Annotated in this window: 115 protein-coding genes and 18 pseudogenes (1 of these 133 running past the window's edge); 69 read left to right on the top strand and 64 right to left on the bottom strand. The window is 72.9% G+C overall.

Annotation, left to right across the window (positions count from 1 at the left end):
• Positions 1–65 precede the first annotated feature (65 nt).
• The 3 genes and pseudogenes from QQK45_RS05185 to QQK45_RS05175 form a co-directional block, all read right to left on the bottom strand.
• Positions 66–1,519 (bottom strand): annotated as a pseudogene (locus tag QQK45_RS05185) (MFS transporter).
• Between the two features lie 162 nt (positions 1,520–1,681).
• On the bottom strand, positions 1,682–2,152 hold the full coding sequence (locus QQK45_RS05180; RefSeq protein ID WP_284292349.1) for an FUSC family protein: 471 nt from the start codon (positions 2,150–2,152) through the stop codon (positions 1,682–1,684).
• Entirely contained in the window at positions 2,041–2,661 is a 621-nt protein-coding gene (locus tag QQK45_RS05175) for a hypothetical protein (protein WP_284292348.1), read from the bottom strand. The genes QQK45_RS05180 and QQK45_RS05175 overlap by 112 nt, the downstream gene beginning before the upstream one ends.
• Before the next feature lie 198 nt (positions 2,662–2,859).
• Between QQK45_RS05175 and guaD the strand changes: the two genes are divergently transcribed.
• Positions 2,860–5,379, top strand: coding sequence for a guanine deaminase (guaD, locus tag QQK45_RS22945; RefSeq protein ID WP_431310230.1), 2,520 nt, complete (start codon positions 2,860–2,862; stop codon positions 5,377–5,379).
• A gap of 145 nt (positions 5,380–5,524) precedes the next feature.
• Here the strand turns inward: guaD and QQK45_RS05160 are convergent, their stop codons facing one another.
• The 3 genes from QQK45_RS05160 to QQK45_RS05150 are packed head-to-tail and all read right to left on the bottom strand — an operon-like array spanning position 5,525 to position 7,043.
• A complete protein-coding gene (locus QQK45_RS05160) occupies positions 5,525–6,115 on the bottom strand; it encodes a hypothetical protein (RefSeq protein ID WP_284292347.1) in 591 nt (196 codons plus the stop codon).
• Positions 6,112–6,255: a hypothetical protein gene (locus tag QQK45_RS05155; RefSeq protein ID WP_284292346.1), complete on the bottom strand. Its 144-nt coding sequence runs from the start codon at positions 6,253–6,255 to the stop codon at positions 6,112–6,114. Before QQK45_RS05155 ends, QQK45_RS05160 begins: the two co-directional genes overlap by 4 nt.
• Positions 6,246–7,043: an AvrD family protein gene (locus QQK45_RS05150; protein ID WP_284292345.1), complete on the bottom strand. Its 798-nt coding sequence runs from the start codon at positions 7,041–7,043 to the stop codon at positions 6,246–6,248. The genes QQK45_RS05155 and QQK45_RS05150 overlap by 10 nt, the downstream gene beginning before the upstream one ends.
• Between QQK45_RS05150 and QQK45_RS05145 the strand changes: the two genes are divergently transcribed.
• Positions 7,042–7,737 (top strand): TetR/AcrR family transcriptional regulator, encoded by a 696-nt coding sequence (locus QQK45_RS05145; protein ID WP_348525151.1) that lies wholly within the window; start codon positions 7,042–7,044, stop codon positions 7,735–7,737. The two genes, QQK45_RS05150 and QQK45_RS05145, sit on opposite strands and share 2 nt — an antisense overlap.
• Positions 7,738–7,768: 31 nt before the next feature.
• Here QQK45_RS05145 and QQK45_RS05140 read toward each other — a convergent pair whose 3' ends face one another.
• The 3 genes from QQK45_RS05140 to QQK45_RS05130 are packed head-to-tail and all read right to left on the bottom strand — an operon-like array spanning position 7,769 to position 9,055.
• Entirely contained in the window at positions 7,769–8,251 is a 483-nt protein-coding gene (locus QQK45_RS05140; protein WP_284292343.1) for a DUF1269 domain-containing protein, read from the bottom strand.
• A 10-nt stretch (positions 8,252–8,261) separates the two neighbouring features.
• Positions 8,262–8,600: an SHOCT domain-containing protein gene (locus QQK45_RS05135; protein ID WP_284292342.1), complete on the bottom strand. Its 339-nt coding sequence runs from the start codon at positions 8,598–8,600 to the stop codon at positions 8,262–8,264.
• Between the two features lie 35 nt (positions 8,601–8,635).
• Positions 8,636–9,055 carry a DUF6325 family protein gene (locus QQK45_RS05130; protein ID WP_284292341.1) on the bottom strand — a complete coding sequence of 140 codons (420 nt, stop codon included), beginning with the start codon at positions 9,053–9,055 and terminating at the stop codon, positions 8,636–8,638.
• A 131-nt stretch (positions 9,056–9,186) separates the two neighbouring features.
• Between QQK45_RS05130 and QQK45_RS05125 the strand changes: the two genes are divergently transcribed.
• From QQK45_RS05125 to QQK45_RS05115, 3 genes are all read left to right on the top strand, one after another.
• On the top strand, positions 9,187–10,935 hold the full coding sequence (locus tag QQK45_RS05125; RefSeq protein WP_284292340.1) for a SulP family inorganic anion transporter: 1,749 nt from the start codon (positions 9,187–9,189) through the stop codon (positions 10,933–10,935).
• 493 nt (positions 10,936–11,428) lie between these two features.
• Positions 11,429–12,856, top strand: coding sequence for a winged helix-turn-helix domain-containing protein (locus QQK45_RS05120; protein ID WP_284292339.1), 1,428 nt, complete (start codon positions 11,429–11,431; stop codon positions 12,854–12,856).
• A 254-nt stretch (positions 12,857–13,110) separates the two neighbouring features.
• Positions 13,111–13,668, top strand: a complete 558-nt coding sequence (locus QQK45_RS05115) for a helix-turn-helix transcriptional regulator (protein WP_284292338.1) — start codon at positions 13,111–13,113, stop codon at positions 13,666–13,668.
• Here the strand turns inward: QQK45_RS05115 and QQK45_RS05110 are convergent.
• The 5 genes from QQK45_RS05110 to QQK45_RS05090 all read right to left on the bottom strand — a co-directional run bounded on the left by QQK45_RS05110 (position 13,651) and on the right by QQK45_RS05090 (position 16,526).
• Positions 13,651–14,442 (bottom strand): potassium channel family protein, encoded by a 792-nt coding sequence (locus tag QQK45_RS05110; protein ID WP_284292337.1) that lies wholly within the window; start codon positions 14,440–14,442, stop codon positions 13,651–13,653. The genes QQK45_RS05115 and QQK45_RS05110 overlap by 18 nt on opposite strands.
• Positions 14,442–14,927, bottom strand: a complete 486-nt coding sequence (locus tag QQK45_RS05105; RefSeq protein ID WP_284292336.1) for a hypothetical protein — start codon at positions 14,925–14,927, stop codon at positions 14,442–14,444. Before QQK45_RS05105 ends, QQK45_RS05110 begins: the two co-directional genes overlap by 1 nt.
• Positions 14,924–15,664, bottom strand: a complete 741-nt coding sequence (locus QQK45_RS05100) for a hypothetical protein (protein WP_284292335.1) — start codon at positions 15,662–15,664, stop codon at positions 14,924–14,926. The genes QQK45_RS05105 and QQK45_RS05100 overlap by 4 nt, the downstream gene beginning before the upstream one ends.
• Before the next feature lie 4 nt (positions 15,665–15,668).
• Complete coding sequence (locus tag QQK45_RS05095; RefSeq protein ID WP_284292334.1) at positions 15,669–16,064, bottom strand: DUF7144 family membrane protein; 396 nt, start codon at positions 16,062–16,064, stop codon at positions 15,669–15,671.
• A 90-nt stretch (positions 16,065–16,154) separates the two neighbouring features.
• On the bottom strand, positions 16,155–16,526 hold the full coding sequence (locus QQK45_RS05090; protein ID WP_284292333.1) for an ArsR/SmtB family transcription factor: 372 nt from the start codon (positions 16,524–16,526) through the stop codon (positions 16,155–16,157).
• A gap of 78 nt (positions 16,527–16,604) precedes the next feature.
• On the opposite strand from QQK45_RS05090, the pseudogene QQK45_RS05085 reads away from it, so the two are divergent.
• Both QQK45_RS05085 and QQK45_RS05080 read left to right on the top strand, forming a co-directional pair.
• Positions 16,605–17,953 (top strand): annotated as a pseudogene (locus tag QQK45_RS05085) (FAD-dependent oxidoreductase).
• A gap of 19 nt (positions 17,954–17,972) precedes the next feature.
• Positions 17,973–18,404 carry an arsenate reductase ArsC gene (locus QQK45_RS05080; protein ID WP_284292332.1) on the top strand — a complete coding sequence of 144 codons (432 nt, stop codon included), beginning with the start codon at positions 17,973–17,975 and terminating at the stop codon, positions 18,402–18,404.
• Between the two features lie 4 nt (positions 18,405–18,408).
• On the opposite strand, the gene QQK45_RS05075 is transcribed toward QQK45_RS05080, so the two are convergent.
• Positions 18,409–18,960, bottom strand: a complete 552-nt coding sequence (locus QQK45_RS05075; RefSeq protein ID WP_284292331.1) for a universal stress protein — start codon at positions 18,958–18,960, stop codon at positions 18,409–18,411.
• A gap of 167 nt (positions 18,961–19,127) precedes the next feature.
• On the opposite strand from QQK45_RS05075, the gene QQK45_RS05070 reads away from it, so the two are divergent.
• Together QQK45_RS05070 and QQK45_RS05065 are read left to right on the top strand one after the other, a co-directional pair.
• Positions 19,128–19,508, top strand: a complete 381-nt coding sequence (locus QQK45_RS05070) for an ArsR/SmtB family transcription factor (RefSeq protein WP_284292330.1) — start codon at positions 19,128–19,130, stop codon at positions 19,506–19,508.
• Complete coding sequence (locus QQK45_RS05065; protein WP_284292329.1) at positions 19,505–20,437, top strand: cation diffusion facilitator family transporter; 933 nt, start codon at positions 19,505–19,507, stop codon at positions 20,435–20,437. Before QQK45_RS05070 ends, QQK45_RS05065 begins: the two co-directional genes overlap by 4 nt.
• Before the next feature lie 35 nt (positions 20,438–20,472).
• Here the strand turns inward: QQK45_RS05065 and QQK45_RS05060 are convergent, their stop codons facing one another.
• From QQK45_RS05060 to QQK45_RS05040, 5 genes and pseudogenes are all read right to left on the bottom strand, one after another.
• Positions 20,473–21,003 carry a HepT-like ribonuclease domain-containing protein gene (locus tag QQK45_RS05060; protein WP_284292328.1) on the bottom strand — a complete coding sequence of 177 codons (531 nt, stop codon included), beginning with the start codon at positions 21,001–21,003 and terminating at the stop codon, positions 20,473–20,475.
• A pseudogene (locus QQK45_RS05055) lies at positions 21,000–21,164 on the bottom strand (Cro/Cl family transcriptional regulator); the annotation flags it as partial. The pseudogene QQK45_RS05055 and the gene QQK45_RS05060, both read right to left, overlap by 4 nt.
• On the bottom strand, positions 21,104–21,454 hold the full coding sequence (locus tag QQK45_RS05050) for a helix-turn-helix domain-containing protein (protein ID WP_284292326.1): 351 nt from the start codon (positions 21,452–21,454) through the stop codon (positions 21,104–21,106). The pseudogene QQK45_RS05055 and the gene QQK45_RS05050, both read right to left, overlap by 61 nt.
• A gap of 96 nt (positions 21,455–21,550) precedes the next feature.
• Positions 21,551–22,093, bottom strand: coding sequence for a hypothetical protein (locus tag QQK45_RS05045; protein WP_284292325.1), 543 nt, complete (start codon positions 22,091–22,093; stop codon positions 21,551–21,553).
• Positions 22,094–22,102: 9 nt separating this feature from the next.
• Positions 22,103–22,969: an SDR family NAD(P)-dependent oxidoreductase gene (locus QQK45_RS05040; RefSeq protein WP_284292324.1), complete on the bottom strand. Its 867-nt coding sequence runs from the start codon at positions 22,967–22,969 to the stop codon at positions 22,103–22,105.
• A 78-nt stretch (positions 22,970–23,047) separates the two neighbouring features.
• Here QQK45_RS05040 and QQK45_RS05035 point away from each other — a divergent pair, with 78 nt between their 5' ends.
• Positions 23,048–23,509: a winged helix-turn-helix transcriptional regulator gene (locus tag QQK45_RS05035; protein WP_284292323.1), complete on the top strand. Its 462-nt coding sequence runs from the start codon at positions 23,048–23,050 to the stop codon at positions 23,507–23,509.
• Here QQK45_RS05035 and QQK45_RS05030 read toward each other — a convergent pair.
• Positions 23,446–24,717: a DUF1214 domain-containing protein gene (locus QQK45_RS05030; protein ID WP_284292322.1), complete on the bottom strand. Its 1,272-nt coding sequence runs from the start codon at positions 24,715–24,717 to the stop codon at positions 23,446–23,448. The genes QQK45_RS05035 and QQK45_RS05030 overlap by 64 nt on opposite strands.
• Positions 24,718–24,980: 263 nt before the next feature.
• On the opposite strand from QQK45_RS05030, the gene QQK45_RS05025 reads away from it, so the two are divergent.
• The 4 genes from QQK45_RS05025 to QQK45_RS05010 all read left to right on the top strand — a co-directional run bounded on the left by QQK45_RS05025 (position 24,981) and on the right by QQK45_RS05010 (position 30,330).
• Positions 24,981–25,649: a GAP family protein gene (locus QQK45_RS05025; RefSeq protein ID WP_284292321.1), complete on the top strand. Its 669-nt coding sequence runs from the start codon at positions 24,981–24,983 to the stop codon at positions 25,647–25,649.
• 69 nt (positions 25,650–25,718) lie between these two features.
• Positions 25,719–26,894, top strand: a complete 1,176-nt coding sequence (locus QQK45_RS05020) for a winged helix-turn-helix domain-containing protein (protein ID WP_284292320.1) — start codon at positions 25,719–25,721, stop codon at positions 26,892–26,894.
• 20 nt (positions 26,895–26,914) lie between these two features.
• Positions 26,915–28,363, top strand: a complete 1,449-nt coding sequence (locus tag QQK45_RS05015; protein WP_284292319.1) for a helix-turn-helix domain-containing protein — start codon at positions 26,915–26,917, stop codon at positions 28,361–28,363.
• Positions 28,364–28,434: 71 nt separating this feature from the next.
• Complete coding sequence (locus QQK45_RS05010) at positions 28,435–30,330, top strand: alkyl/aryl-sulfatase (RefSeq protein ID WP_284292318.1); 1,896 nt, start codon at positions 28,435–28,437, stop codon at positions 30,328–30,330.
• 37 nt (positions 30,331–30,367) lie between these two features.
• On the opposite strand, the gene QQK45_RS05005 is transcribed toward QQK45_RS05010, so the two are convergent.
• The 3 genes from QQK45_RS05005 to QQK45_RS04995 are packed head-to-tail and all read right to left on the bottom strand — an operon-like array spanning position 30,368 to position 32,313.
• Complete coding sequence (locus QQK45_RS05005) at positions 30,368–30,655, bottom strand: hypothetical protein (protein WP_284291717.1); 288 nt, start codon at positions 30,653–30,655, stop codon at positions 30,368–30,370.
• Positions 30,656–30,675: 20 nt separating this feature from the next.
• On the bottom strand, positions 30,676–31,587 hold the full coding sequence (locus tag QQK45_RS05000) for an IS5 family transposase (RefSeq protein ID WP_284291714.1): 912 nt from the start codon (positions 31,585–31,587) through the stop codon (positions 30,676–30,678).
• A 39-nt stretch (positions 31,588–31,626) separates the two neighbouring features.
• Positions 31,627–32,313: a TetR/AcrR family transcriptional regulator gene (locus QQK45_RS04995; RefSeq protein WP_284292317.1), complete on the bottom strand. Its 687-nt coding sequence runs from the start codon at positions 32,311–32,313 to the stop codon at positions 31,627–31,629.
• 296 nt (positions 32,314–32,609) lie between these two features.
• On the opposite strand from QQK45_RS04995, the gene QQK45_RS04990 reads away from it, so the two are divergent.
• The 5 genes and pseudogenes from QQK45_RS04990 (at position 32,610) to QQK45_RS04970 (ending at position 39,989) form a co-directional block, all read left to right on the top strand.
• A complete protein-coding gene (locus QQK45_RS04990) occupies positions 32,610–34,724 on the top strand; it encodes an isopeptide-forming domain-containing fimbrial protein (protein ID WP_284292316.1) in 2,115 nt (704 codons plus the stop codon).
• Positions 34,725–36,067: 1,343 nt separating this feature from the next.
• A complete protein-coding gene (locus tag QQK45_RS04985; RefSeq protein WP_284294953.1) occupies positions 36,068–38,593 on the top strand; it encodes a DUF5979 domain-containing protein in 2,526 nt (841 codons plus the stop codon).
• A pseudogene (locus QQK45_RS04980) lies at positions 38,527–38,712 on the top strand (DUF5979 domain-containing protein); the annotation flags it as partial. The gene QQK45_RS04985 and the pseudogene QQK45_RS04980, both read left to right, overlap by 67 nt.
• Before the next feature lie 9 nt (positions 38,713–38,721).
• The gene (locus tag QQK45_RS04975) at positions 38,722–39,348 is read left to right on the top strand and encodes a DUF5979 domain-containing protein (protein WP_348525332.1); all 627 of its coding nucleotides are present in this window, start codon (positions 38,722–38,724) and stop codon (positions 39,346–39,348) included.
• Positions 39,345–39,989, top strand: a complete 645-nt coding sequence (locus QQK45_RS04970) for a DUF5979 domain-containing protein (RefSeq protein ID WP_284292315.1) — start codon at positions 39,345–39,347, stop codon at positions 39,987–39,989. The genes QQK45_RS04975 and QQK45_RS04970 overlap by 4 nt, the downstream gene beginning before the upstream one ends.
• A 20-nt stretch (positions 39,990–40,009) precedes the next feature.
• Here the strand turns inward: QQK45_RS04970 and QQK45_RS04965 are convergent, their stop codons facing one another.
• The 5 genes and pseudogenes from QQK45_RS04965 to QQK45_RS04945 all read right to left on the bottom strand — a co-directional run bounded on the left by QQK45_RS04965 (position 40,010) and on the right by QQK45_RS04945 (position 44,117).
• Entirely contained in the window at positions 40,010–40,543 is a 534-nt protein-coding gene (locus QQK45_RS04965; protein WP_284292314.1) for a PH domain-containing protein, read from the bottom strand.
• A 28-nt stretch (positions 40,544–40,571) separates the two neighbouring features.
• The gene (locus QQK45_RS04960; RefSeq protein WP_284292313.1) at positions 40,572–42,302 is read right to left on the bottom strand and encodes a SulP family inorganic anion transporter; all 1,731 of its coding nucleotides are present in this window, start codon (positions 42,300–42,302) and stop codon (positions 40,572–40,574) included.
• 229 nt (positions 42,303–42,531) lie between these two features.
• Positions 42,532–43,437 (bottom strand): annotated as a pseudogene (locus tag QQK45_RS04955) (AI-2E family transporter); the annotation flags it as partial.
• A 127-nt stretch (positions 43,438–43,564) separates the two neighbouring features.
• Positions 43,565–43,780: a hypothetical protein gene (locus QQK45_RS04950; RefSeq protein ID WP_488803261.1), complete on the bottom strand. Its 216-nt coding sequence runs from the start codon at positions 43,778–43,780 to the stop codon at positions 43,565–43,567.
• Between the two features lie 85 nt (positions 43,781–43,865).
• Positions 43,866–44,117 carry a hypothetical protein gene (locus QQK45_RS04945; protein ID WP_284295146.1) on the bottom strand — a complete coding sequence of 84 codons (252 nt, stop codon included), beginning with the start codon at positions 44,115–44,117 and terminating at the stop codon, positions 43,866–43,868.
• On the opposite strand from QQK45_RS04945, the gene QQK45_RS04940 reads away from it, so the two are divergent.
• Positions 44,078–44,365, top strand: a complete 288-nt coding sequence (locus tag QQK45_RS04940; RefSeq protein ID WP_284292311.1) for an alkyl sulfatase C-terminal domain-containing protein — start codon at positions 44,078–44,080, stop codon at positions 44,363–44,365. The genes QQK45_RS04945 and QQK45_RS04940 overlap by 40 nt on opposite strands.
• Before the next feature lie 4 nt (positions 44,366–44,369).
• Here the strand turns inward: QQK45_RS04940 and QQK45_RS04935 are convergent, their stop codons facing one another.
• Both QQK45_RS04935 and QQK45_RS04930 read right to left on the bottom strand, forming a co-directional pair.
• Positions 44,370–44,831: a helix-turn-helix domain-containing protein gene (locus tag QQK45_RS04935; protein ID WP_284292310.1), complete on the bottom strand. Its 462-nt coding sequence runs from the start codon at positions 44,829–44,831 to the stop codon at positions 44,370–44,372.
• Positions 44,828–45,541 carry a hypothetical protein gene (locus QQK45_RS04930; protein WP_284292309.1) on the bottom strand — a complete coding sequence of 238 codons (714 nt, stop codon included), beginning with the start codon at positions 45,539–45,541 and terminating at the stop codon, positions 44,828–44,830. Before QQK45_RS04930 ends, QQK45_RS04935 begins: the two co-directional genes overlap by 4 nt.
• Positions 45,542–45,644: 103 nt before the next feature.
• Between QQK45_RS04930 and QQK45_RS04925 the strand changes: the two genes are divergently transcribed.
• Positions 45,645–47,300: a PP2C family protein-serine/threonine phosphatase gene (locus QQK45_RS04925; RefSeq protein ID WP_284292308.1), complete on the top strand. Its 1,656-nt coding sequence runs from the start codon at positions 45,645–45,647 to the stop codon at positions 47,298–47,300.
• Positions 47,301–47,337: 37 nt separating this feature from the next.
• On the opposite strand, the gene QQK45_RS04920 is transcribed toward QQK45_RS04925, so the two are convergent.
• Genes QQK45_RS04920 through QQK45_RS04910 form a run of 3 tightly spaced genes read right to left on the bottom strand, consistent with a single transcriptional unit; the run spans position 47,338 to position 49,042 of the window.
• Positions 47,338–47,778: a universal stress protein gene (locus QQK45_RS04920; RefSeq protein ID WP_284292307.1), complete on the bottom strand. Its 441-nt coding sequence runs from the start codon at positions 47,776–47,778 to the stop codon at positions 47,338–47,340.
• An 8-nt stretch (positions 47,779–47,786) separates the two neighbouring features.
• Positions 47,787–47,987: an ArsB/NhaD family transporter gene (locus tag QQK45_RS04915; RefSeq protein WP_284292306.1), complete on the bottom strand. Its 201-nt coding sequence runs from the start codon at positions 47,985–47,987 to the stop codon at positions 47,787–47,789.
• Positions 47,972–49,042: an SLC13 family permease gene (locus QQK45_RS04910; RefSeq protein ID WP_284292305.1), complete on the bottom strand. Its 1,071-nt coding sequence runs from the start codon at positions 49,040–49,042 to the stop codon at positions 47,972–47,974. The genes QQK45_RS04915 and QQK45_RS04910 overlap by 16 nt, the downstream gene beginning before the upstream one ends.
• Before the next feature lie 168 nt (positions 49,043–49,210).
• Between QQK45_RS04910 and QQK45_RS04905 the strand changes: the two genes are divergently transcribed.
• Positions 49,211–49,558, top strand: a complete 348-nt coding sequence (locus QQK45_RS04905) for an ArsR/SmtB family transcription factor (RefSeq protein WP_284292303.1) — start codon at positions 49,211–49,213, stop codon at positions 49,556–49,558.
• Positions 49,555–50,048, top strand: a pseudogene (locus QQK45_RS04900) (SRPBCC family protein). Before QQK45_RS04905 ends, QQK45_RS04900 begins: the two are co-directional and overlap by 4 nt.
• Before the next feature lie 33 nt (positions 50,049–50,081).
• Here QQK45_RS04900 and QQK45_RS04895 read toward each other — a convergent pair.
• Positions 50,082–50,621 carry a hypothetical protein gene (locus QQK45_RS04895; RefSeq protein WP_284292302.1) on the bottom strand — a complete coding sequence of 180 codons (540 nt, stop codon included), beginning with the start codon at positions 50,619–50,621 and terminating at the stop codon, positions 50,082–50,084.
• A gap of 448 nt (positions 50,622–51,069) precedes the next feature.
• Here QQK45_RS04895 and QQK45_RS22940 point away from each other — a divergent pair.
• Positions 51,070–51,648: pseudogene (locus QQK45_RS22940) on the top strand (histidine kinase); the annotation flags it as partial.
• Positions 51,649–52,126: 478 nt separating this feature from the next.
• Complete coding sequence (locus QQK45_RS04885; RefSeq protein ID WP_284292300.1) at positions 52,127–52,807, top strand: response regulator transcription factor; 681 nt, start codon at positions 52,127–52,129, stop codon at positions 52,805–52,807.
• Here QQK45_RS04885 and QQK45_RS04880 read toward each other — a convergent pair.
• From QQK45_RS04880 to QQK45_RS04865, 5 genes and pseudogenes are all read right to left on the bottom strand, one after another.
• Entirely contained in the window at positions 52,786–53,118 is a 333-nt protein-coding gene (locus QQK45_RS04880) for an ABC transporter ATP-binding protein (protein WP_284292299.1), read from the bottom strand. The genes QQK45_RS04885 and QQK45_RS04880 overlap by 22 nt on opposite strands.
• Positions 53,119–53,179: 61 nt before the next feature.
• Positions 53,180–53,428, bottom strand: a pseudogene (locus QQK45_RS22935) (ATP-binding cassette domain-containing protein); the annotation flags it as partial.
• 401 nt (positions 53,429–53,829) lie between these two features.
• Entirely contained in the window at positions 53,830–54,207 is a 378-nt protein-coding gene (locus QQK45_RS04875; protein WP_284294951.1) for an ABC transporter transmembrane domain-containing protein, read from the bottom strand.
• Positions 54,208–54,526: 319 nt separating this feature from the next.
• On the bottom strand, positions 54,527–54,931 hold the full coding sequence (locus QQK45_RS04870; protein WP_284292298.1) for an ATP-binding cassette domain-containing protein: 405 nt from the start codon (positions 54,929–54,931) through the stop codon (positions 54,527–54,529).
• Positions 54,932–55,377: 446 nt separating this feature from the next.
• A pseudogene (locus QQK45_RS04865) lies at positions 55,378–56,253 on the bottom strand (ABC transporter transmembrane domain-containing protein); the annotation flags it as partial.
• A gap of 115 nt (positions 56,254–56,368) precedes the next feature.
• On the opposite strand from QQK45_RS04865, the gene QQK45_RS04860 reads away from it, so the two are divergent.
• The 6 genes from QQK45_RS04860 to QQK45_RS04840 all read left to right on the top strand — a co-directional run bounded on the left by QQK45_RS04860 (position 56,369) and on the right by QQK45_RS04840 (position 61,326).
• Positions 56,369–56,917, top strand: coding sequence for an AraC family ligand binding domain-containing protein (locus tag QQK45_RS04860; protein WP_284292297.1), 549 nt, complete (start codon positions 56,369–56,371; stop codon positions 56,915–56,917).
• Complete coding sequence (locus QQK45_RS22930) at positions 56,914–57,096, top strand: helix-turn-helix domain-containing protein (protein WP_431310229.1); 183 nt, start codon at positions 56,914–56,916, stop codon at positions 57,094–57,096. Before QQK45_RS04860 ends, QQK45_RS22930 begins: the two co-directional genes overlap by 4 nt.
• A gap of 240 nt (positions 57,097–57,336) precedes the next feature.
• Positions 57,337–58,335, top strand: coding sequence for an ABC transporter substrate-binding protein (locus QQK45_RS04855; protein ID WP_284292296.1), 999 nt, complete (start codon positions 57,337–57,339; stop codon positions 58,333–58,335).
• Entirely contained in the window at positions 58,332–59,420 is a 1,089-nt protein-coding gene (locus QQK45_RS04850; RefSeq protein ID WP_284292295.1) for a FecCD family ABC transporter permease, read from the top strand. Before QQK45_RS04855 ends, QQK45_RS04850 begins: the two co-directional genes overlap by 4 nt.
• Positions 59,417–60,472, top strand: a complete 1,056-nt coding sequence (locus QQK45_RS04845; protein WP_284292294.1) for a FecCD family ABC transporter permease — start codon at positions 59,417–59,419, stop codon at positions 60,470–60,472. Before QQK45_RS04850 ends, QQK45_RS04845 begins: the two co-directional genes overlap by 4 nt.
• Entirely contained in the window at positions 60,469–61,326 is an 858-nt protein-coding gene (locus QQK45_RS04840; RefSeq protein WP_284292293.1) for an ABC transporter ATP-binding protein, read from the top strand. The genes QQK45_RS04845 and QQK45_RS04840 overlap by 4 nt, the downstream gene beginning before the upstream one ends.
• A gap of 37 nt (positions 61,327–61,363) precedes the next feature.
• Here QQK45_RS04840 and QQK45_RS04835 read toward each other — a convergent pair whose 3' ends face one another.
• Genes QQK45_RS04835 through QQK45_RS04825 form a run of 3 tightly spaced genes read right to left on the bottom strand, consistent with a single transcriptional unit; the run spans position 61,364 to position 62,716 of the window.
• Complete coding sequence (locus tag QQK45_RS04835) at positions 61,364–61,627, bottom strand: GlsB/YeaQ/YmgE family stress response membrane protein (protein WP_284292292.1); 264 nt, start codon at positions 61,625–61,627, stop codon at positions 61,364–61,366.
• A 46-nt stretch (positions 61,628–61,673) separates the two neighbouring features.
• A complete protein-coding gene (locus QQK45_RS04830; protein WP_284292291.1) occupies positions 61,674–62,144 on the bottom strand; it encodes a hypothetical protein in 471 nt (156 codons plus the stop codon).
• Positions 62,135–62,716, bottom strand: coding sequence for an RNA polymerase sigma factor (locus QQK45_RS04825; RefSeq protein WP_284292290.1), 582 nt, complete (start codon positions 62,714–62,716; stop codon positions 62,135–62,137). Before QQK45_RS04825 ends, QQK45_RS04830 begins: the two co-directional genes overlap by 10 nt.
• 147 nt (positions 62,717–62,863) lie before the next feature.
• On the opposite strand from QQK45_RS04825, the gene QQK45_RS04820 reads away from it, so the two are divergent.
• The 7 genes from QQK45_RS04820 to QQK45_RS04790 all read left to right on the top strand — a co-directional run bounded on the left by QQK45_RS04820 (position 62,864) and on the right by QQK45_RS04790 (position 65,678).
• The gene (locus tag QQK45_RS04820; RefSeq protein WP_284292289.1) at positions 62,864–63,313 is read left to right on the top strand and encodes an Asp23/Gls24 family envelope stress response protein; all 450 of its coding nucleotides are present in this window, start codon (positions 62,864–62,866) and stop codon (positions 63,311–63,313) included.
• Positions 63,314–63,426: 113 nt separating this feature from the next.
• Entirely contained in the window at positions 63,427–63,738 is a 312-nt protein-coding gene (locus QQK45_RS04815) for a hypothetical protein (protein ID WP_284292288.1), read from the top strand.
• Position 63,739: 1 nt separating this feature from the next.
• Positions 63,740–63,919, top strand: a complete 180-nt coding sequence (locus QQK45_RS04810; protein ID WP_284292287.1) for a DUF2273 domain-containing protein — start codon at positions 63,740–63,742, stop codon at positions 63,917–63,919.
• Positions 63,912–64,247, top strand: a complete 336-nt coding sequence (locus tag QQK45_RS04805; protein ID WP_284292286.1) for a hypothetical protein — start codon at positions 63,912–63,914, stop codon at positions 64,245–64,247. Before QQK45_RS04810 ends, QQK45_RS04805 begins: the two co-directional genes overlap by 8 nt.
• Positions 64,248–64,257: 10 nt before the next feature.
• Positions 64,258–64,851: a hypothetical protein gene (locus QQK45_RS04800; protein WP_284292285.1), complete on the top strand. Its 594-nt coding sequence runs from the start codon at positions 64,258–64,260 to the stop codon at positions 64,849–64,851.
• A gap of 17 nt (positions 64,852–64,868) precedes the next feature.
• Positions 64,869–65,435 carry a hypothetical protein gene (locus QQK45_RS04795; RefSeq protein ID WP_284292284.1) on the top strand — a complete coding sequence of 189 codons (567 nt, stop codon included), beginning with the start codon at positions 64,869–64,871 and terminating at the stop codon, positions 65,433–65,435.
• A gap of 69 nt (positions 65,436–65,504) precedes the next feature.
• The gene (locus QQK45_RS04790) at positions 65,505–65,678 is read left to right on the top strand and encodes a CsbD family protein (protein WP_284292283.1); all 174 of its coding nucleotides are present in this window, start codon (positions 65,505–65,507) and stop codon (positions 65,676–65,678) included.
• A gap of 56 nt (positions 65,679–65,734) precedes the next feature.
• Here QQK45_RS04790 and QQK45_RS04785 read toward each other — a convergent pair whose 3' ends face one another.
• The 3 genes from QQK45_RS04785 to QQK45_RS04775 form a co-directional block, all read right to left on the bottom strand.
• The gene (locus QQK45_RS04785) at positions 65,735–66,010 is read right to left on the bottom strand and encodes a hypothetical protein (protein WP_284292282.1); all 276 of its coding nucleotides are present in this window, start codon (positions 66,008–66,010) and stop codon (positions 65,735–65,737) included.
• 16 nt (positions 66,011–66,026) lie between these two features.
• Positions 66,027–66,539: a GyrI-like domain-containing protein gene (locus QQK45_RS04780; protein WP_284292281.1), complete on the bottom strand. Its 513-nt coding sequence runs from the start codon at positions 66,537–66,539 to the stop codon at positions 66,027–66,029.
• 66 nt (positions 66,540–66,605) lie between these two features.
• Positions 66,606–66,857: a hypothetical protein gene (locus QQK45_RS04775; protein ID WP_284292280.1), complete on the bottom strand. Its 252-nt coding sequence runs from the start codon at positions 66,855–66,857 to the stop codon at positions 66,606–66,608.
• Between the two features lie 106 nt (positions 66,858–66,963).
• Here QQK45_RS04775 and QQK45_RS04770 point away from each other — a divergent pair.
• The 4 genes and pseudogenes from QQK45_RS04770 to QQK45_RS04755 all read left to right on the top strand — a co-directional run.
• A pseudogene (locus tag QQK45_RS04770) lies at positions 66,964–67,743 on the top strand (DUF5937 family protein); the annotation flags it as partial.
• Complete coding sequence (locus QQK45_RS04765; protein WP_284294950.1) at positions 67,735–68,043, top strand: ArsR/SmtB family transcription factor; 309 nt, start codon at positions 67,735–67,737, stop codon at positions 68,041–68,043. The pseudogene QQK45_RS04770 and the gene QQK45_RS04765, both read left to right, overlap by 9 nt.
• 40 nt (positions 68,044–68,083) lie before the next feature.
• On the top strand, positions 68,084–68,353 hold the full coding sequence (locus QQK45_RS04760) for a type II toxin-antitoxin system Phd/YefM family antitoxin (protein ID WP_284292279.1): 270 nt from the start codon (positions 68,084–68,086) through the stop codon (positions 68,351–68,353).
• Positions 68,354–68,380: 27 nt separating this feature from the next.
• Entirely contained in the window at positions 68,381–68,788 is a 408-nt protein-coding gene (locus QQK45_RS04755) for a type II toxin-antitoxin system VapC family toxin (RefSeq protein WP_284294949.1), read from the top strand.
• A gap of 15 nt (positions 68,789–68,803) precedes the next feature.
• Here QQK45_RS04755 and QQK45_RS04750 read toward each other — a convergent pair whose 3' ends face one another.
• The 6 genes and pseudogenes from QQK45_RS04750 to QQK45_RS22920 all read right to left on the bottom strand — a co-directional run bounded on the left by QQK45_RS04750 (position 68,804) and on the right by QQK45_RS22920 (position 73,873).
• Complete coding sequence (locus tag QQK45_RS04750; protein WP_284292278.1) at positions 68,804–68,989, bottom strand: hypothetical protein; 186 nt, start codon at positions 68,987–68,989, stop codon at positions 68,804–68,806.
• Positions 68,990–69,062: 73 nt separating this feature from the next.
• Positions 69,063–69,880: pseudogene (locus QQK45_RS04745) on the bottom strand (class I tRNA ligase family protein); the annotation flags it as partial.
• Between the two features lie 270 nt (positions 69,881–70,150).
• Positions 70,151–71,272, bottom strand: a complete 1,122-nt coding sequence (locus QQK45_RS04740) for a magnesium and cobalt transport protein CorA (protein ID WP_284292277.1) — start codon at positions 71,270–71,272, stop codon at positions 70,151–70,153.
• A gap of 183 nt (positions 71,273–71,455) precedes the next feature.
• On the bottom strand, positions 71,456–72,475 hold the full coding sequence (locus QQK45_RS04735) for an LLM class flavin-dependent oxidoreductase (RefSeq protein ID WP_284292276.1): 1,020 nt from the start codon (positions 72,473–72,475) through the stop codon (positions 71,456–71,458).
• 9 nt (positions 72,476–72,484) lie between these two features.
• On the bottom strand, positions 72,485–72,898 hold the full coding sequence (locus tag QQK45_RS22925) for an NUDIX domain-containing protein (RefSeq protein ID WP_431310227.1): 414 nt from the start codon (positions 72,896–72,898) through the stop codon (positions 72,485–72,487).
• A gap of 79 nt (positions 72,899–72,977) precedes the next feature.
• A pseudogene (locus QQK45_RS22920) lies at positions 72,978–73,873 on the bottom strand (aldo/keto reductase).
• Positions 73,874–73,976: 103 nt separating this feature from the next.
• Between QQK45_RS22920 and QQK45_RS22915 the strand changes: the two are divergent.
• The gene (locus QQK45_RS22915; protein ID WP_431310226.1) at positions 73,977–75,338 is read left to right on the top strand and encodes a (R)-mandelonitrile lyase; all 1,362 of its coding nucleotides are present in this window, start codon (positions 73,977–73,979) and stop codon (positions 75,336–75,338) included.
• A gap of 30 nt (positions 75,339–75,368) precedes the next feature.
• Here the strand turns inward: QQK45_RS22915 and QQK45_RS04715 are convergent, their stop codons facing one another.
• A complete protein-coding gene (locus QQK45_RS04715) occupies positions 75,369–75,914 on the bottom strand; it encodes a GNAT family N-acetyltransferase (RefSeq protein WP_284292274.1) in 546 nt (181 codons plus the stop codon).
• A gap of 465 nt (positions 75,915–76,379) precedes the next feature.
• Here QQK45_RS04715 and QQK45_RS04710 point away from each other — a divergent pair, with 465 nt between their 5' ends.
• From QQK45_RS04710 to QQK45_RS04695, 4 genes and pseudogenes are all read left to right on the top strand, one after another.
• Positions 76,380–76,877 carry a GNAT family N-acetyltransferase gene (locus tag QQK45_RS04710; protein WP_284292273.1) on the top strand — a complete coding sequence of 166 codons (498 nt, stop codon included), beginning with the start codon at positions 76,380–76,382 and terminating at the stop codon, positions 76,875–76,877.
• Positions 76,878–77,025: 148 nt separating this feature from the next.
• Complete coding sequence (locus QQK45_RS04705; protein WP_284292272.1) at positions 77,026–77,232, top strand: hypothetical protein; 207 nt, start codon at positions 77,026–77,028, stop codon at positions 77,230–77,232.
• 6 nt (positions 77,233–77,238) lie between these two features.
• Positions 77,239–77,766, top strand: a pseudogene (locus QQK45_RS04700) (DUF222 domain-containing protein); the annotation flags it as partial.
• A 112-nt stretch (positions 77,767–77,878) separates the two neighbouring features.
• A complete protein-coding gene (locus tag QQK45_RS04695; protein ID WP_284292271.1) occupies positions 77,879–78,616 on the top strand; it encodes an HNH endonuclease signature motif containing protein in 738 nt (245 codons plus the stop codon).
• Between the two features lie 114 nt (positions 78,617–78,730).
• On the opposite strand, the gene QQK45_RS04690 is transcribed toward QQK45_RS04695, so the two are convergent.
• Positions 78,731–78,952 carry a GNAT family N-acetyltransferase gene (locus QQK45_RS04690; protein WP_284294947.1) on the bottom strand — a complete coding sequence of 74 codons (222 nt, stop codon included), beginning with the start codon at positions 78,950–78,952 and terminating at the stop codon, positions 78,731–78,733.
• Here QQK45_RS04690 and QQK45_RS04685 point away from each other — a divergent pair.
• Positions 78,932–79,087 (top strand): hypothetical protein, encoded by a 156-nt coding sequence (locus tag QQK45_RS04685; RefSeq protein ID WP_284292270.1) that lies wholly within the window; start codon positions 78,932–78,934, stop codon positions 79,085–79,087. The two genes, QQK45_RS04690 and QQK45_RS04685, sit on opposite strands and share 21 nt — an antisense overlap.
• A 172-nt stretch (positions 79,088–79,259) precedes the next feature.
• Here the strand turns inward: QQK45_RS04685 and QQK45_RS04680 are convergent, their stop codons facing one another.
• The 4 genes from QQK45_RS04680 to QQK45_RS04665 are packed head-to-tail and all read right to left on the bottom strand — an operon-like array spanning position 79,260 to position 81,667.
• The gene (locus tag QQK45_RS04680) at positions 79,260–79,676 is read right to left on the bottom strand and encodes a YchJ family protein (RefSeq protein ID WP_284292269.1); all 417 of its coding nucleotides are present in this window, start codon (positions 79,674–79,676) and stop codon (positions 79,260–79,262) included.
• Between the two features lie 17 nt (positions 79,677–79,693).
• The gene (locus QQK45_RS04675) at positions 79,694–80,257 is read right to left on the bottom strand and encodes an MFS transporter (protein WP_284292268.1); all 564 of its coding nucleotides are present in this window, start codon (positions 80,255–80,257) and stop codon (positions 79,694–79,696) included.
• A complete protein-coding gene (locus QQK45_RS04670; protein WP_284292267.1) occupies positions 80,251–80,925 on the bottom strand; it encodes an MFS transporter in 675 nt (224 codons plus the stop codon). Before QQK45_RS04670 ends, QQK45_RS04675 begins: the two co-directional genes overlap by 7 nt.
• Before the next feature lie 49 nt (positions 80,926–80,974).
• Positions 80,975–81,667: a histidine phosphatase family protein gene (locus QQK45_RS04665; protein ID WP_284292266.1), complete on the bottom strand. Its 693-nt coding sequence runs from the start codon at positions 81,665–81,667 to the stop codon at positions 80,975–80,977.
• 20 nt (positions 81,668–81,687) lie between these two features.
• On the opposite strand from QQK45_RS04665, the pseudogene QQK45_RS04660 reads away from it, so the two are divergent.
• A pseudogene (locus QQK45_RS04660) lies at positions 81,688–81,840 on the top strand (sugar O-acetyltransferase); the annotation flags it as partial.
• Between the two features lie 7 nt (positions 81,841–81,847).
• Here QQK45_RS04660 and QQK45_RS04655 read toward each other — a convergent pair.
• Positions 81,848–83,357: pseudogene (locus tag QQK45_RS04655) on the bottom strand (SDR family NAD(P)-dependent oxidoreductase).
• A gap of 157 nt (positions 83,358–83,514) precedes the next feature.
• Between QQK45_RS04655 and QQK45_RS04650 the strand changes: the two are divergent.
• On the top strand, positions 83,515–84,444 hold the full coding sequence (locus tag QQK45_RS04650; protein ID WP_284292265.1) for a cold-shock protein: 930 nt from the start codon (positions 83,515–83,517) through the stop codon (positions 84,442–84,444).
• A 328-nt stretch (positions 84,445–84,772) separates the two neighbouring features.
• Here QQK45_RS04650 and QQK45_RS04645 read toward each other — a convergent pair whose 3' ends face one another.
• Complete coding sequence (locus QQK45_RS04645; RefSeq protein ID WP_284292264.1) at positions 84,773–86,197, bottom strand: choice-of-anchor Q domain-containing protein; 1,425 nt, start codon at positions 86,195–86,197, stop codon at positions 84,773–84,775.
• Positions 86,198–86,314: 117 nt separating this feature from the next.
• On the opposite strand from QQK45_RS04645, the pseudogene QQK45_RS22910 reads away from it, so the two are divergent.
• From QQK45_RS22910 to QQK45_RS04595, 9 genes and pseudogenes are all read left to right on the top strand, one after another.
• A pseudogene (locus tag QQK45_RS22910) lies at positions 86,315–87,324 on the top strand (LacI family DNA-binding transcriptional regulator).
• Between the two features lie 8 nt (positions 87,325–87,332).
• Positions 87,333–88,643: an ADP-ribosylglycohydrolase family protein gene (locus tag QQK45_RS04630; RefSeq protein WP_284292262.1), complete on the top strand. Its 1,311-nt coding sequence runs from the start codon at positions 87,333–87,335 to the stop codon at positions 88,641–88,643.
• 8 nt (positions 88,644–88,651) lie between these two features.
• Entirely contained in the window at positions 88,652–89,647 is a 996-nt protein-coding gene (locus tag QQK45_RS04625; RefSeq protein ID WP_284292261.1) for a nucleoside hydrolase, read from the top strand.
• A gap of 24 nt (positions 89,648–89,671) precedes the next feature.
• Entirely contained in the window at positions 89,672–91,021 is a 1,350-nt protein-coding gene (locus tag QQK45_RS04620) for an ABC transporter substrate-binding protein (protein WP_284292260.1), read from the top strand.
• 61 nt (positions 91,022–91,082) lie between these two features.
• Positions 91,083–91,460 carry a hypothetical protein gene (locus QQK45_RS04615; protein ID WP_284292259.1) on the top strand — a complete coding sequence of 126 codons (378 nt, stop codon included), beginning with the start codon at positions 91,083–91,085 and terminating at the stop codon, positions 91,458–91,460.
• A gap of 41 nt (positions 91,461–91,501) precedes the next feature.
• Entirely contained in the window at positions 91,502–92,014 is a 513-nt protein-coding gene (locus QQK45_RS04610) for a carbohydrate ABC transporter permease (RefSeq protein WP_284292258.1), read from the top strand.
• A 1-nt stretch (position 92,015) separates the two neighbouring features.
• The gene (locus QQK45_RS04605; RefSeq protein ID WP_284292257.1) at positions 92,016–92,852 is read left to right on the top strand and encodes a carbohydrate ABC transporter permease; all 837 of its coding nucleotides are present in this window, start codon (positions 92,016–92,018) and stop codon (positions 92,850–92,852) included.
• Between the two features lie 5 nt (positions 92,853–92,857).
• The gene (locus QQK45_RS04600) at positions 92,858–93,478 is read left to right on the top strand and encodes a PfkB family carbohydrate kinase (protein WP_284292256.1); all 621 of its coding nucleotides are present in this window, start codon (positions 92,858–92,860) and stop codon (positions 93,476–93,478) included.
• Positions 93,475–93,711: a PfkB family carbohydrate kinase gene (locus tag QQK45_RS04595; RefSeq protein WP_284292255.1), complete on the top strand. Its 237-nt coding sequence runs from the start codon at positions 93,475–93,477 to the stop codon at positions 93,709–93,711. Before QQK45_RS04600 ends, QQK45_RS04595 begins: the two co-directional genes overlap by 4 nt.
• Before the next feature lie 238 nt (positions 93,712–93,949).
• On the opposite strand, the gene QQK45_RS04590 is transcribed toward QQK45_RS04595, so the two are convergent.
• Complete coding sequence (locus QQK45_RS04590) at positions 93,950–94,669, bottom strand: hypothetical protein (RefSeq protein WP_284292254.1); 720 nt, start codon at positions 94,667–94,669, stop codon at positions 93,950–93,952.
• Between the two features lie 320 nt (positions 94,670–94,989).
• Here QQK45_RS04590 and dnaK point away from each other — a divergent pair, with 320 nt between their 5' ends.
• The 5 genes from dnaK (at position 94,990) to QQK45_RS04565 (ending at position 99,363) form a co-directional block, all read left to right on the top strand.
• Positions 94,990–96,870, top strand: coding sequence for a molecular chaperone DnaK (gene dnaK, locus QQK45_RS04585; RefSeq protein WP_284292253.1), 1,881 nt, complete (start codon positions 94,990–94,992; stop codon positions 96,868–96,870).
• Entirely contained in the window at positions 96,867–97,424 is a 558-nt protein-coding gene (gene grpE / locus QQK45_RS04580) for a nucleotide exchange factor GrpE (protein WP_284292252.1), read from the top strand. The genes dnaK and grpE overlap by 4 nt, the downstream gene beginning before the upstream one ends.
• Before the next feature lie 43 nt (positions 97,425–97,467).
• Positions 97,468–98,466 carry a DnaJ C-terminal domain-containing protein gene (locus QQK45_RS04575; RefSeq protein ID WP_284292251.1) on the top strand — a complete coding sequence of 333 codons (999 nt, stop codon included), beginning with the start codon at positions 97,468–97,470 and terminating at the stop codon, positions 98,464–98,466.
• Positions 98,467–98,491: 25 nt separating this feature from the next.
• On the top strand, positions 98,492–98,923 hold the full coding sequence (locus QQK45_RS04570; protein ID WP_284292250.1) for a heat shock protein transcriptional repressor HspR: 432 nt from the start codon (positions 98,492–98,494) through the stop codon (positions 98,921–98,923).
• Between the two features lie 140 nt (positions 98,924–99,063).
• Entirely contained in the window at positions 99,064–99,363 is a 300-nt protein-coding gene (locus QQK45_RS04565) for a DUF1540 domain-containing protein (protein WP_431310320.1), read from the top strand.
• Here QQK45_RS04565 and QQK45_RS04560 read toward each other — a convergent pair.
• Entirely contained in the window at positions 99,264–100,238 is a 975-nt protein-coding gene (locus QQK45_RS04560) for a hypothetical protein (protein ID WP_284292248.1), read from the bottom strand. The two genes, QQK45_RS04565 and QQK45_RS04560, sit on opposite strands and share 100 nt — an antisense overlap.
• 178 nt (positions 100,239–100,416) lie before the next feature.
• Between QQK45_RS04560 and QQK45_RS04555 the strand changes: the two genes are divergently transcribed.
• Positions 100,417–104,667 carry a sigma-70 family RNA polymerase sigma factor gene (locus QQK45_RS04555; protein WP_284292247.1) on the top strand — a complete coding sequence of 1,417 codons (4,251 nt, stop codon included), beginning with the start codon at positions 100,417–100,419 and terminating at the stop codon, positions 104,665–104,667.
• A gap of 91 nt (positions 104,668–104,758) precedes the next feature.
• Here the strand turns inward: QQK45_RS04555 and QQK45_RS04550 are convergent, their stop codons facing one another.
• Positions 104,759–105,406, bottom strand: a complete 648-nt coding sequence (locus tag QQK45_RS04550; protein ID WP_284292246.1) for a winged helix-turn-helix domain-containing protein — start codon at positions 105,404–105,406, stop codon at positions 104,759–104,761.
• A gap of 268 nt (positions 105,407–105,674) precedes the next feature.
• A pseudogene (gene upp / locus QQK45_RS04545) lies at positions 105,675–106,308 on the bottom strand (uracil phosphoribosyltransferase).
• 99 nt (positions 106,309–106,407) lie between these two features.
• Here upp and QQK45_RS04540 point away from each other — a divergent pair.
• The 4 genes and pseudogenes from QQK45_RS04540 to QQK45_RS22905 form a co-directional block, all read left to right on the top strand.
• A complete protein-coding gene (locus tag QQK45_RS04540) occupies positions 106,408–106,839 on the top strand; it encodes a nucleoside deaminase (RefSeq protein WP_284294946.1) in 432 nt (143 codons plus the stop codon).
• Between the two features lie 86 nt (positions 106,840–106,925).
• Positions 106,926–108,227, top strand: coding sequence for an LCP family protein (locus QQK45_RS04535; RefSeq protein WP_284292245.1), 1,302 nt, complete (start codon positions 106,926–106,928; stop codon positions 108,225–108,227).
• Positions 108,228–108,276: 49 nt separating this feature from the next.
• Positions 108,277–109,038, top strand: coding sequence for an ABC transporter transmembrane domain-containing protein (locus QQK45_RS04530; RefSeq protein WP_284292244.1), 762 nt, complete (start codon positions 108,277–108,279; stop codon positions 109,036–109,038).
• Between the two features lie 176 nt (positions 109,039–109,214).
• Positions 109,215–109,781: pseudogene (locus QQK45_RS22905) on the top strand (ABC transporter ATP-binding protein); its annotated part runs 618 nt beyond the window's last position; the annotation flags it as partial.

Below are 109,781 nucleotides of genomic sequence, written 5' to 3'. Positions count from 1 at the left end.
CCGGCGGTCGGCGAGCCGGGCCACGACCGCGCTGGGCGGGTGGGACGCGCCGGGCCTGTGAGCCGTCAGGCCCTGGCGCCGCTCGCCGTCGTGGGGAGGGTGTGGAGATGGGCCACGGCAGAGGCGGCAGAGTCCTGCAGCGTGCCCTTCTCGGCGCGGTACCGCCGTCCCATGAGCATCGCCATCAGGACGCCCGCGACGCTGAACGCGGCCATCACCCAGGACGCCGTGGCGAGGCCGGAGGCGAGCGCCTCGGAGGTCGAGTGTCCGGAGACGGTGCGGTCCGTGATCACCGAGGCGTTGACGCTGGCGGCGAGCGCGGTCGCGACGGCGGCGCCGACGTACCGGGCCATGCTCGAGATCCCGGAGGCGGCGCCGACCTGGTCGGCGGAGACGCTGGCGGTCGCGGCGGAGGAGGCGGGCCCGTTCGACAGGCCCTTGCCCACGGCGATCGCGAGGAGCGGGATCACGAAGGCGCCGTACTTCCACGACGGGTCGGTGAAGCCGACCACCGCGAAGCCGACGGCCGTGACCAGGAAGCCCAGCCCGACGACCTGCCGGCCCCCGAGCCTGGCGGCGAACCTCGGTACGAGGGGTGCCACGACGACGAGACCGACGGTCGCGGGCAGGGTGCCGAGCCCGGCCTCCAGCGGTGACATGCCGAGTGCGGCCGGGTTCTGGAAGTAGAGGCTGAGCAGGTACATCAGGCCGTTGATGGTGCCGGCACCGATGAGGATGGCGACGGTCGACCCGACCAGCACGCGGTTGCGCAGGAGCGCCAGGTCGAGCAGGGGCACCCGGACGCGCCTCTCGACGGCCACGAAGGCGAGCCCGGCTGCGGCGGCGACGGCCAGGCAGCCGATCGTCCGCAGCGACGCCCACCCCCAGGCCGAGCCCTTGCTCACGGCCAGGATGGCGGGGCTGAGGGTGAGCGCGACCAGGAACGCACCGGTGTAGTCGATGTCGCGCGACCGGTGCGGGTCGCGCGACTCGTGCACGGTCACGGCCGCGATCAGCATGCAGACGACCGCGACGACGGCGTCGATCCAGAACAGGCCCTGCCACCCGGTGGCGTCGACCAGGAGTCCCCCGACCAGGGGCCGACCGCCGCGGCGGCGCCCCAGAGCGACACCGAGCGCAGCTGGGCGTCGCCGCTGTTGGCCACCGTGAGCAGGCTCAGTCCGCACGCCAGGATGGTCGAGCCGGCGGCACCCTGGACGACCCGGCCCAGGATCACCCCGGTACCGGTGTGCGAGAGGGCGATCAGGACGCACGACGCGACGAACAGCAGCAGGCCGAGCTGGAAGACGCGACGGCGGCCGAACACGTCGCCGAGCGAGCCGGCGGTGACGATGACCGCGGCTCCCATCAGCGAGTAGCCGGTGACCGCCCACTGGAGCGTGTCGACGGAGGTGCCCGTGTCCTGGCTGATGGCCGGGAGCAGGATGCCGACGGCGGACGTGTTGGCATTGACGACCAGGTTGGAGAGGCACGTGGCGAGGAGAACCCCCAGGGCCATCCCGGTCCCGGACGGCTTCTGTGCTGACGACGTCATGCCTGCCGCCCGCCGAGCACCGCGGTGGACATGGTGCCCCCTCCCGCGCGCCCCTCGGCGGGCACGTCGAACTCATCGTGGCAGCGGCAGCGTGGACGCGCGCGCCGTGGTGCGGGGCTGCCGCGCTCAGGAGCTCGGTGCCGCGTGCCGCCGGGGTGCGAGGCGCGAGGCGACCCACGCCGCCGCGAGGGCCAGCACGATCCCGACGAGCGTCTCGCCGACGCGCTCGGCGAACCAGTGCCCGGTGCCTTCGTCGCCGCGCGCCACCAGCATCGACAGGACGATCGTCGTCGAGAAGAACGGCATGACGTACCAGCGGCTGCCCACGGTGGCGCACACTCCGGCGAGGGCGGCGGCGGCCAGGCCGGCCACCACCCCGCTGGGCGGGTCGAGCGCCCCGAGCCCGCAGGCGACGAGCGCGCCCAGCAGCACCGAGGCCGCGCGGCCGACGCTGCGGGCGTGGAGGGCGCCCTCGTCGGGCCGGCTCACGAGGAGCGCCGCGGTGCAGGCCCAGCCGGGGTGGTCGAAGCCGGACGCGAGCCCGATCGCCGCGGCGCCCGCACCCGCGACCCCGATCTGCAGCCCGTAGCGCAGCATGGCCGCCCGCGCCGGCACGGCGCGGGGCGCCCGGCCCGCGCGGCGCCGCCCGGCCAGAGCAGCGAGACGAGCCACGCGTAGACCGAGCCGGCGAGGATGAGCAGTGCCGCGCCCACCCCGGACGCGGGGTCCTCGCTCAGCCCGGCACCGACGAGCGGTAGTCCGAGGGCGAGCGAGAGGGGCGCGAGACGCCGACGCGGGTTCGCCGTCGTGAGGGCGACGACGACGGCGAGCGCGAGGACGGTCGCGACGGCGAGCGCGGGCGTCCCCGAGACGAGCGAGCCGAGCACCATCGAGACACCGGCCAGGGCGCCGACGACCACGACGACCACGCGCGCACGCCGCGGGCCCGGTAGCCCGAGCGCCGCCGCGGGGAGCACGCCCACGGCCCAGGCCAGCCCGGCAGAGGGGTCGGCCGCGGTGACGACGACCGCCGGCACCGCATAGGCGAGACCGAGCCCGGCGTTGCGCCAGGACCAGGCGATCGCGGGTCGCGTGGCCGCCGGCATGAGGCAGTCCTACCACCGCCGCCCGCGCTGCGCGTCCGGGGTGCCTCGGCGGCGTGCGCAGATCATCCGCCGGTGATGAGGCGCGTTCCCGCAGGTGGCGTCACGCTGGAGTGGTCCGCACCACCCGCTTCGACGGCCGGCACCGGTCCCAGCACTCCCGGTGCGCACCGAGGAGGTCAGATATCTCCCGCAGGAAACGTGTCCGCCGTTCGTGGGCACGCCGTCTCGTTCAAGGCCGACCCGTTCCACTCCGACGACGCCCTCGTCGACATCGAGGACGCGCTCGTCGTCAGCGAGGACGGCCTCATCACGGCGTTCGGCCCGTACGAGGAGACCGAGCAGCACGTCCCGGACGGCGTCGAGGTCGCGCACCTGCCGGGCTCCGTGATCTGCCCCGGCTTCATCGACACGCACGTGCACTACGTGCAGACGGGCATCATCGGGGCGTTCGGTTCCCAGCTCATCGACTGGCTCAACCACTACACGTTCATCGAGGAGCAGCGGTTCGCGGACGCCGGCCATGCCGCCGACGTCGCGCGCGTGTACTTCGACGAGCTGCTCCGTAACGGCACGACGACGGCCGTGACCTTCTGCGCGGTCTACCCACAGTCGGTGGACGCGTTCTTCGAGGAGTCGGAGCGTCGCGGCACGCGGATGATCGGCGGCAAGGTCCTGATGGACCGCAACGCCCCCGACGCGCTCCTCGACACCGCGCAGTCGGGCTACGACGACTCGAAGGCCCTGATCGAGAAGTGGCACGGGAAGGGGCGCCAGCTCTACGCGATCACGCCGCGGTTCGCCCCGACGAGCACGCCCGAGCAGCTCGAGGCGGCCGGGACGCTGTGGAAGGAGCACCCGGGGACCTTCGTGCACACGCACGTGTCCGAGAACCTCGGCGAGATCCAGTGGGTGCACTCGCTGTTCCCGGAGCGCAAGGGCTACCTCGACGTGTACGACCACTACGGTCTGCTGGGCCGCCGGTCGGTGCTCGCGCACGGCGTGCACCTGACGGCGTCCGAGCGGCGCCGGGTGAGCGAGACGCAGACGGCGATCGCGCACTGCCCGACGTCGAACCTGTTCCTCGGCAGCGGGCTCTTTCACGTGCACGACGCTCAAGTCGTTCTACCTCGCGGCCCTCGGCGGGGCCCGCGCGCTCGACCTCGACGACAAGATCGGCTCGCTCGAGGTCGGCAAGGAGGCGGACTTCGTCGTCCTCGACCCGTCCGCGACGCCGCTGCTCGCGTACCGCTCCGCCCGGGCGGAGTCGACCGAGGAGCTGCTGTTCGTGCTGTCGATCATGTCCGACGACCGCACCGTCGCCGCCACCTACTCGGGCGGCCGCCTCGTCCACGCTCGGAAGGAGTCCTGATGTCCACGGGTCACGCGGGGTACGTGCACGCCACGACCTCCATGTTCGGCAAGCACGACCAGGAGCGTCCGCACGACCGGCCCGGCGGCCCCGAGGCGTGGACCATCTGGATCCTCGCCACGGTGTTCGTGGTGTGGCTCTTCGCGATCCAGACGGGCTACGGCATCGTCTCGCCCGACATCCAGCACGACGCCTCGCTGTCGATCGGGCAGGTCAGCCTGGCCGCCTCGATCTACACGTGGGCGTTCGCGGTCTGCCAGTTCTTCTCCGGCTCGCTGCTGGACCGCTACGGCACCCGGCCGCTGCTCGCGATCGCCGTCGCGTTCGTGACTGCGGGCGCGTTCCTCTACTCGGCGACGACGAACTTCGGGACCCTGGTTCGCGCGCAGGTGGTGCTGGCGATCGGGTCGTCGTTCGGGTGCGTCGGGGCCGGCTACGTCGGCGGCAAGTGGTTCGCCGCGGCCAAGTACGGGCTGATGTTCGGCATGGTCCAGATGTTCGCGTCCCTGGGCTCGGCGGTGAGCCAGCCCGCGATCTCGGCGCTGCTGCGCTCGATGAGCTGGGAGCAGCTCCTGGCGGGGTTCGGGGCGTTTGGCGTGCTGCTGCTCGTCGCGTTCGTGTTCATCGTCCGCAACCCGGTCTCGACGCCCGAGGAGATCGCGGCCGCGAAGGCTGAGCACGCGGGCCGCAACGTGTTCGCGGAGATCGTGCACGACCTCGGCCAGTGCTTCGCCAACCGTCAGGTCGTGCTCTCCGCGCTGTTCGCGGGGGCGTCGTTCGGCACGATGCTCGCGGTGGGGGTCCTGTGGGGCCCGCGCGTCCAGGCGGCGCGGGGTGCGTCCGCGGGGCTGGCCGCGATCCTCTCCGCGCTCGCCTGGCTCGGCCTCGCGCTCGGCGCGCCGCTGGTGAACGTGATCTCCAACCGGTGGCACTCGCGCAAGTGGCCGTCCGTCTACGGCCTGGTCCTGCAGGCGGTGGCCGTCGCGTTCTTCATCTACGGCCCGGCTCAGTCCCAGGGCGTGAGCGTGGTCGTCATGTTCGCGGTCGGCCTGCTCGCCGGCACGCACATGCTGGGCTTCACGATCGCGGGCGAGTCCGTGCCGCCCAGCCTCATCGGCAGCGCGTCGGCGATCGTCAACGGGTTCTGCTTCATCATCGGCGGCGTGCTCGAGGCGGTCCCGGGACGGCTGCTGCCCAGCGGCACCCCGGACCTCTCGGACTACCGCGGTGCGCTGTGGATCATGCCCGCGATCCTCGTCGTGGGCGCGCTGTGCGCCCTGGGCCTGCGCGAGCGTCCGCGCGCGGACGCGGCGACGGAGGATGCCCCGGCACAGGCCGCGGCGAGCTGAGAGGCCGAGGCCGAGCGACCCCCTGCGTCGCTCGGCCGACAGCGCTGCCGCATCCATTGTGATATGTGACAACCCGTAACACGAAGCAAAACGGAGGCCGTCGAGATTTTTCACCCGCTCGGGTGCGCTGACCTGCGGTGACGCGTCAGCACGCGTCGCCCGCGGGGGCCGCGATCAGCCCCACGACCGCGTCGGCGATCCCCGCGAGCCGGCGCGGGGCCTCGTCCCACGCCCCGCGGAACTCCAGCAGGCCCTTCGTCCCCATCCCGCCGGACACGAGCAGCCAGGCGACCTCGTCGACGTCGACCCCGGGCCGGAGCAGCCCCCGCTTCGTGGCCTCGGTGAGCTGCCCGACGACGAACGCCCGCCAGGTCCGGTACGGGTCGATGCGCCGCTCGGGGAAGTGCCGGTGCGACTCGGCGGCGAGCCGCATCCCGGCCCGGACCTCGACCCGGCTCGCCATGTTCTCCCCGACGAGGCGGAACGTCGTCGCCAGGACGTCCAGGGGGTCGTCGGACCGCTCGCGCGCCGCCGCCATCGCGGCACGCATGCTGCCGCCCTCGGCCGTGAGGACCGCCGATGCCACGGCGTGGAGGTCGCCCACGCGCGCCACGACCTCGTCGACGGTCAGCCCGGCGGTGTCCGCGACGTCGTCGAGGCGCACCTCCGCGTACGGGCGCTCGGCGAACAGGCCCGCGGCCGCCGCCACGACGCGCGCGGCGTCGTCGTCGCTCACGCGGCGACGCTCCACGCGAGGCGGGCCTCCGCGTGCACGCCGTTCGACGACTCCGACCGCACCAGCACGTCGTGCAGCCCCGCGCCGCCGCGGGTGACGAGCCGGTCGTGCACGAGCGTCGTGGTCGTCGTCAGGGCCACGGGGAGCGGCGCCGGGCGGGGACGCCCAGGATGCGCAGGCTGCGCATCCACAGGTTCCCGACGGCGGCCCGCGCGGTGCCTGCGAGTTCGTAGACGAGGACCTGGGTGAGCTGGCCCATCGTGACGAGGTAGTCGACGACCGTCAGCGCGGGGTGGTAGGCCGACTCGATCCCGGACGCGCCGGACGGGGCGTCCGGGCCGTCGACGGCGAACTCGTGCGTCGCCCGGACGTCCTGCGCCACCCGGTCGACCGGGCGGACCCACGTGGTGCACTCGGTCCGCCGGTAGGCGTCGTGGTAGACGGACGGGCCGACGTCGGGCGGCACGGCTGCGCCGGACGAGGCGGCGGCCTCGCCCGCCAGGTGCACGACGGCCCGGATGTTGCCGACGGTCCCGCGGTAGCGCGCGCCGTCGTCGGAGGGCTCGGAGCTGACCGTCACCGGGACGGTGTCGAGGTCCCACCAGGGCTCGGTGCCGCTGCGCAGCTCGACGTCGCGGACCCACTGGCGCGCGGCCCCGGGCCCCAGGGCGTCCTCGAGCGCGAGGGTCGTGAGGACGACGGCGTCGACGGAGCTGAGGTGCGGCGTGCGGGGCCGGCCCGACCCGTCGGTCGACCAGTCGCGCGGGTAGTGGGCCGTCGCGGTCGCCGTGAGCGTGCTGCCCTCCGGTCGGGGAGTCGACAGTGTGTGCCGGACGTTGCGGTAGCCGGCCGCGAAGTAGCGGCCCTCGCTCGGTCCGAGGAGGTCCTCGAGGCTGGCCAGGAGTCCGTCGTGCAGTGCTTCGGGCATGGCATGTCCTCTCATCAGACCGGTCTTGCTGATGCTATCGACGATTTACGCCACTCGGTGTCTTGTGACAGGCCGAACAGTTGGTACCGTCGTGCGCATGTCTTCTCGGCCGGTAGGGCGTCCTCTTGACCCAGCGATCCGCGAGTCGCTCCTGCATGCTGCGGAACGGGTCATGGTGACCGAAGGTTTCTCCAAGTTGACTGTCGAGTCGCTCTGCAGCGAGATCGGCACCACGCGGCCGGCGTTCTACCGCCGGTACCGCAACGTGTCCCACCTCGCGTTCGACGTGATCCGGCGGCACTTCGGGGCGGAGCCCCCGCAGGAGACCGGCTCGCTCGAGGGTGACCTCCTGGCGCTGCAGCTCGCCGAGGTCGCGATGTTCGCGGACCCGCTCATGAGCAAGAACCTGTCCGGGCTGCTCGAGTCCGTCCTGGGTGACCCCGTCCTCTCGGGGACGTACGCCAGCCAGTTCATCCTGCCCCGCCGGGCCCGCGTCGCCGACGTCCTCGAGGCCGCCGTCGCACGGGGTGAGATCTCGGGCTACGACGACGTCCCGTTCATCTGCGACATGCTCGTCGGCCCGATCATGGCGCGCTCGCTCCTGCCGGGCTCCGAGCCCGTCGACGAGACCCTGGCGCGCTCGACGACGCGCGCGGTGCTGGCGCTGCTCGGGGCGCTGACCCCGGCCGCGTAGACGACGCGCGTCGACACGGCCGGGGAGGCCGTCAGCCCACCACCTCGAGCAGGTTCTTCTTCTCGGCGTCGGTGAGGTTCGTGAGGAGCAGGGTGCCGCCGAGCCCGTGCACGCGCTCCCCGAGGCGGTCGAGGTCCGCGCCCTCCGTGACCGCGAACAGGGCGGACGTGCCCTGCGTGATCTGGGCGCGGAGCGTGTCGAGGTCGGACTCCTTGATCCCGAGCCCGTTCAGCGACTTGGCCGCGGCGCCGATCGCCGCGCCCGCGGCGGCGCCGATGAACGGTACGAAGAACAGCAGCCCGAACACGAACCCCCACAGCGCACCCCAGCCGGTGCCCTTCTTGGTGTCCTCGTGACCGTGGTGCGTGGTGGGTCGTGCGTCACCCTGGGGCCACGACACGACGGCGGTGTCGTGGATCTCCACGAGGCCCTCGCGCGAGGCGTCCCGCAGGATCTTCTCGGCCTCGTCGGCGCGGCCGGCGTCGTCGTACTTCCAGACGGTGAAGGTGGTCATGGCGCCGGCCTCAGCCGAGGATCTTCGCCTTGGCCTGCGCGAACTCCTCGTCGCTCAGGATGCCCTGGGCGTGGAGCTGCCCGAGCTGCTGGAGCTGGGCGTACAGGTCGTCACCGCCGCCTGCGGGCGCGGCCTCGACCTGTGCCGGGGCCGGTGCCGCCTGGACGGGCTCCGCATAGACGGGCTGGGGCGCGGCCTGCTGCTCGTACGCGGCCTGCTGGTCGTACATCTTGCGCTGCTGGTGCCGCGCCACCGCTCCGGTGGTCGCGGTCGCGGTGCCCGCGATGACCGCGGTGCGGGCGGCGGTCCCGATGAGGCCGCCGCGTCCGATCCTGGCTCGTCCGATCATGGTCTGCTCCTTCGTCGACGGGTCGATGGGGTGGGTCAGCCGAGAGAATCGGCGCTGGCGTTGACGACCTCGGCGGGGATCCGCTCCGCGAGCACGACCTCCGCGCCGGCCTTGCCGAGCGCCTCGACGAGACCCCGGGCCCACGTGTGCTCGATGACCGCGACGAGCGCCGCGCTCCCCGGCTCGAGCAGCTCGGCGACGGCCTCGACGTCCTCCTCGCTCGCGAGCTGCGCGCCGGTCTCGCCGAGCTCGTCGACGCCGGGCACGACGCCCTCCGCGAGCTCGCCCGCGTCGACCGTGCCGTCCTCGCCCTTGCGCACGACGAGCAGGTCGACGACCGTGATCGCGTCGTTCCCCAGCAGGTCGACGACGGCCTGCCGCACGCCGTCGTCGACGTCGCCGTTCGACAGGCTGATCGCATAGAAGTCCGCCGGGCCGTAGATGGTGTCGCTCATCGCGTTCCTCTCGTCGAAGACCGGGGAGCCGGCGCAGCGCCCCTCGACCCCAGCCTCACCCGCGCCGCCGTCGTCCGGCTCATCCCTGGCGGGTGATCCGCGTCCCGGGGCTGCGCGGGAGGGTGGGGGACGTGACCGCGACCGCCCCGCACCCCAGCGCCGCTCCCTCGCCCTCGCCTGCGCCGCCCCGCGCCTGGTGGGTCTTCGGGTCCCTGCAGGGCTACCGGAGGTCGTGGCTGCGCGGCGACGTCATCGCCGGTCTCACCGTGTGGGCGGTGCTCGTCCCGGAGTCGCTCGCGTACGCGGGGATCGCCGGGGTGTCGCCGGTCGTCGGCCTGTACGCCGCGGTCCCGTCGCTCATCCTCTACGCGGCGCTCGGGAGCTCCCGCCACCTGATCGTCGGGCCGATGTCGGCGACGGCGGCCCTGTCCGCGAGCGTGGTGGGAGCCTTCGCGAAGGGCGACGACGCGCTGTTCGTGACGCTCACGACGGCCGTCGCCCTCGTGACGGGGCTGCTGTGCGTCGTCGCCGGGATCGCGCGGCTCGGCTTCCTCGCGTCCTTCATCTCCGAGCCGGTGCTCAAGGGCTTCATCATCGGGCTCGCGCTCACGATCATCATCGGGCAGGTCCCGGCCGCGCTCGGCGTCGACAAGGGCGACGGCAACTTCTTCGAGAAGCTCTGGCACATCCTCACCGAGCTCGGGGACATCCAGTGGACGACGGCGGCCCTCGCCGTCGGCTGCCTGGCCGTGCTGCTCGTGCTCAAGCGCGTCGCCCCGAAGATCCCCGGCTCGCTGGTGGTCGCGGTCATCGGGGTCCTCGCGGTCAAGGTCTTCCACCTCGACGACCACGGCGTCGACATCGTCGGGCACATCGACTCCGGGCTGCCCGCGCTCGGGCTCCCCGGCGCGACATGGACCCAGTACACCGACCTCGTCGGCCCGTGCGTCGGGGTCATGCTCATCGGGTTCGCGGAGGCGCTCGGCGCCGCCAAGACGTACGCGGCGCGCGAGGGCTACGACATCGACCCCAACCGCGAGCTCCTCGGCATGGGGGCGGCGAACATCGGCTCCGGGCTCGCGTCCGGCATGGTGGTCAACGGGTCGCTCTCCAAGACGGCCGTCAACGGGGGAGCGGGCGCGAAGAGCCAGGTGTCCGGTCTCACCGCCGCGGTCCTCACGCTGCTCACCCTCCTGTTCCTCACGTCGCTGTTCGAGTCGCTTCCCGAGGCGACGCTCGCGGCCGTCGTGATCGCCGCCGTGATCGAGCTCGTGGACGTCGCGGCGCTGCGCCGCCTGTGGCGCCTCGCCACCCCGACGGTCCGCACGCTCTACGGCTCCGCCGCCCGCGACGACTTCTACGCCGCGCTCGCCGCCGCGCTCGGCGTGCTCCTGTTCGACACGCTGCCCGGGCTCGTGATCGGCATCGTCCTCTCGCTGCTCCTGCTCCTCGTGCGCGCGTCCCACGCGCGGGTCGCGGTGCTCGTCCGGGACGACGCCGGAGCATGGGTCGACGCGGATCGGGCCTCGCAGCTCGGGCGCCCCTCGCACCCGGTGGACGGGGTGCTCGTCGTCCGGCCCGAGTCGGGGCTGTTCTTCGCGAACGCCGACCGGGTGCGGTCGGCGGTCCGTGCGCTGGTGGCGCAGCAGCACCCGCGGCTCGTCGTCGTCGACGCCGCGACCGTGCCCTTCGTCGACGTCGACGCGGCCGAGATGCTCGCGACCCTGCAGAAGGACCTGGCACGGCAGGATGCGCGGCTCGCCGTGGCGCGCGACGTCGGGCAGGTGCGGGAAGAGCTCCGCGCCGCGCTCGACCGGGACGAGCAGCCGCCCGTCTTCAGGGACGTGGACGACGCCGTCGCCTCCCTCCCCGCGACGTAGGCCCCCGGGCGGGGTGAGCTGACGCTCCCCGCGCGCGTCCCGAAAGGTATCGCTACCGTCGAGCCATGACAGGGGCAGGGCACCCCGGCGTCAAGATCACGGTGCCGCACGCGATGGCGCGCACGGTCGACCGTCCGGCGCTGCGGCTGCGACTCGACGCTCTGACGCGCGACCACCGGGTGGTCGTCGTGTCCGCGCCGGCGGGCTACGGCAAGACGACCGCGCTCGCGCAGTGGGCGGACAAGGAGTCGCGTCCCGTCGCGTGGCTGTCGCTCGACCCGTTCGACGACGACCCACGCCGGTTCTTCGGTGGCCTCCTCGCCTCGCTGCGTGCCGCGCTCCCGCAGCCGGCCGACGACGCCGGTACCCCCGACGCGCACCCCTTCCGCGCCCTGCACGGTCTGCGCCCTCCGGGGCCGGCGCGCGGCTGCGCCAGTCCCACGTCGACGCGCTGCTGGTCGCGCTCGAGGAGGCGCGCACGCCCCTCGTCGTCGTGCTCGACGACGTCCACGTCCTGCACGCGCCCGGCGCGCGCGACCTGCTCGCGAGCCTCGCCCGGTACGCACCGGACGGCGTCCATCTGGCCATGGCGGCGCGGTACGACCCGCCCCTGCCCGTGCAGCGCCTGCAGGCGTCCGGCGACCTGGGCGTCCTGCGTCGCGAGGACCTCGCGCTCGCGCCGGACGACGTCGAGCTGGTCGTCGCCGAGCTGGGGCTCGACGTCGACGCGGACGCCGTCGAGGAGCTCGCGCGGGCGACCGGCGGCTGGCCGGCCGCCGTCCGGCTCACGGGTCTCGCACTGCGCGACGCGCCCGACCCGGCCGCACGCATCCGCGAGCTGGCCGTCGCCCCCACGCCGCTCGCCGACTACCTCCTCGAGGAGGTGGTCGAGACCCTCGACCCCGAGCTCGCGGCGTTCGTGCTCGACGCGACGGCGGTGGGGCGCATCGACGCGGAGCTCGCGCGGGCGCTGCACGGCGAGACCGGTCCCGCGCTGCTGGAGCGTTGCGTGCGCTCGGGCCTGTTCCTCACCGCCTTCGAGCGGGCGGGCGTCCCGACGGCGTACCGCTGGCACGAGCTGTTCGCCGCGCAGTGCCAGAAGGTGCTGCGCCGCGCCGACCCGGCCCGGTTCGCCCGGGTGCACCGCGCCGCGGCGGAGGTGCTCGCCGCGGGGGACCTGGCGGCCGCCGTCGGGCACGCCGCGCGAGCGGGTGAGCAGGGGCTGGCGTCGAGGCTCCTGCTCGCCGGCTGGTCGGACGCGTTCGTGGCGGGCGAGACAGCCACCTTGCGGACGCTCGTCGACACCGTGCGCGGGGGTGACCGTGACGCGGCCGACATCGTGCTGATCGACGCGGCGTGCCGCGCCCTCGACGACGACCCGTCCGCCGACGCGCTGCTCGAGCTCGCCCGGGACCGGAGGGCGGCGCTGCCGGCCGACCGGCGACCGGCGTTCGACGTCGCCGAGGCCCTCGTCGCGCTCTACGTCGCCCGTGAGCGCGGCGCCGGCACGGTGAGTACGGGTGCTCTCGAGGGTGGCCGGGCGTTGCTCGCGGCGGCGGACGACCTGCCGCCGTCGACGAGAGCACTGACCTACTACCTCGTCGGCTCGGCGGAGGCACGGCTCGCCTACGACGACACCGTCGCCCTGGTCCACCTCAGCGAGGAGCGCGGCTCGCCGCTGAGGCCGGCTACGCCGCGATCGAGCTCGCGTGCCTCGCCGAGTGCGCGGCGTCGATGTTCGGCGTCGGCGACGTGGCGGGGGCGGAACGCGTCGCGCGCGACGTCCTGCGACGGGCGGAACGCCTCGGCTGGTCGCAGACCGCGGCGATCGCGCCGGCGCTCGTCGCGCTCGGCCTGGTCGACCACGCGCAGGACCGGTTTGCCGAGGCCGCCGAGCACCTGCGCCGGGCGGCCGCGCTGACGCAGGTCAGGAGCCGGGTCGTGGGCCTCCGGGCCGCCGTCGTCCTCATGGCGGTGTGCTTCGCCGCGGGGCGACGCCGCGGGACTGGCGGACGCGCGCGCGATCGTCGAGCCGCGGGCCGACCTGCACGCGGCGGAGCCCGCGATCGCCGACGTCGCGCGGGTCATCGAGGCGCGGGTGCTGCTCGAGGGGGCGACGCCGCGGGCGCGGTCGGGTCGTTGCGGTCGATCGCGCCGGGCCCCCGGATGTCGGTCGTGCGGGTGTGGGAGGCCGACGTCTACCGCCGGGCCGGGCTGCGTGACGAGGCGTGGGCCGCGCTCGCCCGGGTGCCCGCGCAGCGTCGGCGTGCGGAGCTGTCGGTGACGTTCGACCTCACCACCGCTCTCCTGCACGACGCCGCGGGTGACGCGCGCCGGGCGCACGAGGCGCTGGAGGCCGCGCTCGACGACGCCGAGGACCGGACCATCCTGCGGCCCTTCGGTGAACGTGGACCCGAGCTGGTCGACCTGCTCGGCTCGCACCTCGCCTGGGGGACCCGGCACGAGGCGTTCATCGGGGCGAGGCTCAGCGCACTCGCCGCGCACGACGACACGCGCCGCACGGCCGCGTTCTGGGAGCTCACCGAGCGCGAGCGCGAGATCCTGCTCTACCTGCGCTCCCCGATGACGGCGGCTGACATCGCCGCGGCGCTGTTCGTGTCCGTCAACACCGTGAAGACGCACCAGCGGGCGATCTACCGCAAGCTCGGTGTGATGGGGCGGCGCGACGCCGTGCGGACCGCGTTCGACCGCGGGCTACTGACCGGCGCCTGAGCCGTCGCCGCCCGCGGAGGACGGGGCGGCGTCGTCCGGGGTGGACGCGCTGGCGGGGGCGGGTCGGCGGCCCCGGAGCGGGAGCATCCGGTAGGACGCGACGAGCCGCGCGACCAGGGTCGCGAGGAAGATCTGGCCCGTGAGCGACTCCATGTTCGCGAGGCCCCGGCCGGCCGGGTTGAGCGGGGCGAGGTCGCCGTACCCGGTGGTCGTGAGCGTGCTGAACGAGAAGTACTGGAACGCCCGCAGGTCCTCGCTGCCGCCGCCCGCGAAGAACGGGTGCGGCCCCAGCCACGAGACCACGGCGAAGACCGTGCTGAACGTCATGCCGACCAGCAGGTAGGCGCTGAGCGCCCCGGCGATGGTCTGGAGCGTGACGCGGGGGTGGCGGAGCACGCGTGCGAGCGTCGAGACGAGCGTGACCAGGAGCATCGCGGTGACGAAGATGTTGGCGATGCCGTCGGCGTCCGCCTCCGGGAGGAACGCGTAGGAGAGCCCCACGACGACGACGGCGGCGGCGAACGTGACGACCAGCGCCCGTCGCTGGCGTCGCGTCGGGTCGGTGGCCCGGAACGCGATCACGAACGTGGCCGCGTACAGGACGGTCACGATCGTGCGGACGACCCCGTGCCCGCTCGCCGCGTACAGCACGTAGCTCGCGACGAGCAGCACGAGCACGAGGACGAAGTCGTCCGTCCGGCGGACCGTCCGGACGAGCGCGGCGAACGGACCCCGACGCGCGGGACGCTCGGCCGGTGTGACGTCGTCGGGCATCACAGCTCCGGAGGGGTGTGAACGGTGGTGGCGGCGGGGGAGAGGTCAGGCTCGCGGTGAGCCCGGCGTCGCGGAGCGCCTCGGACGTGGCGAGCACGACGGCGGACACGACGGACGTCCCGTCGGGTGGCGCGTGCCAGACGCGGAGGCGCCCGACGAGACCTTGGGGCTGCTCGCGACCCAGACGAGATCGGGCGGGGGTCGGACCGGACCCCGGACGTGTGCCGGGCGGCGCCGAGGAGCGTGTCGCGCAGGCCGTCCACGTGGTCGAGCGCCGTGGTGCGGACCTCGATCTCGGACCGGTTGCCGCTCGACGACGCGTGGTTGACCAGCGGCTCGAACAGGACACGACCGTTGGGGAGGTGGACGAGGTGGACGAGGCGGCCGTAGCGTGCGGCGGGCCACGTGGCGACGGCCGTGACGACGAGCCAGACGACCGTCCAGCCGGACATCGAGTCGAAGTCGATCCACGAGCCGATGCTCATGCCTCGGCCCTCTGCCCGACGATCCGCCGGAACAGGATGATCGCCGTGGCGGCGAAGACCCACACCGGGATGATGAGGACGATCCAGCGGACGTAGCTGAGCGAGAACAGGAGCACGGCGACGCCCGCGTAGGAGAGGACGGCGAACCAGCGGGGGAAGAGCTGCGCCCGGAGCGCGCGGGTCGTGGACGTGAGGATGAAGACGCCCGCCATGCGGAACCCGAACACCATGAGGAGCGCGTCGCCGTACGTGAGCATGGTCCGGGTCGCGCTCGCCAGGTCGGCCGAGTCGACATCGCCCACGCGGATGGCCGCGACCCCCGAGACGGCCGCCGCGGCTGCCACGAAGAACATCGCGACGAACACGATCCCCGACGCGAGCTGTACGGTCGCCAGCAGGGCGTCCTCGCGCAGCGCGAGCTGGGTGATCCGGTGCCGGGAGGCCGCCATGAACCACAGGAAGGCGAGGCCGGCGAACGGCACCAGGTAGAAGCCCGCGACGATCAGCGACGTCCCGCCCGAGCCCTGGTAGTACGCGACCAGGGCGGCGTCGTCGGCGGTGCGGCCCGGGCCGTGGTCGAGCAGGACGAAACCCCACGTGAAGAGGATCGCGAAGAGGAAGCCCGCGAGGGCGGCGCCGGAGCCCTGGAAGAGACGGCGACGCGCGGGAGCGCCGGCGAGAGCCGCGTCGTCGCGGTCCCCGCCGGCGGCGCCCGCGGTGCTCGGCGCTCCGTCCACCGGGTCAGACCCGCTCGGCCTCTTCGCCGTGCACGATCAGCGCCCAGATCACGAAGAAGTCCAGGACGATGACGAGCAGCGACCACCAAGGCTGCACGGGCAGCCAGATGAACTGCGTGATGAGGTTGAGCGCGACGAGGAGGATCGCCAGGATCCGCGCCCACGCCGCACCGCTCAGGACCACCAGGCCCACGATCGCCAGAACGATCCCGAAGATCAGGTGCGCCCAGCCCCAGCCGTTGAGGTTGAGGACGAGCAGCTTGCCGCTCGTCGCGACGTAGCCCTTGTCGGGGCCCAGCACGGCCGCGAGACCGTAGAAGAAGTTCCAGACGCCGGCGATGAACATGACGATGCCGGCGAACCAGATCCAGCCGACCCAGCCCGTGACCCTCTGTGCCATGGTTCCTCCTCGAAGTGCGCCCGGCCGCGTCGCGGGGCGGCGGTCGTCGTGCCTACCCCTTCACGGTGGCGTGGCGGGAGGGCTCGCGCCTCATCCGTGGGGGATGAGGCTCTCCGGCGCGACGTCGGCGAGCGACCGTGCGACCTGGTCGAGCGCGCCGGGGACGAGCGCGTAGTAGCCCCACTTCCCGCGCTGGGACCGGGTCAGCAGCCCGGCGTCGACGAGCACCTTGAGGTGGTGGCTTACGGTCGCCTGGGCGAGCCCGACGGGCTCGGTGAGGTCGCAGACGCAGGCCTCGGCGCCGTCGTGCGCGGCGACGATGGAGAGGAGCCGGAGGCGGGTCGGGTCGCCGAGCGCCTTGAAGACCCGGGCGTGCTGTTCTGCCGCGGCGGGGTCGAGCGACTCGCGGACGACGGTCGCGCAGCAGTCCGGGGTGCTGACGTCGGTCAGGTCGAGGCTCATGGCTCCATCTTGCCAGCCATCGAGAAGTGTCGATACGTTGTTCGGACGAGTCGTATCGAAGTGCATCGATGGGAGCGGGTGGCGGGCGTGGCGAGAGACGAGCTTCCGGTCGTGGTGATCGGGGCCGGGCCGGTGGGCCTGGCGGCGGCGGCGCACCTGCTCGAGCGCGGCCTGGACGCGCTGGTGCTCGAGGCCGGGGAGAAGGTCGGAGCGGCCGTGGCCTCGTGGGGCCACGTGCGACTCTTCTCGCCGTGGCGCTACGACGTCGACGCCGCGGCGCGCCGGCTGCTCGCGCCGACGGGCTGGACCGCACCGGATCCCGACGGCACGCCGACCGGTCATGACTTGGTCGAGCAGTACCTCGAGCCGCTGGCGGCGACCCCCGCACTCGCGCCGCGCGTCCGGCCGGGGACCCGCGTGGTCGCGGTCGCCCGCGAGGGTGCCGACAAGACCCGGTCCCTCGGGCGCGAGCGCCGTGGGTACCTCGTGCGCACGGTCGACGGCTCGGGCCGGGTCGCCGATGTCCACGCCCGCGCCGTCATCGACGCGTCGGGCACCTTCGGGTCGCCCAACCCGCTCGGGGTCTCCGGCCTCCCCGCAGCCGGGGAGGCGGAGTCCGCGGAGTTCGTGACCGGCCCCCTGCCCGACGTGCTGGGGCGTGACCGGGCGAGGTTCGCGGGCCGCCGCACGCTCGTCGTCGGGACGGGACACTCCGCCGCGAACACCCTGCTGAGCCTCGTCGAGCTCGCCGAGACCGCGCCGGGCACGCGCATCACGTGGGCGATCCGCGGCGGCTCCGCCCGGCGGCTGTTCGGCGGCGGGACCGACGACGAGCTCCCGGCGCGCGGCCTGCTCGGCACCCGCCTCAAGGCGGCGGTCGACGCCCGCCGGCTGACGCTCCTGGTGAGGACGGCGATCGAGCGGCTCGTCCCGGGCGAGGACACCGTGCGGGTGCTGGGGACCTCGCGCGACGACGTCCTCGACCTCGAGGTGCAGGCGATCGTCGACGTGACCGGGTTCCGCCCCGACCTCGACATGCTGCGCGAGGTACGCCTCGACCTCGACCCCGTCGTGGAGGCCCCCAGCGCGCTCGCGCCGCTGATCGACCCGAACCTGCACTCGTGCGGGACCGTCCCCCGCACGGCGAACGGGTCCTGCGCCACCCCGACGACGGGTTCTACCTCGCCGGGATGAAGTCCTACGGCCGGGCGCCCACCTTCTTGCTCGCGACCGGGTACGAGCAGGTGCGCTCGATCGCGGCGGCGCTCGCGGGCGACCGGGCCGCGGCGGACGCCGTCGAGCTGAACCTCCCTGCGACGGGGGTCTGCTCGAGCGACCTGGCACTCGGGGTCGAGGGCGGCTCGTGCTGTGGCACGCCCGCCGGGCCGCAGCCCGTCACGATCGGTCTCGGCGCCCCCGCCGTCTGACCTCCGAGGAGAAACCCCCATGAGCACCCCATCCTCCGTGCCCACCGTCCTCTTCGTCTGCGTGCACAACGCCGGGCGCTCGCAGATGGCTGCCGGCTTCCTGCGCGCGCTGGCGGGCGACGCCGTCGAAGTCCGCTCCGCCGGCTCGATGCCCGCGGACCGGATCAACCCGACGGCGGTCGAGGTCATGGCCGAGGTCGGCGTCGACCTCACCGCCGAGCAGCCCAAGGTTCTGACGGTCGACGCCGTGCAGGCGTCCGACGTCGTGATCACGATGGGCTGCGGGGACGCGTGCCCGATCTTCCCCGGCAAGCGCTACGAGGACTGGGAGCTCGACGACCCGGCCGGTCTCGACGCCCCCGCCGTGCGCCCGATCCGCGACGAGATCCGCCGACGGGTCGTCGGGCTCCTCTCCGCGCTCGGCGTCACGCCGGGCGAGCGCGCGGACTGACGGCTCAGCGCGTCGCCCAGGGGGCGCGGATCTCCTTCCAGTCCACGACGGCGAGCGGCACGGTGAGGACCGGCCGGTGCTGGTGGTGGGACAGGTGCGCGGCGACGGAGACCTCGAGGAGCTCGCGCATGTGGTGCCCGGTCCCCGCGACGCGCGTCCCGACGACGATCGCGCACGCGTCCACGGCCCGCGCCAGGTGGGTCAGGGCTCGGTCGGGGAGGCCCGCGAGGTAGCGGAAGTCCCAGTGGAGGTCGTCATCGCGCAGGAGGTCGGTGAGGCCCGCGCGCAGGGAGTCCTCGGTGTCCTCCCACCGGTCGTCGATGCCTTCGGGGTCGATCGGCGCGTGTCGCACGGCGCCGTCGGCGTGCTCCTCCACGACGTACCGCGAGGTGTCGACGTACGCGAAGGCGATCCGGGCGCCGACCGCGGCCGCGAGCGAGGCGGCCGTCCGCACGACGAGCGGGTCCTGGCCGGGGACGACGCCGACGACGAGCGGGTGGCCCGGGAACGGGACCATGCGGTCCAGGCCGGGCTGGGGAACGGGCGTGCTACCCACGCGGACCACCTCTCCGTCGTCTGTCGGTCAGCCTAGCGATGCGGCCCCTCCCGAACCGTGTGGGCATGCGTTTGGCTGTTTCCGCGCCCGCGAAACAGCCAAACGCATGCCCACACGGCGGGGGTGTGCGTGTCCCGGCGGCGAGCGACGGTCGATAACATCGGTCCATGGCGATGACATCGGTTGTGGACGATCCAGGCTCGAGCGATGCGGGGCTCGGCGCCCCCGAGGCGGTGAGCGCGCTCCTGCGCGCCGCGGGCGAACCCGCGCGGCTGACGATCCTGCAGCACCTCTTCGAGGGCCCGCACCGCGTCCGCGACCTCGTCGACCACCTCGGCCTCGCCCAGAGCACCGTGAGCGCCCACGTCGCGTGCCTGCGCGAGTGCGGGCTGGTCGAGGCACGCCCGGTGGGCCGGGCCGTCGAGTACCGCCTCGCCCATCCGGACCTCGTGCGCGGCCTGCTCGACGCGACCCTGCGGCTCCTCGACGCGACCGGCTTCGCGGTCCTGGGGTGTGCGAGCGTCCCCGCCGCCAGGGCCGTCCGGTGAGCCACGTCCACGACCACGCGCACGGCGCGGGCGACGTCGCCGACGCCGGGCACTGGCGCCGGCTCGCGGTCGCGTTCGGGATCACGACGGCGATCCTCGTCGCCGAGGCCGTCGGCGCCCTCGTCACGGGGAGCCTCGCGCTGCTCGTCGACACCGCGCACATGCTCACCGACGCGGGCGGTCTGCTCGTCGCGCTCGTCGCGTCGCGGCTCGTGCTTCGGCCGCCGACGGCGCGCCGCACCTGGGGTCTGCGCCGCCTGGAGGTGCTGGCGGCCCTCGCGCAGTCGGCGGTGCTGCTCGCCGTCGGGGTGTACGTGCTGGTGGAGGGCGTCCTGCGCCTGCTCCACCCGCCGGAGGTGCCGTCCACGGCGCTCGTGGTGTTCGGCGTCGTCGGGCTCGTGGGTAGCCTGGTGTCGCTCGCGGTGCTGAGCGGCGGCCGGTCGGCCAGCCTCAACCTGCGCGCGGCGTTCCTCGAGGTGCTCAACGACGCGCTCGGGTCGGTGGGTGTGATCGTCGCGGCGATCGTGATCGCGATGACAGGCTGGTACCGGGCCGACGCCGTCGCGGGTCTCGTCATCGGGGCGCTCATCCTGCCGCGGGCGTTCGTGCTGCTCCGTGAGACCGCGTCGGTGCTCCTCGAGACGACGCCGACGGGACTCGACCTCGACGAGGTGCGCGCACAGCTCCTGCGGGTCGAGCACGTGCGCGACGTCCACGACCTGCACGCGTCCCTCATCGCGACCGGGCTGCCCACGCTGAGCGCGCACGTCGTCGTCGACTCCGGGTGCTTCCGGGACGGCCACGCGCCCCAGATCCTCGACGCGCTCCAGGCCTGCGTCGCGACCCGCTTCGACGTGCCCGTGGAGCACTCGACGTTCCAGCTCGAGCCCGCGAGCCACGCCGCTCACGAGGCGCCGGGCCACCCCTGAGTGGCCTCACCCCAGGGGGTGATCGGTTCGCGGCGCTACGGCGTCGAGTCAGGGAACGGGTCGGACGAGCGGGGCGCCTGCCCGCGGAGATGGGGCGGCAGCACGGCGTCGCTGACGCCTCCGGTGAGACCCAGTACGTCGACCAGCTCGGGGACACGACGCGAGATGGACTGCCAGACGACCTCGTCGTCGACCTTGTCGTAGTGATGCGCGATGAGGTTGCGCATGGCTGTCACAGCACGCCACGGGACGTCGGGGACGGCATCCTTGTAGTCGCTGTGAAGTTTCTCGACGACGGTCCCGAGGCTGATGAGGTAGCGCTCGGCTGCCGCTCGGAGGAGCTCGCCGTCGATGTCGTCGGCGAAGAAGGCCGGCTCGCCGCGTCGGGCGATCTGCGCGCAGCGGTCGGCCACGTCGAGCAGATCGCTCAGCCGGCGCACCGTCTGCTGGCTCGAGAAGGGCCGGGCGTTCTTCGGGTAGCCGCGATCCTCCCGGTACGTCCGCTCCTCGTCGTCTGTTGCATAGTCGGCCTCGTCGCGAAGGTGCTGGTCGGCGCCGTCGGTCACAGGGCGACCGCTTCGTTGCGGGCTTCGGCGGCCGCGGCGCCGCTGGAGGTCCGCGAGACGAGGTCGACGTGCACCGTGAGGAGTCGCTCGAGCTCGGCGATCAGCTCGGCCTTGTCGACGAGGTCGAATCCGGGTGGGTACGTCGCCATGAGGTCGACGTCCGAGTAGGAGTGTCCTCGCCGCGTGCGATCGACCCGAAGACCTTGACGTCCCGCAGTCCGCGGTCAGCCGCCGTGGCGACGACGTCGCGACGCCGGTTGAGGAGGATCTCTCGCGGCCGGATGCGGAGGGCGGCGGACAGTCGCCGACGGGCGTCGTCCGATGGCTGCCGCCGCCCGCGTTCGATCGCCGCGATCGTCGACTGCTGGACTCCGCTCATCTTGGCGAGGCGCTGCTGGGTGAGGCCAGCCGCCGATCGTCGGGCGCGAAGGAACTCGCCGAAGGTGTCCATGCATCCACCATAGCGAATCTGCGATGACGGGTCGGGTTGGCTTGCGAGTGGTCGCGCCTCACGCCGCTCACGAGGCGCCGGGCCACCCCTGACAGCTCACCACCGCGTCGGGTGGATGAACGACGCCGCGGGTCGGTGCACCCACTGGGCCAGTCGCACGACCAGCGCCAGGTCGGCCTGACGGGCCGTGCGCAGGTTCGTCAGCCGGGCGGGCGTGCACCCCAGCGCGCCGGCGAGGGCGGTCCAGGTCAGGCCGTGTTCGCGCCGCTGCTCGTCCACGGCGGCGTACAGCTCGGCGAGGTCCCAGCGCAGGCGGCTGTCGGAGTCGGCCTGCGGCAGGCGGGTGTCGCCGACGTCGACGACCGGTCCGGTCAGGAAGTCCTCCGGTGCTCGGTTCATCCAGCGCAGCGCGAACATCGCGTACTGGCACGAGGTGTCGTCCCGGCTCGGCAGCCGGGACAACGCCCCGCCGCACATGGTGTGACCCTCGTCGAGGGCGGCGTTCAGGTCCGACGACTGGTTCCACAGGTCGTCCGCCAGCTGGTACCAGTCACGGCCGACCTCGCGGCGTCGCGCGTTGAGAGCGGTGGTGAAGGCCGCGAAGTCGAACGTCGGCAACGAGATAGCGGGCTGCGTCACCTCGCCAACCTACGACTCGCGCGGCGCGCGCGCGAGGGTCCGCAGGCGCTCGAGGATCCGCGCGGTCACCTCGGCGAGCCGCCGCGCGTCGCCCGGGTCGAGCGTCGCCAGGGTCAGGGGGACGGTCCGGTCCCGGTCGCGTGCGGTGAGGGGCACCGTCGGCGGTGCGTCGACGTACTCCAGCAGGGGTGCGATGGACTCGGCGACGGGTCGTGCGGACGCGCGCGCCGCGGCGCGGATCGCCGTGCGGAGAACGGCCGGGAGCACGCTGAGGTCGCCGCTACGCGTGAAGCCCGGGTGGTAGAGGACGTACGGGACGTCGGGGTGCGTGGCGGCGTGGTGGACGCCGAGCAGGTCGTCGGCCCGCGCCGCCTGGAGCTGCGCGGCGACCATGCTGTAGTCGGCCACGAGCTGCAGGTCGTCCCAGTGGATGTGCCCCTTGGTGATGCCGACCCCGGCGACGTTGAGCACGACCGGCGCCGGGCTGCGCCGTAGCGCCGGCAGCAGCCCCTCGCCCAGGACGGCGCGGCTCAGGTAGTACAGGGCGAACGTCGCCTCGAGGCCCTCCGGGGTCTCGACTCGACGGGGCGCCTGACGGTTGGCGAACAGCGCGAGGGCGTCGACCCGCTCCGTCCGGTCGAGGACCGCGCGGACCGTCGCGTCGGCGTCGTGCACGGTCGTGAGGTCGGTCCGGAGGAACTCGACGACACCGGGCGCGTGCGCCGCGTCGCGCACCAGGGCGGCGCCCTTGTCCGGGTTGCTGCCGACGGCCAGGACGCGGTCCCCACGGTCGGCGCGGGCGAGCGCGAACGCGCGCCCCATCCCGTCGGTGCCACCGCTCACGACGATCGTGCGGCTGCCGGCCTGCTCGGCCATGGTCCCTCCCGGGGTAGTTACGATCAGTACGCACCCCATCCTCGGGAACCGGGGCCTCGCGCGGAAGAAGGCAGTTCGATGTCCGGTACGCACACCGATGTGCCCTCGATGGTCGCGACGCCGCTCGTGCTGCCCGTCGTCGCCGACGAGTACGAGCAGTGCCCCGTGACCGACGTGCTGCGCCGGGTGGGCGACAAGTGGACGGTGCTCGTCGTGGTGGTCCTCGGGCAGCGGCCCTACCGGTTCAACGAGCTCCACCGTGGGATCCCCGGCATCAGCCAGCGCATGCTCACGCGGACCCTGCGCGGGCTCGAGGAGGACGGACTCGCGTCCCGCGCGGTCTTCCCGACGGTTCCGCCGTCGGTCGAGTACGCCCTGACCGACCTAGGCCGGTCACTGCTCGGACCGCTCTCCGCCGTCGCCGACTGGGCGGTGGAGCACCAGGAGCAGATCGCCCGCTCGCGTGCCCGGGTCGGTCAGGAGCGGTTCACCGCGGGCGGGGTCCAGGAGCCGTCGAGGATCGCGGCGCCCGGCCAGTAGGCGCGCAGGTAGAGCGTGAACTCCTCGGCCGGAGCGGGCAGCCAGTTCGCGAGCGCCGCCGGGTCGGACGGTGCGGGGCCGCCGACGGTCAGCGTGAGGGAACCGTCGTCGCCGTGCGTCAGGTGCTGGTTCTTCGTCCCGAGCGAGTAGCGGTCGAGCTCGTTGGGGTGGAAGAAGTGGTGCTTGTCGTAGACGGTCAGCGACCAGAAGCCTCGCACGGGAGGCAGCGCGCCTGCGGCGAAGGTGACCGAGTAGGCGTGTGAACCGTCGAGCCGCTGCCCGTCGGCGTCCAGGTCGAGGTAGAAGTACGCGGTCTCCTCGGGCTTGTTGACGAAGATGTTCGACTTCCCGACGGCCGTGCGCAGGAGGTAGTCCGTGCCGAACTGGGCGCCCGCACGCTGGGTGGTCCAGTGGTGGTCCAGGGGCAGCCCGTAGTTCCGGAACTCGAACAGCTCGGCGACGGTCGCGTCGGCGTCGCGGGCGGCCTGCCGCAGCGCCGCGGCGACCTCCCCGTCGCGCGCGGACGCCTCGAGCACGGCGCGGAACCAGTCGTAGAGCGCCTGCTCGCCCGGCAGGGGTGGCGCCTCGTCGAGCACGTCGGGGAGCGCGTCGAAGAAGGTGTCGGGGTCGACCGCGGGGGTCTCGCCGCCGTCCCCGGTGGCGGAGCCTCCGCCGTAGGACGGCACGGCGCTCCAGTCCACGACCTTGAGGGTGCCGTCGAACTCGTCGAGCGGGTACATGCTGATCCGGTCGACCAGGCCCCGCACGAGGGCGCGGTCCTCGTCGGTGTCGTCGAGGAACACACGCGGCGCCGCGACGCCCACGCGTGTGTCGTAGCGGAACACGCCGGTGATGCCGTCGGGGACGTCCCCGTCCCACGACGCGGGCGCCAGCAAGTAGTGCCCGGGCTTCGTCCCGTACATGGCGCCGAGCTCGACGAACGAGTCCGTCCGCTGGTCCACCACCTGGTACACCCAGAACCGGTCACCGAAGTCGGGCACCTGGATCACGGAGGGGCCGCGCTCGGCGTCGAGGGTGCCGAACCCGTACGCCACGTCCTGGTTGGGGCACGCGACGAGCCGCTCCTCCGGCCTCACGTAGTCGGTCAGCATCGTGAGCCGCCCGGGAGGTGCCGCCGGCACGATCCCCGCGAGGAGGCCGGGTGCCGGCACCTGCGCCATGAGGTCGCGGCGGTTGTGCAGGTTCACGAGCGCCCACCCCCATAGGTAGGCCGCGTGCCCGACGGCGCTCGCGTAGTCGGCAGTGACCTTCTGCCCCGGCGACGGTACGGCGGGTGTGCTTATGGTCGGTCGTCCCCTCGTCGGATGATCCAGTGGCCCCAGCGTGCGCCGTCGGGAGGGAGCGGCGGCTCATCCGCAGGGGATGAGGCGCGCCCGACGGCGGCCGGGCACGGTGGGAGGACGTCGTCGGGCCGGCACCGGGTCGCCCGGGCGTCGTCGAGGAGGCTCGCGTGGGCGCTGCGATCGGTCAGTCGCTACCCGTGGCGGTGGGCGTGCTCGTGAGCCCGCTGCCGATCGTGGCGGTCGTGCTCATGCTCGTCACGCCGCGGGCCAAGGCGAACGCGCTGTCGTTCCTGCTCGGGTGGCTCGTCGGGATCTACGTGCTCGGCGCGATCGTCGTGCTGGTCGCGGGGGCGGCGACCCCGAGCGACGACAAGCCCGGCTGGGTGGCCTGGGTCAAGATCGTGCTCGGGCTCCTGCTCCTGTTCGTGGCTTTCCGCCAGTGGTCGGGGCGCCCGAAGGGCGACGCCGAGCCGCCGACGCCGAAGTGGATGAGCGCGATCGACACGTTCAAGCCGCCGGCCGCGTTCGGCCTGGCGGTCCTCCTGGGGGCGGTCAACCCGAAGAACCTGCTGCTCGTCGTCTCGGGTGCCGCGGCCATCTCCGCGGCGGCCCCGGGCGACACGGGCACCCAGCTCGGCGCGCTCGCCGTGTTCACCGTCGTGGCCGCGCTGGGGGTGGCCGCGCCGATCGTCGTGTACCTCGCGATGGGGTCGCGCGCGGCCAAGATCCTCGACGAGCTCAAGACCTGGATGATCCACAACAACGCCGTGATCATGGCGATCCTGCTGCTGGTCATCGGCTTCAAGATGATCGGCGACGGGATCACCGCGATCTGAGCGGCCGCCGGGGTCCGCCGAGCGGGGTGTCGGCCGCCACCTGCGCCGCCGCGCTCCTAGGCTGGCGGGATGGCGACGCCCGCTGCGGCCGCGCCCGAGGGCCGTCAGCCCCGGGCGCGCGTCAGCGTCCCCTCCGTGCCCGCCGCCGTCGTCGGGCGCCCCCGCGTGGACGCGCTCCTTGCGGACCTCGTCGCGGCGCACCCGCTGACGCTCGTCGTCGCCCCCGCCGGGTCCGGCAAGACGACCGCGCTCGCGGCGTGGGCGGCGGGCAGCACGGTGCCGGTCGCGTGGCTCTCGGTCGACCGCTTCGACGACGACCCCGCGCGCCTGCACCGCGCGCTTCTCGAGGCGCTCCGCATCGCCGTCGGGTCGGTGTCCGCTCTCGACGGACTCGCGACGCCCGCGCTCGGCCAGAGCCTCGCGGACGAGCACGTCGCGGCGCTCGTCGACGCGCTGGGCGGGCTCGGCACCGATCTCGTCCTCGTGCTCGACGACGTCCACGAGCTCGGCGGGAAGGGCTCCGTCGGGCTGGTGCGGGCGGTCGTCGAGGACGTGCCGCCGAACGTCCGCCTGGTCCTCGCGAGCCGGTCCGACCCGGCGCTGCCGCTGCGGCGGCTGCGGGGCGACGGCCTGCTCGGCGAGCTGCGCCAGGACGCGCTCGCGTTCGACCGCAGCGAGGTCGCGGCGCTCGCGGCCACCGAGCCCACTCCTCTCACCGACCCGGACGTGGACCGCCTCCGCGAGCTCACCGCCGGGTGGCCGGTGGCCCTGCGCCTCACCCTCACCGCGCTGCGCGGCGCCGCGGACCACGGTGCGCCGCCGTCCTCGACGCTCGGCGCGATGGAGCGCCCGGACGTCCCGCTCGCCGACTACCTCGTCGAGGAGGTGCTGCGCGGCCTGCCCGACGAGCTCGCGTCGTTCGTGCTCCGGGCCACGTGCTCCGAGACCGCTGACGCGGCGACCGCCACGCTCGTCGGGGGCCCCGACGGGCCCCGGATGCTCGAGGAGTGCCGGCGCCGCGCGCTGTTCCTCACGACCGTCGGCGACCGCGACGACGACGTCGTGCTGCGCTGGCACGCCCTGTTCGCAGCCCAGTGCCAGGCGATCCTGCGCCGCACCGATCCCGAGGCGTACAGAGCGACGCACCGGACGCTCGCGCCCGCGCGCGCGAGGCCACGGACCTCGCGGCGGCCGTCGCGCACGCGAGCGCCGCCGAGGACGGCGGGCTCGCGGCGCGGATCCTGAGCGACCGGTGGGCGGACCGGGTGGTCGCGGGCGAGCACGAGACCGTGCGCGCGCTCCTCGGCCTCGTGCCGTCTCCGTGGCGCGACGGGCCCGAGCTCACGGTCGTCGACGCGGCGGTCTCCGCCGTCAAGGGCCGGCCCGACCTCGCGTCCGACCAGCTCGCCCACGCCCGCCGCACCCTCGGCGAGCTGCCCGACGACCGCCGCACCGCCGTCGGGACCACGGCGACGCTCGTCGAGCTGTTCCTCGCGTCGCGCGCGGGACTCACGGACGCGGTGAACCGGGGGCGGTCGATCCTCGAGGACGAGGCGGTCCTCGCGCCGTCGGCGGCGGCGCTCGCCGCGTACCTCGTGGGACGCGCCGAGGCGTACAGCGAGTACGACGACACGCGCTCGCTCGCGCACCTGCGGCGCGGCGCCGCCCTGGCCGCGGAGCAGGGGCTCACCGCCCTCGAGCTCGCGTGCCTGGCGGAGAGCACCCTGCCGCTCGTCGGGACGGGCGACCTCCACGGCGCGTGGGCGCTCGCCGAGGAGGTCGAGGCCCGCGTGGCGGCAGCCGGGTGGCACTCGCCGGAGCTGCTCGCGAGCCCGCAGGTCGTGCGCGGCTTCGTCAGCTACATGCGCGACCGCCTCGAGGACGCGTGCGGCTATCTCGAGGACGGACTGGCGGCACTGCCGCCGAGCGCGGCTGTCGCGCGGTCGCGGGCCGGCGCGGCGCTCATGGCGGCGTACGTCGGGCTCGGCGACCGGGGCGGCCTGCTGCGGGCCCGCGCGATCGTGCTCGCGCCCGACGCGGCGTCGTCCGCGGCCATCGTCGACTGCGCGGGCGTGATCGAGGCGCTCGACCAGGCGCTCGGGGGCCGCGCGAGGTTCGGGGCCGAGGCGCTCGACCGGCTGCCCGCCGGTCCTCGGCTCGCCGTCGGCCACGTCTGGGCGGCGGAGGTCTACCGGCGCGCCGACCGGCGCGACGACGCGTGGCGGTCGCTCGCGCAGGTCGACGAGTCCAAGCGCGGGGCGCAGCTCTCGGTGAACTGGGAGCTCACCGCGGCGATGCTGGCCTGGGGGCAGGGCGACACCGAGGCGGCCCACGGCCACCTCGCCCGGGCGCTCGACCACGCCGCCGACCGCGGGATCCGTCGGCCGTTCGCCGAACGGGACGACGTCGGCCCGCTGCTCCGCGACCACCTCGCCCGCGGCACCCGGCACGCCGCGCTCGTGGGCGAGCTGCTTGCCGCGGGGGACCGTCCCCGGGCCCCTCGGCAGCCCGTCGTCGCGAAGGAGCTCTCGGCGCGCGAGCTCGACGTGCTGCGCGAGCTGCGCGCCAGCCGGTCCACCGCCGAGATCGCGGCCGCGCTGTACCTGTCCGTCAACACCGTCAAGACGCACACCCGCTCGATCTACCGCAAGCTCGGGGTGCGCGGACGACGCGAGGCGCTCCAGGCGGCGCTCGCAGCGGGGCTGCTCGAGTAACCCTCATCCGTTGAGGATGATTTGGCGTCCCAGGAGGCGACGGGTGCGCGGCGCGCTGCGATGCTGCCGGTATGCCCACGACACCCAAGCCGGCCGCTCCCGCGATCGTCCAGCAGCAGGCGGCGCTCCGCGAGCGGCTGCCGTTCTCCGACACCCAGGACTTCGAGGACGCGCAACGGGGTCTGATCGCCCCGCTCGCCGGCCCCACGACGGCCGACGACGGCCGGGTCGTCTGGGACAACGGCACCTACGACTTCCTCGAGGGCGACGCCCCCGACACCGTGAACCCGAGCCTGTGGCGCCAGTCGCAGCTCGTGGCGACGTCGGGGCTCTTCGAGGTCACCGACGGCATCTACCAGGTGCGCGGCCAGGACCTGTCGAACATCAGCTTCGTCGAGGGTGACACCGGCGTCATCGTCATCGACCCGCTCATCTCGGCCGAGACCGCGGCCGCGGCGCTCGCGCTCTACCGCGACCACCGCGGGGACCGGCCCGTCGTGGCGGTGATCTACACGCACTGCCACGTCGACCACTTCGGCGGCGTGAAGGGCGTGACCAGCCAGGAGGACGTCGACGCGGGCACGGTCCGGATCGTCGCGCCCGAAGGCTTCCTCGAGCCCGCGATCGCCGAGAACGTGTACGCGGGGACGGCCATGGCCCGACGCGCGGGCTACATGTACGGGGCGGCCCTGGCCCGCAACGCTCAGGGCGGCGTGGGCGCAGGCCTCGGCCAGACGACCTCGACCGGCACCGTGACGCTCATCGAGCCCACCGAGCACGTCGCGAAGACGGGCGACGAGCTGACGATCGACGGCGTCCGGGTCGTGTTCCAGCTGGCGCCCGGCACGGAGGCCCCGGCCGAGATGCTGTTCTACTTCCCCGACCGCAAGGCGCTGTGTGCGGCCGAGGACGCCACGCACACGCTCCACAACCTCCTGACCCTGCGTGGCGCCGTCGTGCGCGACCCGCACGTGTGGTCGAAGTACCTCACGGAGACGATCGACCTGTGGGGCGGTGACGTCGAGGTGATCTTCGCGTCGCACCACTGGCCCGCCTGGGGCAACGAGCGCGTCGTCGAGTTCCTCGGCCTGCAGCGCGACCTCTACGCGTACCTGCACGACCAGACGCTCCGCATGCTCAACCAGGGCCTCGTCGGCCCGGAGATCGCCGAGACCATCCAGCTCCCGCCGGCGCTCGAGAACGCGTGGCACACGCGCGGCTACTACGGGTCGGTCAGCCACAACGTCAAGGCGATCTACCAGCGGTACCTGGGCTGGTTCGACGGGAACCCCGCGCACCTGTGGGAGCACCCGCCCGTCGAGAAGGCCAAGCGGTACGTGGACTTCATGGGCGGCGCGGACGCCGTCGTCGAGAAGGCGCGGCCCGCGTTCGAGTCGGGCGACTACCGCTGGGTCGCGGAGGTGCTGAACCACGTGGTCTTCGCGCAACCCGACCACCCGGGGGCGCGCGAGCTGCTCGCCGACACGTACGAGCAGCTCGGGTACGGGTCGGAGAACGGGACGTGGCGTGACTTCTTCCTGTCGGGTACGACCGAGCTGCGGGACGGCGCGTTCGGCACGCCGACCGTCGCGGCCGCGCCTGACATCGTCGGTGCCCTCACGCCGGCGATGCTCTTCGACGCGCTCGCGATCCAGATCGACGGGCCGCGCGCCTGGGACTCGGCGTTCACGATCGACGTCGTGCTCACCGACGTGGACGAGCGGTATCGCCTGCGCCTCGCCAACGGTGCGCTCACCTACAGCGGGGCACCGCAGCGCGGAGACGCCGACGTGACGATCACGACGACGAAGCGGGCTCTCCCCGCGGTCGCGCTGGGTGGAGGGCTCACGCCCGAGAAGCTCGCAGCGTCGGGCACGGAGATCACCGGGGACGCGTCCGTGCTGCACACGCTCGCGGGGCTCCTGTCGCCGGGGGACCCGGACTTCGCGATCGTCACGCCGGACTGATCGGACGTCCAGGTGCTAGGGCCTGTTTCGGAATGGGTTAGCGCCGGCGGATCCAGGTGAGGATGTCTTCGGCGATGGTGTGGGGGTCGGCGGCGGTGGTGATGTCGTGGGCGCCGGCGGCGGGATCGAAGCGGTCGAGCTCGAAGCCGCCGAATGCGCTGATCTTCTTGGAGACGGCGTAGGACCACTCGAGGTCGTCGTCACGTGGGAAGACGATGAAGAACGTGTTGGTGTCGGTGTCGAGCTCGTTGACGAGGTCGATCAGGTCGCCCCGGTCGGGCTGATCAACGTCGTCGCGTCCTTCGGGGGCGGCGTAGTACTCCACGCCCGCAAGGATGCCAGCGCTCAGGCGGCCCGGACGATCGCGGCCACCCAGTCGTCGATCGCGGCAACGGTCACGGTGGTCTCGTAGCGGACCTGGAGCTTGTCGAACCGGGTGGCCACCGCCCGCCACCGCTTGAGGCGGTTGAACATGCACTCGACCGCGGACCGCAGCTTGTAGTCGGTGAAGTCGACCTTCGGCGGTCGCCCACCGGCCGAGCCCTTCTTCTTGCGGTTGGCCTGCTGATCGACCTTCTCCGGGATCGTCGCGGCGATCCCACGGGCACGCAGCAGGGCCCGGTTGGTGGCCGAGGTGTACGCCCGGTCGGCGCGGACTCGGTCCGGGCGGGTGCGCGGGCGACCGACCCCACCGGGACGGGCCACCTTGACGGTGGCGAGCACGGGCGCGAACTGCGGGCTGTCGCCGCGGTGCCCGGCCGTGACGACCATGCCCATCAGCTTCTGCCCCTGCTCGGCGGCCGCGTGCACCTTCGTGGTCCACCCGCCCCGGGAACGCCCCAGCCCGTGGTCGACCGGCTCGGCGCCCGGCGGCTCGGTCTGCGCCTGCGGGTCACGGCGAGCACCGGCGGCGTGCTGGTGAGCGCGAGCGATCGTGGAGTCGATGTTCAGGTCCCACCCGATCAGCCCGGCCCCGTCGCTGATCGTGCGCAACCGGTCGATCACCTGCCCCCAGGTCCCGTCGCGCTGCCAGTCCCGGAACCGGCGATAGCAGCTACCCCACGGCCCGTACCGGTCGCCAGGAACGTCCCGCCACGGGCACCCCGTGCGGACCCGGAACCGGATCCCGTCGATCTGCCGACGCAAGAACCGCGCCTTGCGTCCACGCGCCCTGACCGGCAGCAACGGCGCCAGCACCGCCCACGCCTCATCGCTCAGATCATGCCGCCCCGGCCCATCGCCCACGACCTCAATCATGACGAAACCGCAGGTCACATCACAATTCCGAAACAGGCCCTAGGGCTGGGAAGAGCACGCCACCGGGCCGGGATCGAGGATCGCGCCGCCGATCCGCAGAGCCTGGTCCGTGAGCGCGTCGAGCGGCGGAGCGGTCGCGTCGGGGTTCTCGTCGTCCGTCTCCCAGCAGGCGAAGACCTGGTTGATGGACCGGACGGCGGTCGCGGTCGCGAGCGTCGGCTCGGCGACCCCGTTGGCGCGCGCCCCGTCGGCGAGGCGCCCGAAGATCTCGCGGGAGGCGTCGAGAGGGAGCCGGCTCGCCCCGGAGGCGGCGCGGTCGTCGTCGATGCGACGGAAGAACACGTACGGGCCGTCCGCGGCGAGCGCGACCTGGACCCGGGCCCACGCGCTCGGCCGGAGCCGTTGGAGGTTCTCGCGCGCGGTCGTCACGAACAACGCGAGCAGAGCGTGGACGTCGTGGCCGCGGCCGGCCTCGTCGAGGCGCTCGAGCCCGTGGCGCCGCGCCGCGTCGAGCGGAGCCGCGCGCCAGCCGTACATCGCCCGGACGAGCGCCTCGAGCGAGCCGAAGTGGTAGCGGACGGCGGCGTGGTTGCGGTGGTCGGCCTCGCGGGTCACCTCGGCGATGGTCGTGCCGCCGAGGCCACGACGTGCCACGACGCGCTCGCAGGCCTCCATGAGGCGCACTTGAGCAGGCGTGGTCGGGACGCGGCTGTCCGGCGTGGGCACGATCCGCATCGTACGGGTGATCCACACCGTTCGATACCGGTATCGACGAGTCGTCTCATCCGGGTGAATCATCTGCTATCTGTCGCGCGGGCGAAGCGTCGATGGCAAGGTGACCGCGGGGGTAAGTGTCGACCCTTAGCGGGGGCGTCGGCGCGAAGGCCGGTGGTTGCCGGCGGACGTGAGGTGGGACGAGAGGTGAGCTCGTGACGGCGGAACACGGACGGCATCGGGGCGCGCGGCGCTCCGGCGGTTGGCGAGGCATCGGTCGACGGCTGCACCGGTCGAGGATCGCCGCCGTGCTGGGCGCCTTCGCGCTCGTCGTGACGATGGGCGTGGGCGGAGCCCTGCCGGCCCAGGCGGCCGACACGGCGTCGCTCTCGATCACCAAGACTGCGACCGAGACCGACCTGGTTCCCGGGCAGGAGTTCCAGTACCGGATCACCTTCCAGTGCACCGCGGGTCAGGTGGACGGCTGTGTCAACGCCGTCCTGACCGACCCGCTGCCCGACGGGATCGAGATCGTGCCCGGCGCCCAACCGACGACCACCGCCCCGAACTCCGAGATCACGGTCGACGGCAACACGGTCAAGGTCGAGTTCCACCAGGACCTGGGCGGTGGCCAGGAAGGGCTCCAGCCGGGCGTCCAGTACACGCTGACCATCCCGGTGCGGGTCTCGCCCGACTATTCGGCCGACCAGAGCGGCCGGCCGATCGACAACACGGCGACCGTCGGTGCCGACAACGCCTCCGACAAGAGCGCGACGGCCACGGTGACCCCGACCGTCGAGGAGCAGATCGGGTCCTCGACCACCAAGTCCGTCTCACCCGAGCGCGCCCCTGCGGAGGAGGGAACGGCCGCGACGTTCACCATCACGGGCAAGAACACGTCGAACATCGGGGCCGACTCGATGGTCGTGAGCGACCCGGCCGACGCTGCTCCGCCGGCGGCACCTTCCTCGAACCCGTTCGAGCACCTCCCGCTCACGGGCGCGCCGACGGTCACGCTGCCGAAGAACGCCGACACCGTCACGGTCACGGCGTACTGCAACGGGGCATGGTCCACGTCCGAGCCGGCGGCCACCCCGCAGCTGCCGCCGGGTTGCACGGGCGGCTGGTCCGACGTCGCAGGCATCTCGTTCGCGTTCGACGCGCCCGACGGGCGGACGATCCTCGCGGGTGCTTCGGCGACGATCCAGCTTCCTGTCGAGCAGAGCGGGACCGGTGATCTCACCGACGAGACGGCCTACACGAACACCGCAGGCACCGTCGTGACCGCGGGCGACCAGACGGCCGACTCGCAGGACGACGCCACCTACACGGTCGTCCCCGTCCGGATCGAGGCCGGCGCGAGCAAGTCGTGGGATCCCAAGGAGATCGCGTCCGGCGACACGAGCACCGCCACGCTCGGCGCGACGAACACCTCGACCGTGCCGGTCGACACGTTGACGATCACCGAGCCCGAGAGCGGCTCCTTCCCCGATGGGTTCACGTTCACGGGTCTGGGCTCCGACGGCGGCGGCTCGCAGGGCATCGTCTGGCCGACCGGAGCGACGTCCGCGGAGATCACCTATCAGGGCTGCGCCGGTGGTCCGCTCACGACCACCGAGAAGGACACGCTTCCGGCGCCGCCCGACGGGTGCACGCCGACGGGCTTCACGGTCACCTTCCACGGTGAGATCGTCGCGGGCGCCGAGGCGACCGCGCCGTTCCAGGTGCAGGCCGACGAGGACGGCACCGAGCAGCAGACCTTCCCGAACGAGATCGGCGTCGTGACCGGACGCGGCGACCAGACGTCGCCCGAGGCAACCGCGAACGACACACTCACGAAGTACGAGGACCGGCTGAGCACGAGCGTCACGAAGCGCATCACGCCGGGCGAGATCCCTGCGGTTCCCGGCCAGGACGCCACGATCCAGCTCTCGGGCAAGGTCGACGAGTTCCCCGCGTCCACGACGAACGCCCAGCAGATCGTCGTCTCCGACCCTTCGGGCGACCCGAACGACTCCGAGTTCTACGACGTGTTCGACGCCACGGGCGTGGTCGCAGTGCCGATCCCCGACAACGCGACTCTGACCGTCAACTACTGGAACGGCAGCGCGTGGGTCCCCGTTCCCGGGATGACCGACCTCCCGTCGAGCGCGAGCCCGTACTCGGCGAACTTCCCGGACGGCGTCGACGCTCACGGCGTCCAGTTCGTCTACAACTCCACGGACGAGGACGGCTTCCCCCGGGCACCGAGGTCAACCCGAACGTCCGGGTCGAGCTCAACGACACCGTCGAGAACGTCGACCAGACCGTGGAGAACTGCGCCGGGTCGGGTGTCTCGGCGGGTGACATCTCAGCGACTGCCGATCCCGCGGGTTGCGACACGATCGACCTCAACCACGTCGACCCAGGCGAGGGCGATCTGATCGACAAGGCGTGGGACGAGCCTGGGGCTGTCCAGGAGCGCAGCCAGGATCAGATCGGCGCGACGCTGACCTGGTCGACCGGCGGCTTCTCCAACGTCGACCACGAGGTCGTCCAGGACGTCTCGAACCCCGCTGCCGACGTCGCGACGTCGGTCTACGACGCGTTCGACCTCGTCAAGATCGATCCCATCACGGCCGCCCAGGACCCGCTGCTCAAGTGGGACCAGGTCACCAAGGTCGAGCTCTACATCGATGGCGCCTGGGCCGAGGCGACGAACGACCCGTGCCCGTCCGCGTGCGACGGGACCTTCCCCGGCTACACGCTCACGGCCGGCGAGAAGGCCGATGCCACGTCTTTCCGGCTGACCTACGTCGAGAGCCCGACACGCGCCGCGAAGAACCCCGGGGTAGGGGACCCGGCCGTGGGCTCGGGCGTCGCCAGGTCGACGCAGGGCACGCACCGGACGATCCACCCCGTGTTCCAGGTCCGTGACACCAAGCGCTCCGACCCGACGGTGCCCGTGCTGAGCGAGGTCGACTTCAACCTCGAGGACCCGGGCGCCGTGAACAACACCGTGCGTGCCGACGCCTACACGCCGACGCAGACCTACTTCGACACGGACTCCGACGCGGTGAGCATCACCGAGTCGAACCTTGCGACGACGCTCGACAAGACGTGGACCGGTGGCCCGGTGGGCCTGCCGGACGACGGTGTGGCACCGGCCGACTACCCGACCACGCGCGTGTCGCTCAAGGCGACCAACACCTCGCCGCAGAAGGTCGACCGGCTGACGATCGACGACCATGCCGCGAGCTCGGCGCCGGGTGCGGCGACGCCGTTCGACTCGTTCGCGTTCCACGGCTTCGTGACGATCCCCGACCCGGCGCCGATCGGTGCGACCGGCGTCACGATCACCCTCACGCGCCAGGGTGGCGGCACCAACACGTACACCCGCGCCGAGGCGCAGGCGCTCGACCCCGCGACCCTCACCGACGTCACCGGGTTCACCGTCGTGTACACGGGGCGGATCAACAAGGGGGCGGTCGCGAACGTCACGTTCGACGCGCAGCTGCGGAAGACGACCCTCACGACCGGCGCGCCCGTCACGACCGGCACCTACACGGACTACGCGACGGACACCGTCGAGGATCTGGTCGACTTCCCGGGCTACGAGAAAAACCCGGTCACCGACAGCGACACGGCGACCATCCAGGTCGTCGACCAGGGGATCGGGGTCGTGACGACGAAGTCGTTCGACCCGGCGAGCCAGAACGAGGGCGACAACAGCCCTGTCACCGTCACGTTGTCCGGGAAGCCCACCGGCACCTCGCGCACGGTGCAGATGGTGATCGAGGACGTGTCCCCGACGTTCTGGAACCAGTACGACCTGTCGTCGCTGACGGAGCCGGACTTCACCCATCCGATCGACCGTGTCCAGGTCGACGCCTTCACCGGCGCGACGTTCACCACGGACGGCGACGGCAACCTGGTGGCGACCGGCGGTTCCTGGACGACCGGCTCGCCATCGGCGACGGCGGCTCTTCCGGACGGGGTGAACGCCGCGGACGTGCAGGGACTCCGGTTCACCTTCACGCGCGCGGACGAAGCTGCCTGGGAGAACCCCGCCAGCCCCAACCAGCCCGTGAAGTTCCAGGTCGTGCGGCGGGCCGAGCTGCGCTCGGGCGGACCGCTCGAGACGGACCAGGCCGACCATCAGCCAGCGCCGTCGGAGACCAAGCCCGGCGTCGCGACGAACGACATCACGACGACGGTGACGAGCAACGACGTCGACAGCAACGGTCCGCTCACCGCGTCCGCAGACACGTCGGCGACGATCACGTACAAGCACCTCGCCAACGCGGTCTCGGTGAGCAAGTCGCCGAACGGCAACCTCGAGCAGCCGGGTGCGCCGTTCCCCTACACGCTCACGATCAAGAACTCCGGACTCGTCCCGATCGTCGATCCCGTCGTGACCGACCGGCTCCCCAGTGATCCGCAAGGCCCTCTGTTGGTCTTCGACCCGAACACCTCCGAGGACGACCGTTACACCTATGACCTGCAGGACCCGGTCGGTGACAACGACAGCCCGATGCCGACCGACTCGACGCAGGTGACGGTCGATGTCACGAACGACGCAGGCACGGGTGCCCCCACGTCGATCCGGTGGACGTTCCCCGCGGGGACGACGCTCGAGCCCGGCGAGACCTACACGATCACCTTCCCGATGCAGACTCGTGTCGGTCTGCCGTCTGACACGAAGTTCACGAACTCCTTCGGCGTGGTGGGCGACCGCCCGTGGGACGAGTGCGACGGCGAGCTCGACGCTGCCACCGGGGAGTGCCGGGCGTCGGCCACCAACAGCGTGCTCGAGGGCGGTGCTCTGGGCGTCCGCAAGGCCGTGAAGGCCGAGGGCTCCGACGAGCTGGGCGTGCTGACGGATCCGCTGACGACCGCGGACCCCGCGGACTGCAAGGCGGATGCGCAAGGCTACTACGCACGTCCTTGTGTCCCGATCGCCGTTCCCGGTGGGGCTGTCGACTGGCAGCTGCGCTACCAGAACACGGGCAACCTGCCGATCGACGAAGTCTCCTCGGTCGACCGGCTTCCCGCGCTCGGTGACCAGCTGGCGACTGCTCCGCTCGACCGTGGCAGCGAGTGGCGCCCGGTGCTCTCCGGCGAGAAGCCGACTCTGGCGAGCGGTGACGGCACGCTCACGGTCTACTTCACGGACGACGGCCCGGACGACTTCTGTGCGGACGGCGTGGGGACGTCGAATCCCCTCTCGTGCGGAAGCTGGACAGAATGGACGGACGCCGCTGCGCCGGATCCCGCCACCGCCACCGGTCTCCTGTTCGTGTTCGACCCGACGACACCGCTGCAACCGACCGACACGTTCTCGGTGAACGTCCCGATGAAGGCTCCGGCTCAGTCGCAGACGGTCGGCGAGGACAGGATCGCCTACAACACCGTCGGGGCGTCGGGCGAGGCTGTGCGGCCGAACGGCCAGACGCTGTGGACCCTCACGACCGAGCCTCCGCGCGTCGGCGTGGCACTCGCGACGGCACGCATCCAGGTCGTCAAGGAGGTCACGGGGCCGGCGGCGGACACCTACGCGCCGGGAACGTTCCGCGCGACGGTCGACTGTACGTCCGTCGGAGAGCCTGTGGACCTCGGCGACCAGGGAACCGTGACCCTCACACCGAACGAACCGCTCACGATCAGCGGTGTGCCGTATCACGCTGACTGCACCGTCTCCGAGGGTGACAACGGTCAGACGTCGTCGACGGTCAACCACGTGGTCGCGGAGCGAACGACGTCACCGGTCGTGCCCCTGGTGACTCTGACGAACGACTACCAGTTCGCGAGCCTCGACATCACGAAGTCCGTCGACTCGCCCGCCGTCGACCAGGACGGAACTCCGGTCGCGTACGGGCCCTTCCACGTGACCGTGGACTGCACGTTCCTGGGCGACCCCGTCTACGCGGACGGTTACTCGGCCGACAACCCCATGGAGGCGACGATCGCCGACGGCGACACCCTCCACCTCACGGGGCTCCCGGCGGGCGCGAGCTGCGACGTGACCGAGGACGACGCCCACGGCGCGGTCACCACGACGCACGACGTGACGCCGGCCGGCGGCGACGAGTCCACCACCGACGGCGACAGTGCCACGGTCGAGCTCGCCCCGACGACCGACGGCACCAACACCGACGTCGTCCACAACACGTTCGCCGACGGCTCCTCCGGATCGTCAAGCACGTCGAGGGCGACGCCGCCGACACCTACGGCGCCGGACCGTTCGTTGTCCACGTCGAGTGCACGCTCGACGACGAGTCCGGCACCCGCACCACCTGGTCCGGCGACGTGACGCTCGGCGGCGACGACCCGCTCACGCACACGATCGAGCATGTCGCCACGGGCTCGTCGTGCGTCGTCACCGAGACCGACGACGGCGGCGCGACCTCCACCTCGATCTCGCCCGACGAGCCGGTCGTCGTGGGCTCCGGCGAGGACGTCGCCGAGGTCACGGTCACCAACACGTTCGACCCCGGCGTGCTGCACCTGACCAAGGCCGTCACGGGCGACGCGGCGGACTTCGCGGCCGACTCGTTCACCGCGGACGTCACGTGCACCGCCGACGGCGAGACGCTCCCGGGCTTCCCCCAGACCGTGACCGTGACGCCCGGCGAGACGACGAGCGTCGACGCGCTCGTGGGCGCCGAGTGCCGGGTCGCCGAGACGGACACGCACAGCGCGACCGCGGTGACCTACGACCCGGCCGACGAGAGCGACGCGACGCAGTCCGGTGTCGTGACCGTCGGGCCCGCCGACGAGGACCCCGTGACGATCGGCATCACCAACGAGTACCGCGCGGGCGGGCTGCAGGTCGCCAAGCTCGTCGACGGGCCGGGCGCCCCCGAGGCGTCGGTTGGGCCGTTCGTGTTCGACGTGACGTGCTCGTTCGACGGGGACGACGCCGCGTACCAGGACACCGTGACCCTCGAGGGCGACGGCACGACGTCGGAGCTTGAGTCCGACGTGCTCGGCCCGCTGCCCGTCGGCGCAGTGTGCGTGGTCCGCGAGACGGACGACGGCGGGGCCGACTCGACCCCGCCCCCGTGACGGTGACGATCCCCGACGTCGACGACGAGGGCACGCCCCAGGTCGTCGTCGCGGGCTTCGTCAACCCGTTCTCCGCGGGCACGATCTCGCTGACCAAGAAGCTCACGGGCGAGGGAGTCACGGCGAGCGTCAAGAAGAAGACGTTCACCGTCCTGCTGACCTGCCAGTACGACGCGGGCGGTGACGAGCCGCTGACGCTGTTCTCGGAGCCGGTCGCGATCAAGGGCGGCGAGACGCTCACGGCCGAGGACGCCGACGGCAACCCCGTCAAGCTCCCGCTGGGCACCCGGTGCTTCGCGACCGAGACGGACGACGGCGGCGCCGACGCGTCGACCGTCGACCACGCGACAGCGACCGACGCCGCCGTGGTCGGGATCTCGGACGAGCTGCAGCCCCTCGAGATCACCGTGACCAACCGGTTCGACCCGGCTACACCGGGCAAGCCGGGCAAGCCGGGCAAGCCGGGGACTCCGGGCGGCTCGGGTGGGTCCGGTGGCTCGGGTGGGTCCGGTGGCTCCGGGCCCACGACTCCGACGCTCGCGGCGACGGGCACGTCGCCGGCGCAGCCCGCACTGGCGGTGCTCGCGCTGCTCAGCCTCGGCCTCGGGCTGGTGCTGCTGCGCCGTCGTCGGGAGGGCTGAGGCAACCGAAGGCGAGAGGGTCAGCGCGCCCCACGGCGCTGCGGCTCGCCGGGCGGGAACTCGCCCTCGTCGGAGTTGTCGTCGTGCGCGAAGAGCAGCTCGTGGAGGCGCACCTGCACGTCGTCGACGTGCGGGACGTCGTGCAGCACGAGGCCCGGCTTCTCGCTCGCGTCGGACACCACGAGCGTCCCGCAGCCGAAGACCCGGTCGAGGATCCCCTGCTCGGAGGCGACGTCGTTGATCCGGTACAGCGGGATGTCGCGGCCCGTGCGCGTCACGATGCCCGCCCGCACGAGGATCCGTTTGGTCGTGACGACGTAGCGCGTCGTCAGCCAGCGCGTCCAGCGCGGGAGCACCACGAGGCAGGCCAGCAGGAACGCGACGACGGCCACGACCTCGACGGCGATCGCCGGCGCGCCCAGAGCGGCCGTGACCGCGACCGCCGCGACGAGGACGACCAGCAGGACGATCGGCCAGAACAGCGCCTTGAGGTGCGTGCGCAGCTCCAGGACGACGTCCTCGCCCTCGGTCAGGTGTGAATCGCGTAGCGCCATGCGGAGCATCGTGCCAGACGCGCGGGCGTCAGGACGACGGCGGAGGGGCCGGGCGCCCCACCCGCCTCGCCCGGGCGTCGAGCCAGGCGGCGTGCGTCGACCCGAGCACCACGTCCGTCGCGGGGTACAGCCGCACGTTGGCGAGGTGCTCGGCGAGCACGCGGGACTCCCAGACGTGCAGGACCTCGGGTGAGAGCCCGGACAGGTACAGGCGGTTGCCGCCGGCGTCGAGGGTGTCGGAGTACTGGGCGATGACGAGGAAGAACGTCGCGCCGAGCGTCGTCCGGCCTCGCAGCCGCAGGACCACCGCGGCGTCCGCCGCGCCGGCGGGGTCGGGGAGCTGGCGTTGCAGGGTCCGGGCGCCGGCGTAGAACAGCGAGCCGTAGACGTCGAGGACGACGACGTCGTGGTCGTGGAGCGTGCGCGGAGCGGGGCGCTCGACCGGTCCGCTGCCGTCGGTGTGCGGCACGAGGCGGACGACGCGCAGGTCCACGGCCTCGCGGTTGAGCTGGAGGAGGAGCGAGACGACGACGCCGACCCCGACGGCCGCCGCGACGGGCAGGAGCAGCGTCGCCACGAACGTCACGACGAGCGCGATCGCGGGGGTGCTGCCCGCGTGGATCATCGTGCGGACCTGGCGGGGGCGCAGCGACGAGACGGCCGCGTAGATCAGGACGGCCGCGAGCGTGGGCATGGCGACCTTCCCCACGAGCCCGGACAGCCCCACGAGGATGAGCAGCGCCCAGAGCCCCGAGAAGATCGCGGCCCACCGCGTCCGCGCACCGCTGGCCACGTTGAGCGCCGTCGAGCTGACGGACGCGCCGATCGCCATGCCGCCGAACGGCCCGGACAGGACGTTCGCCGTGCCCTGGGCGCCGAAGTCCGTGTTGGTCCGCGACGACGACCCGTCCGGGTTCGGCGCGGCCTCCGCGACGCCCGCACCCTGCACGAGCACGACGATCGTGACGGTGAGCGCCCCGACGACGACGTCGGGGCTGAGCGCGGACAGCGCCGGGATGCCGGGCAGCGGGAGGCCGGCGGGGATGTCCGCGGTGTCGTGGACCCGCGCGACGGCCGCGCCGGTGACGATGACCACGACGGTCGGGACGACGAGAGCGATCAGCGCCGCGAAGGGCGACAGCCGGGTGCGGCCCAGGAGGATCAGGAGCACGAGCGCCCCGACGCCCGCGGCGACCGACGGCCAGCTCCAGGTCCCGGGGTGCGCCACGACCTGCCAGCCCTTGGTGAGCGCGAGGTCGCCCTGCGGCGACGTCCCGGTGAGCTTGCCGAGCTGCCCCAGGACGATCGTCACGGCGACGCCCGTGAGGAAGCCGAGCATCACGGACTGCGAGACGAACCGGACGTACCGACCGAGGCGCAGCGCGCCCGCGGCGATCATGAACGCGCCCGCGAGGAGGGCCAGCCAGATCATCGCGTCGGACCGCCGGTCGTCCGGGACGCCGGCCAGCGCGGACCCGGCGGCGAGGGCCGCGGCGCTCGTCGTCGTGACGCGCATGAGGGTCGTCGAGCTCGTGAGACCGCCGCCGACCGGCCCCACCGTGTTCGCGTAGAGGCCGTGGACCGGGCTCACGCCCGCCAGCAGACCGCAGGCCATGCCGTCGGGGACCGAGCTGATCGCGCCGGTCAGCCCGGCGACGACGTCGTCGCGGAGGGCCGCGCGCCGCGGACGTGCCGAGCGCGCCCACCGGGCGAGGAGCGTCAGAGGACCGGGCGTCGCGCGCGCGTCCGCACCGCTCATCGCTCGTCGGTGCCGTCGTCCGCGGGGGCTGCTCGTCGTCGGCGATGCCGCCGTCGTCGTCGGCAGGGTCGTCCTCCGCCCGACGGCGCACGCGCTGCCAGCGATCCTTCGGTGCGGTCCGCTCGGGGTCGCGCAGCATCTCGGACTCGACGAGCTGGTGCCGCTTCCAGTACGTGTCCATGACCGCCTGGACGGTCGCGGCGACGGGCAGCGCGAGGAACGCGCCGATCGCCCCGAACACGGCGCCGAACGCGAGCACCACGAGGAACGCGACGGCGGGGTTCATCTCGAGCGCCTTGGCCGAGACCTTGGGCGAGAAGATGTAGTTCTCGATCTGCTGGTACGCGATGATGAACGCCAGCACCGCCACGGCCTGCGGGATCCCCTGCGACGTGAGCGCCACGACGACGGGCAGCGCGCCGCCGATGTAGGTGCCGATCGTCGGGATGAACTGCGACACGATCCCTGTGAAGAGCGCGAGCGGCAGAGCGTACGGGGTCCGCAGGATCGTCAGGAAGACGAACGTGAAGGCGCTCGACAGCGCGGCCAGCACGACGCGCGACGTGATGAAGTCGGACGCCTTGCGCTGCGCCGTCTCCCACAGCGTGAGGACCTCGGTCTGCCGGTTCGGCGTGAGCCGCGCGCACACCGCCGCCCGGAACCGCGGACCCGCGGCCGACAGGTAGTAGACGACGAGCAGGATCGTCGTGATCGCGAACAGTGCCGAGACGACGGTCGAGCCGACGAGCAGGACGCCCGACGCGACGTCGTCGCCCCACCGTCCCATCGCGTCCTTGATGAGCTCGCCGGAGTCCGGGATGGTCACGTCGAAGGTCCGGGAGAGCCAGTCCTGGAGGTCGGAGTACATCGCTGGGACGTTCTTGAAGAGTGCGAGGAGCTGCTGGACGAACAGGTTGCCGAACAGCGCCACGATCACCAGCGCGAAGAGGATCGTCCCGACGAGCGCGGCCCCCGCCGCGAGGCCGCGCTTCCAACCGTGCCGCACGAGCCACAGGACGATCGGCTCGAGGGCGAGCGAGATGAAGAACGCGATCAGGACGTTGACGATCAGGCCCTTGAGCTGGAAGAACGCGTGCCACGCGAACGCCGCGACGAACACCGCGACCGCCGCCATCACGAGCCCGCGCGCGAACCACCGGGGCGGGCGCCTCGAGTCGTGCTGCAGGGGGCGCCCGTACGCGTCGTCGGTGGCGTCGTCGCCGGCAGCGACGGTCTGGGTGGTCACCGGTGCTCCTCCCGGGTCAGGACGTCGGGACGTCGGGCAGGGCGTGCATCTCCGTCACGGTCAGTCCGAGGTCGTGCAGGAGCGCGACGACCCCCGTGAGCGCGGCGGCGTCAGCGACACGGCACGTGAGCGCGGTCTCGTCGGGAGCGTCCCCCGGGCGCCGCTCGACGACCTCGATGTAGTCGTGCAGGGGGATGCCGGTGAGACGCCCCCGCACCCGGACGCTGTACATCACGGGCCCACCTCCTCGTCTTCCTCCACCTTCGGCCACGCGGACCTCGCTCCGCCTCATCCGCAGTGGGTGGTCCTCGGGCGGCTCAGGCGTCGGCCGGTTCCACCGCAGGCACCTGCCAGGTCGAGAGCTCATCGAGACGGGGCTGGTAGAGCCGGATCAACAGGTTCCAGCCCTCGGGCAGCGGGATCCGGTTCGGGACGTCCGCGTCCCACGCGCCGAGATGCACGGTGACGGAGCCGTCGTCGCCGGCGACGGCGAAGACCGCGTTCACGTTGTTGACCCCGAGATCGTTGGGTGCGAAGTAGCCGTCAGCGCCGCAGACGCTCAGCGTCATCTGGCACGACCTGGACGGCCTGGGTCGGGAACGGCGTCCTCAACGCCCGTGAGGGGCTCTGGGGCGAGCCGTCGGTGACCGTCGCGGGGCCCAACAGCGCCGTAGTCGGGGCGGTGCTCCAGCCGGCCGTAGCCGGGAAGCTCGCGGTGGCGGGGAAGCTCACGATCGACGGCGACGCGTCGGTGCTGGAAGCCTACGGCGCGCTGCTCGATGAGTTCGACCCGGACTTCCCGATCGTCACGCCGTGACCGGCTACCGCTCCCGCACCGACCGGACGTAGGACTCGAGCGCGAGGTCGTCGGCGGTCCTCTCCATCTTCGTGAGGAGGGCCGCCGACGGCGTCACCTGCCCCGACATGTACGTGGAGAGTCGCGAGGGCGAGGTTCCGATCGTCCGCGCGAACGCTGCTGCGGTCAGGTCGGAGCGGACGACGGCGCGCCGCACCCGTTCGGCGACGGCTCCGCGCTCTCCCGCCCTGGCGCGGTCGAGATTGCGCCGGAGCGAGTCGACCACTCCCTCGCGCTCGGCCACGCCGAGAACCTCCTCGAGCTCGGCGGCGACCTTGCCGAACGGGTCGCGCCGTACGGAGGAGACGATGCGGCGCCAGTGGGGCAGTGAGCCACGCTCGACCGCCGTCAGGAGCCCTTCGAACCCCCAGTCTTCGACCGGGTCGTCGGGAGTGGCGTCGATGTTGCGGAACCGGAGCATCGTCATCGTGCACCTTCCATGAGGTCTGCGAGCGCCTGGCAGGTCGCGACGACGTTGTCCCAGCGCTGCCACTTCGGTGCGACGCCCTTGTAGGACGCGAAGCTGCGGACGACCGTCGAGTCCCGTGGGCGTGGATCGGCGAGCTGCGCGACGAGCTGGGACGCCACCGGTGCCTCGTCGTGCACGCCGTCGGTGTAGTAGTCGTCGATCTCGGTCAGGACGGCGGCCGCGTGCTCGAGCCCGGCTGCGTCGGCGAGCGCGGCGACGTCCAGGTAGTCGCGCGCCTGGTTGCGCTTCACGATCAGGAACGCCTTGATGCGGAGCGTCTCGTCCATGGTCGGGACGCGGAGGGGTCGGCCGGAGCGGAGTCGTACCGTCTCGACCTCGAGCGGTCTCGTGCGGATGAGCTGACGGACGCCGGACTCGATGCCGCCGAGCTCGCCGAGGATGATCTTGCCGGGGGTGACGCGATTGGTCACCCAGTCCCCCTCACGCTCGAGAGCCTCGAGGACGGTGTCGAAACGATCCCGCAGGTTCGCGACGACGTGATCGTGGTCGAGCGAGAACCGGTGGCGGGCGTAGAGCGCGGCGGCGCTCCCGCCGACGAGGACGGCGTCGGGCACGAGTTCCTGCAGGCGGGCCGCAGAGTCCAGCAGATCGTCGAACCGGTCGTCCCCTTCGCGCCCCGATGCGGCGCGACCCTCCTCGCTCACCATGGGATTATCTTATCTGATAACTGCGGTCGGGGCGGCGGGAGCACCTATGCTCCTCGCAGGCTCTCCAGCAACGGGCGCCTGTGGCCCACGAGGCGGGAGCCCCATGGACACCTGGTTCGACGACGCCCTCCGCGCCCTCGGCGAGAGCGAGTGCGCCGAGCTCGCCCGCACGCACGACTGGGCGGCCGGTCCCCTCGGCGACCCGGCTACGTGGCCGTCGGAGCTGCGCGCCGCCGTCACGCTGTGCTTCAGCACCCGGTTCCCGGTCGTCGTCACCTGGGGCCCCGAGCTCACGATGATCTACAACGACGGCTACCGCGCGATGCTCGGGAGCGCCAAGCACCCGGCCGCGTTCGCGGCTCCCTTCCGGGTGGTCTGGGCGGAGATCTGGGACCAGGTCGGCCCGCTGTGCGACGAGGTCCTCGCCACCGGGAAGGCGGTCTGGCGCGTCGACATGCCGTTGCTCATGCACCGGTCGGGCTACGACGAGGAGACCTCGTTCACGTTCTCCTACTCCGCGCTGCGTGACGACGACGGCCAGGTCCGCGGGGTGCTCGACATCGCCGCCGAGACCACCGCCCACGTCGTCGCCGCCCGACGCCTCGACACCATCAGCGAGCTCGCGACCCGGCTCTTCGCGATCGAGGGCGGTGCCCAGGAGGTCGCCGACGCGGCGGTCGAGGAGCTCGCGGCCAGCGCGGACGTGGGGGCCGCCGAGGTGTGGGTCGAGCACGGAGGGGACGACGAGCGGGAGGTCGTCCACGCGGCGACCGGGACCGGGCCCCTCGTCCCCGAGGCACTGCTCGAGCAGGTCGCGCGGGGCAGGACCGTCGTCGAGCACGGCGACGTCCGGGTGCACCCGCTCGGTGCGCTGCGGCGCGACGTCACGGGGGCGCTCGCGGTCCGGGCCGCGCCGACCCGCCCGCTCGACCACGGCAACCGCGAGTTCCAGGCTCTCCTGGCGTCCAAGCTCGGCAACGCGGTCGGGGTCACGCTCGCGCACGAGCGGGAGGTCGACCACCTGCGCTCGGTGTCGGAGGTCCTCCAGCGTGCGATGCTCCCCGACCCGCTCCCGCCCGGCCGCTGGCACGTGCACTACGAGCCGGCGGAGTCGTCGCTCGAGGTCGGTGGCGACTGGTACGACGTGGTCCCGCTGGGCGGCTCGCGCTGGGGCGTCGTCGTGGGCGACTGCGTGGGGCACGGGCTCGAGGCCGCGACCCACATGGGGCAGCTCCGGGCTGCGGCGCGCGCCCTCCTGCTGACCGGTCGCGGCCCGGCTGCCACGCTCGAGGGCCTCGACCGCTATGCGCGCACCGTGCCGGGCTCGGAGTTCACGACCGTCGTGTGCGCCGTCGTGGACGAGCCGACCGGCGAGCTCACGTACTCCGCGGCCGGGCACCCTTTCCCGCTCGTCGTCGGCGCGGACGGGCACGCGTGGCTGCGCGGGGGCCGCGGCGGGCTGCTCGCCCTGCACGAGCGGCCGCGGACCGAGGCGACCCACCGCCTCCGGCCGGGCGACGCGCTCCTGCTCTTCACCGACGGGCTCGTCGAGCGGCGCGGCGAGAGCCTGCGGGCCGGCCTGGCGCGTCTGGCCTCCGTCGGGGCGCCCGTGGTGCGGGACGCGGACCGGCGCGAGGTCGGCGAGCTCCTCACGCGTGCCATGCGCCCGGACGGCGCGCCCGACGACATCGCCCTCGTCCTGTACGACGCCGCACCGGTGGGTGCGAGCACGGGCGTCGGCCTCGCCGCGGCTCCGTGACACCGGCCGGTGCCGCCTCGGCGGGGTGCAGAGGAGGTCAGCCCCGTGCCCAGACCAGCACGACGTCGCAGGGTGCGTGGTCGACGACGAACCGCGTGGGTGGGGCGAGGCTGTGCGGCCCCGGGCGGTCGCCGTCCCGCGAGCACACGAGCACGTCGGCGTCGCGGCACGCGTCGACCACCACGGTCTCGACGCGCTCGTGCCCGTGCGGGCTGCGCTCGTCGGTGCTCGAGGGCAGCCCCAGCCGCACCTGCGCGTCCTCGAGGAGGTGCGCGACGGCGTCGTGCAGGGGCGTGCCCGTCACGGCGGGCCCGCCACGGCCGAGCAGCCCCGCCGGGCCGGCGTGCCAGGCGTCCGCGGTGGCCGCGTCGTCGACGTGCAGCAGGACGACGTCCGCGTCACGGCCCTCGGCGAGCTCGCGGGCGGCGTCGACCGCGGCCTCCCACGTGCCCTCGGTGAGCCAGACCAGCACCCGCATGCTTCTCCCTATCGTCCGGTGACCCGCAGCCCCACCCAGAGTGCCGCGACCCCGACGACGAGGCACGCGGGGACCGTCGCGAGGCCGAGCCTCACGAACCTCCCGGCCGACGGCGTGTGGTCGTGCGCGTGCAGCACCTGGCGCCACAGCAGGGTGGCGAGCGAGCCGACGTAGGTGAGGTTGGGGCCGATGTTCACGCCCAGCAGCACCGCGAGCAGCAGCCCGGGGAGTGCGCGGTGAGCGGGACGAGGACGAGCGTCGCGGGCAGGTTGTTGAGGAGGTTCGCGAGCACGGCGGCCAGCCCGGCGACCGCGAGGAGCCCGAGGAAGTCGGTGCGGGCGGGCACGAGGTGCGCGACGCCGTCGCCGACCGGCCCGTTCCGGACGGCGAGCACGACGACGCCGAGCGCGAGCACGAACACGAGGAACGGCACGTTCGCCGCCCGCACCACCGCGGTCGCCTCGCGTCGCGGGGAGCGGACCAGCCGGGGCGCCGCGAGCGCCAGCGCCCCCGCGGCGGCCACCCACGCCGGCGCCACGCCGAACGGCTCGACGACGGCGAACCCCACGAGCGTCGCCGCGAGGACCACGAGGGCGAACCGGGGGGCGGGGGTGGCGGCGTCGTCGGGCACGCGGTGGACCGGGGTGGCGAGATCGCCGCGGAACCACCAGCGGAACACGCCGTACTCGACGGCGACCGTCGCGAGCCACGGGAGCGCCATGAGACCCGCGAAGCCCGCGAACGTCAGCCCGCTCGCGCCGAACGCGAGCAGGTTGGTGAGGTTCGAGACGGGCAGGAGCGTCGACGCGGTGTTGGCGAGGTGGGTGCTCGCGTAGACGCCGGGGCGCGCGCGGGCGCCGATCCGCGTCGCCGTCGCGAGCACGACCGGGGTCAGGAGCACCACGGTCGCGTCGAGGCTGAGGACGGCCGTGGTGACCGAGGCGACGACGAAGACCGCGCCCAGCAGGCGCCGCGGGCTGCCGCGCGACGCGCAGGCCATCACGCCGCCCGCCCACGCGAACACCCCGTCCTCACGGGCCAGCTCCGCGAGCACGAGGATCGCGGCGAGGAAGCCGACCGTCGGGCCGAGGGTGCGGGCCTCGTCGAGCGCGTCGTGCCACGGGACGAGGCCGAGCGCGATCACCAGGACCGCGGCGGGCAGCGCCCCCACCACCTCCGGCAGGCCGTACGGCCGGACCACCGCGAACACCAGCACCGCCACGAGGACGACGACGGCGACCACGGCACCGGCTGTCGTCGTCACGTCCACGTGCACAGCGTCCCACCCCTCCGAGCCCGTCGTCGGCGGGCGCAGATCCCGTGCTCGGCACATTGCCGGTGAGGGACACCGGGAGGGGTTGACGGCGGCCCGCGCGAGACCTATGGTCAACGTATCAGTTGATAAACATGCAGGTTGACTAAGAAGGATGCGATGACCGACGACGACGCCCGCGACTCCCGGCTCGACCAGGCCTTCACGGCCCTCGCCGACCCGGTGCGCCGCACGATCGTCGCCCGTCTCTCGCGCGGCCCCGCGACCGTGAACGAGCTCACCGAGCTCTTCCCGATCACCAAGCAGGCCGTGTCACGGCACGTCCAGGTCCTCGAGCATGCCGGGCTCATCACCCGCACGCGCGACGGCCAGCGCCGACCGTGCCACCTCGACCCCGCGGCCCTCGAGGAGCTCACGTCGTGGATCGACGGGCTCCGGCTCGCCACCGAGCGCAGCCACCGCCGCCTCGACGCCGTCCTGGCGTCCTTGAAGCAGGAGGAGTCATGAGCACCAACCCCACCACCGTCACCGCCGAGCCCGGCACCCCGTTCATCGACGTCGTCCGCGAGTTCGACGCCCCGCCGGAGCTCGTCTTCCGCGCGTACACCGAGCCCGAGCTCGTCGCGCAGTGGATCGGACCGCGCGCGCTCGAGATGGTCGTCGACCACTACGACGCCCGTACCGGCGGCTCCTGGGCCTACACCCACCGCGACCCGCAGGGAGGGAGTACGGGTTCCGCGGCACGTTCCACGAGGTCACGCCCGAGCGTCTCGTCCAGACCTTCGAGTTCGACGGCTACCCCGGTCACGTCGCGCTCGACACCGCGACCCTCGAGGCGCTCGACGGCGGCCGGACCCGGGTCACGACCCACTCCGTCTACCAGAGCGTCGAGGACCGCGACGGGATGGTCGCGAGCGGCATGGAGACCGGCCTCACCGAGGGCTACGAGCGGCTCGACGAGCTGCTCCCGACGCTCGCGGCGACGTCGGCGCGCTGACCCCGACGGGCTGGCTCGCCCCCTGAGGGCGGGTCAGCCCGCGCGTGCGACGTCGCCGACCGCAACCGAGGTCCCCTCGGCCGGGCAGCCGTTCACGTCGACCGACGACGCGCGGTCCGGTGCCCAGGCACCGCCGCCCTCGACCCGGTCGCCGACGGTCGCGACCGTCTTTCCCCAGTCGTTGAGAATGCGGAGCGGGCGGTCCTCGGCGGACCAGCCGTGCGGCCAGACGACGTACCCGCGCACCCCGTCGGGCCGCACGAACCAGAAGCACGCCGTGCCGTCGGCGGCGCCGGTGCCAACCGAGCCGTGAAGCGTCTCCGTGACGAGCGCGGTGTCCGGCTCGGAACCGGACAGTGGGGGCTTCGGGAGCGTCGCGACCGCGAGCGGGCCGGACGCCAGGCCGTGCTCGATGCGGAACCCCGCGAGCGTGCCCGCGCCGAGCGCCACCACCACCCCGACGGCCAGCAGGTCGCGGCGTCGTCGGCGACGCTTCACGCGCTTCCACTCCGGCACCGCCGGCCGCTCCGGGAGTGGCCGCTGGGCGGGTGTCGACGTCGTCTGCGTCGTCATGCGGCGAGCCTCCCACCGCCCGCCCGACGGCGCAGCCTCCCGCCCGCATTCGTGACCGACCTGCAACGTCGCCAGTCGATCTGGTTGCCGAGTCAGATGGCCCTCGGGCAGGGGAGGACGCAAGATCCCTCGGGCGAGGGTGGTGGGCGTCCTCCGCGACCCGGGAGGATCGGGCCCATGCTCGACGCCGCCACTGCACCCCCTGATCTCGCCACCTCGCGTCCGCGCGCGCGGACGCTAGGAAGGGGGCGTGGTCCGGCCAGTCCGCGCGCAGCGTCAGCACCTGGGTGGCTCCCGTGGCCCTGGGGCTCGTTGCCGGGATCGTCCTGCTGCTGACCCCCTCACGTGGGCCGATGCCGGTGGTGTGCTGCCCTCGTTCTGGGAGACGCAGCGGCTCGCCTATGGGGATGGCTACGTCCCCACCCTGGTGCTGCTCGTCACGGTGCCGATGGGGCTGTGCGCTGTCGCCGGAGTCGCGCTGTCCCGCGCCCGACCGCTGCTCGCCATGATCCTCGTCGTCGTACCGCTCGCCGTCGCGCCGCTCGTCGGGGTGTTCGTCTGGGGTTGGTGGCTCGCGGCGCTCCTGGCGGCCGCCGTCCTCGCGTACGACGGGGTCGTCGCACTCTGGCCGACGCTGGCCGCGGTGGTCGCCGTCGCGGTCTGGTACTGCGTCTCGGGTGCGGCAGCACTCACGCCCGTCGGCGCCGTGACGGCGGGCACCGATCCATCGATGTGGGGCACCTACGTCGAGCTCTACCTCGCGAGCGTGACGGTCGTCGTCGGGCTGGCCGGGATCGCCGGTGCGCTGCTGCGCTGGCAGCAGCGCGTGGGCTCGCGGGCGGAGATCGCCGAGGCCGAGGCGCGCGAGGCTCTCCAGGCCGAGGCCGCGACGTCCGAGCGGGCGCGCGCGGCCCACGACCTGCACGACGTCGTCGCGCACCACGTGTCGCTGGTCGCGGTCCGGGCGGAGAGCGCGCCGTACGTGCACCCGGAGCTCGACGCGACGGCGCGCGCGGTGCTCGGCGACATCGCGAACGACGCCCGCGACGCGCTCGACGAGCTCCGGCAGGTCCTCACGATCCTGCAGCGCGCGGGCCACGAGGACGCGCCCCGCCTCCCGCAGCCGGGCAGTGCGGACGTCGCGAGCCTGGTCGCCGACGCGCGGGCCGCGGGCCAGGACGTCGAGCTCGCCGGGCCGGTCCCGACCCTCCCGGCGGCGCAGGGCTACGTCGTCTACCGGGCGGTCCAGGAGGCGCTGACCAACGCGCGCCGGCACGCGCCCGGCCGCGTGGTGCGGGTCGAGGTGGCGGTGCGGTCCGGCGTCGTCGGGGTCCGGGTCACGAATCCGCTCGCCGACGCCGGGTCGGGCACCCCGGACGCCGGACGGGGCCTTCTCGGGATGCGCGAGCGGGCCGAGGCGCTGGGCGGGGCCGCGGACCACGCCGTGGACGACGGCACGTTCGTCCTGAGCGTCAGCCTGCCCCTGGCCGCGGGCGAGGGGAGCGGTGACGCGCGTCGTCGTCGCGGACGACCAGCCCGTGGTCCTCGAGGGGTTCGCCGCGATCCTCGCCGCGGCCCCCGACCTGGAGATCGTCGGCACCGCGCCCGACGGCGAGGAGCTCGTGGCGCTCGTCGGGCGGACGCAGCCCGACGTCGCGGTCGTCGACGTGCGCATGCCCGTGCTCGACGGCATCGCCGCGACGGCGCGGGTCGTCGCCGAGCACCCGGACACCCGGGTGCTGGTCCTCACCACGTTCGACCTCGACGAGTACGTCTACGACGCCCTGCAGGCCGGGGCGTCGGGGTTCCTGCTCAAGGACGTCACGGCGGCGCGGCTCGTGGAGGGGGTGCGGGCGGTCGCGGACGGCTCGATGCTCCTCGGCCCGAACGTGACCCGACGCCTCGTCCAGGACGTCGCCGCGAGGTCGCACCCGGCGTCGTCGGCTGGTCGTGCGCCGTCGGGCGGCCCTGCGCCGTCGGACGCGCCCGGTCTCGCGGACCTGACCCCGCGCGAGACGGAGGTGCTGCTCGCCGTGGCGCGGGGACTGTCGAACGCCGAGATCGCGGGCGAGCTCGTGATCGGGGAGGAGACCGTGAAGTCGCACGTGTCCGAGGTGCTCCGCAAGCTCGGCTGCCGCGGTCGCGTGCAGCTCGTGATCGCGGCCTACGAGGCGGGCCTGGTCTGAGTGGTCGCCGTCCACAGGCGCGCGTACCGGCCGCCGCGTGCGACGAGCTCGTCGTGCGTGCCCTCCTCCACGACGTGGCCGTCGTCGAGCACGACCACCCGGTCCGCGGCCTCGGCCTGTCCGAGCCGGTGCGCGACCACGAGGCAGGCGCGGCCCGCGGCGACGGCGTCGACCGCGGCGTCCAGCCCGCGCCCGAGCTCGCCGGCCTCGGACGTCGCCTCGTCGAGCACGACGACTCCCGGGTCGGCCAGCAGGGCGCGCGTGAGGGCGAGGTGCTGGATGCGGGCGGCGTCGAGGGTGCCCGCCGGCACCGACCCGCGTCGCGAGACCGTCGGGGAGCGCGTCGACCCAGGCGAGCGCGTCGGTGCTCGCGAGCGCGGTGCGCAGCTCCTCGTCGGTGGCGCGAGGCGCCACGAGTCGCAGGTTCTCGGCGACGGTCCCGGCGAACAGGTGCGCGTCCTGCGTGACGACGAGCACGTCGCCACGACGTCGGACGAGCCCTTCGCGGGCGGGGTGCAGATCGCCGACGACGCTCGCGAGCGTGGACTTGCCGGATCCGCTGCGCCCGACGAGCGCGACCCGTTCCCCGGCCCGCAGGCGGAGCGTGACGCCGTGCAGCACGTCTGGGCGTTCGCCGTAGCCGGCGGTCAGCCCGACGACGTCGAGCGCCACGGTGGGGTCCGCCGGCTCGGAGGGCGGGCCGGGCGCGGCCGAGGTGGTGGGTGCCGCGTCGAGCACCCCGACGAGTCGCGCGAGCGCCGCGGTCGCCTGCTGGACGGTGTCGAACGTCGCGAGGAACCCGTTGACGGGGCCGAAGAGGCCGACGAAGAACAGGGCGGCGGTCGTCGCCTGCCCGGCCGTCGCCTCACCGGCCCGGACGAGGAGGAAGCCCGTGGTCAGGACGGCCGTGAGGCCGATCGCCTCGGCGACGTTGAGCCGACCGTAGAACCGGGTAGACGCGCGGACGGTGCGCAGGCGGGCTGCGACGGATTCCGTGGACGCCGTCGCGACGGTGTCGTGCGTCACCGGGCCGAGCCGCAGCGCCCGCACGGTCGGCAGCGCGCCGAAGGCCGCGAGCTCGGCGGCCGTGCGGGCGCCGTCGGCGGTGCGCGAGCCCGCGTACAGGGGCGTGCGGCGCGCACGTACCACCGCAGCGTCCATGCCTGCACGGGCACCGCGAGCAGCCCGGCGACGGCGAAGCGCCAGTCCAGGGTCGCGAGGCCTCCGACCGTGAGCAGGATCGTGCAGCCGGAACCCAGGAACGTCCGCAGCGCTCCTTGCGCCGCCTGCACGACCTGGTCGGAGTCGCCCGCGACCCGCGCGACGAGGTCGCCCGTCGTGGTGCGCTCGACGGTCTCGGCGGGAAGCCGGAGCGCGGCGTCGAGCACCTCGGTGCGCAGTCGCGCGACGCGGGGAGCACGAGGCGCGCGAGCAGCGCCTGCGAGGTCCGCACGAGGACGCCGGCCGCGACCGCCGCGACGACGAGCAGCACGACGGGCGCCACGAGCGCCTCCGTGCCGCGCTCGTCGACGACGGCCTGGGTGAGACGGCCGACGGCGACGGGCGGGACGAGCGGGACCACGCTGGTGGCCACGACGGCGAGGGTGGTGAGCGTCGTGAGCACCCGGGCGCCGCGCAGTGCGCCGCGGACGTAGCCGCGGACCGTGTCGGGAGCGGCCACGGGGAGCAGCGAGGCGGCGCGGCCGATCGCCGGGCCGGTCATGCGACGGCCCCGACGTGCCCCGCGGGCGCTCCGGTGGTCAGCGGATCGAGCGCGGGCTCGCGTCCCGCGTCCAGGTCGACGACCCGGTCGCAGCGCGCGAGCAGGACGCCGCTCGTGGCGACGACGACCGTCGTCAGCCCGGCCCGCGCCGCACGCAGCCCCTCGGCGACCTGGGCTGCCGTGACGGGGTCGAGGGCCGAGGTCGGGTCGTGCAGGACGAGCACCGGCGCCTCGGCGGCGAGCGCGCGGGCGAGCGCGACCCGTTGGCGCTGCCCGCCCGAGAGCGTGCGACCGTTCTCGCCGAGCGGCGCGTCGGGGTCGTTCTCGAGGGCCTGGACGACGTCGTCGAGCGCGGCCGAGCGGACGAGGCTCGGCAGGTCGGCGACTCCCGAGGCGAGCACGCCGAGGTTGCCCGCGAGGGTGGGCGCCAGCAGGGGGCGTCGTGGGGCGAGACGAGGACCGCGCGGCGCAGGTCGTCGAGCGCGAACGCGTCGAACGGGGTGCCGTCGAGCGTGAGCCTGCCTGACGGCGGATCGGCTTCCCGGGCGAGGAACCGTACGAGGTCGCGCGCCAGGGCGGCGTCGCGGGTCGCGAGGGCGGTGAGCTCGCCGGCCTCGGCCCGCCAGCCGACGAGCCGTTCCGGCGCGCCGCGTCCGGAGCCGGGCCCCGCGTCGTCGAGCACGAACGCGAGGGCCGGCGCACCGACCGGCGGGGCGGGCTCCCCGGCTGCGGGCGGCTGGTCGGCGACGGCACGGTCCCGGGAGAGCACGGCCTCCACGCGTGCCGCGGACGCGCGGGCCCTCGCCCAGGCGCTCGACGCGCCGGCGAGCGTCTCGAGCGGGTCGACGAGCACCTGCGCCAGCCCGACGGCGGCGACGAGCGCCCCGAGGCCGAGCGACCCTCGCAGTGCGAGGAACCCGCCGACGGTGGCGGTGGCAGCGAGGTAGGCGCCCGTCAGCAGCGCGGCGACCCCGTCGATCGTGCCCTCGGTCGTCGTGGCACGGATCGCGGCCGCCGCGGCGCGGTCGCTCAGCAGCGCGAACCGCGCGCCTACCGTCCGCCCGGCGTGCAGCCCGTGGACGACGCGCAGCCCGCGCACGGTGTCCTCCGCGCTCGTCGCGGCGTCGGCGGCGGCCTCCTGCTCGGTGTGCGAGGCGCGGTCGAGGCGGTGCGACGCGCTGCGGACGGCCAGCACGAGCGCGATCGTCCCGCCGACGACGACGAGCGCCAGGACGGGCGACGTCCACGCGAGCGCGACCCCCGCGACGACGACGACGCACGCTGCCGAGGCGGTGGACGCGATCGCTCCGGCGAGGTCGCCGACGCGCTCGGCGTCTGCGTCGGAGCGCACCAGCAGGTCGCCGGGGGCGGCGTCGGCGCCGCCGGCGGGGTCGAGGACACGGCCCACGACCCGCAGGCGGACGGTGTGCGCGACGTTCGCCCGTGCTCGGGCGCGGACGCGGGCACCGAACCGGTAGGACAGCGACAGGAAGACGAAGTCGGCGACGAGAGCGACGAGCCAGAGCGCGAGCCGCACGCCGTCGTGGCCCGCCACGGCGTCCGCGACGGCAGCCCCGACGATCACCGGGACGAGCGCCTCGCCGAGCTGGTGCTGGCTCAGCAGGACGCTCGCGCCCAGGACGTCGCGTCGGTGCGTCGCCAGCGCGATGCGCAGCAGAGGGATGCCGGGGGCCGCGTCGGGCGGGCGGGGTGTGCGATCCACCGTGCCACGCTAGGGTCCGGGGTGGGCTGGCGGATACCAGCTAGCCCGACAGGTGCTGTCGAGTATCGGTCGTGAGCGCGGGACAGGTCGCCCGCCGCCGTCGGGAGGGGTGCCCGTGTCCGTGGGGGCGATCGGGATCACGCGTTTCGAGATGGAGCGCGGCCAGCAGTTCCGGCGGCACGTCCACGAGGAGCACCAGCTCGCGTGGGTCAGCCGGGGCGTCCTCATGGTCGAGGTCGGCGACCGCTACTGGGTCCTGCCGCCGTCGCTCGCGCTCTGGGTGCCCGCCGGGACGTGGCACGCGACGATCGCCGTCCACGAGGCCGTGATGGAGGGCGTCTACGTCGAGCCGGCCGCCACGGACCGCTGGGCGGAGCCCACCGTGGTCGCGATGACGCCGCTCGCGCGCGAGCTCCTCGGCTACCTCGGTGGCACCCTGCGCGCGGCCGAGCGCGGCCGCGCCGAGCGCGTCCTGCTCGACGTCCTCGAGCCCGTCGACGGCGCCACGATCGACCTGCCGATGCCGAGCGACGACCGCGCGCGTGCCGTCGCCCAGCTCGTGCTGGGCGACCCCGGGGGCACGCCTCGCTCGACGTCCTGGGCCGCGAGGTCGGGGCGAGCGCACGCACCCTGCTCCGCCTCTTCGTGGCCGAGACCGGCATGACGTTCGCGCAGTGGCGTGCTCACGCGCGCCTCCAGGGCGCGGTGGCGATGCTTGCCTCGGGCGAGCCTGTGAGCCGTGTCGCCACACGTGTCGGATACACGACGTCGAGTGCCTTCGTGGCTGCCTTCCGACGCGTGACCGGACGGACTCCGGGCGCGTACTTCGCGCCGCAGGGCTAGCCGAGGTGGCTCCTGGGCTCCGGACGGCCGCCCGTCCTGGAGCGCCTGCCGTGTCGGATGGGCGACATCCGACGGCGAGAACACGGTGTGTACGCGACACCTGGTCGCCCGCTACTCTCGACCCGCCCAGTTTGCTAAGCCTTACCTAACTTCGCGTCGCCGCCGAGCGACGCGGCGCAGGCTGCACCGGGCCGCCACTTGAGCCTCGCGGCGCCCCGCGCCGCCCTCCGGAAGGAACGTATGACCTCGCTTCGTCCGTGCCCGTCCCGCCCGCACCTCCCGTCCCGCCGGCCCCGCACGCGAGGCCTCCTCGCGGCAGCCGCCGTCGCCGGCGCCGTCGCGCTCCTGGCCTCCGGCTGCTCGAGCGACGTCTCCGACGCGGCGTCGAGCCCGTCCACCACGGGTGCTGCGGTCGAGACCCTCTGGGGTCCCGTCACCGTGCCCGCCCACCCGACCCGCATCGTCGCCCTCGGCTTCCCCGAGGCGACCGCGCTCGCCGACCTCGGCATCACGCCCGTCGGACGGCCCACCTACATCCCGGAGCTCCCGGCCTACACGACCCTGTTCAAGGACGTGCCCGTGGTCGAGGACGCCGACGGGAAGCCCGACCTCGAGAAGATCGCAGCGACCCACCCGGACCTGATCCTCATCGACGAGTTCGCCGACAAGAAGGACAAGGCGACCTACGACAAGCTCTCCGCGATCGCGCCGACCGTCGACCTCGAGTGGAAGATGGCCGCCGGGAACTGGCCGGCCGAGGCGCAGGGCACCGCGGAAGCGGTCGGGAAGACCGCCGAGCTGGACAAGCTCAAGGCCGGCTACGAGGCGCACGCCGACCAGATCAAGAAGGACTTCGCCGACGTCCTGGCGACGCACACCGTCGACCTCGTCTCGGGCGACGCCAACAACTGGTTCCTCTACTCCGAGGGCTCGTCCCACGGCCGCGTGCTCGTCGACGGCGGGGCGCGGCTCGGCGCGGCGGCGAACCAGAAGGACGGCTTCGTCCAGTACTCGCCCGAGCACTACGACCTCCTGAAGGACACCGATCTGATCTTCGTCGCGGGCAAGGACGAGGCGGCGATCGCGCCGGTCACGTCTAACGCCGTCTTCGCGGCCACCAAGGCCGCGAAGGAGGGTCACGTCGTCGCGACGAACTACTTCTTCTCGAGCAGCTACCAGATCGCGAACGCCCTCCTGGACGACTTCCAGAAGGGGCTCGAGGAGCTGAAGGCCAAGTGACCGCGGTCTCCGCACCGGCCGCCCCCGACCGGACCGCAGCAGCGGCTCGGCCGGGGGCCGCGGGAGAGCGCGCCCGCGGAGTGGCCCGCGCGACCACGACGCGCGGCGCCTGGTGGCTCGCGTCGCTCGGGCTCCTGCTCGTGGTGCTCCTCGCGAGCGTCCTCGTCGGGTCCAAGCATCTCGGGGTGGGCACGGCCTTCACGGCTCTGTTCGACCCGCACGCCGGCGGGCCGGCGCTCGTCGTCCGTGACCTCCGCCTGCCCCGCACGGTCCTCGGCCTCGTCACCGGCGTGGCGCTCGGCGTCGCGGGCGCGCTCATCCAGGCGCTGACACGCAACCCGCTGGCCGACCCGGGCATCCTCGGTGTCGGCACCGGATCGTCGCTGTTCGTCGTCGTCGCGGTCGCGTTCTTCGGCGCGACGCAGGTCACCGGCTACGTGTGGTGGGCCATGGCCGGTGCGGCCGTCGTGACGCTCGTCGTGCTCGTCGTCGGGTCGGCGGGCCGCGGCGGCGGCACGCCCGCACGGCTCACGCTGACCGGCGTCGGGATCGGTGCCGTCCTCGGCGGCGTGTCGACCGGGATCACGTTCCTCGACCCGCGCGCGTTCGACTCGATGCGGAGCTGGGTCGCCGGCTCGGTGTCCGGACGGCCGCTGTCGGTCACCGGGGAGGTCCTGCCGTTCGTCGTCGTCGGGCTCGGGTGCGCGGCACTCGTCTCGCGCGAGCTCAACGTCATCGCCCTCGGCGACGACCTCGCGAACGCGCTCGGCGGGCGCGTCGTGCGGGCCCGGGTCCTCGTCATCGCGGCCGTCACGCTCCTGGTGGGGGCCGCGACCGCCGCCTCCGGGCCGATCGGGTTCGTCGGGCTCATGGTCCCGCACGTCGCCCGCTGGCTCGTCGGCCCCGACCAGCGCTGGATCCTCGCCTTCTGCCTCACGCTCTCGCCGAGCCTCCTCATCGCCGCCGACGTCGTCGGACGCGTCGTCCTGCACCCCGCCGAGGTGCCCGCGGGCATCGTGACCGCGTTCGTCGGCGCACCGATCCTCATCGCGCTCGCTCGGCGCACGAAGGCGAGCGGACTGTGAGCGCGCCGGCTGCGGCACCCGCGGTCGCCCGGACGCACGTCGTCCGGCTCCCCGGGTTCTCGACCCGCGTCCACCCGCGGACGGTCCTCGTGTGCGGGATCCTCGCCGCCGTCGTGGTCGTGCTGTTCCTGGTCTCGCTCGCCACCGGCGACTACCGGCTCACGCTCGGCCAGGTCACCAGCGCGCTCACGGGCCACGCCGACGGCCTCGTGCGGACGGTCGTCCTCGACTGGCGCCTGCCGCGGGCGACGCTCGCGCTCCTGTTCGGCGCCGCCCTCGGGCTCGGGGGCGCGGTGTTCCAGTCGCTCACGCGCAACCCGCTCGGCAGCCCCGACATCATCGGGTTCGACTCGGGCGCCTACACCGGCGCGCTCGTCGTCATGCTGTGGTGGCACGGCGGCGTCGGGCAGCAGACGACCGCCGCGGTCGTCGGCGGCCTCGCGACGGCGTGCGCCGTCTACCTGCTCGCCTACCGCCGCGGCGTCCAGGGCTTCCGGCTCATCATCGTGGGCATCGGCGTGAGCGCGATGCTCGGCGCCTTCAACACGTGGCTCATCCTGACCAGCCGGCTCCAGGACGCGATGGGCGCGGCGGCGTTCGGCGCGGGATCGCTCAACGAGGTCGGCTACGGGCAGCTCTGGGCGGCGCTCGCCGTGCTCGGGGTGCTCGTCCCCGCCGTGCTCGCGCTCGGGCGGCGCATGCGCCTCCTCGAGATGGGCGACGACGCCGCCCGTCAGCTCGGCGTGCCGGCCGAGCCCACCCGGCTCCTCCTGGTCGCCGTCGGCGTCGGCCTCACCGCCACGGTCACGGCGATCGCCGGGCCGATCGCGTTCGTGGCGCTCGTCGCGCCGCAGGTCGCGCGTCGCCTCGTCGCGTCGCCGGGGACGACGCTCGTCGGGTCCGCCCTCACGGGCGCCGTGCTGCTCCAGTCCGCCGACTGGACCGCGCAGCACCTCGTGCCCACCACACCGCTGCCGGTCGGGGTGGTGACCGTCGTCCTCGGCGGCAGCTACTTCGTCTGGCTCCTCGTCAAGGAGGGAATCCGCTCATGACCAGGCTCCAGGTACGCGACGCGTCGCTCGGCTACGACCGCCGCCTCATCAGCGAGCACCTCGACCTCGACGTGCCCGACGGCGCGTTCACCGTCGTCGTCGGGCCCAACGCGTGCGGCAAGTCGACGCTGCTGCGCGCCCTCGCGCGGCTGTTGCGGCCGTCCGCGGGGAGCGTCGTGCTCGACGGGCGCGACATCCACTCCTACCGCGCCAAGGAGGTCGCACGACGGCTCGGGCTGCTGCCCCAGAGCTCCGTCGCACCTGACGGGATCACCGTCGAGGAGCTTGTCGCACGAGGCCGCCACCCGCACCAGCGGCTGCTGCAGCAGTGGACGACGCAGGACGAGGAGGTCGTGCAGGAGGCGATGGCGGCAACGGGCGTCACGGCGCTCGCCGGCAGGCTCGTCGACGAACTGTCAGGCGGGCAGCGCCAACGCGTCTGGGTGGCGATGGCGCTCGCGCAGGAGACCGACCTGCTGCTTCTCGACGAGCCGACCACATTCCTCGACGTCGCGCACCAGATCGAGCTCCTCGAGCTGTTCCGCCACCTCAACGTCGACCGCGGGCGGACGCTCGTCGCCGTGCTCCACGACCTCAACCACGCGTGCCGGTACGCGGACCACATCGTCGCGATGGCCGACGGGCGCGTCGTGGCGCAGGGCTCTCCGGCGGACGTCGTGACGGCCGAGCTCGTCCACGAGGTGTTCGGGCTGCCCGCGCACGTGTTCGCGGACCCTGTCGCCGGGACGCCGCTCGTCGTGCCGTCAGGGCCGCCCGGGAGCGCGTTCGGCCCCGACCGTCGGTACGACGGGGCTCGCCGGGCCGAGCCGGCGCCCGAGCCCGCTGTCGTCTGAGCCCGCTGTCCGTCTGAGGCGGGCCGGGCGTCCGCCGTCAGGTGCGTCGTCGGCCCGCGACCAGACCCCAGAGGAACAGCACGACGAGCGACCCGACGAACGCCCAGAACCACGTCGACAGCGACCAGAAGTGCTGGTTCGGGTTCGCGCCGAACGCGCGGCCGATGAACCCGCCGACGATCGCGCCGAGCACGCCGACGATCAGGGAAATGAACCAGCCGCCGCCCGCCCGCCCGGGCAGGACGGCCCGCGCGATGGCGCCCATGATCAGGCCGATCACGATCCAGGACAAGAACCACATCGTCTGTTCCTCTCTGTCGTTCTTCGGGCGGACGGCGTGCCGCCCCTCAGCTGGTCGGACGGTGGACGTCCTCGACCATGAGATCGACCGCGACCTGATCGGCGTCCAGCCGTACGCCGGTCGCCGCGGCGACCACGTGGCGGACCTCGGTGCGAACCCGCTCCGCGACCGCTGCGATCGCGGAGCCGAAGGCGACCGACACCTCGACACGCACCGAGTCCAGGTCGTCGTCGTCGTCGACGACGCACGTCACCTTGAGCGTTCGGACGTCACCGATGTCGTCGAGGTGCTCGCGGATGCGGGTCACGAGGACCGGTACTGCGACCTCGAACGTCCCGTGAGCGTGGCGGCCGACCACCGAGCGCGCGGGGCGCACGACCCGGAGTGCCCGCTCGAGCACGCGTGGGTGGGCGCGCACCCAGCCGTCGTCGGTGAGCGCCCGAAGCGTGCTCGCGGCGCGCGCGAGAAGCTCGTCGCCGCTCGGCGGCACGGTCTCGTGCTCGTCCTTCATCGCCACGGCTCCAGTCTGCTCGCGAGCGCCGTGCGCGCACGATGGAGCGCCCCGCGCACGGCCGTGACGGTGGTCGCCTGGACCTCGGCGACCTCCGCATAGCTCAGGCCCTCCACGTCACGCAGGATCCAGCAGGCGCGCTGCATCACGGGAAGCTCGTCGAGAGCCTTCTCGAGTGCGTCGACGAAGGCGTCTCCGATCGCCCGACGGTCAGGTCCCGCGTCGTGGGCGCCGAGGACCGTCGCCGGCTCGTCCGGGTCGGGCAGGGGGCCGCGGGGGTGTCGCGCGTCCCAGCGCAGCCGGTGTCGCGCGTGATTGGCAGCGATGCCGAGGAGCCAGGTGCGGAACGCGGAGGCACCGCGGTAGCGGTCGAGCGAGGTCCACGCCGTCACGAAGGTCTCCTGTGCGACGTCGTCCGCCTCGTCGGGTCCGACGAGGCGCGCAGCGAATCGGTGCACGACCGGCCCGTGCCGGTCGACGAGGTCGGCGAACGCGCGCTTGTCGCCCAGGCGGGCGCGACGCGCGAGCTCGTCGTCGGCCTCGGCCTCATGAGCCGGGCTGTGACGCAGATCACTCACCTCCCCGCGTGACGTTCTCGTCGTCTCGGGCACTCACCAGTGTCAGCACAACGACGTCGTTTCGCACGGCACGATCGCGTGAGGCGGCTCAGTTCACCCGGCTCGCACCACCGTGCGGGACGGGCGACGCAACGAGAGGACGGCACCATGGCCGACGACAAGACCCCCGCCACGAGCGGCACGAACCAGCAGGACGGCCCTCTGGCGACCGATCACGGCGTCACGACCATCGCCGACGGCGTCGTCAGCAAGATCGCCGGGATCGCGGCGCGTGACGTCACCGGCGTCTACGCGCTCGGTGGTGGAGCCGCGCGAGCCTTCGGCTCGATCCGCGAACGGATCCCGGGCGGCTCGACCAACTACTCCCAGGGTGTGAGCGTCGAGGTCGGGCAGAAGGAGGCGGCCGTCGACGTCGACCTCGTGGCCGACTACGGCGTCGCGATCGCTGACGTCGCTCAGGCGGTGCGCAAGAACGTCGCGGCGTCGATCGAGCGCATGACCGCGCTCAAGGTGATCGAGGTCAACATCAACGTCACTGACGTGCACCTGCCCGAGGACGACGACGAGTCGGCCGACGACGAGCCCAGGGTCCAGTGAGCGACACCCGACGGAGCTCGATCACTGGACCGTCGGGCCCGGCGCCCGCCGAACCCGACGCGTGGACGACGACAGCGGTGCGAGCCCGTGAGGCCGCGCTGACGGTCGAGGGGGTGACGCGGCTCTCGACCGGCCCCTTCGGGGAGATCGCGACCTATCTTCCCGGCAGGCGCAACGTCCCGGGGATCCGCCTGACCCCGTCGGAGCTTCACGTGCACGTGGTCATCGAGGCGACCGCCGCGATCCGCGAGGTCGCCGAGCGGGTGCACGAGGCGGTCGACCTGGCCACCTCCGACCCGGGCCGGCGCGGGCCGGGAGCCCGGACGGTGGTCGTCCACGTCGACGACCTCGACGTGCCGACCGGGCGGGCTGCCCGCGGCACCGACGGTGTGCGCGCCGTCGACGAGCTCGAAGAAGGAGACTGAGATGAACATGACGGTGGCAGGCCTGTTTGTGGGGCTCTTGCTGGCGGTGGCCGCGACCACGGGCGGATTCGCCGGGTTCCTCCTTGCTGTCGTGCTCGGCGCGATCGGCCTCGTCGTCGGCGCCGTCCTGGACGGCCGGGTCGACCTCGGTGCCTTCGTCAACGGTCGTCGCCGTGGTTGACGACACCGTGGTCTCCGGCGAGACGACGGTCGCCGACCGTGCGCTCGCCCGGATCGCCGAGCACGGCGCCCGGTCGGTGCTCGGGCACCTCGCCGCAGCATCTGGACGGCAGGCGAAGGTGTCGCTCGGTCGCACGGGGCGTGTGCCTCGGGTCGACGTCCGCGTTCGTGCGGTCTGGCCGGAGCCGGCGGCACAGGTGGCGCGCCGTGTCGCGGACCGCGTCCGGTCCGATCTCGGCACCTACGCGAGCCTCGACGACTGCGCCGTCGACGTTCTCGTGGACGGCTACGACGTGGCTCCGGTCCGTGGTGGTCGACGTGTCCGGTGAGGAGGAGGGCGTGGTCCGCGGACCTTGCTCGGCGCTCGTGCCGCCGCATACAGCGGGCCCCCGGACCGTCGCGGTCCTCGGGGTGCTGGTCCTGCTGGGCGCGGCTGTCCTGGCGGCTCAGGCGGCGCTCGTGGCGTGGGGCGCGCTGTCCGGTAGTTGGGTCGTCGAGGCTGCTCGATGGGCCGACGGCCGCGACGCGCGGGGTCGTGTCCCTCTGCTCACCGGGGTGTGCTGCGTCGTGCTCGGCGTCGGTGTCGTGGTCGCGTGCGCCCGCCGTCGGCGGCATCTGAGCGTGCTCCTGCACGTCCCTGCCCTGTACCTCGAGCCCCAGGACGTCGCACGCGTCGCGTCCCGAGCGGCGTCGGAGGTGGGCGGCGTGCTCGACGCGTCGTCCTCGGCGTCGAGCAGGCAGGTCGTCGTGCACGTGACCTCGCTCGACCCTGCGGCGGTCCGAGCCGACGTCGAGCGTGCCGTCGTGGGGCGTCTCGCCGCGCTGACCGCGGTGCCCGCGGTCGAGGTGCGGGCCGGTCGCCGAGACCGGTCGAGGGTCCAGCGCCACGCCGTGGTTCTCGAACAGGGTGACGTGACGGGGGTGCGCCGATGAGACGGTCGCGCAGAGGCGTGGTGGTCCTGGACCGCGTCATCGGCGTCGTCGTTGGAGTCGCGCTCGTGGCCGCAGGCATCCTGCTCGTTGGGCTCGGTTCCGGCTGGGTCCAGGATCGTTGGCCGCAGATTCCTGACGTCGCCTCGACGTCGCGTGTCGTCGGCTGGAGCGAGGAGGAATGGTGGCCCTGGGCGCTCGCTGGGGGAGCGCTCGTGGTCGCAGCCCTCGCGGCGTGGTGGCTGCTGGCGCACCGGCCCGCGTCACGGCTCGGGGCCGTGACGCTCTCGGGCGGCGTCACAGGGACGCGGCTGCGCGTCGCGACCGACGGCGTTCTCGCTGCGGCGTGCCAGGTGATCGAGCGGGATCCCCAGGTGCGTTCGGCGTCGCTGGCGCTCGCGCGCGAGCGCGAGGGCGTCGTCGTAACCGGTCGTGTCCGCGTCGACCCGGGAGCAGCGATCGACGCGGTCGCGCGCCACGTTGCCGAGGCGCTCGACGAGCTCGCCGCCGTCACCGGTCTCGACGACCTCGCCGGGCGAGTCCACATCGCCGTCGGGGGAGGGGCGACGGCACGCCGTGTCGGCTAGCAGGCACGGCCCACAACCACACAGATGTCGGGCCCGAGTCACCGGGTCCGTCTGGAAAGGAGAGATGAGATGGGCATCGGAGACAAGATCGAGCACGCCGCCGAGGAGGCCACCGGCAAGGTCAAGGAGGCCGTCGGCAAGATGACGGGCGACTCCTCGACCGAGGCCGAAGGCAAGAAGGACCAGTCGAAGGCCAACGTCAAGCAGGCCGGCGACAAGGTCAAGGACGCCTTCGACAAGTAGGCGAGCGCCGCTGAGGCGGGTCGGGCCCTGTGGGGTACGGCCCGTCTCGGCGTATTTCAGCGACCGTGCTCGGCGAGGATCTGGTCGAGGTCCATTCCCGTGAGGAGCTGGTCGAAGTCGATCTCGCGGGCGGTCGCGACGAGCTCGGGCGTCGCGAACACTCGTCCGTCGCGGCGCACCTCGACGCCCTCGGGCAGGTCGGCGTTGAGACGGTCGAGGACGGCGTCGTCGACGCCGCGCGCGTCAAAGTCGCCCCCGACGCTCGCGAGGTAGTCCGCGGACACGGTGTAGGCGATGGTGCGGATCTCGACGGAGGGCTGCGCATCGGTCATGCGACCAGCCTGCGCCTCAGGCGGGGTCGTCGGCGAGCCGGAACGCGAGCTCGGTCTCCCAACGGCTCATGTCGGGCTCGACGCGCGGGTCGGTGAGGTAGCTCTCGAGCCGGCAGCCCCACACGTCACCCCGGTCGCCGGGCCGGACGTCGAAGCGCAGCCCGGCGTCGTCGGCCCAGCGCAGGAGGCGCCCGGTCGCGTCCGCGAGGGTGTCCGGGTGCCCGGTGTGCACGACGGTCGCGTACCGGCCCGCGGGCAGGACGCCGGCCTCGAGGTCGCCGAGGTCCGTTCCGGCCGCGACGAGCGAGGTGAGGGGGACGCCCGCCTCGACGACGAGCTCGTGCTCCATGTCGATGACGACATACCGGAAGAACGGCGGCCCGTCGACCGTGAGGCCCGGGCGGTCCGCCTGGCCGATCACGCGCGGGATCTCGTCCGCGACGCCGGGGAGCCCGGGCATCGGGACGGACCGGGTCACGGCGACGTAGGGGGTGGCGGGCCGCTCGGCGACCCGGGGTTCGTTCGTCATGCCCGTACCGACCGTGCGGCTTCCCGCGACTCATCGGCCCCCTCACGGCCCCGAGACAGGCGAGGGTCATGGACGCTCGAGGTACCGGCGCTCGTCGGAGGTGCGGACGGCGTCGCGCCGGGCGGACATCTCGGCGCCGTCACGAAGCTCCTCGAGAGCCCAGCGGCCGAGCCGGCGCAGAGCGCCCCCGTCTTCGGGACGCTGACGACGCCCGGCCGGAGCGGTGGACCGGGTCGAGGAGGTGTCGCGGGCCGACCCGAGAGCGCGGTCCGTGACGGGAGGGCAGGAGGGGAGCGAGTGAGGGTCGGCGGTGGTCATGTCCACCACGGTGCCCCCGCCCACTGACGGCACGGGAGCGAATTGACGATCGTCGTCAATCGGCGCGGCCGGCGTGGGTCCCGGTGGGCACGATGGTCCCGTGACCATGACGATCGACGTGACCGGGCTGCCCGCGACGTCGTACCTCTTCGCCCCGTCGCCGGTGTCCGAGCTGACGGCGGCCCTGCACCTGCTCGTCGAGCCCTAGCACCACCCCGCGCAGTCGACGCAGGTGCAGGCGATGTCGGCGGCCGCCGGCCAGGACCTCGTCGACCGCGCGACGGCGTTCGGTCACCTCTGGGACAAGTCGTGCGCGGACTTCCTCCTGCCGGCCCGCCCGGCCGCGACGCTCGCGCTCGAGCTGGACGCGATCGACGAGCTCGACGACGAGGCCTGGGTCGACAACGTCCTCGTCACCTCCCGCTGCGGGGCTCTGGCCCGCTCGATGGGGTTCGGGTCGGTCCTCGCCGACGACCGCGCCGTCGAGCTGGCCCGGGATCGCGCCGCCGCGTCGGGGCCGGCCGCGCTCGCGTTCGTGAACCGGATCCTCGAGGACCCGGTCAAGGTCCGGGGCGAGGTGCGGCTGCTCCTCGAGGACTGCCAGCAGGCCTTCTTCGACCAGGTGTGGCGCACGCTCGTCGCGCACCTCACCGTCGACGCGCGGCACAAGACCGACCTGCTGTGGAACCACGGGCCGGCGCGTGCGGTCGCGGCCGTCGCACCGGCGGTCCGGCTCGACGAGCAGGGTCAGCGGATCGTCGTCGACAAGCTCATCGACGTGCACGTCTCGGCGCGCGGCGCCGGCGTGACGTTCCTGCCGACCGTGCTCGGCGACCCCCACCTGCTCGTGGTCCAGGCGCCCGGCTGGCAGCCCTTGGTGCGCTACCCGGTCGCGGGTCGCTACGCCCAGCAGACGGCGTCGGGCGACGTCCAGCAGCGCCTGCGCGCGCTCGACCACCCGATGCGCCTGCGCCTCGGGCGCAGCCTGGTCGCCGGCCCGCACACGACGACGGAGCTCGCCGACATCTGGGACGTGTCCGCCCCGGAGATCTCGCGGCACCTCGCGGTGCTGCGCGACGCCGGGCTGGTCGCGGTCGAGCGGCGCGGTCGCTACGTGACGTACCGCCTCGACGTCCCGGCGGTCGCGCGGCTGCGCGCCGACGTCCTCGAGGCGATGCTCCGCTGAAGGCGTGGCACTGTGTGCTACACGTTGCTACGCTGAAGCGGTGTCCCTCCAACCCGAGATCAGCCAACGCGACCTTCGCCTCCGGTCGAAGGAGATCATGGACGCGGTCGAGGACGGGCAGAGCTACACGGTCACGCGCGACGGTCGCGAGATCGGTGAGCTCGTCCCGCTGCGCCGTCGTCGTCGTTTCGTGAGCCGCACGGAGTTCGCCGCGATGTCCCGCACCTCGCCGGGCTTCGACCTCGAGCGTCTTCGTGCGGAGCAGGAGGCCGTGCTGGACGGAGACCTGGACGACCCCTATGCCCGGTGAGCGCAGCCGGGGCTCCTCGACACCAACATCCTGGTCCTCCGCCGGTGGGTCGACCCTGCGGTCCTCCCCGACGAGGTGGCAATCAGCGCCGTTACGCTCGCCGAGCTCTCAGCGGGCGTCCAGCTGGTCGCCGGTGACGATGCCGAGGCGCGAGCCGAGCGAGCCCGGCGCACGGACGTCCTCCAGCGCGTCGAGAACGAGTTCGACCCCATCCCGTTCGACGTGGAGGCGGCGCGGATGTTCGGCCGCCTGAGCGCTGCCGTGCGCGACGCCGGCAGGACGCCTCGTCGCCGGGTCGCGAACCTCATGATCGCGGCTGTCGCCGCCGTCCACGGTCTTCCGCTCTACACGACGAACCCCGGTGACTTCGCCGGGCTTGACGGCCTGGTGGACGTCGTCGCCGTCACACGACCGGCGGACGGCGCGTCGAGCTAGCCTGCGCTCCGCCACTCAGACGAACGACCGGGCCTTGCGTGCGGTGGCGTAGACCCCGCGCAGCACGCGGGACGTCGTCGTCGGGCCGGCGTGCTTCTGCTCGGTCCGTTCGGCGAGCCGCCGCGCGACCCAGCCCACCAGCGGCACGAGGACCGCGACGATCACGAGCGTCCGCAGACGCACCTTGAGCAGCTTCCACATGGGCGCCTCCTCGGTCGCGTCCCCCGACCGTAGGCAGGCCCGGGCCGCTACGCGCGCCGGGCCGCCCCACCGCTCACGGTCCGGTGACGACGTTGACGAGGTGCGGAGCCCGCACGACGACGCGCCGCACGGCCGCACCGTCGACCCGCCGACGCACGGTGTCGCTCGCGAGCGCGAGCGCGCGCAGCTCGTCGTCACCGATACCGGGGTCGACGTCGAGCCGGTCGCGGACCTTGCCGTCGACCTGCACGACGGCGACGACCGTCGCCGCGCGCTCGGGCGGCGCCTCGACCACGGGCCACGGCGCGAGCGCGACGCTCGGACCGTGACCGAGACGCCGCCACAGCTCTTCCGCGGTGTACGGGGCGAACAGGGACAGCACGACGGCGGCGGCCTCGGCCCCCTCACGGACCGCGTGCGCCACCGCGTCGGCCGGTGGGTCGCCGGCGCCCGACGCCGCCGCACGCAGCGCCCCGACGAGTGTCATGAGCCTCGCGACGGCGACGTTGAACCGGTCCGTCTCGACCAGCGCCTCGATCTCGGTCAGCAGGTCGTGGACGGTGCGGCGCACGTCGGCCGCGGTGTCGTCCCCGTCGCGACCGGCCACCGTCGCCTCACGCTCGCCGCGCCCGGGGCGGGCCGGCGACTCCAGGCGAGTGACGTCGTCGGACAGGCGCAGGGCGCGCCGCAGGAACCGCTGCATCGCGGCGGGCCGGACGTCCGCCCAGTCCACGTCGTCCTGCGGGGGCCGGAGAACAGCAGCGCGACGCGGACCGCGTCCACGCCGTACCGGTCGAGCTGCTCGCCCAGGCCGACGCCGTTGCCGAGCGACTTGCTCATCGCCTTGCCCGCGTTGACGACCTGGCCCTGGTTGAGCAGCGTGGCGAAGGGGTGCGTCGTCGGGCCGGAAGAGCCGGACGCCGGGGTCGGCCTGGAGCGCGGCCCAGCGCTCCTGCCAGGCACGCTCGGTCTCGGGCGGGACGGGACGGGGGTCGGTGCGCTCGGCGCTGGTCACGGGAACTCCTCCACGGTCGGGCTGGCTCCGGGCACGAAAAGCCCCTCCGGGGAGGGGCGAGCCGCGTCGAGAGTGCCCGTGGGAGCCGGGTCGACGCGGCTAGGTAAGGAGGAGTCGAACGGTGCGCATGCGAGCAGCGTACGCGCTCACATCCAGTCCTTGCGCTTGAAGACGATGTACAGGGCGACGCCGAACGCGACCATCGCCGCGAGGGCGAGCGGGTAGCCGAGCAGCCAGTGCGTCTCGGGCATGTGGTCGAAGTTCATGCCGTAGATCGCGCCGATCAGCGTCGGCGCGAAGAGGATCGCCGCCCAGCCGGAGATCTTCTTCATGTCCTCGTTCTGCCGCTGCCCGACGAGCGTGGCGTTGACGCTGAGGATCTGGGACAGCGCGTCGCGGAGGCTCTCGACGCGCGAGTCGACGCGGGCGAGGTGGTCGGCCACGTCCTGCAGGTAGCTCTGCAATGCCTCGGGGATCCCGTACCGGTCGAAGCCCTGCCGCAGCGACTCGAGCACGTCCGTGAGCGCCGACGTCGCGTGCTGCAGGTCGATGACCTCCTGGCTCAGACGGTAGATCCGCTCGGTGACCGCGGCGTCGCCGCTGAAGACCTGCCGCTCGATCTGCTCCTTGTCGACGGCGAGGCCCCGCAGCACGGGCACGTAGCCGTCGACGATCGCGTCGAGCAGGCGGTAGAGCACCGCTTCGGGGCCGAGGCGAAGGAGCTTCTCGTCGTCGAGGAGCGTCGCGTCGTCGGCGTCGTCGGCGTCGTCGGCGTCGTCGGCGTCGTCGGCGTCGCCGGTCCCGTCCGTGGCGCCCGGGAGGGCGGCCTCGTCGGAGCCGTCGATCCACCGGCCGTCCTGGCACAGGACCGCGATCGCGTTCCCACGCACGACCACGTGGAACTCGAAGAAGTCGACGTCCTCGAGCTCGTCGACGTAGCGGGCCGAACGGACCACGAGGAACAGGACGTCGCCGTAGCGCTCGAGCTTGGGGCGCTGCCCGGCGTGCTGGAGGTCCTCGACGAGGAGCGGGTGCAGGTCCCACGCGTCGGCGAGCTCGTCGATCGCGGCGGGGGTCGGCGTGGGGAAGAGGACGAGCGCCATGCGCTCGGGGGCGGCGTCGGCGAAGTGCAGGGCGTCCGCGACGGTCGTCCCCGGCGGTGCGAAGGACAGGTGACCGTCGACGACGTAGCGCGTCCGGGGAGGGGACGACGGCGTGCCCGGGGTCACGCCGCGGGTCCGGGCCGGAGCGTCGTGCGGTCGCGCCATCGGGTGCTCGCCTCCTGCGGGTCGTCGTCGTTGCCGGGGCCCGACCATCGTCGCCGGGCCGGGACGCTCGTGCCACCCGCGGGACGTGCGACGCTGGGCGGCGCGGTCAGGCGTCGGTGGCGGTGGCGCGGGCCCCGACGTGCCCGCGCCCGGCCCGGCCCGACGCCGCGCCGACGGTCTGACTCAGCCCGTGCGCACCCAGCCGAGCGCCGGGGCCAGGTGCTCCGCGACGTCGGTGACGATCTGCATGTAGTCGTCGCGCTCGAACGTGAACGGCAGCGCGAAGGCCACCTCGTCGACCTCGCGGAACGCGGCGTTCGCCTCGAGCCTCTCGGCGATCTGCTCGGACGTCCCGACGAGGTCGGGGGCGAACATCATGCGCGCCGGCCCCTGCGGCTCGCGGGTGCGCGGCAGCCGCGAGGCGGCGTACGCCTCGTAGCGCTCGCGCTGGTCGCGGCTCGCGGAGTCCGTCGGCACGACGACGAGCCCCTGGGACACGCGTGCCGCCTCGCCGGCCGGGTGGTGGGCGCGGAACGCACGGACCTGAGCGAGCTGCGTCTCCTCGAAGTCGTCGGAGTCCTCGGCCCTGACCACGCTGCTCGTCAGGAGGTTGAGCCCTTGCTCGGCCGCCCAGACGACGGACCGCATGCTCGCCGCGCCGTACCAGAGCCGGTCCGCGAGACCCGGGGAATGGGGTTCGACGCGCTCCGAGAAGGTCTCGATGCCCTGCGTCCCCGAGAACGACGACGCCCGCTCGCCCTTCAGGAGCCGCACGAGGCGGAGGACCCGCTCGTAACTGAAGTCCTCGGCGTCGGCCGTGTCGGGGTAGAGGGCGTCCTTGACGTCGTCGTAGTGCATGGGCGGGCCGACGCTCACGCCCGGGTTGAGCCGCCCGCCGGACAGCACGTCGACCGTCGCCAGGTCCTCCGCGAGCCGCAGCGGGTTCTCCCATCCCAGCGGCGTCACGGCGGTGCCGAGCTCGATGCGCGACGTGCGCTGCGACGCGGCCGCGAGCACCGCGACCGGCGACGAGATGCCGTGCTGCAGGTGCCGGTGGCGGAGCCACGCGCTGTCGTAGCCGAGCCGCTCGCCGAGCTCGATCAGCTCGAGCGTGGCTTCGTGGCCGGCCCGCGGGTCGGCCGGGTCGAACAGGCCGATCGTCAGGAAGCCGAGGCGGCGGAGCGGGCGGTTCGTCGTGGGCACCCGCTCACTCTACGAGCGGCCCGCCGGCTGCTCGCGCGCGAGGATCCGCTCGACCGTCGGCAACAGGTGCGAGTCCGCGAGCGGGAGGCCGCGGGCGTCGTCGGGGGTCACGAACCGGAGCTCGTCGTGCTCGCCGGGTGCGAGGTTGCGCGGCGTGCCAGCCCACCGGTCGACGCGGTAGACGTCGAGGTCGTAGTCCTCGCCGGCCACATGCGCCGCGGGTAACGCCGGGACCTCGGCTGCGACCCCGAGCTCCTCGCGCAGCTCGCGGACCAGAGCGTCGCGCGCGTCCTCGCCCGGCTCGACGTGCCCGCCGGGCAGGTCCCACACCCCGGGGAACCAGCGCCGGTGGGCGGACCGCAGCGCGAGGAGGACGGCGCCGTCGTCGACGAGGAGACCGGCGACCACCTGGTGTCGGGGCATACCGCCACCGTAGACGTGGGGACCGACCACCCCGGCCGTCGAGATTCCGGAGGCTCGACATCGGTCAGCGGCGGGGGGCTCACGCGTCGGGGATGACCCGCACGAACGCGTCGGGTCGGTCGACGTCGGGGTCGGGGCCCCGCGCACGCCCGTGTTGAGGGCGTCGATCGACGCGAGCTCGTCGGCGGTGAGCTCGAAGCCGGTCACGTCGAGGTTCTCCGCGATCCGGCTCGGGGTCACGGACTTCGGGATGGCGGACCGGCCCTCCTGGAGGTGCCAGCGCAGCATCACCTGCGCGGGCGTCCTGCCGTGCGCGGCGGCGATCGCACCGATGGTCGCGTCGCTCAGGGTGCTGCGCCGGTCGTCGTCGCCCCAGCCGGGGTAGAACGTGATGCCGCCGATGGGCGACCACGCCTGCGTCACGATGCCGTGGCGCTCGTCCGCGGCCTGGACCGCGGGCTGCTGGAAGTACGGGTGCAGCTCGACCTGGTTGACGGCGGGAACGACGTCGGTGGCGTCGAGCAGCGCGTCGAGGTGACCGGGCATGAAGTTGCTGACGCCGATCGCGCGGACCGCGCCGTCGGCGAGGAGCTTCTCGAGCGCACGGTAGGCGTCGAGCGTCGCGTCGAACCGGGCGGGTGCCGGCTGGTGCAGGATCAGCAGGTCGATCCGGTCGATGCCGAGCTTGCCGGTCGCCTTCTCGAACGCGTGCAGCGTCTGGTCGTAGCCGTAGTCCGAGACCCACACCTTCGTCTCGACGAACACGTCGTCGCGGTCGAGGCCGGACTCGCGGATCGCGCGCCCCACCTCCCGCTCGTTGCCGTACGCGGCGGCGGTGTCGACGTGGCGGTATCCGACCTCCAGCGCGGTGCGGACGGCCGCGACGGTCTCGTCGGGCGGCGTCTGGAACACGCCGAAACCGAGGGCCGGCATCGTCACGCCGTTGTTCAGGGTCAGGGTGGGGATCGTGGTCATGTCTCCCACCGTAGGAACAAGCGGCGCGGCGAGGGAGTGCCGGGTCTTCCCGGTACTGGCAGAACCTCCCTCGGCCCGGGGCGCCCGTCGTACGGTCGAAGGCATGGACCTGAGAGCCGACACTCGCGAGTTCCTCGTGTCGCGTCGCGGCCGCATCACCCCCGAGCGAGCCGGCCTGCCCGCGTACGGTGGGAACCGGCGCGTGCCGGGGCTGCGCCGCGAGGAGGTCGCGATGCTCGCGGGCGTGAGCGTCGACTACTACACGCGGCTCGAGCGCGGGAACCTCTCGGGAGTCTCGGAGGAGGTCCTCGAGGCGCTCGCGGAGGCGCTCCAGCTCGACGACGCCGAGCGCGCCCACCTGTTCGACCTCGCCCGCGCGGCGAACACGTCGGGCGCGGCGCGTTCACGTGCGCGCCGGGCCGCGCCACCGGTGCTGAGGCCCGTCGTGCAGCGGATCCTCGACTCGCTCGAGCACGCGCCCGCCTTCGTGCGCAATGGCCGCCTCGACGTCCTCGGCACGAACCTGCTCGGCCGCGCCCTGTACGCCCCGCTCTTCGACTCGCCGTCGCGCACCCCGGGGCGGCCCGTGAACACCGCGCGGTTCCACTTCCTCGACCCCGACGGCGCGGCCGCGTTCTGGGGCAACCGCGCGGACCGGATGGCGCACGACGCCGTCGCGATCCTGCACGCCGAGGCCGGGCGCAACCCCGGCGACCGGAAGCTCATGGAGCTCGTCGGCGAGCTGTCGACCCGCAGCGAGGACTTCCGCCGCATGTGGGCCTCGCACGACGTCCGCTTCCACCGCAGCGGGACGAAGGTCTTCCACCACCCCGCCATCGGGCTGCTCGAGCTCGACTACGAGGCGCTCGTGCTCCCCGCCGACCCGGGCCTCCAGCTCAACGTCTACTCGGCGGTCCCCGGCTCGCCGTCCGCCGACGGCGTCGCGCTCCTCGCGTCCTGGGCCGCGACCACCCTCGCCACCCCCGCCCCGACGACGCGAGCCGCGGGACGGCCGCGGCGTCGTCGGGCACGACCCCGACCAAGGACTGAACCCGTGCAGAAGCTCGCCAAGCCCGCCACCGCCAAGAACCCGCCCGAGCGGTTCACGGGCGATGTGTGGCTCGACCCGATCGCGTCCCCGCAGGACGCCTACCAGCGCATGACCGTCGCGCTCGTCCGGTTCGCGCCGGGCGCCCGGACGGCCTGGCACTCGCACGCGCGAGGACAGACGCTGCACGTCGTCTCGGGGGTCGCGCTCGTCCAGTCGCGCGGCGAGGCCGTCGTCGAGGTGCACCCCGGTGAGACGGTCTACTGCCCGCCCGGCGAGGAGCACTGGCACGGCGCGACCGCGGACGACTTCATGGAGCACCTCGCGATGCTCGAGAACACCGACGACCCCGCCACCACGACGACGTGGCTCGAGCACGTCACCGAGGCGGAGTACGCGGCCCCGCCGACTCGCTGACGACCGCCGTCCCATCGCCGACGCGCGGGTTCACGGCCCGGCGGGGTTCGCGATCCGGAACATGAGGCTCAGCCGCCGGCTGTCGTCGCGGCGGGTCCGCTCGTCCGGGCGCAGACCGAGCTCCTGCACCGCGGGGATCTTGCGGATGGCCGCTGCGGACCGCCCGTTGCGCTCGTCGGTCCGGAGCTGGACCCACGACGCGCCCTGCGCGAAGACGAGGTCGAGGAGGAGCTGCTTGACCGCCCGGTTGAGCCCGGTCCCCCACTCCGCTCGGGCGAGCTGGGTCCCTCCGATCTCCGCCCCGTCCGGGTCGGCCGGGTCGTGCAGCACCGACGTCCTGCCGACGACGGCGTCTCCCCGCCACACCACGAAGGTCACCCGGTTCCCGTCCGCGAGCTTCGACCGGATCTCGGCGTCGAGGTCTGCGGCCCGGCTCGGGACGGCTCGGGGGATGTGCTCCCAGACCTGCGGGTCGTCGAGGGCGTCGAAGAGTGCCCCGGCGTCGTCGTCGGTGTAGGGGTGCAGCGCGACCGAGCCGACGGCGAGCTCGGCGGGGAGGTCGAGGGGCCAGCGCATCGGGCCGCCCTCACTCGTCGGTGGGCGGTGCGTCGGGGGCGGGTGCCCGGCGGCACGTCCTGCCCGACGTCCGTCCAGACCTCCGTCATCTCGGTCACGAGCTCGCCGCGGACGGTCACGAACGTCGCGACCTCGAAGTGCTCGAGCTCCCCGTCGCCCCGGCGCGTGACGTGCGCGCGGCACACGGCCCGGTCGCCGTCCGCGACGAGGTCCTCGACGACGAGCCGCTCGAACCCCGGATACTCGGCGTTCAGCCGCACCCACCCGTCGCGGTCGAGCGTCTCGCCCGTGTGCACGTAGCGGCAGGTGAAGGACGCGTCCAGCAGGGGGCGCGGTCGTCCCAACGGTGCTCGTCGATGGCCGTCGTCAGGGCGAGGAGCGTCTCTGCAGCGGGCATGGTCCGAGCGTTCCACGGCACTCCGACACGACCGCAGGTCCCGTCCGGCGCGCGGCTAGGCTGCCGCCATGCCACGCCCCGCGCCTGTGCTCCGGATCGCCACGCCCGACGACGCGGCCGCCGTCGGGCGTGTCCACCACACGTCCTGGGTCGAGACGTACACCGGCCTCGCGAGCCCGGAGTTCTGGGAGCGGGCGTCCGCCGAGCGCAGCGGCACCTGGTGGCGCGAGATGATCGCGCGCGGCTACCCGGCCACCGTGGCCGAGGTCGACGGCGAGATCGTCGGGCTCGCGCTCGCGGGCGAGAGCCGGGAGTCGGGCGGGCACCCGCCGGTCCGCGATCGCGAGCTCAGCAACCTCTACGTGCTCGCCGCGCACCACGGCAGCGGCGCCGGGCAGGCCCTCCTCGATGCCGTCCTGCGGCCGGGCACGCCCGCCCAGCTCTGGGTGGCGCGCGGCAACCCGCGGGCCGAGCGGTTCTACCGGCGCAACGGCTTCGAGCCCGACGGCGCGACCGACGACGGCGCCACGTTCGGTGGGATCGCGGCGTTCCGCATGGTGCGGTAGGCGATGGTGCGGTAGAGGACCAGTTCGAACGCCTGTTCGAGTGGGTGTCGGTGGGTCGGTGTTGACTGGGGGCATGACGACGACGGCGGGCGCGGGTTCTGATCTCGCTGTGCCCTCCCATTCCGGCCCGGAGGGCGGGGTGCCGTCGTTGAGTCTGGGGGAGGACGAGGCCACGGTGGCGGGGGTCGTGCGGGCGATCGGTCAGGTCGAGTCGATGATCCGGACCGCGACCGGGTGGCGGACCGAGCTGTTGGAGGTCGCGCGGCGGCTGGTCGAGTCCGACCCGGGGTCGTTGCTGGCCCCGGACCTGGCTCCGGATGCGTGGTCCGGGTCCGAGGACGCCACGCTGGCTTAGCGTGCCCTGGTCGCCGAGGTCGCGACGGCTCTCACGGTGCACGAACGCACCGCGTCGCGGTTGCTGGACGAGGCGCAGGTCCTGGTGGGTGCCCTGCCTGCGACGGTCGCGGGGATGCGGGCGGGTCGGGTGTCCTACCGCCACGCCCAAGCTGTGGTGGAGCACACCGGCGACCTCGACCCCTCCGACCGGGCCGAGGTCGAGACCGCGGCGTTGCCGGTCGCGGGGTCGATGCCGCCGGGTGCGTTCGGGCGCCACGTCGCCCGGTGCCGGGAGCGTCGGCTCGCCGAACCGGTCAACGTCCGCCACGAGCGGGCCGCGGCCCGCCGGTGGGTGCGGGTCGAACCGGCCCGGGACGGGATGGCGTTCCTCACCGCGTACCTGCCCGCGGCCACGGCGTGCGCGGTCGAGGACCGGATCGATCGGGCCGTGGCCGTGCTGGGTGGCCCGGATGAGCCGCGGACCGTCGACCAGCTGCGCGCGGACGTGCTGTCCGCGCTGCTGCTCGACGACGGCACCCTCGACCTGGCCGCCCTCAGCCTCCAGGTGCCAGTCGCCGACACCGGCCTGGACACTGACCCGAGCCATCGTCCCGGCGGCCCGGACGGTTCAGGCACCGAGCGGCCCGAGGAGGGGCCCGGCCGGGGTGCGGGAGCTGTGGGACCGGCTGCAACACGCCACGTTCGAGCCCGACGACTCTGCCCGGCGCGTGGCCGCGACCCGGGAGGCGATGGCCCGGATCGCGCGCAGCATCGTGCCCCACGTCACGGTCACCGTCCCCGTCCTCACCCTGCTTCGCACCCTGACCACCCAAGGCGAACCACCGCAGGGCACCGGCCTGGACGATCGCACGACCCCACCACGTTCGGCCGGCCCGCTACCGGCGTCATCGTCACCGCCGCCACCACCGGCACCGTCGCGGGTCGTTGAGGCGGCGTGCCCGCAGGTCGCGCACCTGGACGGGTACGGGCCGATCGACGACCACACCGCGACCCTCCTCGCGGCCCGGGCACCCTCGTTCCGGCGCCTGCTCACCCACCCCCACACCGGGGCCGTCCTCGCGCTGGGACGCGGCACCTACACCGTCCCGGCGGACCTACGCGCCTACCTGCGCCTGCGCGATGCCACCTGCCGGTTCCCCGGCTGCTCGCGGGCCGCGGGGCGCTGCGACACCGACCACACCGTGCCCTACGTCACCGGCGGGACCACCGACGCCACGAACCTCGCCCACCTGTGCCGCACCCACCACCGTCTCAAGCACGCCACCCGTTGGGACGCGCGCCACACCGGCACCGACGGCACCCTGGCCTGGACCTCGCCCACCGGACAAGAACACGTCACCCGACCTGCCATCACGCTCCCGGCGGACGACCCACCGTTCTGACCGAGCCGCCACACAGCCGACCGCCACTGTCGCACCTCGTGCACCCCGCCACGCTCGCCCGACGCGGCGTCCCGGCGCTACGCCACGAGCTCGCCCACGTACCGCGTGCTCCGGTCACGGTCGGTTCGGTCGTCGCACCCCGAGCCACTGCTCGGCGTCGTACGCCTCGAACCGCTCGACCTCGTCGAAGCCCAGCCTCGCCGCGAGGCGCATCGAGGCGCGGTTGGCCGTCTGGGTGCACAGGGAGATGGCCTCCCCGGCGTGCGCGCCGTCGAACCAGCCCAGCACCGCCGTGCACGCCTCGGTGGCGAAGCCGTGCCCCCACGAGCTCGGCAGGAACAGGTAGCCGAGCTCAAGCTCACCGAGCTCCGGGCCCCGGGGCCGGGGCGGTCCGTGTCGCGCGGGTCGACGGTGACGATGCCGATCGTCGTGCCGTCGTGCTCGACGACGAACAGCCCGGGCCGCCGCTGAGGAGGGTCGGGGAGGGCGTGCTCGATCTCGTCGCGTGGACGAGACCCGCCGACGTAGGTGCCGACCTCCGGGGACGACATCAGGTCGACCAGTGCCGCCCGGTCGTGGGCGTCGGGTTCACGCAGGACGAGCCGCGCGGTGCGGATCGGCTCGGGCGGCCAGGGCTGCCCGCTCATGCTGGCGACACCGCGTCGTCGGGTCGCACGTCCCCGTCGAGATACAGCCACCGCCCGGCCTCGCGGACGAACCGGCTGACCTCGTGCAGCCGGCCTCGCTCGCCGGTCGTGACGTCGCGGTGGTGGGCGACGAACTCGACCATCCCTGCGTCGTCGAACGGGCCACCGGCGCTGGTCGCGACCACGTCGAGCCGCCGCCACTGCAGGTCGGCGTCGAGCTCGAGCGACGCGGGACGGGTTCTCGGGTGCCACGTGGCGCTCAGGTAGGCGGCGTCGCCGACCGTGAACGCGCTGTACCGGGAACGCATCAGAGCCTCCGCCGTCGCGGCGTCCCGTTCACGACGGTGCAGCGGCCCGCAGCACGCTCCGTAGGTCTCGCCTGAGAGGCAGGGGCAGCGTGCGTCGTCGTCCATGGCCTCATCGTGCCGGATCATCGTCGGCCGTCGCCGCGCCGTGGCCCGCCCGCGAGCGGCGGGTTGAAGCGTTCCTCGGCGACCGCGACGACGAGCGCGAGCAGCACCGCCACCGCGCTCACCAGGGGTACGGACCGCACTCCGACGACGGCGACCAGCACTGCGCCCAGACCCGACCCGGCCGCGATGCCGAGGTTGAAGAGCGACGACGACACCGCCATGCCCATGTTCGTGGACCGGGGCGAGACGAGCATGACGCGGTGCGAGAGCGTCGGTGGGACGGTCGAGAACGCGAAGCCGAACAGGGCGAGCGCCACGACCGCCACGACGGGCCGATCGCCGAGCGCCCACAACCCGGCGAGGGCGACCACGAGCAGCGTCATCGCGCCGACGAGCACGCCGACGGGACGCGCGTCGATGAATCGGCCGACGACGATCGTGCCCGCGACCCCCGCGGCGCCCTGGATCAGCAGGAGCCGCGGGATGTCGTCCTGGGCGAAGCCCGCGACGTCGATGAGGTACTGCGTGACGAACGTGATGACCCCGAACGCGCCGGTGACGACCAGCACGGTCGTCACCATCTGGAAGCCGAACCGCCGGGCGCTCGGGTGCGGCGCGTGGCTCGCGCCCCCGGAGGCCGGGGGATCGTGGGGAACAGCACGAGCACGACGAGCGTCACCACGAGCGACAGCCCGGCGACCGCGGCGAACGTCCACCGCCACGAGGTCTGCTCCCCGAGCCACGTCCCCGCGGGCACGCCGAGCACCGGCGCCAGCGAGTTGCCGATGGAGAGGCGTGCCATCGCCTTGCCGCGGACGAGGGGCCGGAAGAGGCCGACGGTCGCGGGGATGACGGCCACCCAGAACAGCGCCTGTGCGGCGGCGGTGATGAGCCTCGCGGCAAGGAGCTGTTCGTAGCTGGGGGCGAGCGCCGCCCACAGGGTCGACAGCGCGGCGAGCCCCGCGCAGGCGGAGAGCACCCATCGCCGTGCCACACGGCGCGTCCAGTGCGCGAGGGGCACCGAGGCGACAAGCACGACGAGTGCGTACCCGGTGACGAGAAGCCCGATCTGGGACGTCGACCGGTCGAGGTCGGGTGCCATCAGGGTGAGCAGGCCGGAGGGCAGCGACTCGACCGTCACGAAGAGGAACGTCGACAGCGCCATCGCGAGGAGGATCACGGTGGCGCGGCGTTCGTCCACGGGCGGGACGACGGCGGGAGGCGCGGAGGGCGGGGCGGTCTCGGTCATGGGGATCGAAACGATTCTAGTGACAGTGCCCAGACCGGCGGGGCGGGCGTCAGGTCCGGAGGTGGGAGACGTCGCCGACGGTGACGACGGCGCGGTTGTGAAAGTACTTGTCCTCCCGCAGCGTCGTGATGCTGCCGGACGGAACCGGGAACGCGACGTGACCCGCGGCCCCGATGGGCATGCCGATCCAAGCGCTGACGACCAGCCCTGCCGTGAAGCCGTGCGTCACGACGACAAGCTCGTCGACGTCCAGCGCGAGCAGCTCCGTCATCGCCTCGTAGACACGGCAGGCGACGTCCAGCCTGGTCTCCGAGCCCGCCACGCCGTCGTGATGGCGGAGGCGGTCACCGACAGCGGGCGGCGGCACGAACCGTCCATCGAGCCAGGACTGCGGCCGGCCGCCTGCCTCCCCGTACGACTTCTCGCGCAACCGAGGATCGAGCATGGGCTCCGTGCCCAGGGCCCGCGCGATGACCTCCGAGGTCCGGCGGGTGCGCCGCAGGTCCGACGTCGTGATCCCCACGCGTGCATGCCTGTCGATGCGGTCGTGGAGCGCGACCGCGATCGCATCGGCGTCGCGCTCGCCTCGCTCCGTGAGCTCCGAGTCGAACTGGCCTCCGACCAAGCCCTCCATGTGATGCGTCGCCTCCGGATGCGTCACCACGCTCACCCGGCGCTCGCGGGCGGGGACACGGCCAGGGATCGGCGGGAGCGGGTACGGAGCAGGCTCGGACGCGTCCACGTGGCCAGCCTCCCACGACAAACGTCTGGCTGGGCGGCGGCGTCATCGTGTGCCCGGGAGTGACGATCGGCGAGAACACCGTCGTCGGGGCGGGGTCCGTCGTCGTGCGCGACCTGCCCGCGAACGTGGTCGCCGTCGGCAACCCGGGGCGGGTGGTGCGGTCGCTGGAGTGACGCGCGCTCACCACGGGGCGCGCGCGTAGTCCTTGAGGAAGCAGCCGTAGAGGTCCTCGCCGGCCTCGCCCCGGACGATCGGGTCGTAGACCCGCGCCGCGCCGTCGACCAGGTCGAGCGGGGCGTGGAAGCCCTCCTCCGCGAGCCGCACCTTCGTGGTGTGGGGTCGCTCGTCCGTGATCCACCCCGTGTCCACCGCGGTCATCAGGATGCCGTCCGTCAGCATCTCCTCCGCGCTGGTGCGCGTCAGCATGTTCAGCGCGGCCTTGCTCATGTTCGTGTGCGGATGGCCCGGGCCCTTGTAGCGGCGCGAGAACACCCTCCATCGCGGAGACGTTCACGATGTACGTCCGCCGGGCCGACGACGCAGCCAGCGCCGGGCGCAGCCGGCTGATCAGGATGAACGGCGCCGTCTGGTTGCAGAGCTGGACCTCGAGCAGCTCCATCGGGTCGACCTGCTCGACCGTGGCGACCCAGCTGTTGGTGGTGGCCACGTCGGGGATGAGCCCGCCCGCGTCGATCGAGGTCCCGGCCACGAGCCGCTCGAGGCTCGCGGCCTCGGCGGTCAGCGACTGGGCGACGAGCTCGTCGGCGGCCGCGCGGGCCGCACGCTCGATCGCGAGCGCGGGGCTCGTCAGCTCGCTCACGGAACCGGCGAGCGCGCGGGGGTGGGCGTCGCTCGTGTGCCCGAAGGTCGTGATCATGCCCGCGGCCTCGGTGGGCAAGGGCGCCTGTTCCGCGTCGGCGAGCCGCGTGTACGCCCCGGGCGAGCGGCGCACGGTCTGCGCGGCGTTGTTGATGAGGACGTCCAGCGGGCCCTGTGACGCGACGTGGTCGGCGAGCGCCACGACCTGCGCCGGGTCGCGCAGGTCGATCCCGACGACGTGCAGCCGGTGCAGCCAGTCGCCGGCGTCCTCCATCGCGCTGAACCGCCGGACGGCGTCGCGCGGGAACCGGGTCGTGATCGTCAGATCCGCTCCGTCCCGCAGCAGCCGCAGCGCGATGTACATGCCGATCTTCGCCCGACCGCCGGTCAGCAGGGCCCGCCGTCCCGTGAGGTCAGTGCGGGCGCCGCGCTTCGCGTGGTGGAGCGCCGCGCAGTCGGGGCAGAGCTGGTGGTAGAACGCATCGACGACCGTGTAGTCCTGCTTGCAGACGTAGCAGCCTCGGGCTTTGCGCAGGGTGCCCGCGACCGCGCCGGTCGACGCCGACGTCAGGGGCAGGCCGTTCGTCTCGTCGTCGATCCGCCCCGGGCTCCCGGTCGCGGTCGCGGCGACGACGGCTGCGTCGGCCGTGGCCTCCAGCCGACGTCGCTCGGTCCGGCGGTGCTTCTTGGCCGCCTTGAACAACGCCGACGACGCGCGGCGGGCCGCGGCGTGCTGCGTGTGCGTCTGCGGCAGGACGGCGACCTGGTCCATGACGCGGAGGAACGTCGCGAAGTCGGCCGGGTCGATGCCCGGCTGCTCGGTGGTCGTGGCGTCGGGGTGTCCCGCCGACGTCGTCGAGTGCGCGCTCATGCGGCGTCCGTCCTGCATGGGGAAGGGCCCGTCGCGGTCTCGCAGGCCCAGAAAATGGTACGTGTCGCGCGCGCCGGGCGGCGCCGGGCGTACTCGTCCGAGGCGCTGTCGGGAGACACTGGAGGACAGCAACGTCTGCCGAGACAAGGAGTCCACGGTGCCCCAGGGAACAGTCCGATGGTTCGATGCCGACCGCGGGTTCGGCTTCATCGACCTCGGGAACGAGTCCGAGGACCTGTTCGTGCACGCGTCCGAGATCGTCGGCGACGACGGTCCGAAGGTGCTCCGCGAGGGGCAGGCCGTCGAGTTCGAGGTGGGCGAGGGTGACCGCGGCCCGCAGGCGCGCCACGTCCGGGTCACGGGTGGCCGGGCCGCCGACGCGCCCCTGGGCGTGCTCGGCACGGTCAACTGGTACGAGCCGACCAAGGGCTACGGCTTCGTCGCGCCCGACGACGGCGGTCCGGAGATCTTCGTGCACAGCTCGGCCATCGTCGGGGGTGGTGTGATCTCGGAGGGGCAGCGGGTGGCGTTCCTCGTCGTCGACGGGGAGAAGGGCCCGCAGGCGGACCACCTGCTCCCGCTCGGGGCGCAGGCCGCACAGCCGGCGGCCGACGGTGCTGACGGCACCGTGTCCTGGTGGGACGACGTCAAGGGCTTCGGGTTCGTGGTCCCCGACTCGGGCGGCGGCGACGTCTTCGTCCACGTCAGCGCGCTCGCCGGAGGGCTGACCGAGCTCGCCGAGGGTGAGCGCGTGACGTTCGACGTCGTCGACGGCGACCGGGGGCCGAACGCCCGCGATGTCCGGCTGGTCCGGGGCGACCGGGGTGGGTATGCGGGCCGGGAGCGTGGCCGGCCGGGCCGCCCCGCGCCGTCGGGCAAGCCCGTGCGCGGGGGTGAGGGCACCGTCGCGCGATACGACGCGGACCGCGGCTTCGGCTTCATCGCGCCGGACGCCGGAGGCGACGACCTGTTCGTGCACGTGTCGGTCGTGCGCGGCGACGAGGTCTTGGAGGAGGGCGACCGGGTCCGGTTCAAGATCCGTCAGAGCGACCGGGGCCCGCAGGCCGACGGCGTCGAGCTGCTCTGAGCCGACGATCGCGGCGCCGGGTGTCTTGGCCGGGGTCCGAGGAGAAGTCGCTTCTGCCCCGCGGTGTCCGTCTCGCTTCGAGCCTTCCGTCGTCTGCCCGACCCGGTACGCACGTCCTCACCGTCCGATGTCGAGGATGTCGCCTTCTGACGTCTCGAGCTCGTACTGCACTTCGAGGTCGTGTCGCTCGCGGCACGGGCACCGCCAGCACCACGCGCGTGCAGCCGGTGAAGAGGTGACCGAGCTGCGACGTCGACCGGGTCGAGGTCGGGTGCCATGAGCGTGAGCACGCGGGCGGGCGTTAGGCGGCCCGCCCGCGCGTGGCGCGCTAGGCGCGGTGCCCGAAGCCGTGCGACCGGTACTCGTACGCGCCGAGGTCCGGCGCGAACCCGGCGGGCACGCGATGGCCGACCAGGTCCCGCGTCGCCCCCGGGATCCTGACGCCCGCGTCGATCGCCGGGCTGCCTGCCGTGAGCCTCAGGTCGTCGGTCGTCCGGTCGGCGAACTCGGGGTCTGCGACGAGGTCACCGGTGCCGAGGGCGAAGCCTGCGAGCTTCGATGCGTCGGTGTACAGGTTGTGGTCGTGCGGGAAGTCGTAGAAGCTCCAGCTTCCGCGGCTGTCGAAGATGTTGTTCCGGAACGTCGCCCATGAGGCGGACGGCGCCGGGCCGTCCTCGCGGTAGTAGTACTGGGCGATGAGCTGCGAGCGGTCACGCTGGTGGACGATCGTGTTGTTCGTCGCGAGGTAGTCGCTGGGCGTCGTGGTGGTGTCCCAGGCGAGGAACTGCTGGTAGTCGTCGCTGACGTTGTAGTCGATCCGCACGTGGCTGGACGACGTCTCGGTGACCTCGACGAACCCCTGCGAGGCCAGCGAGTAGTTGTGGCCGATGACGATGTCGTCCTTCGGGAAGTCGAAGCCCTCGATCTCGACCGCTCCGCCGTCGGCCCCGTAGGGGCTGTCGGTGCTGCGGCAGTTGATGAAGTCGTTCCACGTCAGGTGCACCCTGCTGTTGTCGACGCTGACGCCGATGGCGCCGTAGGACGTCTCGCAGCCGCAGCCGAGGGTGTCGACGCCGCGGAACGCGATCCGCAGGTCCTTGAACGTGTTGTGGTCGATCGTGCTGCCCGCGCCGTAGGTCTTCACGCCGACGCCGACGTCCGTGAAGGTGTCGTCCTGCACGAGTGTGTCGGAGCCGTTGGCCGTGATGGCGATCGCGCCGCTGAGCTCGTACTTCGGCCCGCGGATGCCCTGCTGGTCGGCGTTGTCGAAGACGGCCCCGTCCTGGAACGCCAGGTTCTTCACCTGGACGTGCGGGGCGTCGAGCACGAGCATGTTCCACTGCCCGGGGTTGGTGAGCACGGGCTGGTCGCCGTGCCCGTACGCGGTGAGGGTGATGGGCCGCTGTGCGGTGCCCGCGTCCGAGATGGTGGCCGATCCGGCGAAGGTGTCGCCGCGGTGGAAGGCCACGACGTCGCCGGGCGCGAGCGTGGCCGCGTCGACGCGGGCGAGGCTCTTCCACGCCGATGACGGTCGCCGGCCGCTGTTGGTGTCCTTCCCGGACGTGGCGTCGACGTAGTAGACCCGGCCCCCGTGCCCGGCGTGCGGGGACCCTGTCGTGACGACGCGCGCCCCGGTGAGCGGGGACTGCGGGGTCTGGGCCGACGCGGTGGAGGCCGTCCCGAGGGCGGCCAGGGCGGATATCAGGCCGGTCGTGACCAGTCCGGCGACCAGCCGTGATGCGGTGCGCAGCATGAGCTCTCCTTCGAGCGATATCGAGCTGTGACACAAACTAGTTTGCATCTCTTGTAGTTCTGTTCTAGCGTGTGCTGGGCGGATCTGCAACGGAGGAGGTGAACTAGTTTGTCTGTCATGACGGAAGAGCGCGGGGCTGCATCGAGCCCGAACATCCAGCGAGTGGCCGAGGCTGCCGGGGTCAGCAAGACGACCGTGTCGCACGTCTTGTCGGGCAAGCGTCCGGTCGCCCCCGAGACGCAGGCGCGCGTCCGGCGCGTGATGGACGAGCTCGGCTTCAGGCCCAACTTCTACGCGCAGGCTCTGAACTCGACGCGCACGCACACGATCGGCCTGATCGTCCAGGACCTGACGAACCCGTACTACCCGGCGCTCGCCCGAGGGCTGCAGGCCGCGGTGGCGGCGTCGGGCGACGTCGTCATGCTGTTCGACGCCACCGCAGGCGGTGCGCTGACCAAGACCTTCGTGGACAACCTGCAGCAGCGCCGGGCCGACGGTGTGGTGGTTGCCGTCGGCGGCTTCGACGCCGAGATCGAGCTGCTCCAGCGATCGGGCGTCGCGGTCGTCGCGATCGGCGCCGGCGGGCACGACGTTCCGGTGGACTGGGTGAGCGCCGACGACGCCCGGATCGGTGCCGACGCGACGTCCGTCCTGCAGCGTGCCGGGCACACGCGCATCGGCCTGATCAGCGGGCCGGCCGGCGTCGAGCCGGGGAGAGCCGTCGCGAAGGGTTCCTGCGCGTGCAGCAGGGGACCGCGCCGACCCGGATCGTCGAGGGCGACTGGAACCGTGAGTCGGGCGCCCGGGCGTTCCGCCAGCTCATGGGCGGTGCCGCGGGCGACCGCCCGACGGCCGTCGTCTGCGCCAACGACCTGATGGCGATCGGCGCCCTCGATGCGGCGTTCGAGGCCGGGCTGCGGGTCCCCGAGGACGTCGCGATCATCGGCATCGACGACATCGAGGCCGCCAGCCTCGTCCGTCCGGCACTCACCACGATCCGCGTGCCAGCCGAGGAGATCGGACGCACCGCCGGCCGCATGCTGCAGGACCGCATCGCGGTCGGCGACCAGACCCCGCCCCGCCACATCGTCGTGGGGCACCAGCTCGTCCACCGTCAGACCGTCTAGGAGCCACCGTGCACGACGTCCTCGATGATCGGGATCTCGTTCCCGACGAAGCCCAACAGCTGCTGCACTCCGGCTTCCCGGCCGAGTCGCTCCTGGCGGAGGCGCGGCAGGCCGCCGACCGGTCGGACTACGCGGCCCTGACCGACATCCGGCAGCGGCTCTCGGCACTGGACCGCCGAGCGAGCTGGCCGTGGGACGAGCCGGACGACCTCGGGGCCCTCGAGCGGCTCGCGCGGCAGGTCGATCCGCTCCCGGTCGCCTCCCACGAGCTGCCGGACCGGGTCCACGGTGCCTGGCTGGGCCGTTGCGTGGGCAACACGCTGGGCAAGCCGGTCGAGGGGCTGACCCGTGACGAGGTGCAGCGCTACCTGCGGGCGGCGGGCCAGTGGCCCCTTCGCGGGTACGTGCCACTCCTACCCGAGCTGCCGGAGGGCGTCAGCCACCTGCACGAGTCCGCGCCCTTCGCCTCCGCCGGCCTCTTCACCGACGTGCCGAGGGACGACGACCTCGACTGGACGGTGCTCGGGCTGTGGATGCTCGAGGAGCTCGGCGCCGAGCTCACCACCGAGGCCATCGCCGCCACCTGGCTGGACAAACTACCGTTCACCCAAACGTTCACCGCCGAGCGCGCCGTCTATCGCAACGTGGTGCGTGGCGTCGCCCCGAGTGCCGCGGCACGGGTCGACAACCCTTACCGGGAGTGGATCGGCGCCCTGATCCGCGGTGACGTCTTCGGGTACGTCCGTCCAGGGAACCCCGGCGCGGCGGCGCGCCTCGTTCTGCCGGACGCGACGTTCAGCCACGTCGGCAACGGCGTCTACGGCGAGATGTGGGCGGCCGCGCTCCTGGCGGCGTCGTTCGCGACGACGGACGCACGCGTTGCCCTCGAGGCCGCGGTCGGGGTGGTGCCGGAGCGGAGTCGGCTCGCCGCCGCGCTGCGCTCCGTCCTCGCGCTGCACCGGCGTGGAGCTTCGCTCGACGAGGTGTCGGACTGGGTCGACACCGAGCTCGGTCACTACAACTGGGTGCACACCGTCAACAACGCCGCCATCATCAGCGTCGGCCTGCTGTGGGGCGAGAGCTTCCTCGAGGCCGCCGGCATCGCGATCGGCTCGGGTCGCGACACGGACTCGACCGGTGCGACCGTGGGCAGCGTCTGGGGCGCCCTGCACGGAGTCGACGGCATCCCGCAGGAGCTCGTCGGGACGACCCACGTCCACCTGCGCAGCAGCATCCCGGGCTTCGACCGCATCCCCGTCGCGGAGCTCGCCGAACGGACGCTGCGCCTCGTCGCGGACGCCGCGGAGGCCCGCGCATGATCCCCGTCGTGATCGACACCGACCCCGGCCTGGGCGAGCCCGGCAGCGACATCGACGACGGGCTCGCGATCGCCCTCGCGCTGCGGTCGCCCGAGCTCGATGTCCTGGGCCTCACCGTCGTCAACGGCAACGTCGACCTCGGCACGGGCGTCGACGTGGCCCGCCGGCTGCTCACCCGGCTGGGACGGAAGGACGTGCCGGTCGTCGCCGGCGCCGACGCGCCGCTCGAACGGGACATGCGCCCTCTCCGGGCGCTCTTCGACGCCGTGCTGCCCGCGGGAGACCGCGGACCGTCACACGAGCTCCTCGGACCCACTCGTGCCGAGACGGCGGCGGACTTCCTGGTCGAGGCCGCCGCGGAGCGTCCCGGCGAGCTGGTCGTGATAGCGATCGGCCCGATGACGAACCTCGCCCTCGCGCTGCGCCAGGACCCCGCATTCGCGACCAACGTCCGCGAGCTGGTGCTCATGGCGGGGAGCGCGACGACGTTCGCGCAGAACGTCACCGTGGTCGGCGACTTCAACGCCTACGCCGATCCCGAGGCCCTCGACGAGGTACTGCGGTCGGGGGCGCGGATACGCATGGTCGGGCTCGACCAGACGTCGAAGGTCATGCTGCGCCGGAGCGACGCCGCGAGCCTGCGCGAGACGGCCGAGCCGTTCGCGCAGTGGGTCGCGGACTGCACGGACGCGTGGGTCGATTTCCTCCACCGGGCGTTCCCCACCCGGCCCGAGCACGTCGACGCGTGCTTCCTGCACGACCCGCTCGTCGTCGGCGCGGTCACCCATCCCGATCTGCTCCGCTGGGAGCCCGCCCAGGTAACGGCCGAGACGACGAGCGAGCTCGCTCGGGGCCTCGTCGTCGCCGACCGCGGCCTCGCTCTTCAGCGGCCGACCTGCTTCAACGCCACCGTGGCCGTCGAGACCGACGTCGACGGGTTCCGGGACGTCTTCCTGTCCCGCATCACCAATCCCACCCCAGAGCCCGGTCCCACCGGGCGCTGATCCATCCGACCGTAAGGACTCACCATGAGCCATCACAACGGTGTGAGACGACCTCTGGCCGTCGTAGCGCTCCTCACCGTCGCGGCCACCGCGCTCGCTGCCTGCAGCTCCGGCTCGGACGACGGGGGCTCGAACGCCGCGGCGCCTGCCACGCTCACCGAGCCGACCTCGCCCGTCACGATCACCTACGCGGGCGCCGCCTACGCGGCGGACCAGATCCAGCCCGTCCTGGACGCGTTCCACGCGAAGCACCCGAACATCACCGTCAAGTACGAGGCCGAGCCGTTCGACGACTTCAACAGCGTCCTGGCCGCACGTCTGACGAGCGACAAGAAGTCGATCGACGTGTACGACGTCGACATGCCGCGCACCGAGGCGTACGCGAGCCGTGGCTACCTTGCCGACCTCACGAAGACGTTCCCGGAGCTCAAGGACGACGTGGACCCCGCCAGCCTCAAAGCGGCCACGGTCGACGAGAAGCTCGTTGCGATGCCGTACCAGACGTCGACCAACATCCTGTATTACAACAAGACGCTGCTCGACAAGGCCGGCATCGAGACGCCGTCCGCAGACGCGTCCGCTCGGCTCACCTGGGAGCAGGTCACGGCCGACGCGAAGAAGGCGCAGAGCGCCGGCGGCGCCCAGTACGGGCTGGTCTTCGACCAGATCGACCGCTACTACCAGCTCGAGCCTCTCGCGATCTCGGCCGGGGGCAGCGCCGGCGGCAACGGCGACGGCAACCTTACGCCGGCCGTCACGGACGCCGGCTGGACCAAGGCGTTCACCTGGTACGGACAGCTGTTCGCCGACGGCGTCTCGCCGCGCGGCGTGAAGGTCGCCGACACGCCGAACCTCTTCGCGGCGGGCAAGGTCGCCTACTTCGTCGGGGGCCCCTGGTGGGGTGCCCAGTTCACAGCGGAGAAGAAGCTCGACTTCGGCGTCGCGGCCTTCCCCGAGTTCGAGGGCGGTACCGCGAGCACGCCAACGGGTGGCTGGTCGCTCGGTCTCAACCCGAACGACTCGAAGGAGAAGGCCAACGCGGCCCTGATCTTCATGAAGTTCATGGGGATCGACGACGGCGGCTACTCCCAGTACCTCACGTCGCTCACCGTGCCACCGTCGAACAACGAGGGCAGCGCCAAGTTCTACGAGAGCGCCACGTTCAAGGACCCGCGGTTCGCCGGCGTCGTCCCGTTGATGAAGTACGAGCTCGAGAACACCGCGACGCTGCGACTGCAGACCGTGGGGTACGTCGAGTTCGAGGACACCATGACCAAGGCCTTCGACGACATCATCAACGGCACCGACGCCTCCCAGGCGCTGAAGTCGGCGTCGAGCGACCTCGTCAGCGCCTGGGCCAAGTACAAGAAGTAGCCGCCACCGTCCGGGGTGCGGCCCGGCGAGCCGGGCCGCACCCCACCACCGGAGCCTGTCCATGCAGCACAGCACCACATCCACCGGCGACCGTCCGGTCCCCGTGCGCCGCCGTCGCACCGCGCGCCGCGCCGACGCGCTGGCTGCCGTCGCCTTCCTCGCGCCCACCGTCGTCCTCATCGTCGTGCTCCGTCTCGTCCCCACGATCAAGGCGATCAACACGTCGATGCACTCCGGCCTGCCCGGGAGCCTGATCCCCGCCAAGTTCGTCGGCCTCGACCTGTACGGGCAGGTGCTCAGCAGCCCCGACTTCTGGCGGTCGGTCCGTCAGACCCTGATCTTCAACGTGATCGTCAACCCGCTGCAGATCGTGTTAGCGCTGCTCCTCGCCGTCGTGATGACGAGGAACATCCCGGCGCGGGGGTCTGGCGCACGCTGATCTTCCTGCCGGCGGCCGTTCCGATGGCGGGGTCGACGATCGTGTGGGGACTCGCCCTGCGGCCCGACGGCCCCGTCAACGGCGTGCTCGACCTGTTCGGGCTGCCGGCCCAGCCCTGGTTCACGAGCCCCCACCAGGTCGTCCTGTCGATGATCATCCTGGCGAGCTGGATCGGGATCGGCTACTGGATGATGTTTCTCATCGCCGGCCTCAACGACGTCCCGCCGGTCTACTACGAGGCCGCCCGCCTGGACGGAGCGGGGCCGATCCGGCAATTCTTCTCTGTCACGATCCCCATGCTCCGGCGACCGCTGCTGTTCGTCCTCGTCGCGGACACCGTGTCCAACTTCGTGCTCTTCGCGCCCGTCCAGATCCTCACCGACGGCGGGCCGAACGGGAAATCCGACTTCCTGATGTTCGACATCTTCCATCAGAGCTACGAACTCTCGAACCCGTACCAGGCGTCGGTGGAGCTCCTGTTCCTGCTGGTCCTCATGATCGCGATCGTCGCCGTGCAGTTCCGGCTCCTTCGCACCGACGACGGGGAGGAGTGACATGCACGCCTCGCGTACCTTCCGCATCACGATGACCGCGGTCGCCGTGATCGTGTCCCTGCTGTTCCTCGCGCCCGTGCTCTGGCTCGTCGCCTCGACGTTCCGCACGGCGACCGAGACCTTCGCCAACAGCTCCCCGGTCGGCTGGTCGACGCTCTGGCCGCAGCACTGGACGACGGTCAACCTCAGCTCGGCGATCGACAACGGCTTCCTCCGCTCGCTCGGGAACAGCATCGTCGTCGCCGGCGTGACGGTCGTCGTCGGGCTCGCGATCAGCGCGATGGCGGCCTACGCCCTCGCCGTCATCCCGTTCCGTGGCCGCAGCGCCGTCTTCACGATCGTCGTGCTCAGCTTCCTCGTCTCGTTCGAGGCCATCGCGATCCCGCTGTCGCAGTCGTTCTCCGACTGGGGCCTGAGCAACTCGCTGGTCGCGCTGATCCTGCCCGGGCTCGGCAACGGGTTGGTGGTCTTCACGTTGCGGCAGTTCTTCCTCGGCGTGCCGCCGTCCCTGGCAGAGGCGGCCAAGCTCGACGGTGCCGGGCCGTTCCGGACGTTCTGGTCCGTCTACCTGCCGCTGACGAAACCGGCCCTGATCGGGGCGGGGCTCATCTTGTTCCTGTTCCAGTGGCAGGCCTACCTGTGGCCGCTCCTGATCATCTCCCACAGCTCGCTCGACCTCGCACCGGTGACGATCTCCAAGGCGTTCGGCGGGTTCTCGACCGACTATGGCAGGGTCTTTGCGGAGACCGCGATCCTGGCCGTCATCCCCGCGGGCGTCCTGCTCGCGCTGCAGCGGTACTTCGTCACCTCGGTCGCCAGCACCGGAAGCAAGGAGTGATCCCCGTGGTAGGTGTGGTCGTCGTCGGCTCCACCAACATCGACCTGGTCGTCACGGCCCCGCGTCGGCCCGGACCCGGTGAGACGGTCCTCGGCGACGGCTTCGTCGAGGTCGTGGGAGGCAAGGGGCTGAATCAGGCCCTCGGGGCGGCTGCGGCGGGGCCGACGGCGTTCGTCGGCGCCGTCGGGCGCGACGAGCCGGGTCGTCGCGCCCGAGCGCGGCTCGCGGCCGCCGGCGTCGCGGCCGGGTACCTCGCCGAGACCACGGCGCCGACGGGTCGGGCTCTCATCACGCTCACGCCGGACGGCGAGAACAGCATCATCGTCGCGCCGCTGGCGAACGACCTGGTCGACGGGCCGGTCGTCGTGCACGCGCTGGACGAGCTCCGCCCCGCGGTGGTCCTGACGCAGCTCGAGATCCCGCTGTCGGCGGTCGAAGCGGCTGCCGGCTGGTGTGTCGCACACGGCGTGCGACTCATCCTCAACGCGAGCCCGGCGCGTGTGCTGCCGTCCGAGCTCCTCGCGGTGGCCGACCCCCTGATCGTCAACGCGCACGAAGGCTCGGCCTCCTTGGGGGAGGGGACGGCGACGATCCACACACGGTCGTGCGCGCGCTGGCCGGCGTGACCCGGAGCACCGTCATGACGCTCGGGGGCGAGGCCACGCTCGTCGCCGCAGGCGACGATGTCGTCGAGGTGCCGGTGGTTCCAGTCGCCCCCGTCGACACGACGGGGGCGGGCGACTGCTTCGCCGGCACCGTCGCGTCTCGCCTCGCCGCGGGAGCGACCCTGGCCGACGCGGTGCGTGCCGGCAATGAGACGGCCAGCGCGCTGATCGCGGTCCCGCGTTCGGAGCGCTGACCCGCACCCGTCCTCCGCGTGGGGGTCAGCGGGCGGCCCTTGCGGAAGCACTGGACGACGGCAACGTCTGTCGAGACAAGGAGTCCACGGTGCCCCAGGGAAACGTCCGATGGTTCGACGCCGACCGCGGGTTCGGTTTCATCGACGCGTCGACGTCGCTCGCCCACCTGCGGGGTGCGGTGCCTGGCGAAGGGGCTGAGAGCAGCTGTTCTCGGCAGCCCGCTGGCTGCCTCGCGCGTCAGCGGTGATCCGTGTCTGGTTCGCCCATGGCCGGCGCGGTCCGCCGGTATCCCTCGAAGAGTGGCCCACCGGCCGCCCGAAGCGTCTCGTGCGCGAGTGTGGTCATCGTCTCGTCATGCTCTACTGCGGCGAGCCAGCGGGCAGCCCAACCGGGATCCCAGGCGCGCAGCTCGCGCAGGAGCCACTTTCCACCGCCGTCCCAACGACCCGCGGCCGCCAGGGCAAAGTGTCCCACTCGTTCCCAGAGGACGTGTCGAGCCGCGATCGCCTCGCCGGCGTCACGCGTGTACGTGAGGTCGTCGAGCAGGTCCGTGACGGCGTAGCGAAGGTCCTCGAGCATCGTGTCCGACGGTGCGCCCGGTCCGGCGTCCAACAGCGCCCTGCATTCGGACTGGAGGGCCAGCGACGCGCCCGGCTCGCCGGCGACCTGAACTCCTGTGGCGATCATCCGGCAGAGGATCGGCTTCCTTCGGGCGCCCTCCTTCTCGAGGAACCATCGGTGGCCGCTCTCGGGGTTGGCGAATACCTCGACCGGCCACCCGTGCCAGCGCAGCGAGTCGCGGTGGCCCATCCCGCCGTCGGTGAGGCAGACGACGACGTCGAGGTCCGACCCTGCGGTGCGCGCCGACGCGTCCACGACGCTGCCCGTGAGCAGCGCCCACCGGGCTTCCGGGTATCGGTCTGCGACGAATGCTCCGGCGTCGACGGTCGGTTCCACAACCCGATACTGCACGGCAGGCTGCCGCCGGGGCCATCGCATTGCGCCGCGGTGGTGCGCCGAGAAGGGGAAGTCTGTTCTTCACGCCTGAGCCGAGGAACGGATTCGCCCTTTCGGCGGACCGGTGGTCGGGAGGAGTTCTCAGACGGGCTGCGAGAGAACTGCCGACGGGGAATACCCCCGAGTTCGCAAGAGTTGAGCCATACAGACTCAAGTTTGGCAGCCACGGGCTTGCGTGCCCGACGACGGCGTGTCTACCTTGAGTGCAGCAGACTCAACCCGGCCGGGGGCGCACCCCGGCAACACAGGAGGCAACACACATGGCACGTGCAGTCGGCATCGACCTCGGCACCACCAACTCGGTCGTCGCGGTCCTCGAGGGCGGTGAGCCCACGGTCATCGCGAACGCCGAGGGGTCGCGCACCACCCCGTCCGTGGTCGCGTTCTCCAAGACCGGCGAGGTCCTCGTCGGCGAGGTCGCGAAGCGCCAGGCGGTCACGAACGTGGACCGCACCATCTCGTCGGTCAAGCGCCACATGGGCACGGACTGGACCACCGAGATCGACGACAAGAAGTACACCGCGCAGGAGATCAGCGCCCGCATCCTCGGCAAGCTGAAGCGCGACGCCGAGGAGTACCTGGGCGAACCCGTCACCGACGCGGTCGTCACCGTCCCGGCATACTTCAACGACGCCGAGCGCCAGGCCACCAAGGACGCCGGTCAGATCGCAGGCCTCAACGTGCTCCGCATCGTCAACGAGCCGACCGCGGCCGCGCTCGCCTACGGCCTGGAGAAGGGCAAGGAGGACGAGCTCATCCTCGTCTTCGACCTGGGCGGTGGCACGTTCGACGTCTCGCTCCTCGAGGTCGGCAAGGACGAGGACGACTTCTCCACCATCCAGGTCCGCGCGACCTCGGGCGACAACCGCCTCGGCGGCGACGACTGGGACAACCGGATCGTCGAGCACCTCATCAAGCAGGTGAAGAACAGCTCGGGCGTCGACCTCTCCAAGGACAAGATCGCGCTGCAGCGTCTGCGCGAGGCCGCCGAGCAGGCGAAGAAGGAGCTGTCGTCGGCGACCAGCACGACGATCTCCATGCAGTACCTCTCGATGAGCGAGAACGGCCCCATCCACCTGGACGAGAAGCTCACCCGGGCCCAGTTCCAGCAGATGACCCAGGACCTCCTCGACCGCACCAAGGCCCCGTTCCACAAGGTCATCTCCGACGCGGGTGTCTCCGTGTCCGAGATCGACCACGTGGTCCTCGTCGGCGGCTCGACCCGCATGCCCGCGGTGACCGATGTCGTCAAGGAGCTCACGGGCGGCAAGGAGCCCAACAAGGGCGTCAACCCGGACGAGGTCGTGGCCGTCGGTGCCGCGCTGCAGGCCGGTGTCATCAAGGGCGACCGCAAGGACGTCCTCCTGATCGACGTGACTCCGCTCTCGCTCGGCATCGAGACCAAGGGCGGCGTGATGACCAAGCTCATCGAGCGCAACACGGCCATCCCGACCAAGCGCTCCGAGGTCTTCTCGACGGCCGAGGACAACCAGCCGTCGGTGCTCATCCAGGTCTTCCAGGGCGAGCGCGAGTTCGCCCGCGACAACAAGCCGCTCGGCACGTTCGAGCTGACCGGCATCGCCCCAGCCCCGCGCGGCGTCCCGCAGATCGAGGTCACCTTCGACATCGACGCGAACGGCATCGTGCACGTCGGCGCGAAGGACCGCGGCACGGGCAAGGAGCAGTCGATGACGATCACGGGCGGCTCGGCCCTCCCGAAGGAGGACATCGACCGCATGGTCAAGGAGGCTGAGGAGCACGCGGCCGAGGACAAGAAGCGTCGCGAGGAGGCGGAGACCCGCAACCAGGCCGAGGCGTTCGTGTACTCGACCGAGAAGCTGGTCAACGACAACAAGGACAAGATCCCCGCGGACGTCGCGTCCGAGGTGGAGTCCGACATCGCCGACGTGAAGAAGGCGCTCGAGGGCGACGACGCGAACGCGGTGAAGGCCGCGCACGAGAAGCTCGGTGCCTCGAGCCAGAAGATCGGCCAGGCGCTCTACGCGGCTGCCGAGCAGGAGCAGGCCGCGGGCGACCAGTCCCAGGCCGACGCCGACGCGACCGCCGCGGCGGGCGCGGGCTCCGCTCCTGACGAGGACGTCGTCGACGCCGAGATCGTGGACGAGGACGAGACCAAGTGACGGACCCGACCGGGACCCCGGACGTGCCGGAGGAGGAGAACCCCTCCTCCTCCGGCCCGGAGGGCATCGACCACCTCGACTTCGAGCCCCAGGAGGGCGACGCCCTCGAGGGTGTCGACAGCGAGCTCGCCGCGGCGCAGGCCGAGGCGTCCGCCCACCTGGACGCGCTGCAGCGTGAGCGCGCGGAGTTCGTGAACTTCCGCAACCGCGCCAAGCGCGAGTCCGAGGCGGCGCGCTCGCGCGGCGTCGAGGACGTGCTGGTGGCCCTGCTGCCCGTGCTCGACGACGTCGACCGCGCCCGCGCGGCCGGCGACCTCACCGGGCCGTTCGCCGCCATCGCGGACAAGCTCGACGGCGTCCTCGCCAAGTACGGCGTCGAGCGGTTCGGGCAGGTCGGCGAGGAGTTCGACCCGAACCTGCACCACGCGCTCATGCACCAGGCCGACGCGGACGCGACCTCGACGACGATCAGCATCGTCATCGAGGCCGGGTACAAGATCGGCGACAAGGTGGTCCGCGCGGCGAACGTCGCCGTCGTCGGGCCCGAGAGCTGACACCGAAGGACGACACGATCGGAACGAGAAGGAGGGAGACGCCGTGACCGGGCAGGACTGGTTCGAGAAGGACTTCTACGCGGCGCTCGGCGTCCCCAAGGACGCGGACGACGCCGCCATCAAGAAGGCGTACCGCAAGCTCGCGCGCCAGTGGCATCCCGACCAGAACCAGGGTGACGCGAACGCCGAGGCGAAGTTCAAGGAGATCGGCGAGGCGTACGCCGTCCTGTCGGACCCCGAGCAGCGGCAGCAGTACGACGCCGTCCGGGCGATGGCAGGCGGCGGCGCCCGGTTCTCCGCGGGCGGCGGGGGCGGCGGCACCGGCGGGTTCGAGGACGTGTTCGGCGGCATGTTCGGGGGCGGGGCCTCCGGCGGCCAGCGCGTGCGCTACTCGACCGGCGGCGGTGGCGGTGGAGGCTTCGAGGACATCCTGTCCGGCCTCTTCGGAGGCGGGGCCGCCGGCCCGTACGGGCGTCAGGCGCCGGTGCGCGGCCAGGACATCGCGGCTTCGACGACGCTCGCGTTCCGCACGGCCGTCGAGGGCGCCGAGGTGACGTTCGACGTCGACGGGCGGTCCGTCCGCACGCGCATCCCCGCGGGGGTGCGCGACGGCCAGAAGATCAAGCTCGCCGGCAAGGGCCGCACCAGCATGACGGGCGGCCCCGCCGGCGATCTCGTGGTCACGGTCCACGTGACCCCGCACCCCGTGTTCTCGCTCGACCCGGCGAACCCGAAGAACCTGCGCATGACCGTCCCCGTGACGTTCCCCGAGGCCGCCCTCGGCACGACGCTCGAGGTCCCGACCATCGACGGGCAGACGGTGCGGCTCAAGGTCCCGGCGGGGACGCCGTCGGGCCGGACGCTGCGCGTCAAGGGGCGCGGCGTCAAGACGGCGAAGGGCACCGGGGACCTGTACGTCACCGTCCAGGTCGCCGTGCCGCAGAAGCTCTCCAAGGCCGCGAAGCAGGCCGTCGAGGAGTTCGCGGCCCAGACGTCGGGCGACGACGTCCGCGCGGACCTCGCGGAGCGCGCGGCCCAGTGACGCGGTCCGCGGGAGAAGGTGCGGTGTGAACGACGACGAGCCACGGTTCGTGATCTCGGAGGCGGCGGTGCTCGCGGGCATGCACCCGCAGACGCTGCGCCAGTACGACCGGCTGGGACTGGTGTCCCCGCGCCGCGCCCGCGGCCGGGGGCGCCGGTACTCCCCGCGCGACGTCGCGAAGCTCCGGGAGGTGTACCGCCTCTCGCACGAGGAGGGCATCAACCTCGCGGGGATCAAGAAGATCCTGGCCCTGGAGGAACGCGTGGAGCGGCTCGAGGGCATGCTCGAGGCGCTCGCCCTCCGGGCGGACCCGGGTCGTCGGGTGTTCGCGGCGGCGTCGTCCGGCGACGTCGTCATCGTGCCCCGGGGGCGCCGGGCGAGCGTGCCCGAGGGCGACGAGCGGGGGCGCTCGTCCGCTGGTCGCCGTTCTGAGGGGTGCGGCCGACCGCGTGAATAACGCAAGCAGAATGTGACCTAAAGACATTTCGCAATAGCACCGGTAAGGCAGTCCTGCCTTGGTGGCGAAATGTATTTTCGGGGAATAGCGTGGGGAGCGGAAGCCGCCCAGACCACACCCCGGGAGAAGACATGGCCACGATGGAGATGCCTCGGGTCACCGAGTGCACCGTGCTCGGCTGTTCCTACAACGACCACACCGCGTGCCACGCCGCCGCGGTCACCATCGGAGGACGCGACTCCGGCGAGGCCGAGTGCGCGACCTTCATCCCGCTCGACGTCAAGGGCGGCCTGCCGAAGGTCATGACGTTCGTGGGCGCCTGCCAGCGCACGGACTGCACTCACAACGACCACCTCGAGTGCGGCGCGGCGTCCGTCCGCGTCGGCCCCGGCGCCGCGAGCGCCGACCACGCGGACTGCCTCACGTTCAACCCGCGCTGATCGACCCGACCCCCAGCAGCGCGCCCCGCGCTCCCGCGACCCTCGCCGGCCGCGGTGAGCGCGAGGCGCGTCGTCGTGCCGGGGCCGGGCGCCGTTCTCCGACGGTCAGGTCGCGGAGGCACCCAGGAGGGTTGGGACGTCTTCCACAGACTGTGGTAGCCCTTCCACCCATACGCGCGGGGGCGCCGCAAGATCGACGAGACTCCTCGCTCCTCGGCCGTGCGGTCCACTTCGGCACGCAGCGACCGCAGCGTGGACCCGAGCACGCCGTCGCGAGAGACGAGCGAGACGTAGATGCCCTGGGTCGTGGTGGCCATGGGGTGGCCGTGGCCGAAGACGTCGTTCATGACCTTGCCCATGGTCGCCGCCCGTGCCAGGCGCTGGAAGCTCGTGAGCTGGTCGACCGCTACGTCGACGACGACCAGCGCGTGCGTCGTCGTCACGTCCTTCCCCTGACGTGCCGCCTCGCCGTACGTCTCGCGCAGCCTCAGCAGCAGGTAGTCCAGCGTCGGCAGGCCGGACCACGGGTCCACCAGGCCGACCGGAGCGGGGGCCGTCTCGTTCCCGACGACCCACCCGACGCTCACCGCCCGCAGCACCTGGGGCTCGGCCTCGGCCCCGTTCACGGCGTACAGGCAGGTGATGTCGTCCATCGCCTCGCCGATGCCTACGCCGAGCTGCGCGCGGGCGCGTCCCAGTCTCTCCGCGGCGCCGGTGACGTCACGCTGCTCGACGATCCCCTCGACGAGGGCATCCACGGCAGGGTGGTACCAGTCGCCGTCGTGCAGCCAGACGGCGGCGAGGCTCTCGTCCCGCCAGCGGTCGCGTAGACGCTGCGCAGGCGCCTCGAGCGGCGGCAGTCGTCCGTGGGTCATGGAGATGAGACAGACCTGGAACGGATCTATGACGCGGTGCGAGCGGGTGAAACGCGGCCGTCGGCGGTTGCCGCGGCGCAAGGTCACGATTCAGTGTTTCGCCCGCTCGCGGCATGGTTACCGAGGGCGCGCGAGTCTACGATGTGGGGGCGTCCGAAGACTGGAGCAACACCCCCGTATGACGGCTCTCGACCCCGGCACCTCGAGCGCGGCGAGCGACGCCGAGCTCATCGCGGCAGTCCGTGCCGGGGACAAGCACGCCTACGGCGAGCTGTGGGAACGGCACAGCGCCGCGGCCGCGGCCGTCGCGCGGCAGTACGTGCCACGCCCCGCGGACGCCGACGACGTCGTCTCGGACGCGTTCGCCAAGGTCCTGTCGGTGCTGCAGTCGGGCGGGGGCCCCGACGTCGCGTTCCGGGCCTACCTGTTCACCGTCGTGCGGCACACCTCGTACGGGCTGACGGAGGGCAGCAGGCGACAGCGGCCCACGGACGACTGGGCGATGTACGAGTCCTCGTTCGGGCTGGCCGCGTCGACCGAGGAGCCGGCGCTCGAGGGCTTCGAGCGGTCCGTCGTCGCGCGCGCGTACCGCGAGCTGCCGGAGCGTTGGCAGGCCGTGCTCTGGTACACGGAGGTCGAGAGCCTCACGCCCGCGCAGATCGCGCCCCTCCTCGGCCTGACGGCCAACGGGGTCTCCGCCCTGGCGTACCGCGCCCGCGAGGGGCTGCGTCAGTCGTACCTGCAGCAGCACCTCAACGGGTCCGCGGACGAGGGCTGCCGCACCGTCAACGGGCTGCTCGGCTCGTACGTCCGCGGCGGGCTGGCCAAGCGTGAGACCGCCCAGGTCGAGGCCCACCTCGGTGGTTGCGGCGACTGTCGCGCGCTCGTCCTCGAGCTCGGTGACGTCGCCCACGGCATGCGAGGCGTCGTCGCGCCGCTGGTGCTGGGCACCGGTGCGCTGGCGCTCGTCGGGCACGCGTGGCCGCTGGGTGGTGCGGTCGGTGGCGCCGGCGTGGCGGGCGGAGCGGCCGCGGGCACGGGTTCCGCCGCTGGTGCTGGCGCCGGCGCCGGGGGTGCCGCCGTCGGTCCAGGTGGTGCAGCGGCGAGCTCGGGCGTGGGTGCGGCGGCCTCGGGAGCGAGCGCCACCGGCGGCGCCGCAGCGGCCGGCGCGGGCGGTACCGCCACGGCCGGCGCGACCGGCCTCGCAGCGTTCTTCGCGGCCGCGCCCGTCACGGCGACGGTCGTCACGGTCGGCCTCACGGCCGCCGTCGGCCTGGGCGTCGCCGCCGGGCTGGGCGCCTTCTCGCATCGTGGATCCCCGGAGGCGGGACCGCTCCCGTCCATCCAGACGCCGCTGGCGACCTCGACCGCTCCCGCGGAGACGGCGGCGCCCGTGGTCGCGCCCGCGACCCCGGACCTCACGTCGCCGACGACGGTCGCGCCCACTTTCCCGGCCGACGACCCGACGGTGGCTCCGACCGTGCCGGTCGTGTCGCAGCCGACGACGCTCCCGACACCGCCGCCCCTCACGCCGACGCCCCCACCGGCACCGGCGTACCTCGCGCTCGGCCTGGACAGCGCGCCCACGTTCACGGTGGGCTCCGCGACGCAGGTCGCGCTGACGGCGTCGAACAGCGGTGGCACCGCCGCGCAGGACGTCGACGTGACGCTGCAGCTCCCGCGGTCGGTTGACGCCGGCGCGGCCTCGCTCGCCCCGGGCGGGACGGGCGGCGCGGGCGGAGGGCTCACGGGCGGCGTGGTCCGCCTCGACGTGCCCGACGGAACCTGCAGCGTGACCCCCTCCGGTGCGACCACGGGTCCCGTCGTCAGCTGCCACCTGGCGTCGCTCGCCGCGGGTGCCAAGGTCGGGGTGACGGTGAGCCTGACGCCGCACTCGCGCAGCTTCGGCGGGTTCGCCTGGCAGATCTCCGCCGAGGGCTACACCGCCCCGTGGACGGGCAGCTGGGCTCCCCAGGACACGACGGTCCACAGCGCGAACCTGGTGCCCTCCGCGCCGTCAGCCGTCACAGTCGGTAACCCGGGCGAGGGCGACATCACGTTCGGCCTCACCAACACGGGCGACGCGAACGTCCCGTCGAGCGGGACCGTCGCCCTGTCCCTGCCCGACGGCGTCCACGTCACCAGCCTCACCGGCGGCGGCGACTGGACGGCGGTCGACGGCTTCGGAGGGACGGTCTGGCAGGTGCCTGCCGGGTTCTCGCTGCCGAACGGCACCTCGACGACGCTCACCGCGCACGTGGTGGCGGACGGCCCGGGCGGGGCCTCGGGCACGGCGCCCGCGGGTGCGGGGCAGGCGACGCTCGCCGTACGCGGCGCCGTCGCGGACAGCACGACGCCTGCCGTCTCGACCGGGCTCACCGTGGAGCAGCCGTGGCAGGGCGCGACGGCCGGGACGCCCACCCTGCAGTGCGTCGGGCCGGACAGCGTGGGCCGCGCGACGGTCACGGTGCCCGTGGCGAACGGCTCGAGCGTCGCGACGACCGCGACCGTGACGCGCGACGCCGTCGCCGGGGACGCGGGGGTGTCGAGCGCGCCGCCCTCCGTCTCGGTGCCGGTCACCTACGCGGGCAGCGGCAACCAGGGCCTCACGGTCACGTTCCAGCGCACCGTCGCGGGGGTTCTCCGCATCTCGCCGGCGCAGGCCGTGAGCTACCGGGCCGACCCGTGCGCTCCCGACCTGGCGTCGACCTCGCCCGCCACGTCGGTGACCCTCGCGAACCCGGACACGACGACGCTCACGCCGTCCGTGACGAACAACGGCTCGGTCGCTGCGACGGGTGTGACGGCGACGATCCAGGTCCCGGCAGGCGTGACCTACGCGGTGGGCGACGGCTGGACCAAGACCGGCGACGCCACGTGGACCCGGACCGGCCCACTGCTCGCAGGTAGGACCGCGTCGTTGCCGCTCGCCCTCACGACACGCGACGGCGCGGCGTCCGGCACGCTCCAGGTGACCTTCGCCGTCGGGAACCCGGGCGACGCGAGCGCGACGCATCCGAGCGTGCCCTCGACGCAGCAGCTCGTCGTCGAGATCCCGTGGAAGGGTGCGACGGCGACGGCGCACGGTGCCGTGCAGTGCGTCGGGTGGCAGAGCCCCGGCAAGGGCACGCTGACCATCGACGTCGGCAACGGTTCCGTCGCGGCGTTCACCGCGATCGCGAACGGCGTGACCCAGAAGATCGGCACCGGTGGCGGGCAGCTCGTCGACGTCCCCGTGACCTACCAGCATCAGCACGGCTGGTACGACGGCCGGCACCGGAGCTGGGCATCGGTCGACGTGACCGTCACCCGCGACGGGCAGACGACGACGCGCACCGTGCGATACGTCCAGAACCCCTGCCCCGGCAAGCCGGTGCTCGACGCGCACGACGGCACGGACGCGACCGCGACCAACCCCGGTCACGTGACGGTGTCGGCGTCGGTCCAGAACGACGGGACCGCCCGGGCGTACGGCGTCGTCGCCCGGCTCGACCTGCCCGCCGGCTACACGGTGGACCGCGTCGGCGGCGACTTCCACGGCGAGGGCCGCTCGGTCGTCGCCGACCGCTCGCTCGCGCCCGGCCAGACCGCCACGCTGCGGCTCGACCTCACCGTCGACGTGCGCCGCGACGCCGCGGCTCAGGACACCGTCGGCGTGACGTTCGACGCCCACGGAGCTGCGCCGTCGAGCGCGGCGGTCCGCGTCACCACGGAGGCGCGCTGGCCCGTCGGCGCGACAGCCGTCGCCCAGTGCGACCGGACCGTGACGGTGACCCTGACGAACGGGTCCGCCGACGACGTGTGGGCCACGGTCGACGGTCAGTCGGTCCGCGTGCCCGGGCACGGCTCGCGTGACGTGGCCGTCCGGGCAGACCGTCACCACGGCGTCGTCCAGGGCGGGACCGTGCACGTGACCTTCCAGCACGACGGGTTCACGACCGCGACCGACGCCACCTACGACGCGCCCGACTGCACCCACCCAGCCGCGTCCGTCGCATCGGTCGGCCAGTGCACGTTCGACCGTGGCTCGCAGCAGTCGTCGGCGCCGGTCACGATCCTGCTCGAGAACAGCAAGTCCTCCGTCCCCGTGTGGTTCCGGGTCTCGGGAGGCGACGGCGCCCTGGTGAAGGCGGGCGCGACGGCGCAGGTCCAACGGACGGTCGGCGAGCAGGACGCGGTCTACACGGTGAGAGCGGCCGGTGAGACGTTCAGGCTGCCTGTCGACGGCGTGCAGTGCGTGCCACGGTGGTCACCGGACTTGTACCGCGTGGGTGACCGCGTCACGTCGGACGGTCACGTCTGGCGGCTGGTCCACGGGGTGCTGGGGACGTACCGTCTCTCCTTGCTGTCACCAGCCGATGCCAACCTCTTCGTGGACCGTCTTCCCGACTTCCTCCGCGTGCCGGAGCCCTGGCTGCGCGAGGACTGAGCACCGAGAGCGCTGACCACCGCGGGGAGGGACCGAGCACCGGACGGGAAGCCAGGACCGTCGACCGAGATGCCCAGGTCGATCCTCGTCGTCAGACGTGCAGGACGACCTCCGCGGCCGTCGCGAACCGGTAGCCGACGCCGCGGACGGTCGTGATGACGTGCCCGATGTCGAGCTTCTCGCGGACCCGGCGGACGTGGACGTCGATGGTCCGCGTGCCCTCCCGGACGGCGTCGCGGCCCCACACGGTGTCGAGGAGCTCGTCACGGGTGACGGGCCGCTCCGACGACCGGGCGAGGTGGACGAGGAGCTCGAACTCCTTGTACGTGAGGTGGACGGGGCGGTCGTCGACCGTCACGGTCCTGGACCGGGCGTCGATGACGAGGCGCGGCACGGTCGAGATGTGGGCGAGCCGTTCGCGGAACGCCGACACGTCGTCCTGTCGGAACGCGGGCGCGGGCTCGGCGCGGGGCAGGCGAGCCGGGGCGGTCGCGGGCGCGTCGGTTCGCGGGCGACGCGCGGGGGCGAGGGTGCCGCCGTCGGCGAGGCGGAGGGCCGTGTAGGTCTCCGCGTCGGGCAGCCACTCGCGAGCGAACTCGCTCAGGGTCTCGGCGAGCTCGACGAGCTCGCCGCTGCGGTGAGTGGTGCGCGGGTCGACGCCGACGTACAGCACGAAGCCGGGCGGCGTGGTGCGGGAGCTGCGCTGGGTGGTGGGACGGGAGTCGGAGACGAGCGTCATGGGTGAACCTCGGGGTGCGGCCGGGCCTGGTGGCCCGGGGCGGGCGTCTGGGTGCGTCGTCGGACGCGTGGTGCGCGGGGTCGCCGGAGGCGAGAGTCAGGCGCAACAACAGACGCGGTAGCACCGAGGCATGCCGACGGCAGCGCTCAGGGGCGCTGCGGGGGTCGGCTGCTCGTTCACAGAGGCAGAGTCGCACGTCTCACGGTGCGGGCCAAGTGGTCGGCACCGATGTCTCGCGATGCGAGACATCGTGACGTGTCCGATGCGGTCAGACGACGCCGTAGAGCCGGTCTCCGGCGTCGCCGAGGCCGGGCACGATGTAGCCGCGCTCGTCGAGACGCTCGTCGACGGCGGCCACGACCACGGTGACCTCGGCCCGGTGGCCCACGGCGGCCTCGACCGCGGCCAGGCCCTCCGGGGCGGCGAGCAGGCACACGGCCGTGACGTCGCGCGCGCCGAGGTCGAGCAGGTAGTCGATCGCCGCGACGAGCGTGCCGCCGGTCGCGAGCATGGGGTCCACGAGGAAGCACTGGCGGCCCGTGAGGTCGTCCGGCAGGCGGTTCGCGTACGTCGTGGCCTGGAGGGTCTCCTCGTTGCGCACCATGCCGAGGAACCCGACCTCGGCCTTGGGGACCATGCGGGTCATGCCGTCGAGCATGCCGAGGCCGGCGCGGAGGATCGGGACGATGAGCGGCGGCGGGTCGGCGATGTAGACGCCCTGGGTGACGGCCACCGGGGTCCGGATCTCGCGGGCCTCGACGTGGACCTCGCGGGTCGCCTCGTAGGCGAGGAGCGTGACGAGCTCGTCGACCAGGCTGCGGAACGTGGGGAGGGGTGCTCGCGTCCCGCAGCACGGCGAGCTTGTGGGCCACGAGCGGGTGGTCGACGACGATGGTGCGCATGCCCCCACGGTACCGGCGGCAGGGGCTGCGAGGCGCGGAGTTGCGCGCGTCTGGGAGGCTGGGACCGTGTACGGCGACCCGCGACGTTTCGACGACCTCATGTGCCTCGCGCTCGTCGAGGCAGCCGCCGCCCCGGCGACCGGGGACGTGCCCGTCGGCGCGGTCGTCGTGGACCCGGGCGGCGCCGTCGTCGGGGCGGGCCGGAACGCGCGCGAGGCGACCGGTGACCCGACCGCGCACGCGGAGGTCCTGGCGCTGCGCGCCGCCGCCGCGACGCTGGGCCGCTGGCGGCTCGACGGCTGCACCCTCGTCGTCACGCTCGAGCCGTGCGCGATGTGCGCGGGCGCGATCGTGCTCGCGCGGGTTCCGCGCGTCGTGCTGGGGGCGTGGGACCCGAAGGCCGGCGCCACGGGATCGGTGTGGGACGTCGTGCGCGACCCGCGCAGCGTGCACCGCGTCGAGGTGGTCGGCGGGGTGCGGGAGGACGAGTGCGGCCGGCTGCTGCGCGCGTTCTTCGAGAACCAGCGCTGACCTGCGCACACGCCTGCCCAGGGCCCTCACAGTTCCAGCACGCGGTCTGCCGGGAGAACCTCGCGAACCGGGCCTAGGCTGCGAATGTGACGACCGCCACGCCGCCTGCGTCCGACGACGGACCTGCCCGCCCGCCGGCGCACGCGCGTGCCGCGCACACCCACCGCCTGGTCAAGGTGGTGGCGCTCGTCGTGGTCGGGGCGGTGGCCGCCGTCGGCTCGGGCGCCTGGGCGCTCGCCCGCCACTACCAGGGCAACGTGACCGGTGTGAACGTCGAGGCCGTGCTGGGCAAGCCGACGCACACCCCCGACGACCCGAACGATCCCGACGCCGGCCACGACCTGAACATCCTCGTGCTGGGCTCCGACTCCCGGGCCGGGGACAACGCCGAGGAGGTCGGGGACGGAGAGAAGGGGCAGCGCTCCGACACGGCGATGATCCTGCACCTCTCGGCCGACCGGAAGCGGATCGAGGTCGTCTCGATCCCGCGCGACTCGATCGTCGACATCCCGGCGTGCAAGGTCGACACCAAGGGCACGACGACGCGCGCCACGCACGCCGACATGTTCAACAACGCGTTCGCGTACGGTGCGGACGCGACGGGCAGCATCGCGGGCGGTGCGCTGTGCACGTGGCAGACCGTCGAGCAGGACACCGGACTCCACCTGGACGGGTTCGTCGTCGTGGACTTCGCCGGGTTCGCGGGGATGATCGACGCGCTCGACGGGGTGCCCATGTGCATCACCCGGCACATCGACTCGCCCAATGCGAACCACCTCGTGCTCGACCCCGGCTGGCAGACGCTCAAGGGCAAGAAGGCCCTCGGCTACGCGCGGGCCCGCGAGGGCAAGGGTCTCGACGGCAGCGACACGAGCCGCATCCTGCGGCAGCAGGAGATGGTCGGGGCCATGGTCAACAAGCTCGTCGACCAGAACGTGCTGACGTCCGCGCCCAAGCTCCTGAACTTCCTCGACGCGGCCACCAAGTCCCTCACCACGAGCAGCAACCTCTCGAGCCTCAAGAACCTCGTCGGGCTCGGCTGGAGCGTCCGGCACCTGTCGCCCGACGACGTCGTCTTCCTGACGATCCCCTACGAGCAGTACCCGCTGAACCACAACCGGGTCCAGTGGGCGCCGTCGGCCACGGGGGTGTGGAAGAAGCTCAAGGAGGACAAGCCCCTCGTGGCCTCCGAGACGAAGGGGAGCAGCACGCACTCGAGCGCGTCGTCGACCAGCGGCAGCACGACCCCGAGCACCAAGACCCCGAGCACGAAGATGCCGACCGCGCCGGCGACCCCCAAGAACCGGGCCACGGACGGCATCGACGCCTCCGAGATCCCGAGCACCAAGGCCGCGTGCGAGGCCGCGATCACGGCGGCACAGAGCTGACGGTCCGGTTCCGGTCGCCGCGCACCGCGGCCGGGACGAGCATGGCTTCATGTCCGACGACGTCGCGGCACCTCCCGAACCGGCGCCGGTCCTGCGGCGCATCGTCACCCTCCTCGCCCCGTACCGGTGGTCGCTGCTCCTCGTGGCGGTCGCGGTCGTCGTGAGCGCGGCGCTGACATCGGTCGCCCCGTTCCTCACGCGCGCGGTGTTCGACGACGCGCTGTTCCCGCCGTCGGGCGGCCCCGACATGACGCTGCTGTGGTGGCTGGTGGGCGGCCTCGTGGCCATCCCGGTGGTGTCGGCGCTGATCGGCGTCGGGCAGACCTATCTCACCACCAAGGTCGGCAACGGTGCGATGGCGGACCTGCGCATCGCGCTGTTCGCCCACCTGCAGAAGATGGACCTCGCGTTCTTCACGTCGACGCGAACCGGCGACATCCAGTCCCGGCTCGCGAACGACGTCGCCGGGTTGCGGAACGTCCTGACGAGCACGGCGACGACGATCCTCCAGAACGTCGTCACCGTCGTCGCGGCGTTCGTGTCGATGATCCTGCTGTCCTGGCAGCTCACGATCATCACGCTCGTGCTCATGCCGGTGTTCGTGCTCGTGCAGATCCGGGTCGGCAAGCGGCGGCAGCGGCTCGCGCGCCGCACGCAGGAGTCGCTGTCGGAGCTGACGGCGATCACCGAGGAGTCGCTCGGCGTCTCGGGCATCCTGCTCGCGAAGGTCTTCAACCGGTCCGACGCGGAGGTCGAGCGTTACCAGGGGAGAACCGCCGGCAGACCCGCCTGCAGCTCAGGGCGACCATGACGGGGCAGACGTTCTTCTCGGTCGTGAGCACGTTCTTCGGCCTGACCCCGGCGATCGTCTACCTCGTCGCGGGGCTGCTGATCAACGGCGGCAGCGTCTCCGGGCCGTCGCTCACCGCGGGCACGATCATCGCCTTCACGACCCTCCAGTCACGCCTGCAGATGCCCCTCGTCCAGCTCATGCGCGTCACCCTCGACGTGCAGACGTCGCTCGCCCTGTTCCGGCGCCTGTTCGAGTACCTCGACCTCGAGCCCGCGATCCAGGACCGTCCGGGCGCGGTCACGCTCGACCCGGCGCGGGCGCGCGGCGACGTCGAGCTCCGCGACGTGTGGTTCCGCTACCCCGAGCCCGTGATGCTCGAGAGCTCGGCGACCCGCGGGCGGTCGGGCAGGGGCGGGCGTCGCTCCGGGCGCGAGGGCGCGCGCGGAGGCGCCCGGGCGCTCGTCGTGCCCGAGGTCACCGTCGTCGCCGACGCCGCGGCCGCGAACGTCCTGCCGCCCTCCGCCGTGCCGGGGCTCGCGCCGGCGGTCGCGGTGCGCGAGACGGACGGTTCGCCGTCGGACCCGGAGACGCCCGCCGAGGAGCGCTGGGCCCTGCGCGGGATCTCGCTGCACGTGCGGCCCGGTCAGCTCGCGGCCATCGTGGGGCCGTCCGGCTCCGGCAAGACGACGCTGACGTACCTCGTCCCGCGGCTGCACGAGGTGACGCGGGGCGCCGTGCTCGTGGACGGCGTCGACGTCCGG

This window comes from Luteimicrobium album (assembly GCF_030161555.1).
In the GTDB taxonomy this organism is placed as follows: domain Bacteria; phylum Actinomycetota; class Actinomycetes; order Actinomycetales; family Cellulomonadaceae; genus Luteimicrobium; species Luteimicrobium album.
The sequence above is the reverse complement of the archived record's forward strand: the minus strand, read 5'-3'. Positions and strand labels throughout refer to the sequence as shown.

Coding starts and splice junctions, on each gene's coding strand:
- QQK45_RS22930 (WP_431310229.1), top strand. CDS start 56,914: ATGACGTTCGCGCAGTGGCGTGCTCACGCGCGCCTCCAGGGCGCGGTG.
- QQK45_RS05150 (WP_284292345.1), bottom strand. CDS start 7,043: ATGCCCGAAGCACTGCACGACGGACTCCTGGCCAGCCTCGAGGACCTC.
- QQK45_RS05080 (WP_284292332.1), top strand. CDS start 17,973: ATGAGCACCCCATCCTCCGTGCCCACCGTCCTCTTCGTCTGCGTGCAC.
- QQK45_RS04565 (WP_431310320.1), top strand. CDS start 99,064: ATGGAGATGCCTCGGGTCACCGAGTGCACCGTGCTCGGCTGTTCCTAC.
- QQK45_RS04780 (WP_284292281.1), bottom strand. CDS start 66,539: ATGACGAACGAACCCCGGGTCGCCGAGCGGCCCGCCACCCCCTACGTC.
- QQK45_RS04985 (WP_284294953.1), top strand. CDS start 36,068: ATGGTGATCGAGGACGTGTCCCCGACGTTCTGGAACCAGTACGACCTG.
- QQK45_RS04605 (WP_284292257.1), top strand. CDS start 92,016: ATGCACGCCTCGCGTACCTTCCGCATCACGATGACCGCGGTCGCCGTG.
- QQK45_RS05095 (WP_284292334.1), bottom strand. CDS start 16,064: ATGGCACAGAGGGTCACGGGCTGGGTCGGCTGGATCTGGTTCGCCGGC.
- QQK45_RS04945 (WP_284295146.1), bottom strand. CDS start 44,117: ATGACGCTGAGCGTCTGCGGCGCTGACGGCTACTTCGCACCCAACGAT.
- QQK45_RS04645 (WP_284292264.1), bottom strand. CDS start 86,197: ATGCTGCGCACCGCATCACGGCTGGTCGCCGGACTGGTCACGACCGGC.
- QQK45_RS04560 (WP_284292248.1), bottom strand. CDS start 100,238: ATGACCCACGGACGACTGCCGCCGCTCGAGGCGCCTGCGCAGCGTCTA.
- QQK45_RS04930 (WP_284292309.1), bottom strand. CDS start 45,541: ATGGTGAGCGAGGAGGGTCGCGCCGCATCGGGGCGCGAAGGGGACGAC.
- QQK45_RS04810 (WP_284292287.1), top strand. CDS start 63,740: ATGAACATGACGGTGGCAGGCCTGTTTGTGGGGCTCTTGCTGGCGGTG.
- QQK45_RS05105 (WP_284292336.1), bottom strand. CDS start 14,927: ATGAGCATCGGCTCGTGGATCGACTTCGACTCGATGTCCGGCTGGACG.
- QQK45_RS04895 (WP_284292302.1), bottom strand. CDS start 50,621: ATGACGACGCAGACGACGTCGACACCCGCCCAGCGGCCACTCCCGGAG.
- QQK45_RS04790 (WP_284292283.1), top strand. CDS start 65,505: ATGGGCATCGGAGACAAGATCGAGCACGCCGCCGAGGAGGCCACCGGC.
- QQK45_RS05035 (WP_284292323.1), top strand. CDS start 23,048: ATGTCCGGTACGCACACCGATGTGCCCTCGATGGTCGCGACGCCGCTC.
- QQK45_RS22915 (WP_431310226.1), top strand. CDS start 73,977: ATGGACCTGAGAGCCGACACTCGCGAGTTCCTCGTGTCGCGTCGCGGC.
- QQK45_RS04550 (WP_284292246.1), bottom strand. CDS start 105,406: ATGACGCTCGTCTCCGACTCCCGTCCCACCACCCAGCGCAGCTCCCGC.
- QQK45_RS04715 (WP_284292274.1), bottom strand. CDS start 75,914: ATGCGCTGGCCCCTCGACCTCCCCGCCGAGCTCGCCGTCGGCTCGGTC.
- QQK45_RS05090 (WP_284292333.1), bottom strand. CDS start 16,526: ATGAGCCTCGACCTGACCGACGTCAGCACCCCGGACTGCTGCGCGACC.
- QQK45_RS04775 (WP_284292280.1), bottom strand. CDS start 66,857: ATGACCACCGCCGACCCTCACTCGCTCCCCTCCTGCCCTCCCGTCACG.
- QQK45_RS04835 (WP_284292292.1), bottom strand. CDS start 61,627: ATGTGGTTCTTGTCCTGGATCGTGATCGGCCTGATCATGGGCGCCATC.
- QQK45_RS05140 (WP_284292343.1), bottom strand. CDS start 8,251: ATGACCACCTTCACCGTCTGGAAGTACGACGACGCCGGCCGCGCCGAC.
- QQK45_RS05020 (WP_284292320.1), top strand. CDS start 25,719: ATGGCGACGCCCGCTGCGGCCGCGCCCGAGGGCCGTCAGCCCCGGGCG.
- QQK45_RS05110 (WP_284292337.1), bottom strand. CDS start 14,442: ATGCCCGACGACGTCACACCGGCCGAGCGTCCCGCGCGTCGGGGTCCG.
- QQK45_RS05010 (WP_284292318.1), top strand. CDS start 28,435: ATGCCCACGACACCCAAGCCGGCCGCTCCCGCGATCGTCCAGCAGCAG.
- QQK45_RS05050 (WP_284292326.1), bottom strand. CDS start 21,454: ATGGACACCTTCGGCGAGTTCCTTCGCGCCCGACGATCGGCGGCTGGC.
- QQK45_RS05180 (WP_284292349.1), bottom strand. CDS start 2,152: ATGCTGCGCTACGGGCTGCAGATCGGGGTCGCGGGTGCGGGCGCCGCG.
- QQK45_RS04785 (WP_284292282.1), bottom strand. CDS start 66,010: ATGACCGATGCGCAGCCCTCCGTCGAGATCCGCACCATCGCCTACACC.
- QQK45_RS04950 (WP_488803261.1), bottom strand. CDS start 43,780: ATGTACAGCGTCCGGGTGCGGGGGCGTCTCACCGGCATCCCCCTGCAC.
- QQK45_RS05000 (WP_284291714.1), bottom strand. CDS start 31,587: ATGATTGAGGTCGTGGGCGATGGGCCGGGGCGGCATGATCTGAGCGAT.
- QQK45_RS04530 (WP_284292244.1), top strand. CDS start 108,277: ATGTCCGACGACGTCGCGGCACCTCCCGAACCGGCGCCGGTCCTGCGG.
- QQK45_RS04615 (WP_284292259.1), top strand. CDS start 91,083: ATGCAGCACAGCACCACATCCACCGGCGACCGTCCGGTCCCCGTGCGC.
- QQK45_RS04840 (WP_284292293.1), top strand. CDS start 60,469: ATGACCAGGCTCCAGGTACGCGACGCGTCGCTCGGCTACGACCGCCGC.
- QQK45_RS05175 (WP_284292348.1), bottom strand. CDS start 2,661: ATGCCGGCGGCCACGCGACCCGCGATCGCCTGGTCCTGGCGCAACGCC.
- QQK45_RS05135 (WP_284292342.1), bottom strand. CDS start 8,600: ATGATCGGACGAGCCAGGATCGGACGCGGCGGCCTCATCGGGACCGCC.
- QQK45_RS05040 (WP_284292324.1), bottom strand. CDS start 22,969: ATGGCCGAGCAGGCCGGCAGCCGCACGATCGTCGTGAGCGGTGGCACC.
- QQK45_RS04960 (WP_284292313.1), bottom strand. CDS start 42,302: ATGAGCGGTGCGGACGCGCGCGCGACGCCCGGTCCTCTGACGCTCCTC.
- QQK45_RS04620 (WP_284292260.1), top strand. CDS start 89,672: ATGAGCCATCACAACGGTGTGAGACGACCTCTGGCCGTCGTAGCGCTC.
- QQK45_RS04750 (WP_284292278.1), bottom strand. CDS start 68,989: ATGTGGAAGCTGCTCAAGGTGCGTCTGCGGACGCTCGTGATCGTCGCG.
- QQK45_RS04905 (WP_284292303.1), top strand. CDS start 49,211: ATGACCGACGACGACGCCCGCGACTCCCGGCTCGACCAGGCCTTCACG.
- QQK45_RS04935 (WP_284292310.1), bottom strand. CDS start 44,831: ATGACGATGCTCCGGTTCCGCAACATCGACGCCACTCCCGACGACCCG.
- QQK45_RS04540 (WP_284294946.1), top strand. CDS start 106,408: ATGTGCCTCGCGCTCGTCGAGGCAGCCGCCGCCCCGGCGACCGGGGAC.
- QQK45_RS04710 (WP_284292273.1), top strand. CDS start 76,380: ATGCCACGCCCCGCGCCTGTGCTCCGGATCGCCACGCCCGACGACGCG.
- QQK45_RS22925 (WP_431310227.1), bottom strand. CDS start 72,898: ATGCCCCGACACCAGGTGGTCGCCGGTCTCCTCGTCGACGACGGCGCC.
- QQK45_RS04555 (WP_284292247.1), top strand. CDS start 100,417: ATGACGGCTCTCGACCCCGGCACCTCGAGCGCGGCGAGCGACGCCGAG.
- QQK45_RS05145 (WP_348525151.1), top strand. CDS start 7,042: ATGGCATGTCCTCTCATCAGACCGGTCTTGCTGATGCTATCGACGATT.
- QQK45_RS04670 (WP_284292267.1), bottom strand. CDS start 80,925: ATGACCGAGACCGCCCCGCCCTCCGCGCCTCCCGCCGTCGTCCCGCCC.
- QQK45_RS04820 (WP_284292289.1), top strand. CDS start 62,864: ATGGCCGACGACAAGACCCCCGCCACGAGCGGCACGAACCAGCAGGAC.
- dnaK (WP_284292253.1), top strand. CDS start 94,990: ATGGCACGTGCAGTCGGCATCGACCTCGGCACCACCAACTCGGTCGTC.
- QQK45_RS04740 (WP_284292277.1), bottom strand. CDS start 71,272: ATGGCGCGACCGCACGACGCTCCGGCCCGGACCCGCGGCGTGACCCCG.
- QQK45_RS05070 (WP_284292330.1), top strand. CDS start 19,128: ATGGCGATGACATCGGTTGTGGACGATCCAGGCTCGAGCGATGCGGGG.
- QQK45_RS04920 (WP_284292307.1), bottom strand. CDS start 47,778: ATGCGGGTGCTGGTCTGGCTCACCGAGGGCACGTGGGAGGCCGCGGTC.
- QQK45_RS04675 (WP_284292268.1), bottom strand. CDS start 80,257: ATGGTGACGACCGTGCTGGTCGTCACCGGCGCGTTCGGGGTCATCACG.
- QQK45_RS04680 (WP_284292269.1), bottom strand. CDS start 79,676: ATGGACGACGACGCACGCTGCCCCTGCCTCTCAGGCGAGACCTACGGA.
- QQK45_RS04965 (WP_284292314.1), bottom strand. CDS start 40,543: ATGGCGCTACGCGATTCACACCTGACCGAGGGCGAGGACGTCGTCCTG.
- QQK45_RS05130 (WP_284292341.1), bottom strand. CDS start 9,055: ATGAGCGACACCATCTACGGCCCGGCGGACTTCTATGCGATCAGCCTG.
- QQK45_RS04855 (WP_284292296.1), top strand. CDS start 57,337: ATGACCTCGCTTCGTCCGTGCCCGTCCCGCCCGCACCTCCCGTCCCGC.
- QQK45_RS04925 (WP_284292308.1), top strand. CDS start 45,645: ATGGACACCTGGTTCGACGACGCCCTCCGCGCCCTCGGCGAGAGCGAG.